The organism is Brevibacterium mcbrellneri ATCC 49030, from assembly GCF_000178455.1.
Classification (GTDB): Bacteria; Actinomycetota; Actinomycetes; order Actinomycetales; family Brevibacteriaceae; genus Brevibacterium; species Brevibacterium mcbrellneri.
In genome coordinates this window covers 1-88,167 of record NZ_ADNU01000032.1, presented here as the reverse complement: position 1 = coordinate 88,167, position 88,167 = coordinate 1, and the positions used below count along the sequence as shown (strand labels likewise).

Sequence of the window (88,167 nt, the reverse complement as noted above, 5' to 3'; positions counted from 1 at the left end):
TTCACCAGGGCTTCACTCGCTTGTAGTGAGCTGTTCGCCTTGGCGACGGATTCTTACTCTATATCAGTCGAGACAGCTACGCAAGTTCATTCTTTGTGATCTGAACCACGTTGCGATCGATTTGATCTGGAGTAGATAGCTCTCGCTCGTTACCTCGCTGAGAGCAACGATGAAAACTCTATACCGAATCGCCAGGAGTTTGCAAGCCGTTTTCTAAATCTTTTTCTGCGCGTTCTGGCTCTTTTGCTACCCGCCACACAAGCACCGCAGCAAGTGGCACAAGAACCACAAGTGACCACACGCCAAGAACAGATGCAGTTACACCGTTGAAGGCTGTGTCGGCAGGCCAGAACAGCAGAGTGATTCCGGCAGCCGCATTAAACAGTCCATGGACAAGCGCGGGAACCCAAATAGATCCCGTGGCTCCGTACAGGTATGCGAACCATGCACCTAAACCAATGCATGAAGCCGTCATGAGCGCCACACCGGGCAGCCCAAACAGGCCAAAGTTATAGCCCGCCATAATCAATGGAGCATGCCATAGGCCCCAGATCGCTCCACCGACCACTACGGCCCAGGCAAATCCCAATCGTTGCGTCAAAGCAGGGTACAAGTATCCGCGCCAACCCAGCTCCTCGCCTGCTGAAGGCAAAGCGTTGAAGATTGCACCTACAGGAATCATGGCGAACTGCATAATTAAGAACAGTGCCAACGGCATACCCAGCGCTGACGCTGATTGGTGGGCAAGAGTATGTCCATTGGCCGGCCATACTGGTGTGGCGATCGTAATGACAAGTGCAATAAGCAGGGTCACGGCCAGCGTGGCTACAAGCCCTAAAAGAAGTCGACGCACGTATGGCCAGTTCCCTGCTGCACGTGGCCTAAAACCGGGCACGCGCACCGGACGCCCTGCCCCCAGCATCGGAAACACACGTGAGAATTTCACACCGCTGACCATGAGTGTGATCACTGCAGCAATGCCAGGCGTAAACAACATGACAACACCGCACACTTGCGCTATCAGACTCTGTGTGAACAGTTCACCTTCTGTGGGCATGGGCCCAGACCCCGGCTCCCCCATTTCTTTAACGGCGGGAAGTGAGGGAGACAGGTCGCTTCCCATCAACCAGATGGGAAGCGTCACAAGCCAAGCGAGGCCCAACGCCAGAACAACGTACAGCCCTATGGCCTTTCCGTTTACCGGAAGGGCCGGAGAACGGTCGTTCAACGTTGTCACCGCAGGCATGCTACTGCAAGCGTCTTCTTTCCACGTCGCAAAAGTGCTACTGCGTGATCGCCAGCGGGCAGGAATTGGTCTGCGGTCATCACGTGGTCTTCAGATTCGACCTTGACGTTGTTGATGTACGCGCCACCCTGTTGAATGGCTTTGCGTACTTCGCCCTTTGACTTAAGTTGACCGGTCTGTGCGAACGCATCCACGAACAGGTCAACGACGTTAACCCCGGCTGCCAGCGCGGCGGAATCGATGTCGGTCCCTGGAAGGGCCGAGGTGGCACCGGCGATCGTAGGTTCGTCGAGTTCGGTGAGTTCCCCGCGTCCGAACAGAGCGTCGGCTGCGGCAAAGGCCTGGTCCGTGGCTTCTTTTCCGTGGACGAGTTCCGTGACGTCCCGTGCGAGTGTTTTTTGCACGAGTCGCGTGTGGGGCGCTTCTTTGAACTGTTCGATGATGTCGTTGATTTCATCGAGTTCACGAAGCGAGAACACTTTGAGGTAGCCCGGAGCGTCAGCGTCGGCAGTGTTGAGCCAGAACTGGCTAAATGCGTATGGGCTGGTCAGCGTTGGGTCGAGCCACACAGTTCCGGTTTCGGTTTTTCCGAACTTGGTTCCGTCGGCTTTTGTGATGAGTTTGATGGACATCGCGTGGACGCTGGTCCGTTCGACGCGACGAATGAGATCAGCCCCACTTGTCAGGTTGCCCCACTGGTCGGACCCACCGGTTTGGAGGGTGATTCCGTAGCGGCGGTAGAGCTCGAGGTAGTCGTTTCCTTGGAGTAGCTGGTAGGCGAACTCGGTGAACGAAATTCCCGCGTCCGAATTCAACCGTGCAGACACCGCTTCTTTTGCCAGCATGCGGTTCACTGAGAAGTGTTTACCTACGTCGCGCAGGAAGTCGAGCACGCTGATGTCGCCGGTCCAGTCGTAGTTGTTGACCATGGTGGCGGCGTTGGGGCCCTCGAAGTCGAGGAACGGCTGAATTTGGGCGCGGATTTTTTCCACCCATCCTTCAACGACGTCACGCGGGTTAAGTGATCGTTCGGACGTCATTCGAGGGTCACCGATCAGCCCGGTTGCCCCACCCACCAGCATGTAAGGCGTGTGGCCGGCTGCCTGTAGGCGCCTGGCAACAAGGATCTGGACAAGGTTACCCATGTGCAGGCTGGGAGCCGTTGGGTCGAAGCCCACATAAAATTTCAGTGACTCTTCTGACAGTGCTTTGTGCAAAGCATCTTCGTCAGTCGTCTGAGCGACAAGCTCACGTTTGACTAGGTCACTAAAAATGTCCACGGGTTACCTTTCCTATTTCCTTGTGTCATTCTGCATGACAGTGCTCAGTGTAGACCAGCTGCTCCGCCCGAGGTGGTTGCCCCGAATTCTCGGAGGCGCGCCAGTTCCGCCCGGGCGTTGGAAAGTTGCTGTTCAACAGCCGACTGAGCTGTGCCACCTTTGGCGTTGCGCGAGTTGATCGACCCCAGGGTGGTCAGCACACTACGCACGTCCGAGGTGTAGTGCTCAGAAATACCTGCGTAGTCCTCATCGCTTAAGTCCCACAGTTCTACGCCACGGGATTCGGCCAGTTTCACTGCGGCACCTGACAGTTCGTGTGCCACGCGGAATGGAACTCCTTGACGCACCAACCATTCGGCGACGTCGGTGGCAAGTGCGAACCCGCGCGGGGCCAAGTGCGCCATGCGTTCAGTGTCGAACTTTAGGGTGGCGACCATTCCGGTGAAGGCTGGAAGCAGAAGTGTGAGTGTGTCGACTTGGTCGAACACAGGTTCTTTGTCTTCCTGCAAGTCCCGGTTGTATGCCAGAGGCTGAGCCTTGAGCGTGGCCAAAAGCCCTGTGAGGTCACCGATGAGACGACCGGCTTTTCCTCGTGCGAGCTCTGCCACGTCCGGATTCTTTTTCTGGGGCATGATCGAAGATCCAGTGGAGAATCGGTCGTCGAGTTTGACGAAACCAAACTCTGCGGTTGCCCACACAATGATTTCTTCACTCAGACGCGACAGGTCCACCCCGATCATGGCCGCACAGAAAGCGAATTCTGCGAAGATGTCGCGGCTGGCGGTTCCGTCGATCGAGTTTTCGACTGAATCGCTGAATCCAAGCTCAGTGGCCACAGCTTGCGGGTTAAGTCCCAGCGACGAGCCTGCAAGCGCACCCGAACCGTACGCGGATACGTCTGCGCGTTTGTCGAAGTCGATCAGACGGTCAACGTCACGCATGAGTGGCCACGCGTGGGCCAACAGCTGGTGTGCCAGCAGAACAGGCTGCGCGTGCTGCAGGTGCGTACGTCCCGGCATAGGTGCATCGATGTGAGCGTGAGCCTGTTCAATCAGGGCCTCAACCGTGTCCAACACAAGGGAGGCGATAATGCGTGCCGAGTCGCGCAGGTACATACGCCCCATCGTGGCGATTTGGTCGTTGCGCGAACGCCCGGCACGCAATTTTCCGCCTAGTTGCTGACCGGCAATCTGGAGAAGACCATTTTCCAGCGCGGAGTGGACGTCTTCATCACCTTCGTCGGGCACGAACTCCCCGGAGTTCACGCGCGCTTCCAGTTCGTCCAGTGCACTGAGCATTCCGCGCAGTTCGTCCTCGTCCAGAAGCCCGGCTGCGTGCAGAACGCGTGCGTGAGCTCGTGAGCCAGCGAGGTCGTAGCTGGCGAGTCGCCAGTCAAAGTCCGTGGACTTTGACAGTTTTGCTAGTGCGTCGTCGGGGCCGTCTGCGAAGCGTCCACCCCACAGGCTGATGCCGGTCATAGTTCTCCTTAGTGTGAGTAGCCCAAGCGCTGGTTACGTGCGGTGGCCTGCTTGGATGACAGACCGTAAATGTCGATGAAACCGCGCGCTGCTGACTGGTCGAAGGACTGGCCTTCATCGTAGGTGGCCAGATTGAAGTCATACAGAGTGTTTTCTGAACGACGACCGGTGACGGTTGCGCGTCCGCCGTGCAAGATCATGCGGATGTCACCGGATACGTGTTCCTGAGTGTCGTCAATGAACGCGTCGAGGCTGCCCTTGAGTTCTGAGAACCACTGGCCGTCGTACACGAGTTCGGTCCAGCGCTGGTCAACCGTGCGCTTGAAGCGTGCCTGTTCGCGTTCCAAGGTGATGTTTTCGAGCTCTTGGTGAGCAGCGATCAGGGTCATGGCACCGGGAGCTTCGTACACTTCGCGGCTCTTAATTCCAACCAGGCGGTCTTCGACAATGTCGATACGCCCGATTCCCTGGCGTCCAGCACGCTCGTTGAGCTGCATGATCGCTTCGAGCGGTGTCACGGCGTTGCCGTCGATGGCCACCGGGATTCCCTTTTCGAAGGTGATGATGAGTTCATCAGCTGGTGGTGGGAACGCAGGGTCGTTGGTGTAGTCGTAGACGTCCTTGGTGGGGCCGTTCCAGATGTCTTCGAGGAACCCAGTTTCCACCGCGCGTCCCCACACGTTCTGGTCGATCGAGAACGGGTTGTTCTTGGTGGTCACAATTGGCAGTTCGTTGCGTTCTGCGTACTCGATAGCAGCTTCACGCGTCAGGGCCAGGTCACGCACGGGTGCGATGGTCTTGAGTTCAGGAGCAAGCGAGGTAATAGCTACTTCGAAGCGCACCTGGTCGTTACCTTTACCGGTGCACCCGTGGGATACCGTCGATGCGCCAAACTGCTTGGCTGCTGCCACCAGGTGCTTGGCGATCACGGGGCGTGAAAGCGCAGACACGTTTGGGTATGCACCCATGTACAGCGTGTTGGCCTTGAGCCCTGGCATGCAGTATTCGTTTGCGAATTCGTCACGCGCATCAGCGACGTAGGCCTCAACGGCACCACAGTCCAACGCACGCTGACGGATCGTATCCAGGGCTTCGCCACCCTGGCCCACATCCACGGCCATCGCAACGACCTCGGCGCCGGTAGCTTCCTGGATCCACCCGATAGCCACGGACGTGTCCAAGCCGCCCGAATATGCAAGAACAATACGTTCAGTCATGTATACTCCTTGTCTTCCGCGCCAGCCAGGCAAATGAACTGGTTGGCAATGTCTTTTCCACCTTGTGGGTCTGCTGAAATGATGAGAACTGTGTCGTCGCCGGCGATCGTGCCGATGATTTCGGGAATCACCGAATGGTCAATCGTAGACGCGAGAAACTGTGCTGCACCCGGTGGGGTGCGGAGCACTGCAAGGTTCGCCGACCATGTGGCCGACACCAGCAATTCTTCTAAGTGCCGCTGAAGCTTCGCGTGCAGGACATGCCCCTTGACTCCTTGTTCAAGAGAGCGGTCGCCCCCTTCACCAGGAACAGCGTATGCGCTTCCTTCCGCCGTGCGCACCTTGATGGCGCCCAGCTCCACCAGATCGCGTGACAGGGTCGCCTGGGTGACCGCGATTCCGGTACCGGCCAGAAGCTCGATGAGTTCAGTCTGCGAGCGCACGTGGTTGCGTCGAATGATGTCGATCAGCAGTGCGTGCCTGGCTGCTTTTGTTCCGGGAATCGCATTCGCGACGCTGCTGGTTTCGTTTGTGTCACTGGCCCCGTTTTTACTCACGCGCCACTCCCCTGTGCGCCACTCCCCTGCGACTGAGCCATGAGCCATGCCATGAGGGCCTTTTGTGCGTGTAGACGGTTTTCGGCTTCGTCAAAGACGACGGACTGGGGGCCGTCGATGACCTCGGCGGTCACTTCAAAGCCACGGTAGGCGGGCAAGCAGTGCATGAAGATGGGGTTATCGCCCAAATCCATGAGCTCCTGTGTGACGGTGTAGGGGGTGAAGGGTGACTGGGCGTCGTTGCGCCCGTGGGCGTCTTGCCCCATGGATACCCACGTGTCGGTGACCAGGATGTTGGCGCCCGAGGCGGCTTCCCGTGCGTCTGTTGTGACAGTGACGCTGCCGCCGGTTTGGGTGGCAAGTTCGCGTGCTTCGGAAAGGACGTGGGGGGCTGGGCGGTAGCCCTCTGGGGCGGCGATGCGCACGTGCATTCCCGCGTTGACGCAGGCCAGTACGTACGAGTGGGCCATGTTGTTGGCACCGTCTCCAAAGTAGCTCAAAGTCAGACCGGCGAGCCCGTTGCCTTCGCCGGTTGACCTGTGTTCGCGGATGGTGAGCAGGTCTGCCAGCAGTTGGCACGGGTGGTAGTCGTCGCACAGCGCGTTGATGACGGGCACTGTGGAGTTCTGCGCCATCTTTTGGAGTCCTTCGTGGGCGAAGGTGCGCCACACGATTGTGGAGGTCATGGACGACATGACGCGCGCCGTGTCTTCAATGGTTTCTTTGTGCCCAATCTGGGATTCGCCGGGGTTGATGATGAGTGGTTGGCCGCCCAAGGCTGCGACACCTGCGGCAAAGGACACGCGTGTGCGGGTCGAGGTCTTGTCGAAGATGACCGCAACTGTCTGTGGCCCCGCGTACGGCTTGAGCGAGTACGGGTTGGCTTTGAGTTCAGCCGCCAGGTCGAGTACTTCGTTGAGTTCTGCCGGGCTGAGGTCGGTGTCTTTGAGGAAGTGTCTGGTCATGCGATGTCCTGAAGAATCTGTGGAATCGAGTGGATGAACTCATCGATCTGGCTACTAGTCACAATAAGTGGTGGCGCGATGCGGACTCGCTCCGGGGTCGCCGGGTTGACGATGATGCCGTGTGTGAGCGCCGAGGCGGCGAAGGCTTTCGCTCCCCCGGCAGGTTCGAATGACAGCAGGAGGCCACTGCCCCGAACGCCGGTGATGCCGTCAAGGTTTTCGAGGCTGTTACGCAGGTGTTCGCCGGTTTGGCGCACGTGTTCTAGCAGTCCGTCGCGCTCGATGACGTTGAGAACGGCGAGTCCGGCCGCAGTTGCGACGGGGTTGCCACTGTAGGTGGAGCCGTGTTCGCCGGGTGCCAGGAGTTTCGTCACGTCCGCCCCGAATGTGAGGGTCGCGGCCAGTGGGATTCCTCCGCCAATGCCTTTAGCCGAAGTCACCACGTCGGGCACGATCCCTTCCCCAATGTCTGGGTTCTGGAAGGCGTACCAGTATCCGGTGCGTGCAATTCCGGTTTGGACTTCGTCAAGGATGAGAAGCGCTCCCGCCGCCGAGGTGGCTTCCCGTGCCGCTGTCAGGTACCCGGCCGGGTGGGGACGGACGCCTGCTTCACCTTGGATGGGTTCGATGATGACGGCTGCGCAGGTGTCATCGATAGCGTTCGTGAGCGCGTCAATGTCGCCGTGCGGAACGTGCTCGACTCCTGGGAGGAGCGGGTCGAAAGGTTCACGGTAGGCGGGTTTGTGGGTCACGGAAAGGGATCCCAGGGTGCGCCCGTGGAATCCGCCTTCGACGGCCACGATTTTGGTGCGTCCGGTTTTGCGTGCGATTTTCAGGGCCGCTTCGTTGGCTTCTGATCCGGAGTTGGAGAAGTACACTGACGAGCCTTCAGGTGCGTTCGCTACCTTGAGCAGTGCGTGTGCAAGCTCGATCTGCGGATCCGACGCGAAGTAGTTGGAGACGTGCCCAAGTGTGAGCATTTGGTTGCTCACGGCTTTCACCAGGTCAGGGTGGGCGTGGCCTAAGGAGTTGACCGCAATTCCAGCTAAGAAATCCAGGTACTTCTTACCTTCGGAGTCCCACACGTAGGCACCGTTACCGCGCTCCAGCTTGAGCTGAGGCTTACCCAGGGCGGGCAGGATTGCGTTGCTGTGTTCGTCTTGCCAGGTCATGCGTCGCCTCCTAACACCATGGTTCCAATTCCTTCGTCGGTAAAGACTTCGAGAAGGACCGAGTGGGCGGTACGTCCGTCGACAACGTGAACTTGGTTCACACCCGCATCAACCGCTTCAAGAGCGGCCGTCATTTTGGGGATCATGCCTGAATCGAGCGACGGCAAGAGCTCACGGAGCTCTTGCGCCGTGATTTCGCTGATGAGGCTGTCGGTGTCGGGCCAGTTGGCGTACAGGCCCGGAACATCGGTGAGCATGATGAACTTGTCAGCCTTCATGTGCTTAGCAATCGCGGCGGCCGCCAGGTCAGCGTTAGTGTTCAGTGGCATTCCAGGTTCACCACCAAGTTCAGCCGCAATTGAGCACACGACAGGCACTCGTCCCTGGTCCAAAAGCTCATTGAGCACTTGCGTGTTGACCGCTTCGATGTTGCCCACGCGCCCAAGTTCGGCACGTTCGACGGGGCTTGCCAACAGCAGGTCGGCGTCTTCTCCGGACAGCCCCACGGCTGCGTCTCCGTTTTGGTTGATGCGTGAAACAATGTCGCGGTTGACCTGCCCAGCCAGCACCATACGGGTGACGGTTGCCGCCTCGGGACTGGTTACCCGCTGCCCGTCGACAAACTCGCTAGGAATGCCCAGCCTATCCAGCATTGCCCCAATTTGCGGGCCGCCCCCGTGGACCACAACGGGACGGATCCCAGCGAACCGCAAGAAGGCCACGTCGTCTGCGAACGACTGTTGGAGTTCGTGGGAAATCATGGCGTTGCCACCGTATTTGATGACGATGGTGGCGCCGGAAAACTTCTTGATCCACGGCAGAGCCTCGGTGAGTGTTGAGGCTTTGATCTGCGCGCGGGCCACGCGCTGAGCGGGTGAAAGTTGTGTCATGACGAGTATGCGCTGTTCTCTTCGACGTACTGGTGGGTGAGGTCGTTGGTCCACACGGTGGCCCGGTGGTCGCCTGCGTTGAGGTTGATGTCCACGGTCACGTCACGGGTGAACACGACGGTTTCGGGGTCGGCGTGCGGGCCGGATGCCACGCAGACGGGAACTCCGTTGACCGTCACGTCGATGTTGGCTGGGTCGAATTCGGCCGAGGTGGTTCCCACCTGCGCCACGATCCGTCCCCAGTTGGGGTCCTCACCGAAGATGGCGGTTTTGAACAGGTTCGAGCGGGACACGGCCCGGGAGACTTCCACGGCGTCGGATTCGCTGGCCGCTCCCGAGGTGGTAATCGCGATGTTGTGCGCGGCACCTTCCGCGTCGCTCATGAGTTGGCGGGCCAGATCTTGGCAGGCCTCGGTAAGTGCCTGCGTGAATGCGTCCAGATCAGGGTGGACACCGCTGGCCCCGGAGCTCATGAGGACCACGGTGTCGTTGGTGGACATGCACGCGTCGGAGTCGAGCCTGTCGAAGCTGCGGGCGGTTGCGTGACGCAGTGCGGTGTCGAGTTCTTCAGGTGTCAGTTGAGCGTCGGTGGTGAGGACCACGAGCATGGTGGCGAGCGCAGGCGCCAGCATTCCAGCACCCTTTGCGATTCCACCGATAGTGCAGTCTCCCACGGACACTTCGACGTTCTTGGGAACGGTGTCGGTGGTCATGATTGCCCGGGCGGCGTCTTCTCCCCCGGTTGCACTCAGCGCGTTGATCGCGGGCGTGATTCCACCCAGCAACGTGTCGCGCCACGTCTGGTCCCCCACCCCAATCAGGCCGGTTGAACAGACGACGATATCGCTGGCCGTCACGGGTTCGTTGCCGGTCGCTGTCAGGCCGGCAGCGACCTCGGCGGCGGTCATCTCAGTGGTTTCATACCCGAACTGGCCGGTGAAGCAGTTGGCGCCCCCGGAGTTGAGGACTACGGCGCGTGCCCCGCCACCTGCGGTGACTTTCTGGGAGAACAGAACCGGGTTAGCCTTGCACCGGTTGGACGTGTACACCGCGGCCACTGCGTGCTGGGGGCCGTCGTTGACGACGAGAGCCAGATCTGGCTGACCACTGGGTTTGAGTCCTGCGGTGACTCCGGATGCGCGGAATCCGCGTGGTGAAGTTACGGTCACGGTGCCACTCCTTGCTGTGTGAGGCCGGTTGTTTCGTCCAGGCCCAATGCCAGGTTCATGCTTTGGATCGCCTGCCCTGCTGTGCCGCGGACCAGGTTGTCGAGCGCGCACACGACGACTGCGGTTCCTGCGCGTTCGTCCACTGCCGCCTGGAGGTGCGCGGTGTGGGCGCCTGCCGTGGCCGAGGTGGTTGGCCACTGATCGTGAGGCAGGACGGTCACGAAGGGTTCGGCTTCATATGCCTTGGCCAGGGCTTCGCTGATCTGGCTTGCCGAGGCGTGGGTGGGCGCGGACACGGTTGCCAGGATCCCGCGGGCCATGGGTACCAGTGTTGGGGTGAACGTGATGCGCGTGGTGGATTGCGCGACGTCTTCGCCAATCACGTGGGCGAGGTTCTGTTCAATTTCGGGAATGTGGCGGTGGGCGCCACCTACCGCGTAGGGGCTCGCGTTGCCCAGGATTTCGCCGGCCAGCAGGTGTGGCTTGAGGGCTTTTCCTGCCCCGGAGACTCCGTTGGCCAGAACCGCGGTGAGGGCCGTGTGGTCGATGAGACCGGCTTTGACCAGTGGTTGTATGGCTAGCGTGATTGCTGTGACGTTACAGCCGGGGACCGCGATCCGGCGGGCCTGGGTAAGGAGTTCACGCTGGGTGGGCCCTTGGGCGCGGAGAAGTTCAGGGAGACCGTACGTCCAGGTTCCTTGGTGTTCGGACTTGTAGTACGCCTCCCAGGCTTCAGCTAGCTCGAGACGGTGGTCCGCAGCAAGGTCCAGGATGAGGGTGTCTGGTGAGAGTTTTCCCAGCTCAGCAGCGATTTTCCCGCTGGCCCCGTGCGGGAGTGCCAGAACAACGACGTCATGGCCGGCAAGCACCTGAGCGGTCGATGGCTGGATCACCATATGCGCGTAGTCGCGCAGGTGGGGCTGGTGGCTTCCAAGGAGTGAACCGGCAGTAGAATGACCACAGACTGTTGTTACGTTTGCACATGGGTGTGCCGAAAGCAGTCTCAGCATTTCGCCACCGGCATACCCGGTCGCACCGGAGACGGCGACGGAATAAGTCTTCATATGAATAACTATACATCACAGCCGAATTTTATTCATGTGGGCTGGAATGGAGGAACATGTACGCGGTACAGGCACAGCGCGCAGGAGGACCAGAAGTCCTGGAGTACGTCGAAGTAGACGACCCCACCCCGGGCGAAGGCGAAGTCCTTGTCGACGTGAAAGCCACCGGCATCAACTTCATCGACACCTACCGTCGTAGCGGTGTCTACCCCATGCAGTTCCCACACATTCCGGGCACCGAAGGAGCAGGTGTGGTGAGCCAGGTGGGCGAAGGCGTCACAAGCGTCCAGGTTGGAGACCGGGTCGCGTGGCACGACGCTTTTGGTTCATATGCGCAAAAAGTTGCAGTCAAGGCAGACATGTTGGTCCCTGTCCCAGAAGACATCGACTTTGACACTGCGGCTGCGATTCTTTTGCAGGGACTCACCGCGCACTATCTGGTCACGGGTTCACACCGCATTGAACCTGGCCAGACAGCACTCGTTCACGCGGCTGCCGGAGGCGTGGGGCTGTTGCTGACCCAGCTCATTACGCACATGGGCGGAACAGTTATTGGCACCGTGAGCACTGAAGAGAAGGCGCAGCTTGCCCGCGAAGCCGGAGCCCAGCACGTATTCCTGTACGGCGAAGGTGTTGACATCGCACAGACCGTCCGTGACCTCACCGACGGTGAAGGTGTTCACGTGGTCTACGATGGCGTGGGCAAGGACACGTTCGACGCGTCCCTGGACTCGCTGCGTGTGCGCGGTTCACTTGTTGTGTTTGGTGGCGCAAGTGGTCAGGTTCCACCATTTGACGTGCAACGCCTCAACAGCGCGGGTGGCGTCTTCTTGTCTCGTCCGTCGCTGCAGTGGTTTGTGCGCACACCTGAAGAGCTGCGCGAACGTAGCGAGGATCTTTTCACCGGGCTCAAGGAAGGCTGGTTGAAGTTCCGGGTGGGAGCAACCTTCCCACTCGAAGAAGCCGCTGATGCTCACCGCGCATTGGAAGGGCGGAAAACCACTGGAAAAGTGGTCTTGAAGGCGTAGAGAAAACACTCAAAGGAGAGAGTACGTGAGCACACTCAGCACAGGCGGTGCAGTTCTAACGGCGATTCGTAACTACGGTGTCGACACCGTTTTCGGCATCCCAGGAACCCACAATTTGGAGTTCTACCGGTCGCTTAAGGACTTGGGAACGCGAGTAGTGACCACCCGTCACGAACAAGGCGCCGGTTACGGTTCTGACGGTTGGTCCCTCCAAACGGGACTTCCGGGGGTGGTCATTACCACCTCGGGACCGGGGCTCCTTAACGCACTGTCTGCGGCTGCCACGTCATTCTGCGAATCCCGCCCCATGCTCATTCTGGCACCCGGACCCGAGCAGGGGGCGGAGTTCGCGGACAAGGGCACGTTGCACGAAACCAAGGACCAGTTCAGCGCTGCAGCCGCGATCGTCGAAACCGCGGTGAGGGCGACCAGCGCAAGCGAAGCGGTGGAGGCGGTTCACGCGGCGTTTGAGCGCTTTGCCACGGCTCGTCCGCGCCCCACGTACATTGAGGTGCCGCTCGATGTTTTGGAACAGCAGGTCGAGGCGGACTCGCTTGACCTTGAGGCGCGCACGTACCAGCGTCCGAGGTGCACGGATGAAGCCCTGTTAGAGCAGGCGCGTGCGGCTTTGCGCGGTGCGTCGCGCCCCGTGATTGTGGCCGGTGGCGGGTCCCGAGGTGCTGCAGAGGAACTGCGCGAATTGGTCGACACGCTGGGCGCACCGATCGTGACCACGCTCAACGCAAAGGGTGTTGTGGATGAGCACCACCCGCTGTCCTTGGGTGCGAACCTGCGGTTTACTGAAGTACGCGAGTACGCGCGCACGGCCGATGTTCTGCTGGTTGTGGGCTCGAAACTCGGCGAAGCGGAGCTGTGGGTGGAACGCCTGGAAGCCACGGGAACCGTGGTGCGCATTGATCTTGCAGAAGGGCAGGTCAACAAGAATCTCACGGCTGACATTGGCCTTGTCGGTGACGCGAAGGCCACGTTGAGTGCGCTTCTTGACGGCCTTGACGTTGCGAGCCAGGCAGGTGATTTCCGGGCAGGTGTCGCAGGGGCTTTGGAGGCTGCACGCGCTGAAGGTCTGGAGACGTCGCGGGAAAGCACGCTGATCGCCGAAGACATTGTTGCTGCGCTTCCGCACGACGCGATCGTGTCCACGGACTCGTCTCAGATCTGTTATTTGGGTCTGCTCAACGCGATCAAAGTGTCAACCCCTAACTCGACTCCGTATATGGCCACATATGCGACTCTGGGTTACGGCCTGCCTGCTGCCCTGGGAGCGCGGATCGGTGCACCGGACCGGCCCACGTTCGCAGTTGTGGGTGACGGGGCGCTCATGTTCAGTCTGCAAGAACTCATCACAGTGGTGGAACAGGGCGAAGACCTCACCGTGATCGTGGTGGACAACGGAGGTTACGGAGAAATCCGTGCCAACGAAATCTCTGCCGGCATTGATCCTGTCGGTGTGGAACTCACCCAGCCTGACTGGCCACTCATGGCCGCGGCCAGCGGAGGGCACGGCGTGGCAGTGGACGACCTCGGGCAGCTGAAAGACGCGGTGGCCAATGCGGTAGAAGCTGGCGGTCTGCAGCTCATCCACATTGACGCGAAGCGTTACACCACGGCCGGTTAAGTGTCTGGTTCGTGGCGCAGGGACGGCGCCAGGACCAGCGCACCCAGCACGCATCCGGTGAGCAGAACCCAGGCACCAAAGTAGGTGAACAGTTTCAGTTCTGGGGTCAGGGGTGGGCCAAAGTCGGCGCTCATCATGACCACACCACCCAAGATCAGTGCGGTGGCCAAAACGGTTTGGACGCCTTTGTCGACGACGTTGCGGACCAGACCCTTGATCGCGCTGAGATCAACGCCCGAGGTGCCGATGTCTAAGCTGCCGTCTTCCAGGTGACGTACCACGCGGGAGACCTGCGCGGGCAGGTCAAGGGCCAGGGATGACGTGGTCAGGGCGTACAGCTCAGAGTCTTTGCGCACGGTTTCCAGGGACAGGGATTCGCGCAGGATTCCACTGGCCTTAGTCCGTGCCAGGTCCAACATGTTGATGTCGGGGTCGATGTAAGCGATGCTGCTTTCGAGCGTTGCCAGGGCGCGCAGGGCCTGAGCGATGGATCCGGGCAGTGAGAAGCCACCCCGGAGGAAGAATTCGAGCATTTCGTCGATCGCGGAGCTCACGGAGCCGTTGCCCGACAGGGACATGAGGATCTCGCCGATGTCACGTTGCAGCACACGTACGTCTACGCCTGATGGGGTGCCCAGCATGTCGAGGACTGCGTGGGTTGCCGCGCGGGAGTTTTGCGAATCGAACGCCATGAGGAGCACTGCGATGTCTTGGCGATCGCGCCGGTCGATGCGTCCCACTGCCCCAAAGTCGATGAGGCCGCCCCTGCCAGATGGTTCGATGATGATGTTTCCTGGGTGGAGGTCTGAGTGGAACACACCGTCGACCAGAACCTGGCGCGCGATCATCGTGAACAGCTCTTCAGCGAGTTCGTAGCGGGCAATCGTGGACAGGGTGTTAACGATGGGGCCTGCCTTTGACAGGACCTTGCCGTGGACATGTTCCATGACAATAACGTTGGGGCCAGACAACTCTTCGAACACGCGTGGGATTCTCATGAGTGTGCTGCCAGACTCCAGTGCGGATTCCCGGAGGAGCTTCATGTTGCCGACTTCGCCACGGTAGTCCAGTTCGTCATTGAGCGCGTCGACGAAGTTTTCCGCCAGGCGCACGATCCCCATTTTGCGGGCCCACCCGGCCATCCGTTCAATCTGGGTAGCCAGGGTCACGACGATATCGGAGTCTGCCCTGACTTGAGCGCGAATCTTGGGACGCTGGACCTTAACAACGACCTCGGTCCCGTCATGCATAACAGCCCGGTGCACCTGCGCAACGGACGCGGCCGCAAGCGGGGTGCGGTCGAAACTCGCAAAAACCTCATCGACGCCCCTCCCCCACTCTTCTTCCAGATCCGATTCCACTTCAGCGAAGTCGACGGCGGGCACGTCCGACTGGAGCTTGGAGAATTCTTCGACGAACACAGTGGGGACGGCGTCGGCGCGGGTAGCGATGAACTGCCCCAGTTTCACGAACGTCACCCCGGCGGCAGCAAAGGCCTCGGCTGTGGTTTTTGCGATCTCACGCATGTTGAGGCGGAAGCTTGGGACACGCGGGCGCAGGTACCTCACGAGCCCGAACCGAATGAGGATGCGTTGAATTTGCGCGAGCCTGCGCATGCGCCGGTATCGCACGGGAATGCGGGTGAGCGAACGCACCACGTTGGTCAGGGAGCCGGACGGGATGATGATTTCGATGCCCAGCAAAAGCGTGATTTGGATGACCACGAACCAGCCGAAAAGCAGCAGGAACACCATGATCGCGGCGAAGCCCATTTCGGGGCCGGGAAAACTGCCGTGATCGTAAATCTTCAGGATCTCGAACGCTTGGAGCGTGATAGGCCACAGGCTCATGCCCATCACCAAGGACACGATTGTGTTGCGAAGTGCGCCCGTTCCCACGGATACCACGCGACGGACCAGGACACCCACGACTACTGCATTGAGTAGTCCCAGGAGTATGGTCCACACAATCGTTTGCATGAGAATCCTTCCCCCTTTATGAGTCTCGCTCTACAAGGTGAGACGTAGGCGCCGGTAGTCCTCGGTGAGGTTCATGGCTTTGAGCGATTCCACGGTGTCGTGACCGGCGCGAGCGAACCGGCCGGAGAACGAGTCGAGTTCCCCGGATACGAAGCCCAGTGCCAGGTCGATGACGTCTTGTGGTTTGGTCCAGTCGTCATCACCGCGCCAGTCGTGGACTGGCATGGAGGTGGTCATATCGGAGCGGATGACACCTGGGGCGAGTTCGAAGATCCGCAGCCCCTTGTCATACCCGTAGTGATGGACGGAGTCTGCCAGCCTAAACAGCGCGACCTTAGACGCCGAATATGCCGCATACTGCGGTGTTCCGTGCGAGCCTGAGCCGGAGTTGATGTCGATGATGCGGGCGGGCTTGTGCGCTTCTGCCTTGCTCAGCAGGTACGGCGCAAACGCGCGAATCATGTAGAACGGCCCCAGCACGTTGGTGGTGATGGTGCGCTCCAGCTGTTCCGGTGGAACGTCCCACACGGGGCCCTCGGGGGCTTCGATGACGCCCGCGTTGTTAATAAGAACGCCGAGGTCGTCCCCGGTTTCCGCTTCAACCTCACGGACCCGGGAGAGCAGGGTTTCGATTGCTTTGGGGTCGGTAACGTCGACGCCTTCCCCGTGGACGCGGTCGCCGTGCTCTATACCCAGCTCTGTGGCCAGTTCCGCGGCGTGGGCGCTGGCCCTGGAGGCGTCCGTTGCCGTGAAGATGACGCGGTGGCCAGCGGTGAGGAATCCGCGGACCAGGTAGTTGCCGATTCCGCGGGTTCCTCCCGTGATGAGCGCGATTGTCATGAGCGCACCTCGACGCCGAACTTGGCGTGGGCGTTGTCGGTGGCCTTCACGCGCAGAGCCGAGGCTTCGTCTGCGGTGAGAGTGCGGTCGGCGGCGCGGAAGGTCATGCGGAATGCGATTGACTTCTTGCCTTCGCCCACTTGGTCACCCGTGTACAGGTCGAAGATGTCCAGGTCTTCGAGTTCTGGCCCAGCACCTTCGCGCAGAGCACGCGCAAGGTCTGCGGCAGGGACCGATTCGTCCACGATGAGTGCAACGTCTTGGCGTGAAACTGGGTAGGTGGACAGGGCACCGTCCCACGCGCGTTCCAGCGAGTGCGCAAAGAGCACGTCGAGGTCCACTTCGAAGGCGCACGTGCGGGCGGGCAGCCCCAGGTTTTCAATCGCCTTGGGGTGGAGTTCACCCGCGTGCCCCACCACGGTGTCGCCCAGTGTGAACTCTGCGCAACGGCCCGGGTGGAATGGTGCTGTTTGGGAAGAGCGCACGTCCAGGGTCAGGCCCAGGACTCCTGCGATGCGGTGGACGAGGTCGATTGCGTCGGTGGCTTCGACGTTACGGCCCTTACCCCACACTCCCAGGCGCTCGATCTTGCCGGTCATGACAGCCGCTGCGTGGAGTGGCTGCGGTGGAACGGCTGAACGCAGGGTCGCGAGTTCTTCCTCGGTTGGGTGGTAACCGGGTGCGAATGTGCCGGTTGCGGTCGCCTGTGCTTCTGGTTGCGTGACCAGACCGGTTTCAAAAACGAATACGTCTTTGAAACCGCGTCCCAGGTTCTTGTTGACCGCGTCCGGCAGGGTCGCGAGCAGGTGGGAGCGCAGAAGTGGCTGGTCATCAGCCATGGGGTTGGCCAGGCGCACCATTGTGCGACGTGGGTCGTCTGCTTCGAGGAGCAGCGCGTCGCTACGGGTATCTGCTGTGAACGGGTAGGTGAGAACTTCGGTCAGTCCCACGTGAGCCAACAGGTTCGAAACTGTGCGCAGAGCCTTTTGGCGGTGTGTCAGGCCCGATCCGCCCGGCGCTTGGGGCGCTACGGAAGGGATCTGGTCGTAGCCGTTGACGCGCGCAATTTCTTCGATGAGGTCCTCGGGCCCCGTGAGGTCCGGGCGCCAGCTGGGCACTGTCACGGCCAGGGTCGATTGCCCATCAACCGCGTGGTCGACCTTGCATCCCACTGCGGTGAGAGCGTTCTCTACCTGCTCACTCGTGTAGTCGACACCCACGCGCTTGGCGGCAGCGTCGGCGAGGAGTGGGATCACGGTAGGTTCCGGGACAGATCCGACGACGGTCATCTCGGGCGCAATGGTGCCCCCGGCAAGTTCGTGGATCAGCTGTGCGCAACGCATGGCGGCGGCCGGTCCCAGGTGTGGGTCGACTCCGCGTTCGAAGCGGCGGGCGGCTTCGCTGGGCAGTTTGTGGCGGCGCGCAGTGCGTGCGATCGTCACCTTGTCGAAGTGGGCGGCTTCAATGATGACCGAGGTGGTTGTTTCGCTGACCTCGGTGGCTTCTCCGCCCATGACGCCGGCCAGTCCGATGACGCGCTGTCCGTAATGGGCTTCGTTGAAGTCCTGTTCAGGGTCCCCGGCGGGGGTTCCGGCGTAGTTGTCGGTGATGAGCAGGTCTTCCGGGTGGAGTTTGCGCTCAACGTCGTCCAGGGTGGTGAGTTTCTCCCCGGCGCGGGCGCGACGCACCGTAATTTTGGAGCCGAGCTTGTCTGCGTCATAGGCGTGGAGGGGCTGGCCCAGTTCAAGCATGACGTAGTTAGTGATGTCGACGACCAGGGACAGTGGTCGCATGCCGGCTTCCAGGAGGCGCTTTTGCATCCAGTACGGGCTTGAACCCTGTGCATCGATTCCGTCCACGCGCATGGCGGTGAAACGTGAGCAACCGTGCTGGCCGTGGATGGGCGCGGTGTCCTCGAGGTCCACACGGTAGCCGTCCAGGGACGGTGCCGGGACGTCAATGTTGGCGGGGTCGTTGAAGGTTTGGTTCTTCAGCAACGCGTACTCGCGTGCGATGCCCCGCATGGACAGTTGGTAGCCACGGTCGGGGGTGACGTTGACGTCGAGCGTGGTGTGGTCGAGGCCTAAGAGTTTGATGGCGTCGTCACCGGGTTCACCGGTGAGCCCTAGGTCTTTGAGCACGATGATGCCGTCGTGGTCTTCACCCAGACCCAACTCACGAAGCGAGCAGATCATGCCGTCAGAGACGTGGCCGTAGGTTTTGCGGGCCGCGATTTCGAAGTTTCCAGGGAGCACTGCGCCGGGCAGGCACGCGACCACCAGGTCACCTTCGACAAAGTTGTGGGCACCGCACACGATTCCGCGGGGTTCGTCCTCGCCTACGTCAACGCTGCACCAGTTGATGGTTTTACCGTTGGAGTGCTTTTCCTTTTCCAACGAAAGGACGCGGGCAACCACTAGCGGGCCGGTCACCTCGGGACCAAAGAAGTCTTCTTCTTCCAGACCGATTGACGCGAACTGCGCGGCCAGCTCATGAGCGTCCGGTGACGCGGAAAGGTCAACGTAGTCAGATAGCCATTCCAGAGATACGCGCATTAGTCCATTACTCCAAACGTGTGGGAAAAGCGGAGGTCGCCTTCCACCATGTCGTGCATGTCGTTGATTCCCTCTTTGAGCATGAGGGTGCGTTCGATACCCATTCCGAATGCGAAGCCCTGGTAGACGTCGGGGTCGATTCCGGCGGCGCGCAGAACGTTGGGGTGGACCATTCCGCAGCCACCCCATTCGATCCAGCCGGGGCCACCTACCTTGTTGGGGAACCAGAAGTCCATTTCGGCGCTGGGCTCCGTGAACGGGAAGTACGAGGGGCGCAGGCGCGTGTGCGATTCGGGGCCGAACATGGCGCGGGCGAATTCGTCGAGTGTGCCCTTGAGGTTAGCCATGGTGAGTCCTTTGTCGATTGCGATGCCTTCGACCTGGTGGAAAACCGGGGTGTGGGTCGCGTCGAGTTCGTCGGTGCGGAAGGTCTTGCCGGGGCACACAACGTAGAGCGGAACGCCGCGTTCCAGCAGGGAGCGCGACTGCACGGGTGAGGTGTGGGTGCGCAGAACCAGGCCGGATTCTTTAGGGTCGGCGAAGAACGTGTCTTGCATCTGGCGAGCCGGGTGGTCTGGGCCGAAGTTCAGGGAGTCGAAGTTGAACCATTCGTGTTCAATTTCTGGGCCCTGAGCGACTTCCCAGCCGTGGCCAACGAAGTGGTCTGCGATCTGTTCTTGCAGAAGTGTCAGCGGGTGGCGGGCACCGGTCTGGGCGCGGTTGGTGGGAAGGGTGACGTCGATAGCTTCTTCGACGAGCACCTGGGCATCGCGCTCAGCCTCGAGAGTTGCCAAGCGGGCAGCGAACGCTTTGTTGACACGACCTCGGGACTGGCCAACCAGCTTTCCGGCCTGCGCTTTTTGGGACTTGTCGAGTTTGCCGATTTCCCGGTTGGCAAGGGCCAGCGGGGACTTGTCGCCCATGTGCGCAATTTTTGCGTCTTTGAGTTCGTCAAGCGTGTGAGCCGCTTCAAATGTGTGAAGCGCCGTCTCAACCGCAGCGGTTACGGACGCTTCGTCCAATGGGTCACAGGCATGCTCTGACATGGGCCTTCTTTCTGTTGTCTGGTACTTGTGCACTGGGCCGGGCTAACGCCATCTTAACGCCCAGGCTAGGCGTAGTTGTGGTTACGGGCCGATTCGTACAGGCAGACGGCGGCCGCGGTAGCGAGGTTGAGGCTTTCGGCCTGGCCGTAGAGCGGAATCGCGACGGCCGAGTCTGCTTGTTTGCGGTCTTTTTCCGGTAGCCCCCAGGCTTCGTTGCCGAATACCCAGGCGGTGGGTTGTGACAGGTCGAGGCCGGTGTCCCAGGGGACGTGGAGGTCGTGTGCCGGTGGGTGGGCGTCTGCTGCCAACACTTGGAGTCCGCGGGCGCGGGCGAGTTCGACCACCTCGGGAAGCCCCACGCCGGTCACCACGGGAAGGTGGAACAGGGAGCCGGCGGTGGCGCGCACGGTCTTGGGGTTATACACGTCGACGGAAGAGTTGGTGAAGATGACAGAGTCGGCGCCGGCGGCGTCGGCCACGCGGAGGACGGTGCCGGCGTTGCCGGGGTCGCGCACTTGGGACAGGACCACGACGAGCTTGGAGTCCTTGGTGATGGCCTGTGGGAGTTCGGTGTCGATGTGTTCGACGATGGCGACGATGTCCTGGGAGGTCACGGTGTCGGTGAGTTCGGCAAGGGCCGCCGAGGTGGCTTCCCGGATGGGGATGTTGGCGGCCTGGGCGTGTTCGAGGATGTCAGGGTGGCGTTCCGCCGCGTCCGAGGTGGCCCACACGTCAAGGATGGCACCGGTTGGGCGGGAGCGGGTTTGGCCGTCTTCTACGCCTACGGTTGCGCGGTGAGGTTTGTTGGTGGCTTGGTGGGTGAGTGCTTCGCGAACAGCTTGGGGGCCTTCGACGATGAAGCGGCCCATTTTGGTGCGCCACGAGCGTTTGGTGAGTTTCGCGGCTTCGCGTAGGCGCTTGGATTGCGGCGTGAGTGGCGGGCCGGTGAGATTGGTGGCGGGAGCATGGGAGTGGGCAGCGTCTGACATGTCAGCAACCCTAGCAAGGTCGCAGCCTAGAAATCGCGCCAAACATTCACTGAATGTTTGCTTCTCCATGCGTTCAGTCAAAATCAGCAATGGAACGCACGTACCATAACTGTGACACGGTCAGCCCTAGGAACCGTTCATGGTAGGCCTGAGCCACAGCATAAGTGGTCGCCAAGTCTTGCCAGTTCGACCGACGTTATGGGCTTCAATTTTTCGATTTTGCACCCTTCAAGATCCGCTGCAGAAGCAAAAATGAGGCTCTCAGCTACACGGTGTATGTAAGCGCGCCCGCGCGTCGCAAGCTTTCTGTCCCTAACGAGACGGTCAGTACCTGATTGCCAAAAAACGCGCGGTGAGTGTCCGCCATGCGAACCATCGACTGCAACGAGGAGACATCTATACGAAGCACACTCGGCAACTCTTGTTCTCTCTTTGTCGAGAACCAATCATGCATCTTTTCTTGCGAAACGTTCAGAACTTGTTCAATCACTTACCTAACACGTCTCGAACCTCATCGTCTCTCACCCCAAAGAACCAGCAGCCACCTACGAGCAGAAGACAGCAAGCCGCGACGCTCCAAGCAAGCGTTACACCACTTACCGAGATGAGCACTCCAGCCAGAAGCGATGCCCCAGCCTTAGCCAACCCTGCAAATGCATTACGTAACAGCGTGAAACTACCCACCCGACTTGGCGTCGGTGCTTGGTTTGTTAAAACCTGCATTGCAAGCACATTTACAGTTCCAAAGAATGCGCATAGAAACAAAAGTATTGGTGCGATAAAAGGCGAACGAACAAACACAAACGCGAAACAACTCACACTCGCGAGCGGTAACGACCATTTCAAGATTGATACTAACGAAACCGCGCCAAAACTGAGGCATGCCCCCGCAACGACACCTCCAACGGACACGGAAACCGAAAGAACAGAAAGATAGGATGCCGTCGAACCATCGACTAGCAAGTCCGCTAGTGGGGCAATCATCGTGTCAATGTACGGAAGGAACGCGCTACTTGGAACGGTAAACATCAAAACGATCACCATTATTCGCGACAAGTTTCCACCCGATGTTTCTATTTTTCGTTCTGCAGCGCTGCGATCCACTCCGCGGTTAATACGATCATGAACTCCAAATCGATGGCGTGAATCCTTATGCGAAAGCGCAACATTAGCGAAGCACAACGAAAGGCCATAGAGAGCACATGTCAAAGCAAAACACCACACAACTCCAACAACGTCTATGAGCAGCCCTGCACATCCAGCGCCAACCAGCCCACCGACAATACCCAAAGCGGTGGATTTCTGTAACACGAGCGCACCTTCTACGCCGGGAAACTTTAACCTTATTATGCGCCCCACAAACGCTTTATTGAACGCTTTTACAATGCTTAAGCTTGATTGCACCAATAACACTGTTGCCACATAGGCAGTTAGCGATGCGCTCATTACTTGACTAAGAAGAAGGACAAGAGACCCAACAACTAATATAAAATTGGAGATTGATAGGTGCCGCTCAGTACCTTTCCGATCAACAACAGACCGGAACACAATGCTTGCAATAACTCCAGGTAGATATGCAGTTGCACCGACAATGCCTACTAAGATAGAACTTTTTGTTGCAGAAAAAACAGAAAATATAAGAGCAAGACCTTGCATTGATTCGGCACAACTTGAAGTGCAGTAAAATGCTTTTAACGCCAACGCGTTGTGGTGATTCTGATGTCTATGCGATGCACTCATTACACATCCGACATTCCGGGAGGAAGCCGCTCGAGCTTTTCATCTGTAGACACTGTCCACTCCCGGAAACTCCAGCCATGACCGACCCGGCATTCGACAAAGGAACTGAGGAGGCAGAAAGAGGCCGGTCTATACAACTCAGCGCTGAGCCAGAGCACCAGACCCAAAGGCATGCAGATGAAGATGACCTTTGCGTGTGAACAATACCAGGACCTTCAGGACAGAGCTCCGCCTCACCGAGCCGAGACTCGCGCCTATCATCAAGCACCTCAAAGTGACACTCAGCTTTTGGCAGTCCAATCATGCTTAACGTCCTATACACACATCCGTTGAATGAGTCACGTACGAGAATGAGTATTCTACGAGGCGCCTGAGCTACACGTTCCCGAACTATCAACTACTGGACAATCCTACTGTGACGTTGCGCACTTTTCTTGCGCACCGTCATGAAACCTTCAAAATCAGTGGTTCTCAACAGTGCTGCAATCTCAGCAACACAACAACGTCCCTGCGCGGCAGATCCTCTCTCACAGATCCGCATAAAAAAATCGGGGCGGACGAAGTCCACCCCGATTTTTACAGACTTAGTGCGTATCAGCACCCAGCCAGCAACCTGGCCAACGTCTACTTATGCAGCGTTGTTATTAGGTGCGTTGACGTCAGCTGGGAGAGCCGACTTTGCAACCTCGACCAGCGAGGTGAAGACTGCTGGGTCGTTCACTGCCAGTTCAGCCAGCATGCGACGGTCAACCTCAACCTGTGCAGCCTTGAGGCCCTGGATGAAACGGTTGTAGGTCATGCCGTTTGCGCGGGCACCAGCGTTGATGCGCTGGATCCAGAGGCGGCGGAAGTCACCCTTGCGCTGGCGACGGTCACGGTAGCTGTATACCAGTGAGTGGATGACCTGCTCTTTTGCCTTGCGGTACAGGCGTGAGCGCTGACCGCGGTATCCCTTTGCGCGTTCGAGGATTACCCGACGCTTCTTCTTGGCGTTAATCGCCCTTTTCACACGTGCCACGTGTACTCCTTAAAAATCTAAATGTATTCAGCGGTGGTGAGCTAAGCGCGTGGCCTGGCCCACGTGCGTGTTAGCGTCAGCGACCTTTGAACTTACCCAGAAGCTTCTTGGCCTTTGCAGCGTCACCCGGAGCCAGCACCTGGTCCTGGGAGATCTGACGCTTACGCTTCGAGCTCTTGTGTTCAGCGAGGTGACGGTTACCTACGCCTTCGCGCATGATTTTTCCGCTACCCGTAACGCGCACGCGCTTCTTCGTACCGCTGTGGGTCTTCATTTTCGGCATTCTGCCGTCTCCTTACGTTTCACATCGACGCTCTTAAGCGTCGCTTCCTGTGTTCAGCTCTGTGAGAGCTTTAAGCTTCTTCGCGTGCTTCGGCTTTAGCCTGAGCTGCGCGTTCGCGCCGCGACTTCACTTCAGCCTTCGTGCCTTTCGCGCCTTTAGTTGCGCGGCGGCTTTCAGCCTTAGCATCGGCCTTTGACTTGACCGGCGCGATGACCATGACCATGTTGCGTCCGTCGACACGCGGTGCAGATTCGACAGTTCCCAAATCTGCGACTTCGTCTGCCAACTTGTTGAGCAGCTTCATACCCATTTCTGGGCGTGACTGCTCACGTCCGCGGAACATGATCATGACCTTGACCTTGTCGCCACCTGACAGGAAGCGGCTGACATGGCCCTTCTTGGTTTCGTAGTCGTGGTCATCGATCTTGAGGCGGAACCGGATTTCTTTCAAAGCCATGTTGGCTTGATTCTTCCGAGCTTCGCGAGCTTTCTGGGCAGATTCATATTTGAACTTGCCGTAGTCCATGAGTTTGACAACCGGTGGCTTGGCCTGAGGCGCAACCTCTACAAGGTCCAGATCGGCCGAGCGAGCAAGGTCGAGTGCCTTTCTGATGGCGACAATTCCAACCTGTTCTCCATTTGGCCCAACGAGTCGGACCTCTGGAACTCGAATGCGATCGTTAATACGCGGCTCGCTGATGTGTTGCTCCTTCTCAAGATGATTGTTCACGAGTGGGGCACAAAAAAAGGCCCCCCTTTGCACAAAGGGAGCCCACATGATCGCTTTCACGAACGTATCCATTTGCATGAAAGATGGAGAGATAGTTTGTACTATCTTGACCGGTTTCTATTCAAATGGTGGTAACCCGGCTACTGTAAATAACCAAGGTGGGAGTGAAACTCCGCTTTGCACAGGGACCAGCATACACGAATTGGTGGGAGAAAGAGAAATGCAGGCTTGTATGTCAAGATTATGGGCATGACGACCCACAGTTTTGACAATAGCCACATTCCCGCCGACCAAACCAGCGACGCTGAGCAGCAGGCGCTACGCGACATTGCGGATGTGCCGGCGGTTGAGATCGTTTCTTCTGCCGCGGTGCACTTGATGAGTGCAGCTGCTGTGAAGTGCGGGCTCGCCGAGGACACACCGGAGTCGAGTGGGCGGGATCTGCAGGATCTTGATGAGGCGCGCAAGCTGATCACGGCGTTGGCTGGGTTGGTGACGGCTGCTTCGACCGAGGTTGGCGATCACCATGCGCGCCCGCTACGTGATGGGTTGCGTTCATTGCAGTTGGCGTTCCGCGAAGCATCGACGATTCCGGATGCACCAGGCAAGGGCCCGGGCGAGAAGTTCACTGGCCCTGTGAGCTAGTGCATCGGTGAGCTAGTGTGGCGCCGACCTACGAGAAATAGCCTTTCATGTACTCCTGAGATCCGATACCCACTGAGTCGAAGAACTCAGCAATGTCGACGTCTTCTTTGAGGGGTTCCAGTTCGTCTTCGTTCCCACCGGTCTCCGCTTCCCTCAAACCGTCTAATGCATCCTGGAGAGCATACGGTTGCCATACGGTGAGACCGAGCTTTTCAAAGGCATAACTGGCCGGAGCCTCCGATTCGTCAATCCTGGCGCCATCGTTGAGCTTCATGAGCATCTCAGCGCATTCAATAGCGTTGATACGCGACAGGTTGTGCCCTTCCCACTCAACGTCGACACCGTCCTTCTTAGGGTTGGTCCCAAATTCCATGAACTCGACTCCGTTCGAGCCAAGGTGCACCTGGGTACATGCAGCGTGGAAGTAGAGGATGCTGTCAGTTGAGCCATCTTCGGGCCGCCCCAGTACCTCACGCACCTGCTCAGCGCTATCACCAAAGCGGATAGACCGGTCGCCGGAAGGTGTCTGAAAACGAGTGCCTACGTGTGAGATCAATTGAATCGGGTTGAGCATGGGTTCTCCTGTTTAGCGAATAGGCATTGCTCCGGCAACTTCCTCCACCCATAATATTTCTCTTGGGCTTTGGCTGGTGATGCTTAGTGGTCTAGTACCCATTCAGGGAACGGATCTGTGTAGTTTTCCCACGCTTGGACTCCGTCGAGAAGTTCGGAGTCGGTGAGGGTGGCGGTATCGAGCACTGCACGGAGTTCTGCGGTGTGAAGGTCGACACCTGTGATGCCAAGTTCTTGACCAAACGCCAGTTGTTGATCTGGGGTGTCACGTGCCGCTGGTTCTAGGGATACTGCGGGGCCAGTGTTGCTCCATAGTCCCGTGATGCCGGGGCGGCTGGCGAGCCTGACGAATCCGGCTACCCGGATGACGGTTCCGCACATGCCCGAGGTGATGACGCGGTCGAAGGCGCTGTGGAGCCGGGCTGGGTGGAAGGGTCGGAGGTTTTCGTAGAGGAACGAAGTGACGCGCGGGTGTGTACACGGTGGCGTGTGGCTTGAGTTGAGTAGTTGCACCCACCCGGGCATGGCGAGTTCGGGGCTGATGGGCAGGGTACTGTGGATGGTTGCGCTGATTGACTCGTTGTCGTTCCAGATGATGCGTGCAGTTGGGTTGAGGTGGCTCAGCAGCGCTTGGGCCATTTCCCATTCGAAGGGTTTCTCCCCTACTAGGCATATGTGGGTGGCGTATTCGATGCATCCGGCGGCGCATTGGCAGGCGGGAGTGCAGTCGTCGAGTGGCATGCCGTGTTCGAAGCGGACGTGGTGCACGTCAATATCGCTGGCGAGGTCGTCGAGTAGTGCGCGGGCTTCAACGGCTACGACGACTGCGCGTAGTTCCACGTCTGGTCGCGAAAGGGAGCCGATGATGTCTTCCACCTGCGCCGAGTGCGGGTAGTCGACGACGATTCCGGGGTGAGTGCCCAGTTCCGGGAGTGAGTCGATAAGTCGCGAGCCGGCTGTGACGGGGTCGGCGGATCCGATTGGGCTGTACCGGTATCCGAGGTTGTGGGCGATGTCGGTGGCGGTGAGGTAGCGGGCGTCTGGTGATCGACCCACGACGGCTACGACTGGGAGAAGAGTCATGGCGAGGATCTTAGCGGGACTCTTTGGCTGGCACTAAGAGCTCAATAAATATGTGTTCATATCATGCGTGACCAGGCATTATACAAGCGAGGCCGGGCGCCCTAGAGTGTGCTTTCGACATTTTCTATGACTGTCCACGAGAACTATTAGCACTAGAGGAGCTACCCATGAAGGTCCGAGCATCACTGCGATCCATCAAGAACCAAAAAGGCGCTCAGGTTGTTAAGCGCAAAGGTCGTATCTACGTGATTAACAAGCAGAATCCCCGTATGAAAGCCCGACAGAAGTAAGCACTCTTGCCCTTAGCCCTGCACTGTCATTAACCCTTCAGTGGAGCGCGCGCCAATCACTAAGGTGCGATTGGGAGGAGTGCTGGTTTTAGTACGTAACGTAAAGCCCACTAAACTATCCAAACATGCCGCCCAACATTAATAAGAAGAACTATCGTCTGGCAGACATGAGCCTATCGCCAGATGACGCGGTACCCTACCCTGACCCCGATGAAACGGCCGAAGTCATTGAGGACCGTATCGATATGGCTGAATTCGGCACTGTTTTGCATGTTCGGGAGTGGCGTGGCTCTGACGATACGGTGGAGCAGTTTGCTCTCATGCTCAATGTCACCCCCGAACACGAAGCGTATAACCGGTGTCGTCAGCTCAAGGGCGGCATGGCAAATTTTGAGCAGGTGAGACGCACTGACACGTGGCACAGCACTATTATGAGATGTTGTATCCGTTTGTCTACCTTGAGCGTTGGGAGGCCGGTAAACAATGAGCGAAGTGAAAAAACGACACTACAGCGCGCGTACGGCGGTTGCGCAACTGTTTCGTTCGTTCCTTGACGAAAACGGCGAGCGTGCCCGCCTCATGGAGCGACTGGGCGTTAAAACTATGCCAGTCATTATTCCAGCTCTGGGTGATACCTTGGCGTCGAACATTCGCGAAGCAGCCAATCGCCATTTCCAAACCGGTGAGCAACGTGTAGTCGTTCCGGTTTGCTTGCCAGTCCGAAGCACCAAGACCATGAAGCTATTCATACTCGTTGTTTCAACGCATGACACTAAGACTTTCTGGCAACTGGATATGAACGAACTTCACGATAGTGTTGAAATGGCACAGGTCGTCGAGACGCTAGACCCGAGCAAGAAGTGGGAGATTGAAGACCTTGACTCCCAGCAGCAAGAATTAAAAGACCTGGCGGCTTCGATTTAGCCGACAGCTAGAAGACAAAACCACCCAGCACAAAGGGCGCCTCCCCTAACGGGAGACGCCCTCGCGCCTACAAGACCACGACCCTTACAGGAAGATGCCGTTTCCTGGTCCCAGTGGCAGATCCAGGAAGTACCACACCGCCAGCAACGCCGCCCACGTAATCCAGAACGGAATCACGAACGGCAACATGCGCGAAACCAAGGTACCGATTCCCGCCTCGGGCTCGTACCTACGCAATAGCCCCAGAATCACAATCATGTACGGGTTCAGTGGCGTAATCACCTGCGTCGCCGAGTCACCCACACGGAACGCCGCCTGCACAAACGCCGGCTCCAACCCAATCAAAGCGAACATGGGCACGAACACACCCGCCATGATCGTCCACATGGACGACCCAGAAATAATGAACAAGTTCAGCACACTGGCCAGCAGGATGAAGCCAATGATCACGGGGAACCCGGTCAGGTTCGCGGCCTTGAGCCCCTCGGCGCCAGTCACCGCAATCCACGACCCAATCCCCGTCCAGTTAAACAGCGCAATGAACTGCCCCAGGATGAACGCCAGCACCAGGAAGCTAATCATGTCGATGAGCGCCTTGCCCATCATGTCGACCACATCGGCCATCTTGGTGACAGTCTTAACGACCACACCGTAGACCACACCCATCCCCATGAAGTAGATGAACACAATAAACGCGATCGACGACAACAACGGCGACTGAGGCAGGAAGCCACCGTCTTCATTTCGCCACGGCGAGTTCGGAATCAGCACGGCCCACAGCAAGATCACCGTCAGAATCGCACCGAAAATCAGTGACGCAATGAGCGCCTTCTTCTCAGCCGGCTTGAGGTACTGCGAAAGTTCCTCGCCCTCACCTTCGACAGCTTCAGCGTCTTCCACCTTTTCACGCGGGGAGTTAATGCGTTCAAGCTGCGGCTCCAACACACGGGAAATGATGAACCCACACACAATCGCCAACGCGATCGACGACGCAATGTTGAACCAATAGTTCGACACCGGGTTGACCGCCGCGTACTCCTGCCCCGGCAGGGTGTTCATGACCGAGGTGGTAATCCCTGCGAACAAAGCGTCCAGCGAGGTGGGTACGAGCGCGGTGGAGTAACCGGCGCCCACTGCCGCGAACCCTCCCAGCAGACCAGCCACGGGGTGACGACCCGCCGCTTTGAACACCAGCGCGGCAAGTGGCGGGATCACCACGAAGGCCGAGTCAGCCATGATGGATCCGGTCACACCGACGACCCCCACAGCGTAGGGCAACAGCCAACGTGGCGAAGATCCGAACGCCACGCGCACCATAGCCGCCAGCATTCCGGTCTTTTCAGCCACACCAACGGCCAGCAGAATCGGCAGAACCGTTACCAGCGGCGGGAAGCCAATGTAGTTGTCGCCCAGCATCGTGGTGAACCATGCCAGCCCCTCACCCGTGAACAAGCCCTTAATCGCAATAGTTTCTGGGCCTTCTTTTCCTGGGACCTCAACGGACACACCGGCCATCGCCATGGCGGTGGACACGACTCCGGTAAGGAGGAACAGGACTAGAAACAGGGTGAATGGTTCAGGAAGTTTGTTTCCGACTTTCTCAACACCTTCGAGCATTCGCACGGACAGCGAAGGCTTGGCGTCCTTAGTCGAGTTGGTGGCACTACTCATTGTGTCTCCAAGGTTTGTAGGTCTATAAGTACGAAGTTTTCGTGTTCAAGTGGATTGGTCTGTAGTTAGTTAGTTTCGAATTAAGTAACCGTCAGTTGAAGAAGTTGGGAACGTCCATCCGACCTCCGGCAGCTTCAAAGTCGGCAGTCACACTCGCGGCGAGTTCGTCATCAAACAAGAAATCAGCAGCTGTCATGGCCAGGCCGTACGCCCCGTCCACAACGCCTTGCAACGCGCTCTCAGACCCAGAAGCCGCTTCAAACGCACGCGTGTGCAACGCCGCCGATTCGTCTGAGATCTTGAGCAACGGGTGGATCCCCGGCACGCGGTACGACACGTTCCCAAAGTCCGTCGACGCAGCAATCGATTCGTCAAGCACGCCCGCCGGCAACGGCGACCGTCCCACCGTGTTCTGGTGCTTCACCCACCTGTCGGTCAGTGGCTGGTTCGTGCGAATCGGCAGACTTGGCGGGTGCACATCCCATTGCATCTCGACTCCCGTACCCGTCATCAACGCCGCGCCCTGCGCTACGTCGTGCACACGTTCGGACAAGTCCTTCAGCGTCTCCGGGAACTTCGACCGCACGTACACCTGAACTTGCGCTTCTTCAGTGACGATCGACGGGCGCGTGCCACCTTCCGGAATAACCGCGTGGATCCGGTCAATTGGCGGCATCTGCTGCCTCAGCAACCCCAACCCCTGGTAGAACATGATGGCCGCGTCCAGCGCGTTGCGTCCCATGAAGGGCTGAGCCGAGGCGTGTGCCGGCACTCCCTTGTACGTCACCGTAAGTGTGCGACGACCCAGCCATACTTGGTCGGCACAGTCGTAGCCGTACCCATGGAGCATAATGGCCGCGTCGAGCGAGTCGAACGCGCCTTCCCGCGCCATATACTCCTTGCCGGTGTGTCCCTCCTCAGCGGGCGTGCCCAGCAGGACCACCTTCCCCGGCAACTGCGCCTTCGCATGCGCCCGGGCAAGCACCAAGAACGCCCCCACCCCGGTCGCACAAATGACGTTGTGCCCGCACGCGTGACCGATCTCCGGCAACGCGTCGTACTCGGCCAGGATTCCGATGGTGCGACCTCCATCACCCACCTCGGCGAGCACGGCGGTTTCCACCCCGTACACTCCCGTTTGCGCGTCTATGCCGTGCGCCCGCAACAACTCAACGATCGCCTGCGCACTTTCCCGCTCCTCAAACGCAGTCTCAGCAAGCTGGTGAATCCGCGCAGACAATTGGTGCAGGTCGTCGGTTACGTTGTCCAACTCCTGCTTGACCACCTGCGCAAACGTGTCAGGCGCTCCCCCACCCCGAGGTGGTTCATACGTCTGCTGCGAGGCACGTTCCGCGGTGGCGCGGGCGATCTCGTCGGCGTAGTGCGTCGACGGTGGAATGGGCGCCGAAAGGTTCGTTCATCGAAATTCCATGATGTGATCCTACTCGCAGTGAACCCTTTTAGGAACGACCGTTCGGCGCGTCTCACTCAGCGACATCACAGGAACCATTGATATGCACCCGCGATCACCCAGCTGGTAGACTCGAACACCCAGTAGGTCCGCCACCACCAGGAGAGTTCATGGAAAACTTCACGACCAACGACTTCGGAATCCCAGTTGGTTCGGACCGGCACTCATTAACTTTGGGCCCAGATGGCCCCATCCTTCTTCAAGACCACTACCTGATTGAAAAGCTCGCCCACTTTGACCGCGAGCGCGTGCCTGAACGCGTCGTTCACGCGAAGGGTGGCGGTGCTTTTGGAACATTCACGGTCACTGACGACGTATCTTCTTTCACCCGCGCGGCCGTGTTTCAGCCAGGTACTAAGACCGAGGTGTTAGCCCGGTTTTCGACAGTGGCCGGCGAGCAGGGCTCGCCTGACACGTGGCGCGACCCTCGCGGGTTCGCGCTGAAGTTTTACACCACAGAGGGCAACCTGGACATCGTTGGCAACAACACCCCTGTGTTCTTTATTCGTGACGCGATCCAGTTCCCTGACTTTATTCACTCGCAGAAACGCAGGTCTGACTCTGGCCTGCGTGACAACACTATGCAGTGGGACTTCTGGACACAGAACCCAGCTTCAGCACACCAGGTCACGTACCTCATGGGTGACCGAGGTGTCCCACGTTCGTGGCGTGAACAAAACGGGTACGGTTCACACACGTTCCAGTGGATCAATGCACAAGGCGAACGTTTCTGGGTGAAGTACCACTTCATTTCCCAACAGAAGCCTGCATTTATTGAAAAGTACGGCCACGAAGGTTTCTCCCAAGACGAAGCCGACCAAATGGCCAGCGTGGACGCCGATTTCCACCGCCGCGACCTCTTCGAAGCGATCCAAGAAGGCAATTTCCCCAGCTGGGACCTTGAGGTTCAGGTGATCCCTTATGAAGAAGGGCTGAACTACCACACCAACATTTTCGACGTCACCAAGACGGTATCGAAGAAGGACTACCCACGCATCAAGGTGGGCACCTTGACGCTGAATCGCAATCCAGAAGACTTCTTCGCTGAAATCGAGCAGGCTGCGTTCTCGCCGTCCTCGCTGGTTCCTGGCACAGGACTATCACCAGACAAAATGCTCATGGGGCGTCTGTTCAGCTACCCAGACACTCACCGTCACCGGATCGGCCCCAACTACGCACAACTGCCCGTGAACAAACCACGCGCAGCCACCAAACGTAGCTACAGCCGCGACGGCGCCATGACGCATGAAAACTACCCCAAAGAAATGGGCGAATACGCCACCAACACGTACGGTGGCCCACAGGCTGACCCCGCACGAGTCACCGAACTGAACATCACCGCGTTCTCAGGTGATGCAGTGCGTGCCGCCGCCACCCTGCGGGAAAACGACGGGGACTTCAATCAGGCAGGCGACCTGGTCCGCAACGTCCTCGACGACGCCGCTCGCGACCGCCTCGTGGGCAACATCGCCGGGCACGTCATGGCAGTAACAGATGACCAGCTGCTCCCCCGCATCTTCCAGTACTGGCGCAACGTTGACGCCGAACTGGGCGCACGTGTGGAGTCTGTAGTAACCGCTACGCGCGCTGAGCGTCAGTAAAACTCATGGTGAGCGAGTCAACCAGCTCAACAACGTGCTCGGTTTGACTCAGCTCCCCGTTAAACGCCTGAACTTCCTGCGGCTGGGGCTCCCGATTCACGCGGACGGTGAGGGACACCTCGGGACCGGAGGTCAACACGTTCGCTGAGCCCACACCCACGGCTACTGACTCAATCCAACTGTGGCGCCCAGCTACATGCGCAACCGCGTTGACCACCTGCGGGTTGGCCCACGCTGGCATCCAATCTTTCCCCTGGAGCCACGCCCACAGAGCTGGCCGGCGGATCAGGAACGCCCGGTCGCTTCCAGGGTCAAGAACCACGAGCTGTGCGCCTTCTTCAACCGCGGCGGCCCCTAAGCGTTCGGCTTGAGTGGGCACGGGGCGTGCCTTAGCATGCCACCCAGTCAACGCGGGGATATCGGTGAAGGCTGGGGTGCATTCACGGCCGTCAGCGGCAGCCAAACGCACCATAGCCATTTCACTTTTGTTGTCATGAACGAGCCCGCGTTCGTCAGTGGTGTGTTCAACCGCAGTGGGTAGCACCGGCGCGTACACGCGTTTTTCACGTAGCGCCCCAATGACTTTCTGGTGCAACGCGGGTTCAAACGGGTTCGTATGAACAGCAGCGAGAGCGTCGAGAAGCTCCTGATCAGCTTCACCCGTGTCACCGGAAAACGGGTTGGGTTTGAGGTCGCGTCCAGCCCACGGTGTGCCCGCTGAGTCAGCCGTGTTGGCGGGGGTTTCGCCCATGCCTCCGGACTCGCGTTCGTGTTTCTGGCTCATTCGCTGGCGACGTCCAGAGCTTCCGGCAGCGTGAACTTTCCGGCGTACAGTGCCTTTCCAACGATCGCCGAGTCGACTCCCACCGGCACCAGCTCACGCAGTGCCGCAATATCGTCCAGCGACGAAATTCCGCCTGACGCCACGAGCGGCTTCTGGGTCCTTTCCGCGATCTGTCTGAGCAGTTCCGTGTTAGGGCCGCGCAGGGTACCGTCCTTGGTGACGTCAGTGACCACATACCGTGAACACCCTGCTTCCTCGAGGGTTGCCAACACTTCCCACAGATCGCCACCGTCACGGGTCCACCCGCGAGCAGCCAAGGTTGTTCCACGCACGTCCAGGCCAACCGCGACCTTGTCCCCGTAATCGTTGATCACCTGTGCGGTCCATTCCGGGTTCTCAAGCGCGGCAGTGCCAATGTTGACGCGTTCTGCACCCGTGTCAAGCGCCCGTTCGAGGCTTTCGGTATCCCGAATTCCACCTGACACCTCAACCTTGATGGACAGGGATTTTGTCACCTGTTCGAGCAGCTTCTGGTTGGATCCGCGCCCGAACGCGGCATCAAGATCAACCAAGTGGATCCATTCGGCACCTTGTTCTTCAAACGTGCCCGCGACTTCGATAGGCGAGCCGTATTCGGTTTCGGTGCCCGCTTCCCCTTGCACCAGACGAACCGCGCGACCGTCGGATACGTCAACGGCGGGCAGTAGGGTCAGTTTCGCTGAGTCTACGAGGTTGGTCATTGTTTCTCCTTGCTGCGAACGTGCTTCAGCCAGTTAGTTAAGAGGGTGAGTCCAGCGTCACCCGATTTTTCCGGGTGAAACTGGGTTGCCCAGGTGGGTCCGTCTTCCACAGCCGCGATGAACTGTTCGCCATGGGTGCTTGTGGTGTTGAGCGCTCCGGGCACGGGCGTGTGTGCCGCGTATGAGTGCACGAAGTAGAAGTGTTCGTTCTCGACGCCTGCGAACATTGCTGACCCTGGCGCCGGGGTGACGGTGTTCCATCCCATATGTGGGACTACTGGGGCGTTGAGGTGAGTGACCGTGCCCGGCCACAGTGCCACGCCCGAGGTGGTAATTCCGTGCTCTGTTCCGGATTGGAAGAGGATTTGTTGGCCCACGCAAATGCCCAGGGTGGGTTTGTTCTGCTGGTGGCGGGTTCGCACAATGTCGTGGCCTTCCACACGTTCGAGAGCCTCCATGACTGCGTTGAACGCTCCAACCCCGGGGATCACCAGGCCTTCTGCTTCCAGTGCGGCGTCACGGCCACTCGTGAGCGTGACGTGTGCACCTGCCGATTCGAGCGCGCGAACTGCGGAGCGGACGTTTCCCGATCCGTAGTCCAGCACCACCACCTGTGTCATGAGCGTCTCGCTAGCAGTGCATTGATGCGGTAGAGCGAGAACCCAAAGATCAACGAGGCGACTACGACACCGGCCCATGCGATTGGGTTGATGTTGAGCGCCACGAGTGCACCGAGCACGATTCCGATGAAACCGACGAGCGCCACGACCATCCACAGCAACGCGGTACGCGCAAGGGCTGCGCGTTCCGGCGTCATGGTGGCTGCCGATGCTTCGTACCTGCTCATCGCCGTGACGTTAATAGCGCCCTCAGCGTTTTCAGGTTCGACCGATTCGAGTAGCACCTTTTCGACGATTTCTGGAAGGTTGTTCAGCGCCAGTCCGGCTGGAACATCGGCTTCCCGTTTCCCGTTGCGGTAGTGCCCGGCGTCGATATGCTCATCGGCGCGGGTGAGCAACAGGACTTCGTGTTTGCCGGCCAGTTTGGAAATCGCCGAGGCCGCCCGGTTTCCTTCCTCGGTCGAGGATGACTGCTGTACAACTGCGGAAAAATCGCCCACTGGGACGACGTACCCGTCGATGTTGTTGAGCTTGCACGCAGCGGCAAGCTGTTTGGGCAATCCAAACGGGGTGACGATGACAGTTCGGCTCACAGGGCTCCTTTTGTGGACGGAATGGCGTCGGTGCGCGGGTCAGGTTCAACTGCTGTGCGCAGTGCTCGCGCGAAAGCTTTGAACTGCGCTTCGGCAATGTGGTGCGGGTCGCGTCCCGCTAGCAAGGTGACGTGGGTTGTCAGTCCCGCCGAAACACTCAGCGATTCTAACGCGTGCCCCACCATTGACCCAGTGAAGTGCCCGCCAATCAAGTGATACTGCTGGCCTTCGGGTTCACCCGAGTGGACGAAGTACGGTCGCCCTGAAATATCGACCACTGCCCGGGCCAAGCTTTCATCGAGTGGGACATATGCGTGCCCGTACCTGCGGATTCCAGCCTTGGTGCCCAGCGCTTCCTTGAGCGCTTGACCTATCACGATCGAGGTGTCCTCCACAGTGTGGTGTACATCGATGTGGGTGTCACCGGATGCGTTGATGTCCATGTCGATGCACGAGTGTTTAGACAGTGCCGTGAGCATGTGGTCGAAGAAAGGAACGCCTGTGGAGACTGTTGAGGTTCCCGCGCCGTCGAGGTTGAGCGTGACGGTAACGTCAGATTCCGAGGTGGTTCGAGTAACCGTTGCTGTGCGGGTCATGCCTGTCCTTGGAGGTGAGGGTGGGTGCGAGTCACTTCTGTGATCGCGCGGATAAATTCCGTGGTTTCGAAGTCAGTTCCTGCGTTAACGCGCAAGTGTCCGGGGATACCGTTGTTCCGCACCAGGACGCCGTGTGCGAGGAGCTCTTCGAACATGGCCTGCGGGTCTGTGATGTTTCCGAACATCAGGAAGTTGGAGTCACTTGGCACGACCGAGTACCCCAGGCCAGTCAACGCTTGGCTCATGGCGTTGCGGGATTCGATCAGGCGTTCCACGTTGGCTAGAAGCGCTGGCGTGTGTTCAAGCGCTGCGCACGCTGCCGCCTGAGTCAGACTCGATAGGTGATACGGCAAGCGCACCAAGCGTAGAACATCAATGAAATCTGGGTGTGCCACGGCGTATCCGACTCGCGCACCGGCAAATGCGAACGCTTTACTCATGGTGCGTGAGACGACCAGCCGAGGATTGTCTGGAAGACGGTCTAGGGCAGTTTGGAATCCAGGCCGCGCGAACTCTGCGTAGGCTTCGTCGACGATGACGATTCCTTCCGTTTCCTGCAACACCGCTTCTACCACCTCAAGCGGTGTCGAACACCCGGTAGGGTTGTTGGGGGTGCAGATAAACGTGACATCTGGTTTGTGCTCGCGTACTTCACGGACTGCGGTGTCTACGTCAAGCGTGAAGTCTGCGTTACGTGAAGCCTTGATCCATGTGGCGCCCGTTGAGGTTGTGATGAGAGGGTGCATTGAGTAACTGGGCTCAAATCCAAGGCCGGTACGCCCTGGTCCGCCAAACGCTTGAACAATGTGTGACAGCACTTCATTTGAGCCATTTGCCGCCCAGATCCATTCGGGCGGAATCTGTGTGAGGGCACCGTTGCCCTGCTTTTGCAGCACTGTCGACAGGTACTGCGACAGTAGCTCGCGTAGTCGCGTGAACTCACGATCAGGGTAGCGATTGAGATGTTGAAGCTGTTCTCCAATGTTCTTTTGCAACGCCTCAACAACAGCAGGGGGAACGTCATATGAGTTCTCGTTGACGTTGAGACGCACGGGCACGTCGTGCACCGGCGCACCATAAGGCTTTGCGCCGCGCAAATCGCTTCGAACCGGGAGATTTTCAACCACGCCTTGAGTTTAACGTGATGGAACTTCGAGCTTTTGGCCGGGTCGAACTAGCGAACCTTCGAGTCCGTTAATCGCTTGAATCTGCTTGACCACTTTGTCGGTAGGCTCGCCACCACCGTGTTCCCGAGCAATCGTCCACAGCGACTGGTCTGCTTTCACCGTCACGGTCACCGTGGGTGCCGCGTTCTCATTTTCAGAAGCCTGCGCCGGCAACACTGCCAAGGTGATTGCGAAAGCTGCAACAACTAAAGCAGCCACAACCACGAGCCGGCGAAATGCGTATATGCGAGCTACTCGCATCATGTCAATCCTCCATTCGAACTGGCGTTCTATCGAATCTATGTTCTATTGAACATGACATTCGAACAGATGTCTACTATTTCTCGAACAAATGTGTGAAAATAGATTCGAACGCGATCTCATTTACTTGCATGTCCGACTCTCGCAGGAGGGTCTGACACAGTTTTTAGATCAGACGTTTGACCAGGTCAGAAGGCCAAACAGTCACACATTGGGAGGAAAAGTGGCAGAGAAGGCAAAGCGAGGCCGGGGACGCCCTCGCAACGAAAGCGTCATTGCAGACATCCAAGAACAAGAATCGATGCACTCGCGTTCACTACCAGAAGACTCGGTTTCACGAACCGACAGGCGACTCACCCCACGTCAACGCCAAGTCCTCGAATGCATTGAACACGCTGTTTACACAAACGGCTACCCTCCGAGCATGCGTGAGATCGGCCAGGCAGCCGGGCTCGCATCACTGTCGTCCGTGGCACACCAGCTGAACCAGCTCGAACGCCTGGGATACGTTCGCCGTGACCCTAAACGACCTCGGGCACTTGAAGTCGTTAACCCTAACGAAATCGAGTACAACGACAAGATGACACCAGAAACCTCCGCAAACACTGCGTTGGTTCCGGTCGTTGGGCGTATTGCCGCCGGTGGCCCCATCACCGCCGAACAACATGTCGAAGACGTCTTCGCACTCCCCCGCCAGGTTGTGGGTTCAGGCGAAATGTTCCTTGTACAGGTTGTGGGCGACTCCATGATCGACGCCGCCATTTGTGACGGCGACTGGGTAGTGGTGCGCAAGCAGTCCACGGCCAACAACGGCGAAATCGTGGCTGCTCTTCTTGACAACGAAGCCACCGTGAAAACGCTCAAGCGTGAAGGTGGCAAACAGTGGCTACTGCCACAAAACAAGGATTACGAACCCATCGACGGCGATCACGCGCTCATCATGGGTCTCGTCACTGCCGTGATTCGTCGCGTGTAGAGTCCTCACTGATCTTCCCAGCCGCGGCGTCGGCGCCCTGAGCGCCTGCTTCCCCCGTCGCGGTTTCTGCAGTGCCAGTTGCCACAACGCCCGTTGCCAAACGCTCCAGCGCCTGTTTCACCACACCAGAATGAGTGGTCCGCCACAGTGGCGGAAGCGAATCGAGCAGGAACGTCGAATAGCCGGCAGTACGCGCACGTGAATCGAGCAACGCAACAACGCCGCGGTCCTGTGACGTGCGAATCAGCCTCCCAGCCCCCTGAGCCAAACGCAACGCAGCATGCGTTGCCGACACGGCCATGAACCCATTCGCACCTCGGGCCGCGGCTGCCTGCGTGCGTGCCTGCGATAAGGGATCGTCAGGGCGTGGAAACGGTATCCGGTCAATCAGCACCAACCTGTTTGTTAGCCCCGGAACGTCCACACCCTGCCACAGCGACATGGTGCCAAAAAGAACAGCCGAATCATCGGCCGCGAAGTCCCTCACCAGCACCGAAAGCGTGTCTTCACCCTGCAAGTACACCTGGTAGCGCGTGCGCTCCCGCACGTACTGTGCCGCCTCTTCAGCGGCACGGCGCGAAGAAAACAGTCCCAGGGCACCACCTCGGGACGCTTCAATCAGCTCCACGATTTCATCCAAAACCTGAACGTTGACCCCAGACCTGCCAGGTTTGGGCAAATGTCCGGCCACGTACAGGATCCCCTGTTTCTGGTAGTCAAACGGGCTACCCACGTCGATCGCGTCATACCGCGGGGCTTCTTCACCCGCCAAACCCAGAGCAGCCGCAACCGGCTCAAACTTTCCACCCAACGCCAGCGTCGCGGATGTCGCCACCACTGTGGACTCAGCGAAGAGCCCGTTCCGCAACGTCCCTGCGACGCTCAACGGCGCCACCATGAGCGATATTGTGGTGGTTTCTTTAAACGTGTTCGTCGATATCCACGCAACATCGTTGCTGTTTCGATCCAATAGCCGTTCAACCAGCTCAAAAGCTTCGTCAAGGCGTGCGCGTGCCATGTGCCTACCGGCGTCGGGCTCAGATTCCTTGGACGCTGGCCCAACCTGCGAACTCAAATCCCGCAGAGCGTCATGCACCGCTGACAGGGCATCACCTAGGTCTTCCGGCCACACGCGCAACAGGCCAGGATCGTGTTCTTCCAAGGCCGCAGCAAACTGGTCGCTGGCCTTGGTGAGTGCCTGAATGGTGTCCGCCGTTGCGGCCGTGTGCTTCTTAACTGTCGACGCAACGGCACTCAGCAGAGCGTGCGTAACGGCCCCGGTGAGAGCACCTGTCACCCGGTCGCGCAGTTCGTGCGCCTCATCAATGACCACCGCCGAATGTTCCGGCAACACCGTCTGCTCCCCTTGTGCCTCAATAGCCAAGAGCGCGTGGTTGGTCACCACGATGTCAGCATCCGCCGCCGTGTTCTTGGCACGTTCGGCAAAGCACTCCTCAAACATGGGACATGTGGAACCCAAACAGTCGAACGAGTTCACGGAAACCAGCGACCACGTGCGGTCGGAAACACCAGGAACCAAGTCGTCCCGGTCCCCCGTCGCGGTCACGTCGGCCCACTCCCTGATCCGCGCGATCTCGGCTTCGGTCGCGGTCATTGAGCCACCTCGGCGTCCTTCAATGTCAGCGCCAACGTCAAACAGGGCGGACTCTTCATCGCCGGGGTACCCGCCTCCCAGCTTGTGGAGGCACACGTAGTTGCGGCGTCCTTTGAGAACCGCCGAGGTGGGTTTCCGCCCGGTGACGGACCCGACAGTTTTCGCAAGCCTGGGTAGGTCTCGTTGGATGATCTGCGATTGCAGGGCAAGTGTTGCGGTAGAAATGATGACCCGGTCGCCGGTTCGCAGTGCGTATTCGACACTGGGCACCAGGTAGCCAAGGGACTTACCCGTTCCGGTGCCTGCTTGCACCAGCAGGTGTGTTTGGTTGTCTAAGGCGCTCGACACCGCTTGGGCCATGGTGGATTGGCCTTCTCGGTGGGTTCCGCCTAACGCGTCAACGGCTGCTTCGAGGAGTTGTTCTACGTCTGTGCTCATGTGGTTCACCCAAAGGTCTGCGGGTCGACCATGTCTGGCTGGCGAAACTGTTCGAGTTCGTGCAGGAGGTCAGGGTCAACCATGGCCACAAGCAGCGTGCCTTGAGCCGTGTACTTTTCGGACTCAACTGTGCCTTCGTCGTGGGCGCGTGCGATGAGATCACCCCGGTCGAACGGGACGAGCGCGGTGATGTGGTGGGATGGGCGCGGCAACAGGTCATCGATGCGTTCGCGAAGTTCGTCGATGCCCTGCCCCGTGTGCGCAGATACGACAACAGCGTTCGGGTAGGTGTTGAGCACGCGCGCCAAAGTGTCTGAGTCTGCTATATCGGCTTTGTTGAAAACGATGAGTTCAGGGATGTCGATCGTTTGAGCCTCGTCAAGGACTTCGTGAACCGCTTTAATCTGTGCGAGTGGGTCCGTGTGTGAGGCGTCGACAATGTGCAACAGCAGGTCGGCGTCAGCGGCTTCTTCCAGCGTGGACCGGAATGCCTCAACGAGCTGGTGGGGCAGGTTGCGCACGAATCCCACAGTGTCGGTGTAGGTGAACACGCGCCCGTCGGCTGTGTGTGCTTGACGGACTGTGGGATCAAGGGTGGCGAACAGTTCGTTTTTCACCATGACCCCGGCGTCAGTGAGCCGGTTGAGTAGTGAGGACTTGCCAGCGTTGGTGTAGCCCACAATGGCGACACTGGGCACCTTGTTTCGCGTGCGGTTGGACCGTTTTGTCTCGCGGGCTGGCGCCATCGCCTTGATCTCCCGGCGCAGTTTAGCCATGCGGGTGCGAATACGCCGACGGTCGAGCTCAATTTTTGTTTCACCGGGCCCACGCGATCCGATTCCAGCACCTCCGGCCACACGACCACCGGCCTGCCGGGACATGGATTCACCCCAACCACGCAAACGTGGAAGCAGGTATTCCAGCTGCGCGAGCTCCACTTGGGCTTTACCTTCACGGCTTTTGGCGTGTTGGGCAAAAATGTCCAAGATCAGGGCGACTCGGTCAATGACTTTGACCTTAACCACGTCTTCGAGCGCACGGCGTTGGCTAGGCGCGAGTTCGGTGTCGGTGATGACGGTGTCGGCGCCCACGCTGGCAACGATCTCGGCCAGTTCTTGTGCTTTTCCACGCCCTAAGTACGTGGATGGGTCTGGGGTGTCGCGTCGTTGCAGGACCCCGTCGAGTACGCGTGAACCGGCGGTTTCGGCGAGCGCTGCGAGTTCGCGAAGTGAGGTTTCGGCTTCTTCGCTGGAACCTGAATAGACTCCTGCGAGCACCACGTTTTCGAGTCGAATCTGGCGGTATTCGACTTCCGTGATGTCTTCAAGTTCGGTCGATAGCCCGCTGACACGCCGTAGTGCTTCACGTTCTATCAGGTCAAGCTGACTGTAGTCGTCGCTTGCGAGGTGGTCTTCCGTCAGTGAGTCGGAGGCTCGGGACAGCACCCTGTCGATCATTTCGCGGTGCTTATCTGATTGCATTGAGCTCTTTCTGTAGATAGTTAGGAACATTATTGTTTCACACTGGTGCTTTAGCATGATGGGGTGAACGATCACTACTTCTCATCTCAACCGCACACTGTGTCGAAGCCTCGCACTATTACGGTGCGTCTTGCCGGGCGTGATGTTGATGTCACCACTGACGCGGGTGTGTTTTCTCCGTCGCGTCTGGATCCTGGCACCACAGTGCTGTTGAAGAACCTGCCTGCTCCCCCGGCTGGAGACATTTTGGATTTGGGGTGCGGTTGGGGCCCCATCAGCCTGCAAGCTGGCCTCGAAGCGCGTGATGACGACACCGAGGTGCGTGTGTGGGCTTTGGACGTCAACGAGCGTTCCTTGTCTCTGACCCGCGAGAACGCCAAGGCTGCGGGTCTGACGTCTGTCACTCCCGTGCTTGCCCAGGACATTCCGGACAGTGTCCAGTTTTCAGCGATCTGGTCGAACCCGCCCATTCGCGTGGGCAAAGACGTGTTGCACGAGCTTCTTTTGACGTGGCTTCCGCGTCTGGTTCCCGGCGGTGAGGCGTGGCTCGTCGTGTCGAAGAACCTGGGAGCTGATTCGCTTGCCACATGGATGAGTGAGAACCTGCCTGGGGCTTGGGATGTGCGCAGGGAGGCTTCTGCCAAGGGCTTCCGCGTGTTGGTGGTTAGGAATTTGGAAGTTCCCGAGGTGTGACTTCGTACGTGATGACCGCCGGACCTGACAGCGCCACAGTTTCGCCTGTGATCTCGATACGGACTGCTCCACCGGGTTGGTGGACCGTCCATGTGGTTGGGGCTTGGGGGCCGCGTCCGGCCCACACGTAGGCAGCCAGTGCCGAGGCACAAGCTCCCGTTCCGCACGCATAGGTTTCACCGACTCCGCGTTCATGTACGCGCATTCGCAGTGTCCCGGTGGTGGGGTCGTTGTCGGGTTCGATCACGATGTACTCAACGTTTGTTCCCGCTGGTGGAGTGGGTTCGACGTGCGGGGGTTCGTGTAGTTTGGCGGCCTGGAGTTCTTCTGCGTGGGCCAGCGCTACCACGGTGTGCGGATTTCCCATGTCCACGGTCAATCCCGGACGCGCTACGCGAACACCTGTGGTTTCGACTGTGGCGTCAAAGGCTTCGCCCCCACCTGGCAGTTGCCACTTCCCCATGTCGACTTTGTACCAGGGCGTATCCCCGCCCAATGGGTCAGGAATCACGGTGACGTGTTTGATGCCTGCTCGGGTTCCAACCGCAAACGACTGGTCTTGCACGAGGCCATATGTCCGCAGGTAGTGGGCAAAAACGCGTACTCCGTTGCCGCACATTTCGGCGATTGAGCCGTCAGCGTTGCGGTAGTCCATGAACCATTCGGCGCCGGCACCGTGCGCTACGTCCCCGGCTTCTTCGCCCAGTGCCTCACTTCGGATCACGCGAATGACCCCGTCTCCTCCGATTCCGGTGCGGCGGTCTGCGAGTTCGCGCACCCTAGCTGGATCGAGCTCGTGTTCACCGTTGGGGTCGTGCAGGAGAACAAAGTCGTTGGCCGTTCCGTGGCCTTTGACGAGTTGTCCGTCAATCATGCTGTCTCCTTGATGTAGTTAAGGGCGTTCTTCGAGGTGTGCGGGTCAGCAGCGTCGAACCAGTGGATTCGTGGATCGCGCCGGAACCAGGTCTCTTGGCGTTTTGCGAACTGGCGAGTTCGGGTGACGGTTGAGTCGATGGCCAGGTCGGCGGTCATGTTGCCGTCGAGGTAGTCAATGATCTGCGCGTAACCAATTGCGTGCCGTGCGGTTTTCCCATCCCGCAAACCCTGGTCGAGCAGGGTGCGCACTTCGTCGACCCACCCGGCGTCCCACATGAGGTGGACACGGTCGGCAATGCGCTGGTGCAGGGTTTCGCGATCTTGCGCCAGCCCTACCTGGATAGTGGGCGTGTAGTACGTGTATTCGGGCAGTTCAGAGCTGAAGGTATCCCCCGTCAGCGCAATCACTTCGAGTGCCCGCACAATCCGCCGCGCGTCGGTGGGTTTGATGGTGCTGGCGGCTTTGGGGTCGAGTTCTTCGAGCATCGCATACATGTCGTGAAGCGCCCCAGCCTCTGCGATACCTTCCAGCCTGGCCCGCATGGCAGGATCGGTACCAGGGAAATTCATGACGTCGGTAGCAGCGCGCACGTAGAGTCCCGATCCACCCACGATGATGGGGGTACGCCCCCGCTGGTGGATTTCGTCGATCAGGGCACGCGCTCTGCTCTGGTATTCGCTGACCGAGGCGTCCTGCGTGACCTCCAAAATGTCGAGCAGGTGGTGTGGGACTTCCGCTTGTTGTTCGGGTGAAACTTTTGCCGTGCCGATGTCCATGCCACGGTAGAACTGCATGGAATCGGCGTTGATGATTTCGCCATCGAGGTGGTGAGCCAGGGTGATCGCCAGGTCTGATTTGCCTGTCGCGGTGGCTCCCACAACATTGATGACGGTCACGGCTAGTTTGCTCCTACTCGGATGGTTGGTAGCCCCAGGTTTGTGGGTCCCGAGGAGGCAGCCCCTCCCGTTGCCCCGCAACTTTCTGCTTGGGATAGGTCCCACGCGTCGCCGGCCGGTGTGCGTCGCACGGTGTAGTCCGAGTCGCTGATGAGGAAGTACGGTTTCGCCTCGGTTACTGTGGCGGTGACGATGTCACCGGGGCGAGCGTCTAGTCCTTCTTGAGCTCGTACGTGCACAAGTCGGTTGTCCCGTGCTCGACCAGACATGCGTCCGTGTTGAGCGTCGGGCCCTGTGTTGATCAGCACTTCGACTTGATTGCCTACACACGCTTTGTTTTCTTCCCATGCGATTTCGTCTTGCAGTGCGACCAAACGTTCGAACCGTTCTTGCACCACGTCTTTTGGAATCTGATTTTCCATGGCGGCAGCCGGGGTTCCTGGACGGATGGAGTACTGGAACGTGTATGCCTGGGTGAAGCGGGCTTCACGTACTACGTCCATGGTCTGTTGGAAGTCTTCTTCGGTTTCTCCGGGGAATCCAACAATGATGTCGGTGGTGATTGACGCGTGTGGAATGCGTTCGCGCACTTTGTCCAGAATGCCCATGAAGCGCTTGGTGCGATAGGACCTGCGCATGGCTTTAAGCACGGTGTCAGACCCTGACTGCAGTGGCATGTGTAGCTGTGGCATGACCGTAGGTGTTTCGGCCATCGCGTCAATAACGTCGTCGGAAAAGGCGGCCGGGTGCGGGCTGGTAAAGCGCACGCGTTCAATTCCCTGGACTTTACCCACTGCGCGAAGCAGTTTGCCGAATGCTTGACGGTCACGGAATTCAGTTCCGTATGAGTTCACGTTCTGCCCAAGTAGGGTCACTTCGATAACGCCTTGGGCAGCGAGGGCTTCGACTTCAGCAAGAATGTCACCGGGGCGGCGGTCTTTTTCTTTTCCGCGCAGGTGCGGCACGATGCAGAACGTACACGTGTTGTTACACCCTACGGAGATGGAGACCCACCCGGAGTGGGTTGATTCGCGCCTGGTAGGAAGTGTTGATGGGAAAACTTCAAGGCTTTCCTTGATCTCAACTTGGGCTTCTTTGTTGTGGCGTGCGCGTTCCAAGAGCACGGGAAGTGACCCCATGTTGTGGGTTCCGAACACCACGTCCACCCATGGCGCCCGTTCCACAATGGTGTCGCGGTCTTTTTGCGCCATGCATCCACCCACTGCGATCTGCAGTTCTGGGTGTGTTTCCTTCACTTCCGCGAGCCGGCCCAGGTTCCCGTACAAGCGGTTGTCGGCGTTCTCTCGCACTGCGCAGGTGTTAAACACCACGACATCGGCTTGTTCGTTGGGCTCGGCTGGTGTGTATCCAGCGTCGTCGAGGAGACCTGAGAGCCGTTCAGAGTCGTGAACATTCATCTGGCACCCATATGTTTTCACTTCATAGGTGCGGTTTAGTACGTCAGTCATCAGACCTATATTCTACAGGGCTGCCCACGGCGCAACCGTTCAGGTTTCATCGAGTGCGCGCAACGTCACATCCATGCTGATGCTTTGCGGAAACCCGCGCCTGGCAAGCATCGCGAGAATACGTCGCATCCGCTTCTCGCGTGGCAAGCCAACGGTCGAACGCGCCTTCTTGAGCGCCACCCCGAAAGCCACCTCGTGCTCGTCTTCTACCTGGTCAAGGGCAAAACGAATGTGGTTGTCCGCTACCCCACGTTTGACCAGTTCACGCCGCAAAGCTGACGTGGACAGGTTCCGCTTTTCACGGTGCACCCGCACGTAGTTCTGCGCGTACTCCTGGTCATTGAGTAGCCCAGCTCGTTGCAGTTTGGTCAGCACGCGCTCAACAGCGTCCTCAGGGTGCTCCCGCGCAAGGAGTTTCTTGCGCAGCTCGTCAACCGAGTAGTCACGCGCGCTCAGAATGTTCAAAGCGCGTTTCTTGGTTTGTTTGTATTCCGGGTCGTGCGCCAGAGGGTCAGGTTCCGGCTGAGCACCCTGTGCCTCGATCTGGTCGATCGACTGTTGTAGCGATTCAATGAGATGTGCGCTACTCACGGTTTATCACTCCTGAGGCTTCTGTTCCTCGGCTTCGTCTTCGATAATGCCAAGCTTCATAAGGATCTTGGTCTCAATTTCGTCGGCGAGTTCTGGGTTGTCGCGCAAGAAGTTTCGCACGTTTTCTTTTCCTTGCCCCAACTGGTCGCCGTCATAGGTAAACCAGGAACCGGATTTACGCACGATTCCGTTTTCTACACCCATGTCGATGATGGAACCTTCACGCGAGATCCCCTGACCGTAAATGATGTCGAATTCGGCTTGCTTAAACGGTGGCGCAACCTTGTTCTTCACCACTTTGACGCGGGTCTTGTTACCCACAGCGTCAGTGCCTTCTTTCAAGGTTTCAATACGGCGCACATCAAGGCGAACCGAGGCGTAGAACTTGAGCGCCTTACCGCCCGAGGTGGTTTCCGGCGAACCGAAGAAAACCCCCACCTTTTCGCGTAGCTGGTTAATAAAGATCGCCGTGGTCTTGGAGTGTGCGAGAGCACCCGTGATCTTACGCAGGGCTTGCGACATGAGGCGCGCTTGGAGACCCACGTGTGAGTCACCCATTTCGCCTTCGATTTCTGCCTTTGGAACAAGCGCTGCGACCGAGTCGATCACAATGATGTCCAACGCACCTGAACGAATGAGCATGTCGGCAATTTCGAGTGCTTGTTCACCGGTATCTGGCTGTGAAACCAGCAGCTGATCGGTGTCGACTCCCAGTTTGGCTGCGTATTCGGGGTCAAGAGCGTGCTCGGCGTCGATGAACGCGGCAAGACCGCCGGCTTTCTGCGCGTTTGCAACGGCGTGGAGCGCAACAGTCGTCTTACCCGATGACTCCGGACCGTACACCTCGATCACACGACCACGTGGCAGACCCCCAATTCCCAGTGCCACGTCGAGTGCGAGCGAACCGGTTGGGATTGCTTCAATGGGCTGACGCTCTTGTGAACCCAAGCGCATGATGGAGCCTTTTCCGTACTGGCGTTCCACCTGGCTGAGTGCAGTTTCGAGTGCCTTCTGCTTGTTGTCGGCACTGACGTTCGTGTTGTTTGACTTTGTCGCCATAGTTCCTCCTCGTGATGGTCTAGTTGCACTCTATGAGGAGGCACTGACACAGAAATTCCTCACAAAGAAAAATGTGGAAAACCCTTCCGTTCGCCACACTGAATGTCACAGGACCATCCTACGCCACAATTGAACATATGTTCGAACATTGCGCGCGCAACCGCCCGCGTGTCGCGAATTAAAAGGAGTTAAAAGGGATTTGAGTGTGGCTTCTTATCTGTCCCCAGACGGCGACTTTCCGGCACACCCGCGGCATCACACACGGCAAGCCACACAACTTTAGGGTCCTCCCCCTGTTCAAGTGCTTCCTGAGCAGTGAGGGACCCTAGTGAACTCAAGGCGAGGTCGGTGTGCAACGAAGCTGCGCGAATCGAGCCGAATTCGTCGTTCATCAGCTCCCAATAGACACTGTGGCGCACACAAGACCTTCCTATTACCAGCGGCGGGGCACACACGCGCCCCAAACCGCTCTTATCGCTACCGCGAGAACTTATCGTTGCTGTGCGAAAGCTCGCTTCGCTACCTCTGGGGGCACGTCAATCTCTTCAAAGTTGTCCGGCACTGTATCTGGGACCAGAACTCCTTCAGACAACGCGATCTTGTCAGCGACTTCGCGCAACAGAACCGACACAGGCATGTCAAGGGCCTCACAGATGGACGCGAGCAGTTCAGACGATGCTTCTTTTTGCCCGCGTTCAATTTCACTCAAGTACCCCAACGACACACGTGCATCAGTCGAGACATCGCGAAGAGTTCGACTCTGACGACGTCGCGCTACGCGCAGGGTGTCGCCGATTTCGGTACGGAGCAGGGTCAAAACAGCCTCCTCAGGCGACGTGGTACGTGTAGAGGTGTAACCGTACCGGGACGTGGTTTATTCCAATAACCCTACAGTGCGAACAGTTCCGCACTAAAGCTCACTGATGGTCTTCCACCGGATTTGAAGAAAGTCTGCAGGAAATGATGCGCAACAGCGCTTCACAACACGCGTCGACAGTCTGCCGCCGAATCGACGCCCGGTCCCCTTCAAACGCGTGCTCACGCACATCTTCGCCGTCCCGGGTCGCTACGGCAACAAAGACGGTGCCCACCGGCTTGCCATCTTGCGGGTCAGGTCCTGCTACCCCAGTGCAGGCCACTGCAACATCTGCCGTACACGCCCGCCGAGCTCCCCGCGCCATCTGGCGGGCCACCTCGGCGTCCACTGCCCCGAACTTTTTCAGAAGCTCAGCATCCACACCGGCCAGCGCCGTTTTCAACTCAGTCGCATACGTCACCAGCCCGCCACGCAACACCTTCGACGCACCCGGCACCGTTGCCAACGTCCCGGCAACCAGCCCGGCCGTCAAGGATTCGCACGTTGCAACCGTGAGCCCGCGCTGCATGTACGCGTGAATGACTCGGGTTGGCAGGTTTCCAGGGTCAACGGTCATTGGGGGCCTCGCCCGAGGCGGTGGTCGGGTTGGCGCCAGCCACCTTCCCCTGGCCTGCTTCCTTCTTAATCTTCTGCGCCTGAACCACGTAGTCGACACCGGTGATTACGGTCACCAGAATGGTGAGAGTAAGCGCAAACCCGGCGAAGATCGCATACGCAAACATAAAACCGGCGGAAGTGACGACGGCCAGCGGCAGAGCAGCAATGTAGAGAGCCACGGTGGCCGTTTGGAGCACGGTCTTGATTTTCCCGCCACGCGATGCTGGCATGACTTCGTATTTGAGCATGAACATGCGCATCACTGTGATGCCAATTTCACGCACCAGAATCACTACGGGAACCCACCACGGCAAAGCGCCCACGATCGCCAGCCCAATGAACGCGGCGGCCATGAGGGCTTTGTCGGCGATAGGGTCGGCGAGTTTTCCAAAGTCAGAGACGATGTCGTACTTACGCGCGATGTCGCCGTCTAGTTTGTCCGTAAGCATTGCCAGCAGGAAAATTGCCAGCGCCCACCACCGCAGCGTGGGGTCTTGTCCGCCGTGCATAAGTAGCAAAACAGCGAACACCGGCACCATGACGATGCGCAGGACTGTCAACGCGTTGGGCACGTGTTGCATGCGTGTGCGTTTGGCAGCGGCAGGGGTGCTGTCCTTGTGCGTCGCCGAGGTGGTTTCTGGCTGACCCTGTTTGCGGTCTGGGGTACTCATAAAACCAAGCTTATCGACCATCGGTTAACGGCCGGTCAGCCCCCATGCGTCTTCGCTGGAAGCCTCCACGACTTCCAGACCAGTTTCGGGGTCAATGTCACCGGCTTTTAACTCGCCAGCTCCCCCGTCACCAGCGGAGTTTGCGTCACCAGGGTTAACGACCTCGGCGGCCTGCGCGTATGGCGCATTGCCCTGGTCGCCGTCTGCACCCTCAACACCGCCAGCGTCAGCAGACGAACCTTCAGGCGGGGCGTCACCGCGGATGAACGCCAGCGTGCTTGCAAGGTCGTCAGGTTTCACCAGCACATCACGGGCCTTGGACCCTTCGGATGGCCCTACGATTCCGCGGGATTCCATGAGGTCCATGAGGCGTCCCGCCTTGGCGAACCCAACACGCAACTTGCGCTGCAACATCGAAGTCGAGCCGAACTGCGTGGTGATGACGAGCTCAGCGGCCTGGAGCAGAACGTCCATGTCGTCGCCGATCTCTTCATCGATCTGCTTCTTAGGAGCAGTAGCCTGGACGTCTTCGCGGTAGTTAGGCGCCAGCTGGGTCTTGACGTGCTTGACCACTTCTTCAATTTCGGACTCGTTGACCCACGAACCCTGCACACGCATGGGCTTGGACTTACCCATAGGCAGGAACAGGGCGTCACCTTGGCCAATGAGCTTCTCGGCACCTGGCATGTCCAAAATCACACGGGAGTCGGCCAGTGAGGAAGTCGCAAAGGCCAGACGCGAAGGCACGTTGGCCTTGATCAGACCAGTCACAACGTCCACGGATGGGCGCTGGGTCGCAAGCACCAGGTGAATTCCGGCGGCACGGGCCAGCTGCGTAATGCGCTGAATCGAAGCTTCCACGTCACGTGGCGCAACCATCATGAGGTCAGCCAACTCGTCCACCACAACAAGCAGGTACGGGTACGGTTGCAGCTTGCGTTCAGAGCCGGGCGGTGGAGTGAGGCGTCCTTCACGCACAGCCTGGTTGAACTCGCGTACGTGCTTGAACCCAAAGTGCGCGAGGTCGTCGTAGCGGGCGTCCATTTCACGCACCACCCATTCGAGGGCTTCAGCAGCCTTCTTCGGGTTGGTGATGATGGGTGTAATGAGGTGTGGAATGCCTTCGTAAATGGTCAGTTCCACGCGTTTGGGGTCAACCAGAATCATGCGCACTTCATCAGGCGTTGCACGCATCATGATGGACGTGATCATGGAGTTGACGAACGACGACTTACCGGAACCGGTCGCACCGGCCACCAGCAAGTGCGGCATCTTCGCAAGGTCGGCAACAACGAAGCCACCTTCAACGTCCTTACCAACACCCACGACCATCGGCTTGTCGGTGCCACGTGCGGCCTGCGAGCGCAGAACGTCACCCAGAGCCACGGTTTCGCGGTCGGCGTTGGGGATTTCAATACCGATGGCCTTCCTGCCTGGAATGGGCGACAGAATACGTACATCGGCGCTGGCAACCGCGTATGCAATGTTCTTCTCCAGCGCGGTGACCTTTTCGACCTTGGTACCAGGTTCTAGTTCAATTTCGTAGCGGGTCACGGTTGGACCGCGTGAGAATCCCGTAACGGCGGCGCTGATCTTGAACTGCTCAAACACTTCACGAAGCGCTTCGACCACGCGGTCGTTGGCTTCCGAGCGTTCCTTTGGCGGTGGCCCGGCCGTGAGCAAGTCCGAGGCGGGCAAGGTGTACGTGACGTCACCTGCGAGTTCCAGCTGTTCAACGCGTTGAGGCAACTCTCCTGTAGCGACAGGTGCCGGAGTGTTGACAGTGGGCACCGTGTTTTCCGGGTCAGGTTTGCGATCAATTGCCCTGGTGGCGGCTTCTTCTTGCGACTTAACGTCTGCAGTTTCGCCGGGCAGTGTGGCGTCGAGACCTTGGTCGCGCTTGAGTTTCGCGGCTTCCCGTTCTGCCTTCGTGGGGCGACGCTGACCAGGCTTGTACTTCGGCTCGTCTACGTCTTGATCCACGTCGTAGATCTCGCTGTTGAGCACGCGGGTAGGTGCGTCTTCAGCGGCAGGTGGGGCGGCCTCGGCGTGCTTGCCCGAGGTGTCATCAATGGTTGCCTTGTCATAGGCGCGGGTGGTTTCTTCGCCGTCGGCCTTCTTTGAGCGACGTTTGCGTCCCAGAGGTTTGAGGGTCGAGGTGCGCTGGTTGGTAGCGACGAGGTCGACGTTGGTGTCGTCTTCTTCATCGGCGCCAGTGGCAGGTTCCGCGGTTCCACCGGTGAGGCGGTTATAGAGACCAACGAGACGTTCCGGCACCTTGACTACTGGTGTTGCGGTGATCACCAGCACGCTAAAGAGCGCAACGAGCACCAGAATTGGAACGGCCACATACACGGTTGCAGCGGTGACTATAGGGCTAGACACGATGTAGCCCAGCGCTCCCCCACCGTTTGCCATGGCTTCGCGTGAGTTGACAAAGCTAGGGTTGCCGGCGGCGATGTGTGCCAGGCCTGCGGCGGAAACCAAAAGCGCAATTGTTCCTACCAGGATGCGGTTGTTCTGGCGGGTTTCGTTGCCGCGCATAAAGAGGCGCACAGCGTAGAGAACGAATACGACAGGCAGGACCAGGGCCACTCGGCCAAAGGTCCCTTCGAATACTCCGCGCACCGCGTTGCCAAACACGCCTGGGATGTTCCACCACTCGAATGCCGCGACTACAACAGCCAGGCCTATGAGGAAGAAGCCTGTGCCGTCGCGGCGAGTAGGTGTTTCGGGGTCTTCGCTAAACGCTTTGCGCGCGCGGTCTCCGGCCATGCGTGACATGCCCATCCATGTTCCGGTTACGGGGTTAGTTTTCTGCTTTTCACCCGCGGGTTCAGTAGCCTGCGTGGGGGCTCCACGCTTCCGGCGTCCTGTACCAGTAGCGGGGGAAGTCGTACTGGTCGCCATGGTATTTACCTTAAATCTTTACGTAGCAAAGTCCGGGATTTCACGTTGCGTGGGCGCGTCTTTTATATGGGTGCGTGTGGCTGGAGCGGGGGCTCGCCGAGGTGGTTGCAGCGGTGTTGCGGGGCCTGAAGTTTAACGTTTCCTGAGCTTTGTTCCTATCGTTACTTGTGAGCGTACCCAAGAGTAAACCTGTGCGTAACATCGGTTCCGTTGCTTAACAGTGACTCAAGAATCACTTAACGAACGATCCATACTCCTCACGTAAAGGATTTCTCAATGAGCATTCGTCGCACTGCTTCAGCTGCTCTGGCCGGCACCGCGGTCTTTGCAGTCCTGTTCGGGGCCAGCCCTGCTGGTGAAAGACTCGTGGGCTCCTGTTGGGACCATCTCCACCAACAACAAGACCAAGTCCCCTATTCCACTGACTCAGTCGACAAGCCGTTCGCAGACCATCTCGCTGACGGTTAACGGAAGCAAGTCGGAATCCACCGAATTCAACATGGGCGGAACCCAGCAGTACTGCAAGCCAAACGGAACTTGGCCCAACCCAACCGCATGGACTGCCTTTGCGCCCATTAAGAACGAAGTTCGCGTGCGCATGTACGACAACCCTTCAGGCGCTGAAGGTGGCAAGGGCACTGGCAAGCCAGTAGACCGTGTCGTCGAAACCAAAGAACCTTTGGTTCCAAAGGTCAGCACCACCAAGCCTGCTAAGCAGGCTAAGCACGACCTCGAACCACGCCTGACCGTTGCAGCAGGTAAAGCTCCTGGCTACGCCGGGCTTGTAGCGCTACGCGTCAAGAACGTAGGTTCCGACACTTACTACCAGGAGTTCCCACAGACCTCGTTCTTGGTAAAGGTCAAGACTGACAAGGGACCGAAGGGTGTTGACCGCCTCATCACGCCTGGCCACTTCAACGGCGCGTACACTCGCGACCTCGGCTTCGACAAGAAGACCTCAACTCGCACTTTCCAGGTGACCTTGTCGAACGCGATTGAACCAGGTGAAGAAACGTTGGTTGCGAACCTGAACTTTGGTGACGGTAAGACCAAGTTGGGTCGCATCTCGAACTACATTGAGGTCAGCCACGCTGACCGTCTCAAGGACGACACAACCGGTTACAACGACTACAAGAAGGACTCCCGTAAGGGTGTAACTCTGACCGACGGAGGCAAGAAGAACGCTGGAGTGTTCTAAACGTTCTCGTGTCCTTGACAGGCAGTGACCTCACGTGCACGCGCGGAGAGACGCAACGTCTCTCCGCGCGTTTTTGTGAGGGCGCTCCTCGGGTTACTGGCCACAAGATGTTCGTGGAGTTTGTCTACACTCCTGAGCGACTTTGGACTAGCTGTGTAGAGTAATGGGCCGTTTTTGGACCGAAAACGTGAACAAAACGAACAAAAGTGGGCTTTACTCTACACTCCTGATTAAGGATTGTAGAGAAAACGGTTCTTGATCTACGTCAAGGTGGGGTCGCTTCTCTTTCGATGTACTGCTAACAGAACAAGGAAGAGGAGTGACGATGACTTCAAAAGCTAGAGCGAGGATTTCGCTGATTAGTGGTGCGCTCCTAGTGCTGGCACTTGTGGCATGGGGAATCGCGCAATGGGTAGATGAACCCGCCCTATCTGCTGTGAGCGGTTGGGCATTTGCAACGGGAGACATACCCATCGTTTCGTGGCGAAGCCTGCAGATGGTGAGTCTGCTGGGTGCAGCTCTGACGGCCGGTTGGCCCATCGCTAAGACAGCTCTTCAAGCGCTTAGGTATAAAACGTTTTCGATCGACTTGCTTGTGACGATCGCCGTAACCGGCGCCCTAGTAATTGGGGAGTTAGTTGAAGCAGGCGTGGTGGCCTTTCTGTTCGTTTTCGGCTCGTGGATCGAAGCACGGTCGATGGAGCGCACGCGTCGTTCGGTGAGTGACCTTATCGATATGGCCCCACAAGAGGCGGATGTAATTCGTGATGGTGAAACCGTCACCGTGCCCGCGTCCGGCGTGAAGGTGGGAGAGCACGTTGTTGTGCGCACAGGTTCACGCGTGCCGGTCGACGGTACCGTGGTCGACGGGCGTGGGCACATCGACGAATCCACGATTACCGGTGAACCCGTTCCAGCTCTCAAAGACGACAGTGACTCGGTGTTTTCCGGCACGATTGTCGCTGACGGTTTTCTGACTATTCGTGCTGAACACGTAGGTTCCGACACCGCGTTTTCTCGCATCATTGAACTGGTTGAGGACGCTCAGGACTCTAAATCGTCCACGCAAAGGTTTTTGGACCGTTTTTCCCGTTGGTACACCCCCACCATCATCGTGTTAGCGGTTGTTGCGTTCTTAGTGACGTTTGATGCGCACTTCGCGCTGACGTTCTTGGTGATTGCATGTCCCGGAGCCCTGGTAATTTCCACGCCCGTGTCAATGGTCGCGGGGATTGGTAACGGCGCTCGGCACGGCGTGTTACTGAAAGGCGGCGATGCAGTTGAAAGACTCACTGCAGTGGACACGCTGGTGGTCGATAAGACGGGTACGCTCACCCACGGCCGTCCTACCGTGGTCGAGGTTGTAGGCATCAGTTCTGACGCACACGAGGTTTTGCGCCTGGCCGCTGCTGTCGAAACGGCTTCTGAGCACCCGTTGGGTACCGCTGTTGTAAAGGCCACCGCCGAGGTGTCCCTCTCCACAGTTTCTGATGTACGGGTTCACGCTGGCTCTGGAATCAGCGGAACTGTTGAGGGCACAGAAGTTGCCGTGGGTTCACGCAGATTGGTTAACGAGTATTGTGTAACGCTTGGCTCATGGGAGAAGAAGGCCCAGGAATTAGAAACGGCAGGCGCTACGGTGTTCTTTGTGATCGTGGCCGGTAAGTTGGCCGGGATGATCGCAGTGGCTGACACGATTCGTCCGGAAGCCAAGGCGCTTTCACAACTGCATGAATGGGGAATCCGTGACATTGTCATGCTCACCGGCGATAACCCCCGCACTGCTACTGCTGTTGCGCGCGAGCTGGGCATTGATCAGGTGAAGGCGGAACTTCTACCGGAGCACAAGGTTGATGCGGTTCAGGAACTCACCGCACAGGGCCGGAAAGTCGCAATGATCGGTGATGGCATTAACGACGCTCCTGCGATCGCGGCAGCGCACGTTGGAATTGCAATGGGTACGGGCACTGATGTGTCAATTGACACTGCAGACGTGGTTCTTGCCGGTGGACGTTTTGATCAGCTCGTACACGCGCGACAACTTGTGCAAGCGACCGTGCGCAACGTGCGCCAAAACACGTTTATCGCTCTCGCTACCGTGGTTGCGCTTCTCGTTGGAGTTGTCGCAGGCGCTGTGTTCATGAGTGTGGGCATGCTGGTACACGAAGCTTCGGTGTTAGTGGTGGTGCTCAACGCTGTACGACTAGTCCGATTTAAAGCAAAGATCCGCAAACTTGATGCAGATCAAGGCGAGAAATCCACTGTTGAACTTAACTGAAAGTAACAACACTGAAGGAGGAAATATGACTACAACAACATTCCGCACTGAACCGTTTACATGCCCATCGTGTGTCGCCAAGATCGAAACCGCGGTTGGCCGCGTCGACGGAGTTGAGAAGGTAGACGTGAAGTTCAATTCGAGCCGCGTCGTCGTCGACCACGAAGAAGCGCGGGCGTCAGCAGCATCAATCCGCAAAATCATCGACGACTTGGGGTATCCGGTAAAAAGCGTGAGCTAACGCCCAGTCGCCTACTTAGGAGTCCAGCAGCATTAAGCGCCTGGGCTCCTTTACTGTTATGCGCCGCCCGGACTGAGAAATAAGCCCTTTGTCCGCGAACGTACGTAACGTCCGCGACAGCGTTTCAGGCGTCGTGCCCAAGAACGATGCCAGATCCTTTTTCGCCATGGGAAGTTCAAAGGCAGCCCCTTTTGCCGCCTCGGCGAGCCCTGCCAAATACTCCCCTAAACGCGCCGAGACCGAACGCCCGGTGATCTGTGTGAGTTGGTCTTCGGAACGTGCCAAGCGAGTGGACACCTCGGCGATCATTTCTATACTCACCTTGGGGTGGGTCACCAGAATTTCGCGAAGGTCGGCAGCGGATAATACACACACCTCGGAGTCAGTGAGTGCAACCGACATAACTTGCTCAGGTTGGCCGGTGAGCACGGCTAGCTCTCCCGTGAATTGGCCATGAGAAAGAACACGTAGGAGCTGTTCGGAGCCATTAGCAGTAATCCGCGACTGCCGGATTCGGCCACTGCGGACCACGCGAAGAGCCCCAGGGTCGCCCGGCATGGCAAGCGCTTCACCGGCCTGCAAATGGACGTGCTGGAGTCGCGACGCAATCGATTCCTGACCTTGGTGATCGAGGTTTTGAAAGATCGGAACTGACGCGACGCAGATAGGGAGAGCCATAGATCCACTCTACGTTGAAACTCCGACCACGCTTGCGGCCAGGAAACACGCCACAAGTGCATCGGTTTGTGTCGCGGGCGTGTTTCTCACGTGTGTCGCCTTTTAACATCCACGAAACATCTCACCGGTTTATACTCATCAACGGTGAAAAACTACATAAAAGGGGACGGGATGAAAACCGGTTTTGATCGCGAACGATATATCGAAATGCAGTCGGAGCATATCCGCAAAAGGCGCGACCAGATAGGCGGGAAGCTTTACCTGGAAATGGGTGGGAAGCTCTTCGACGACAACCACGCCTCCCGTGTCCTCCCCGGTTTCACTCCAGACAACAAAATAGAGATGCTGCAACGCATCGCCGACGACATCGAGATTGTCATCGCCATGAATGCCCAGGACCTGCACCGCCACAAGGTGAGAGCAGACCTGGGCATCTCTTATGAAGAGGACGTTTTGCGCCTGGTGGACGTGTTCCGCGAGCGCGGGTTCTTGGTCAACTGGGTGGTTGTCACACAGATGGATGAAGAGAACACGCTGGCCCAGGCATTCATTGATCGTTTGGAACGTCTGGGCTTGCGTGTCGCCAAACACCGCACGATCCCGGGCTATCCCACAAACGTGAGCAGGATCGTGAGTGATGAAGGGTTCGGGCTGAACGAATACGTTGAAACCGAACGCGACGTTGTGGTGCTGACCGCTCCTGGGCCGGGTTCCGGAAAGTTGGCGACGTGTCTGTCGCAGATCTATCACGACTTTAAGCGCGGCATTCAGTCTGGGTACGCCAAGTTCGAGACCTTCCCCATTTGGAATCTGCCGTTGGAGCACCCAGTGAACTTGGCGTATGAGTCGGCCACTGTCGATCTCAACGACATGAACGTCATTGACCCGTTCCATTTGCAGGCATACGGCGAACGCGTGACCAGTTATAACCGTGACGTTGAAGTGTTTCCTCTGTTAAAGACGCTGTTGGAGACGCTGGCAGGTTCTTCGCCGTACCAGTCCCCCACTGACATGGGTGTGAATATGGCCGGCTACTGCATCACCGACGATGAGGTGTGCAGGGAGACGTCTAAGAAGGAGATTGTGCGCCGGTATTACAAGGCCCTGGTGGATGAGGCGCGCAACGACTGGGACAACACGCTCTCTGAGCGTGCTGCGATTGTCATGAGTAAGGCAAGGGCTACCACAGATGATCTTCGGGTAGTGGCACCGGCGTTGAAACTGGAAGCTGAAACAGGTGCTCCTGCTTCGTGTATGGAGTTGGCTGATGGGACGTTGGTCACGGGTAAGACGTCTGATCTGCTGGGGTGCTCGGCCGCCATGTTGTTGAACGCTTTGAAGCATCTGGCGGGTATTGACCCGGATGTTCACTTGCTATCGCCAGAGTCGATCAAGCCGATTCAGACGGTGAAGACCAAGCATTTGGGTAGTTTGAATCCGCGTTTGCACACGGATGAGGTGCTGATTGCGTTGTCTGTTTCGGCTGAGACAAGTGAGGATTCGCGACGGGCGATTGATCAGTTGTCACAGTTGCGCGGGTGCAATGTTCACACCACGACCATTTTGGGGTCAGTGGATGAGGGGATCTTCCGTAGTTTGGATATGCAGGTGACGAGCGAACCTAAGTATCAGCGGAAGAGCTTGTTCCACCGCCGCTAGGGTGGAGGCTTTGTGCCAGTGACGGCTGGCCCGAGTGGTTACAGACCTAAGGTCACGCCACGGAGGGCCAGCCGTTTGGTTTGCAGCCTTGTAGACCTTTGGTTTGTTGTTGCATGAGGGGTGCAGGCTTACCTTTGCCGGGGCACGATTTGTGTCCGTGGCCTAGTGCGTGTCCGACTTCGTGGTTGATCAGGTAGTCGCGGTACTGTTCGAGGTCGTCGAATTCGTCTGTTGCGTCTACCCAGCGGTCGGCGTTGTACATGACGTTGTTGCCGTTGTGGCAGGACAGTTTGCCCAGTGTTCTTAGGGGCGCGCACATTTTGTCGACTGTGCCGGGCGTGGCCACGTTGATAGTGACATTAGCGCGTTTGGGACTGGTGACTTGGATGAATCTGACGTTGTCCACCTTCTGCCAGCCGCGTTCGTCTTGCAGGGTTTTCATGATGCGTGCGGTGGTTTCGTCAACGTCAAAAGGTAGGTCTTTTTCGATGCGGATGTAGACGCGGAAGTCCTTACCTTTGTGATTGATGGGGGATAGTTTTTCGCTGACGTTCCACTTTTGCGAGCCCTTTCGTGGGATGTCGTCCGTGTTGAAGTCGCGGTCTTTCGCTTTGGTTGGTTCTGGGGTGGGGCTGGGTTTTGGGGCCGCCGAGGTCGTCGCTGTTTGCGTTGGTTCTTCAGTTGCGACCGGTGTGGGTGTGGGGGTGTTTTGAGTGGCTTGTGTTTGGGGCTGAGTCGAGACGGTGCCCATGTTTGGGCGTGTGAGGTCCCACGCGATGATGCCTAAGGCGATAAAGCACACGATTATTAGCGATGCGAGCACAATTTTGTATGTGCGAGAGTTCGGCTCAAACACAGCTCTTCCAACCTTCAACTTCCAAGACGGTTAAAGGATATCGATGACTAGCTCGCAACTGCTTGTGCCACGCTGAGGAGCTGCACAGGCATCGGGCGTTGGAGCTTCCACAGCACTTACTGGCGTGCAAAAACTTCATCAAAGCGCTCAGGACCCGCCAACACACGCGTTAAGAGGAACAACTGCCGTGCAACCGTGTTAGGCTTTTGACCTCCCTGGATTTGTAGTTTGTCTACATGAAGGCTGAGTTTCAGATAGTCCCAAGAAGCACAACCTGCTCCATGGAACGGCTTCCTATTACAAAATCGAAAAAGTGTGTCAGACCCTCCATGTAAGTTGGCATCAAACTTACGAAAGGACGACCGGTGACTCTCACTTCTGTAGAAATCTGCGCAGGTGCAGGCGGGCAGGCTCTCGGGCTCGAACAAGCGGGGTTTGAGCATACGTGTCTCGTTGAAATTGACTCAGATGCAGTTGCCACGCTTCGCATGAATCGACCCCGTTGGAACGTGCATCAGGCAGATCTGCTCAATTGGCAACCACCAAAAAGCTTAGAACGGCCCGACTTACTGGCCGGTGGAGTCCCCTGCCCACCATTTTCACTCGCTGGAAAACAACTCGGCCCAGCAGATGATCGCAATCTGTTTCCGCGAGCCATCGAACTCACCCAGATTTTGAATCCCCGAGCAGTAATGCTCGAAAATGTACGCGGCATAATGGGGAGGAACTTTGCTGACTATCGCTCGGCAATTGTTGATTCGTTTATTTCTCTTGGATATCGCGTTTCGTGGGAACTCGTTACTTCTGCAGATTTCGGCGTACCGCAGTTACGACCACGCGCAGTCCTTGTTGCGCTGAAGGATGGCGAAGCTGATTTCGAGTTTCCTTCTGGCGACACTTCTCTTCGAGTTCCAGTTGGTCCAATACTCAAGGATGAAATGGCTTCGCTCGGTTGGGAGGGTGCAACCAGGTGGGCAGAGAGCGCTGATGCTATCGCTCCAACCCTAGTTGGTGGCTCAAAGAAACATGGTGGAGCAGACCTTGGGCCTACACGAGCACGCCAAGCTTGGGAACGGCTAGGCGTCGACGGTAGAGGATTAGCAGACACACCTCCTGCTCCTGGTTTCGTGGGCCTGCCAAGACTTACTGTCTCGATGGCAGCCCTGGTTCAAGGGTTCCCAACCGAATGGCGCATTGCGGGACGAAAAACAAGCGCGTACCGACAAGTTGGTAACGCATTCCCACCACCGGTTGCTAAAGCGATTGGCACACGTATTGCGGAGGCACTAAATGGAACTCAACCAAACAACGCTGAAAGCGGAGCGACAAGCATTTCACGCCCTTCTGATCGCCAACGGAACTTTGGCGATAAACAAAGCGGGCGTCCCGTCAAATGCAGACAAGAGCCAGAAGTCGTCAATCAAATTCGCTAGTGAGATTGCACGTTTACTTAAGGTAGAAACTGTTGGTGAAAGGCTTGCTGGCCAAACTGTCGGCGGGCAATTCGAGGCAGCTGTTATGAGCTTTCTTGAACGAACGTTCCCTCTATTAAATACACTACGCCCTGGTTCTTGGCGATTCACCAATCTAGGCGGAAAGAGGAGAGGTGCTGGTATGAGTGACTATGTACCCTTTCGCCACCTCGACGAGCTAGCTCGAGCGATCGAAGCGTCACCAACATTGCAATCAGTTTTAGGCAACGCATACGTCATTTCTCCGGATGTACTTGTCTCGCGTCTTCCTGAACCTGACGAGCGTATTGAACAAGGTGGTCTCCTCATGTCAGATGATGTAGGTCGATACACACCTGTTCGCGAAGCTAATCAGCCACACCCAATTCTTCATGCTGTCGTTTCTTGCAAGTGGACACTCCGTTCTGACCGAGCTCAAAATGCGCGCTCAGAAGCACTAAACTTAGTGCGTAATCGCAAAGGCAGACTCCCACACATCGTAGTAGTAACGGGAGAGCCAACTCCGTCGCGCATCTCGTCACTTGCGCTAGGAACTGGCGACATTGACTGCGTCTACCATTTCGCCCTACCGGAGATGATCGAGGCGGTAACGAAGTCAGGTAATGACGAAGCGCTGAATTTGTTGATGTCCATGGTCAACGGTGAGCGTCTTCGCGATATTGCGGACTTACCTCTTGACCTAGCGGTTTAAAAACAGCTCTTTAGCGTTGTCTTTCAACCCACCCCTTAGCCGGGCATGACAGCGCCACACATGAAAGCGGGCCCCGCGACACATGTCACGGAGCCCGCTCTCTCACAAACCCGGGCCGCTCCTACCGAAGCGCCTCCCGCCGAAGCAACTCCCACGGGAGCGACTCCCCTGCCGCCTACAGCGGCAACCGTGCCTTACGGCAGGAGTTCATATGCAGGGAGGGTGAGGAAGTCGTGGTAGGTGTCATCGGTGGCCATATCTACGAACAGCTTGGTCGCAGCTTCCCAGTCGCCAGCAGGCAACTTCGCCACTTCCTCGTCCACCAGCGAGCGCACCAGTTCCTTGGTCACAACCTCGCCCGTGTCAGACACGGTCGAACCTGCCTGGATCCACTGCCACACTTGGGTACGCGAAATCTCGGCGGTCGCGGCGTCTTCCATGAGCCCGTTGATCGCTGCCGCACCGTTTCCGTTGAGCCACGACTGCACGTACTGGATACCAACCGAAATGTTGGCGCGCAGACCAGCATCCGTGATGTCGCCAGGTGTGTCCTTAACAGCCAACAGGTCGACCGCTGTCACGTTGACGTCTTCACGCTTCTTATCAATCTGGTTTGGCTTGTCCCCCAGCACCTTGGTAAACGCGTCCTTACACGTGTCCACCATTCCGGGGTGCGCAACCCACGAACCGTCAAACCCGTCGTTTGCTTCACGAGTCTTGTCGTTGGTGACCTGTTCGTAGGCCTTCTTGTTCGCAGCCTCGTCCTTCGACGGGATGAACGCCGACATACCACCAATCGCGTGAGCCCCACGCTTGTGGCACGTACGCACCAGCAGTTCCGTGTACGCACGCATGAACGGCACGGTCATGGTCACAGCTGCACGGTCAGGGGTCACAAAGTCCTCACCCTTGTTCCGGTGGGTCTTGATAACGGAGAAGATGTAGTCCCACCGTCCCGCGTTGAGCCCTGAGGAGTGTTCACGCAATTCATACAGGATCTCTTCCATCTGGAACGCAGCCGGGTACGTTTCAATCAGGCAGGTCGCGCGGATCGTTCCCTGAGCAACACCCAGCTTGTTCTGTGCATACACAAACACATCGTTCCACAGGCGTGCTTCCAGGTACGACTCCATCTTTGGCAGGTAGAAGTATGGCCCCAGACCCTTCTCAATCTGCCTACGCCCAGCAGTCGCAAAGTACAGCGCAAAGTCCACCAGCGAACCCGAAACCGGTTCGCCATCCACCAGAATGTGCTTTTCAGTCATGTGCCAACCACGCGGGCGCACAATGATCGTAGGCAGTTCCTCATCCGGGCGCAGCTTGTATTCCTTGCCCGTTTCCTCTGCCACAAAGTCGATCTCACGGTTGATCGCGTCCAGCAGGTTCACCTGCCCACCCAGCACTGATTCCCACGCCGGAGTGTTCGCATCTTCCTGGTCAGCCAGCCACGCCTTCGCACCAGAGTTCAACGCGTTAATCGTCATCTTGCGATACGTAGGACCAGTAACCTCAACCCGGCGGTCCTCCAAGCCAGGAGCAGGGGCAGCGACCTGCCACTCAGCGTCCTCGCGGATGTGCGCAGTCTCTTGCAAGAAGTCCAGCTCGCCACCCTCATCGAGGAACTTCTGCACCTCTTTACGCGCAGCCAACCGAGCCTGACGCTCGGACTCAAACTTTCGGTGCAGTTCTGCGATCAACTCCAACGCATCTGCGGTGAGGACCTTCAGGTGCTCATCTGCGACCTCGGCGGTAAATTCCATTCCCTGTGGAAGATCAAGCTTCGTTGCCATGGGTTTTCCCTTCAGTAAGTGAGTTTTGACGGTTGTGTTATCAGCGGATTGTTGAATGAACTATTGACTGGATTATTGACTGTCAGCGCCCAGACGGGCGAGGACTGCTTGGGCGACCTGAGCGTCTTCGGCCGGTTTACCGCCTGCCACTCCAAGTCCACCTACGTGCACGCCATCGAACGACAGCGGCACGCCACCCGCAATCGACGTGAGAATCCCACCCGACCCGAGCTCCAACTTGGTTGCCAGCTCTGGCAGGATCGCCGCACTGGGTTTGCGCGTCGAGGCGGCAGTTTGTGCCTTCCTCTTCGACGTTTCGACGCTGTGTGGGGTCATCCCGTCAGCACGCCCGTACGCCACCAGCCCCAAGGACGGGTCAACCACGGTCGCGCACAGCGTCAGACCCAGCTTTTCGCCTTCGTCCAGCGTCAGCGCGACTGCTCGCGCAGCCGTTTCATGTGTCACGACATTGACAGTTGTGTAAGCACTCAATTGCGCGCCTTTCGTAAGTAAATCGCCGAGGTGGTTTCCGGGTGGCCGTTAACCCATCACGAAGCACGAACCGGGGTTCATGATTCCTTGCGGGTCGATTGCTTTTTTGATTCGGTGGTTGAGATCCAGCACGTCGTCACCCAGGTAGTTGGTGAGCCACGGCTGCTTGAGTTTCCCGACCCCGTGTTCACCGGTGATCGTTCCGCCCAGCCTCATAGCTAGATCCATGATTTCGCCGTACGCGATGTGAGCGCGTTCCTCTTGATCCTTATCGGTTGGATCAAAAACTACGAGCGGGTGGGTGTTTCCGTCTCCCGCGTGTGCCATCACAGCCACGGTGACGTCACGGTTCTTCGAAATTTCCTCAATCCCCACAACCAGGTCTCCCAGCCTGGGAATCGGAACGCCCACATCTTCAAGCAAGATTGTTCCGGTCATTTCAACCGCGGGGATCGCAGCCCTACGTGCCGCTGCAAACATTTCCCCTTCATCTGGGTCCGCTGTGTAGTAGCACTCTGAAGCACCATTGCGGTTGCAGATCACTTCGACCAGTTGGATTTCTTCCGTGGCGTACTGAGCTGGTTCATCAGACTGCACAACCAACATGGCCTTGACACTGCGGTCCAGCCCCATCTTCATCTGGTCTTCAACCGCGTTGATACACACGTCGTCCATGAACTCCAGCATGGATGGGCGCATCTTGCGGGTAATCTCCAACACGGCATTCATGGTTCCCTCCAAGGTGGGGAACGTGGCCACCAGCGTGGTGGGCTGGCGCTGTGCCGGGATGAGTCGCAAGGTGATGGACACGATGATGCCCAAAGTGCCTTCAGATCCCACGAACAGTTTGGTCAGCGACAAACCTGCCACGTCTTTCAAACGTGGCCCGCCCAGCTTGACCAACCGTCCGTCTGGCAAAACAACCTCAAGGCCCAACACGTAGTCCGTTGTCACACCGTATTTCACGCAACAGAGACCACCAGCGTTTGTTGCGATGTTTCCGCCGATCGAGCAAAACTGGAAGCTCGCCGGATCTGGCGGGTACCACAGCCCGTGTTCAGCCGCTGCGACTTTGACCTCGTTGTTGATGGCACCAGGTTGCACAACAGCGGTACGCGTCACGGGGTCAATGTCGATGTTGTTCATCTTGTCAACACTGATAACGATGCACCCGTCAACAGCAGTTGAGCCACCTGAAAGACCTGAGCCAGCACCACGAGGAACTACCGGGATGTTGTGCTTTGCCGCGAACTTAATAGCCGTTTGGACATGCTCGACTTCGGTTGCACGCACTACCGCCACAGGCATCCCCGCATTGGGGTCATTCGCCCGGTCACGCCTATACGCTTCCATGGTGTCGGGGTTCGTAATAAGAACTCCAGCAGGCAACTGCTGCGCAAGTTCATCCAACATGCCGCAACCTTCCGTCCGTCGTTATATCGCCACAAACCCCAGCCGGGTTCGTCACATTGAGCCCTGTTAAAAGTGAACCATATCACTGTTATTTTGTCATGTAGAACGCGAATTTCACATAGCGAAACTCCTGGCGACCACCTCGGCGGCATTCCACCCCAACGCACCTACGCAGCACGAAAACCAACTTTCACCACGCGAACATCTTTTCGCAAACAGTAACCCCAAGAGACTCAGTTCTGTGGCACACTTGTGTGAATCAAATCACGTAACGCACATCACAGAAAGTTTTTGGCATGGACAGTCTCGGCGTACAAGCCCTACTGGCGATCCTTCCCATTGTGATCGCAGGAACCCTGCTCTTAGGTTTCCGTCTTCCCGCAGTTATCGCGATGCCCGTTGGGCTTGTCGCTTCCGCCGCCGTTGCGTTCTTCGCTTGGGGGATCTCCGGGACCACGATTATGGCCTCGGTCATCCAAGGAATACTCGTAGCCATTGGTCTTTTGTGGATCGTTTTCGGTGCTCTTCTCCTCCTGGCCACCATCACCAAGTCAGGGGCAATTGACACTATCCGCTCTGGCTTCATCGCTGTGTCGCCTGACCGCCGCGTGCAAGTGGTGATCGTCGCATGGCTCTTCGGTAGCTTCATCGAAGGAGCTGCCGGGTTCGGAACCCCAGCCGCCGTTGTCGCACCGCTCATGCTGGCCCTGGGCTTCCCTGCAATGGCCGCCGTTCTAGCGGGTCTGCTCATCCAGTCCACGCCTGTGAGCTTCGGTGCCGTGGGAACACCTATGATCACCGGCATCGGTAAAGGTATTTTCGACTCCGGAATTGAGGCCACGAACGGTCTGAAAGAACGCCTCACGGAACTGGGTATCCCCGTTGACAACGTCACCGTTGCCCAAGACATGTTCGTTTCTCACACCGCCGCTCAGGTTGCTCTCATCCACGCTGTGTGCGGTATTTTCATCCCACTTCTTCTGTCATGCTTCATGACCGGATTCTTTGGCGAAAACAAGAGCTTCGCAGCTGGACTGAAGGTAGCTCCTTTCGCCATCTTCGCAGCACTTGCGTTCATCCTTCCCTACCTTGCAGTTGCCACGTTCATGGGACCCGAATTCCCTTCGCTGATCGGTGGTCTGATTGGTCTGGCTATTGTGGTGCCGGCTGCTAAGGCAGGTTTCCTGGCTCCTCGTGACACATGGGACTTCGCCAACCGCGCCGCCTGGCCTCAGCAGTGGATGGGAACCATGCGCCCACAGGCTGAAGCCGCAAACATTAAGAAGCGCATGCCTCTCTTCCAGGCATGGTTGCCCTACCTTCTGGTGGTCGCCCTGTTGCTGATTACCCGCAACGTCCCTGCTGTTAAGAAGTTCCTGGCCCAAGACGCAGTTCTGACTGTGAAGGACATTCTGGGCCAAGAGGGGCTTTCTCAGAAGATGGACCTGCTGTACTCCCCTGGCGCTATCTTCCTGGTCGTGTGCCTCATGACCTACGCGCTTCACCGTATGTCTGCTAAGCAGATTGCAGAGTCATGGAAGATTGCCGGTGGCCAGATCGCCGGAGCCGCTTTTGCACTCTTGTGCTCGCTGCCCATGGTCCGCGTGTTCATCAACTCTGGTCCGGCCTTCAACGACTCGGGTCTTGACTCCATGCCGGTGACACTCGCGACTGCGGCCGCAAACGCAATGGGTCCAAACTGGCCACTGCTCGCACCGTTCATTGGCGCCCTGGGTGCATTCGTAGCTGGGTCTAACACGGTTTCGAACAACATGTTCTCGCAGTTCCAGTTCGCCACTGGGGCAGGGATCGGTGCTCCCAGCCCTGAAACCGTTGTCGCCGTCCAGGCTGTTGGTGGTGCCGCAGGAAACATGGTGTCCGTTCACAACGTTGTCGCAGCGGCAGCTACTGTTGGACTCCTCGGAAAAGAAGGCCACATTATCCGCAAGACCATCATCCCCATGGCCGTGTACTCCCTGTTGGCTGGTTCGGTCGCCTACATGTGGGTGTGGGGTATAGGCTTCAACCTGGGAACGATCGCGTTCGTTATCTGCCTGGCAGGTATCGCCACCGCTATCGCGTTGGCGGCCAAGCAGAAGCCCGCGCCTAACGACAGTCTGGTAACTCCAGGTAGTGAGCAGGCAGCGTTCCCTGAGCTAGCCGAGGTGGCCCCTGGCTCCAGCGCCCCACGCAGTGAAGAGCGCTAAGAACTGAGTATGGCTACTATTCAGTCAGTCAACCGCATGCTCGATGTGCTTGAGACGATGCGGTCGATGGGTGGGGTTGCCCGGAGTGTTGACATTGCCAACGCACTGGACATTCCGGCCCCCACCATTCACCGCATTGTCTCCAACCTCGCAGCTCGCGGATACGTGACACAACTGACAGATAAGCGCTATGCCTTAGGCCCTGCCCTTGTGAGCTTGGGAACTGAGGCGGCCAAGCAGTCTGGCTACACAATCCAGCCGGTCTTGGACAAGCTCGCTCACACATTAGGTGAGACCGTGAATCTTGCGTATTTCACCAATGACGTTATGACCTACGTTGCACAGGCGACGTCCCAGCGGTCTATGCGCATGTTCACCCAGGTGGGTGCGCACGTTCCCGTGTGGGGTTCAGGTGTGGGTAAAGCAGTTCTTGCCACCATGCCAGACGAGCAAGTTCACACGATTCTGGACAACGTTCGGTTACCCCGTCTGCTGTCCCGCGACGCGCTACTCGAAGACCTGACCGCGTGTAGGAAAAACGGGTACGCGCTTGACGACGAAGAACAGGAAGTGGGAGTGCGGTGCCTCGCAGTGTATGTACCAGGGGCACCCAGCCTCGCTGGGCTTTCAGTCAGCTCCCCCACGTCACGCTTGGGGCCAGAAAAATACGGTGACGTAGCAGACACTCTACACACAGCTGCCCAGCAGCTCACTCGCCGCTGGGCAGGATCGCACTGAGACCTCCGCGTCATCACTAGCCACCACATTCGAGGTTTGCTGAAACAGCAAAAAGAGTTGCTGGACTTCTTGTAGGCATGGGGTAATGGGTGCCTACCAACAAAAGGAGTCAAGCATGCGCATTGGTTTTGGTGAACTTATCCAAGCGTCAGCAGTAGGTATTGGTGCCACGATAACGATGGACGCAGTTGCAGAAGTACTGCGCCGCACCCGAGGTGTGAGATCACTGGACTACGCCATGGTCGGCAGGTGGATCGGGCACATGCGCAACGGCAAGTTTGCACACGCGTCTATCATGCACGCTGAGCCGGTCCCCCATGAGAAAGAGATTGGCTGGGTAGCGCACTACGCCATCGGAACCGGTTTCGCCGTGGCATTAGCCGTAGCTGACCCCGGTTGGCTGAAACGCCCCCGTTTCGACACAGCTGTGTTGTGGGGCGTGGGTACCGTTGCAGCACCCTGGCTACTCATGCAGCCCGGCTTTGGCATGGGTGTCGCAGCTTCCAAAATCCCGAATCCAGCTCAGGCACGCATGGGAAGCCTGCGAGCTCACGCAAGCTACGGAGCCGGGCTTTGGCTTTCAGGGCGCATCGTTCGGACTATCGTTCGTCGCTGTTCGTGACTCAGCCTGCATCACGCTGGAGAGATGAATCCGCTGCCCTTGCAGGCCCAACAAACTGAGAATCTCTACCGGCGACTCTCCCGTGCTGCCGAACCAGTGCAAAGTCGTTGTGTCGAATTCGGCTGCCTGACCAGCCGTCAGCACTACGTCGTGGCTACCAACGATGAGTCGTAGTTCCCCTGAAAGAACATAGAGCCATTCGTAGCCCTTGTGCCGGCACAAATGTGGCACAGACCTGGTTGACGGAATCACCATCTTGAGCGCGTGCTGGGGACCCGGAAAGTGAGTCAGCGGCACCACCGTTATGCCACCTCGGCTCACTGGCCTTTGATACACGCGGGGGTCCCCTACAGGAGGGGCGCCCACCAAATCATCTAAGGGCAGATCGTACAGACCCGACAGTGCCAGTAGCAGCTCCAGGGTAGGTTTTCGCTCGCCTGATTCCAGCCGGGACAAGGTTGATACAGAGATGCTAGTCGAATCAGCTACGTCTCCCAATGTGAGTTCGCGAGCCTGACGAATGCGTCGCAACCGGGGCCCAACGCCCGCGAGAACGTCTTCTACCGACCCGTGTTCATCTCGCATGTGGGAGACTTCCTAGATTCGCACGTTCGACCAGCATTCCCCGGTATTCCCGGTCCGGTCTTTTAGACGATAACCACCATGGGCACAATCATGGGCTTGCGACGAAGCTTGGAAGAGATCCAACGCCCAATGGTGCGTCGGATGATCTGCTGGAGCTTGTGCTCATCGACAACCCCATCATCCAAGGCGTCCGCAACTGCCTTTTCAATCTTGGGCTTGATCGTGTCGAACACACGGTCGGACTCTGCGACACCTCGGGTATGGATGACCGGGCCCGCCAACACCCGCTTGTCTGACTTGTCCACCGTCATAAAGATCGACACGAACCCTTCACCCGCAAGGATGCGGCGGTCCTGCAGATCCGATTCGGTGACTGTACCCACTGACGATCCGTCAACGAACACGTAGTCACAATCCACGGCGCCCACAACGCGCGCCTTGCCGTCCTTGAGGTCCACAACCCAGCCGTCGTCAGCAACAACAACGTGGTCTTCCGGCACTCCCGTGTCGATCGCAAGCTTTGCGTTCGCCAGCATGTGCCGCCATTCGCCGTGCACCGGCATGACACCTCGGGGTTTGACAATGTTGTACGCATACAACAGTTCACCAGCCGATGCGTGACCAGACACGTGGACCTTGGCATTACCCTTGTGGATCACGGTGGCGCCCAACTTCATGAGTCCGTTGATGACCCGAAACACCGCGGTTTCGTTTCCTGGGATCAAGGACGACGCCAGAACCACCATGTCGCCTTCGTTCACGGTCACGCGGTGCGAACCGTTCGCCATACGCGACAGTGCAGCCATAGGCTCACCCTGCGATCCCGTACACATGAGCACCACCTGGTCATCAGGCAGTGAGTCCACGTGCTTAATGTCGATGAGCACGCCCGGTGGCACGTTCAAGTAGCCAAGCTCCTGGGCGATCTTCATGTTGCGCACCATGGACCGGCCCACCAACGCGACCTTGCGTCCGTGCGCAGACGCAGCTTCTAGCACCTGCTGGACACGGTGGACGTGGGAGGCGAATGACGCCACAATGATGCGTCGTTCAGCACGACCAAACTGCGCTTCAAGGACAGCCCCAATGTCTTTTTCCATCGAGGTGAAACCGGGGACATCGGCGTTCGTGGAGTCGGTGAGGAACAGGTCCACGCCTTCTTCACCCAAACGCGCAAACGACCGCAAGTCAGTGATGCGGCCGTCAAGTGGCAACTGGTCCATCTTGAAGTCACCGGTGTGCAGAATGGTTCCAGCACCCGTGCGCACGCACACTGCCAACGCGTCTGGAATGGAGTGGTTGACGGCCACAAACTCGAGGTCGAACGGGCCCAACTGGTCCTTGTCGTCTTCGGCGACGATGCGAGTAGTTGCGCGGATCCGGTGCTCTTTGAGCTTCGCTTCCACCAGTGCGAGGGTCAGTGTGGACCCCAGGATTGGAACATCCCCCAGCTTCTTCAGCAAGTACGGGACCGCACCAATGTGGTCTTCGTGGCCGTGGGTGAGCACAATTCCCACCACGTCATCAGCACGACCATCCAGGTATGAAAAGTCCGGCAGAATCAGGTCGATACCAGGCTGTTCTTCTTCTGGGAACAGAACACCGCAGTCGATCACCAGGATCTTTCCGCGGTATTCAAACACGGTCATGTTTCGGCCCACTTCACCAAGGCCACCCAGCGCCACAATGCGCAACGCTTCAGGGTCCGCCTTAGGTGGGTCACTCAATTCGGACAATAAATCAATCACTGTATGTACTTTCTACATGTGTTTTCTCATCAAAAAACTAAGTGCCTGCTTACCCGTACTACGGGTTGATAAATTCACCCAGCTTAGAACGCAAGAACTCCACCTGCTCTTCGGTTGCAGGCAAGAGAGGCATACGAGTTCCCCGGTACTGGATGATTCCAGCGAGCTCCAGGGCCGCCTTCACGGACACAACCCCAGGCATGTGATTCATAACGGCATCCACAATAGGCACCAGGTTTTCAGCTACGTGCCTGGCCTGCATGAGGTCGTTGTTGTGCACGGCATCAACCATGCGGGCAAGATCTTTGGCTGCCACATGCCCTACAACTGACACCAGGCCAATTGCACCGGCGGACATGAGTGGCAAGTTCAGTGCGTCCTCACCCGAGTAGTACACCAAGTCTGAACGCGTCATCACATCCATGGACGCCGCGATATCGCCTTTTGCATCCTTCACTGCCAGAACCCGTGGGTGTTCACCCATGCGAATAAGCGTTTCGGTTTCCATGGGAACCCCGGAACGACCCGGAATGTCGTACAACATGACAGGCAACTCAGTCGAGTCCGCAATCATTTCCACATGCGCACGAATACTGTCCTGTGATGGCTTGGAATAGTACGGGGTAACAACCAACAGGCCATCAGCGCCAGCGCTTTGCGCCTGCTGGGCCAGTTCAATTGAATGGGCCGTGACATTGGTGCCCACACCGGCAACAATTTTGACGTGTTCGCCCACAGCGCTTCGGACAACCTTGAGTAACTGTCCCTTTTCTTCATCAGTGGTGGTAGGTGATTCACCTGTGGTACCCGAAACCACCAGCATGTCGTTGCCTTGTTGCACCAAATAATTGGCTACAACCTGCACTGCGTCATAATCGACTGCCCCGTTTGGCGAAAAGGGCGTGATCATCGCCGTACCAACCGTACCGAAAGCATCTTGTGCCCGCTGAGCGTACGCACTATGAATCATAGCCATGTGCTCTACTCTACAGCGCTAAACAATACAACGCCCAAGGTTTACGCGCGTGGCTCACCCTCAACGTCTAACAAACGGGTTAGTCTCAAAGTGTGGTTTTTCCCGCAGAAGGCTTCGGCACCTCGCGCTCTTCACGTTCCTTCGGGAACGTCGTCGTCAACCGCCTAGCACCTGCAAACCGCAACATCGGCCTCGACACCGCGCGTGGCATCGCCATTTTCGGCATGATCGCAACCCACATCGTCCCGCTGGTCACAGTCGCAGGGGAGGCCACCTCGGCCTCCATTTTTGCCGGGCGCGCATCCGCCCTCTTCGCAGTCATTGCCGGAATCTCAATAATCCTCTCCACCCGTAGCGCACTTGAAGACGGTGGCTGGGCCCGGGCCGCAGCAGGACTTTTCACGCGCGGACTGTGCATCGTGGTCTTGGGGCTCATCCTTGGCTTATTCACCACTCACGTGGCAGTCATTTTGGTGAACTACGGCATCATGTTCATGATCGCCACATTGTTCTTACGCGCCGGGCCACGCACGCTGGGCGTGCTCGCGTTTCTATGGGTCATTGTCACGCCACTCATCAGCTTTATGGTCCGTAGTCACTTCCAGCTGTCACAAGCCTTTGAGATCCCCAACCTTTTTATGCTCGCTGAGCCGGGCTACTTGCTCACCGCGATTGGCCTCACCGGCTACTACCCTGTTCTTCAGTGGCTGGGATACATTCTGATAGGCATGGCCCTGGGTCACCTCAACTGGTACCGCTCTGTCACCTGTTGGAGTGCAGTTGCGGTTGGTGCCGGTCTGGCCGTGCTGGCGAAAGCCTTCTCATGGCTCCTGATGACAGCGTCACCCGCCGGGTTCTTCGCGCTTCAGGAATCTGCTCTCGACAACTACGACAAAACGCTTGACGAGCTACTCATCACAGGAACTCACGGGGTAACACCCACCGACACGTGGAGTTGGCTCACGGTTTCAGCACCGCACACAGGAACCACGCTCGACCTCGCCGGGACAATAGGCGTGGCGCTGGCCGTCATTGGGGTGTGCTGCCTGATTTCGAACGCACTGGGCTCTTTTGGAACCACGTTTGAACAGAACCCCACTCATCAGCTGTGTGAAGGCCCGGGACGCGTGTGGTTGTTTTTCCTTTCTGCCCCGGGGGCCATGCCGTTGACCATCTACTCCGGTCACGTGGTGTTCCTGGAAATCACACAGCAGTTCCCGCTGGGCCCGTGGCCCGAATACGCACTTCACATTTACGTTGCCGTTTTCGCAGCTGTTCTGTGGAAGGTGTTCGTACTCCCCCGTGGTCCACTTGAGCAGGTGCTTTCGCTTGCCAGCTCTGGTGTAGCTCGTTTGGTTCCCGCGAGGACGGGTAGCTAACGCTTCTCAGTCTCAGCGTGAAGTTTGATCGCCTTACGCATGGTGGCGCGGGCGCGTTTGCGGTCCCCCGAGGCGTCATACGCACACGAAAGCCGGAACCAGCTACGCCAATTTTCGGGATCAGCTTCTGCTTCTGCGCGGTACTTCTCAAACTCTTTGTCTGCAGCTTCACGAACAATGCGACCACCGGGCGTACGTGGCAGGTTGTCTGGGGGAAGTCCACCTTCCTTTTCCAGGATCTTCGCCAAGCGCTCCATGGACGCCCCAAAGAACAGCTCCCGCACAATCGCCCACACTGCGATCACGGGGAAGACAAACAGTGCGACCCCCATGATTTTGGCGATCAGCTGCGGGTCAGTCAGTAGAATCCACCCGCGGTTGACCATCACCACCAGGTACGCGCCCAAGAGCACGACCATGATGATCGCACCAATTTTCGCCTTTGACATTACAGGTACTTTTCGAGCCCAACGGTGAGCCCGGGGTGGTCTGCAACCGCGTTGACTGCTTGGACGATTCCAGGCATGAAAGCCTCGGTCGAGTGCGAGTCGGTACGAATCGTGAGCGCTTCATGGGCTGAACCAAAGTGGATTTCTTCGCTGGCGTTCATGCCAACTTGTCGCACCGCGTGGACGTGGATCCCGTCGATAACCGCTCCGCGCGCGCCGTGCGGGTCACTTTCGGTGGCGTCTGGCACCGGCGGTAGGCCCGCCTGCGCGCGCTGCGCGGCGATGCGCTTAGCCGTTGACACGGCCGTTCCACTGGGCGCGTCGAGCTTACGCGTGTGGTGGATTTCGATTACTTCAGCAGAGTCAAAGTACGGGGCCGCCATTTCTGCGAACTGCATGGCCAGGACCGCGCCAATTGAGAAGTTTGGCGCAATGAGCACACCAACTTGGGGGTGTTCAGCGCACAGGTCTTCAAGCCTGCTCAAACGGTCATCGTCCCACCCAGTAGTGCCCACGACAGTGTGGATGTCGTTGCTGACCAAAAAACGTACGTTGTCTTCAGTTGCACGCGGAACGGTCAGTTCAACCGCGACCTGGGCACCGGACTCCACCACTTGCTCCAGGGGGTCGGAGCTCCCCAGGGTGGCCACGACTTCAATACCGTCGGCTGCTTCCAGGGCACGCACTGCGTGTGACCCCATGCGACCGTGTGCTCCCAGTACTGCGACTCGAATGTTAGACACCGACACTCCTCAGATTTGATTCGGTTCTATGCTAACCCGTACATGTACAAGCAACTTTTCTGGCCGGTCTATGCGCCTTCGCTCTTGTTCCACACGGGTCTGGGCGCCACTCTACCCGTGTACGTGTTGGGCGCGCTCAGCGTGGGCGCAACCCCTGCGTTTGCGTCGCTGATTGTGGCGATTATGGGAATCATCCAGCTGACTTTCGCAGTCCCGGCGGGCATGTTGATCGACCGCATTGGGGACCGAGCAACCATGCTCATCGCCACGTCCTTGATCACCGCCGTTTCTGGTGTCACGGTTTTTTCGCTGATCGCCGGGCCTGGGGTTTTGGGCGCGTCCGTAGCTGTGGCTCTGTACGCCGCCAGTCTGTTCTTGCGTGCTCCCAGCGAGGCGGTGTGGACGCTGGCCCGCCAGTCGTTTATCACCCGGAACGTTCCCACGCATTTCATTGGCCGCGCCATGACCGCTTTAGGCGGCACAATCCGCGTGGGAAACCTGGTTGGTCCGCTCGCGGGCGCTGTTTTGGTCATGGTGTTTCCGCTGTGGTCGGTGTTTGTGTTTGCCACGGTGTGCGCGGCGGTCGCTGTGGCTCTTTTGTATTCGCCCGTGGGGTCCAGCGAAGGAAGGGACTCCGCCGAGGTGTCACACACCCGCGCTGCCATAGAGACGGACGCTTCCACGGAGGCCAGCGCTCCCAAGGAGGAAGACGCGACCGAGGTGGCAGACACCTCGGGCGGGGCGTCACCCAGGTTGCGCGGCGTCAATTGGACGGCGGTGATCTTAGCCGGTCTGCCGGTCATGGTCCTCATGGGGTTGCGGATTGTGCAGCCGGTGATCGTGCAGTTGTGGGGGCACTCGATTGGGCTGAGCGAGGCCGTGGTGTCGTTGTTAATCGCGTTGGGAGCGGCCATTGAGCTGGTCATCATGTTCCCGGGCGGCTATGCGAAGGACCGCCTGGGCCGCGCGCCCACCCTGATTGCGTGCGTGAGCATTTTTGGTGCCGGGTTCCTAGCGCTGGTTGTGTGGCCACATGTGACCGGCGCGTTCGTGGCCGTGGTCATCATGGCTTTAGGCAACGGGTTGGGCGCCGGAATCAACATGACGATTGGGGCAGACCTGTGCCCTGCTGAAAACCGCGGCCGATTCTTAGGCATCTGGTCGCTTTTCTCCAACACGGGCCGAGTAGGCGGACCAGCGGTGGTTTCTGCCTTCGTCACGTTCGCCACCCTGGGCGCTGGGATCGTTGCAATTGGCCTGGCGGGAATCGCCGGGGCTGTGTGGATGGCGGTGTTCGCCAAGAAGATTGGGCTGCCCAGCCGGGTGCGCCGCACCTCACTGTAGCGCCTCACCTTGCGCCAAAACGCACCCCCCAAAACACAACGTGCCGGGAACCCCGCAAGGTTCCCGGCACGTGTCGCACGTGAGCTCTTAGCCCAGCAAAACGTCCTTGGTCTGGTTGCGTGCGCGGTCGAAGCGAGCCGCCACGTCTTCCCAGTTCACAACGTTCCACCATGCCTTGACGTAGTCAGGCTTGACGTTCTGGTAGTCGAGGTAGAACGCGTGCTCCCACATGTCCAGCTGCAACAGTGGGACGTATCCAACCTGAACGTTGCCCTGCTGGTCGTACAGCTGCTCGATGGTGAGGCGCTGGCCCAGCATGTCCCAGCCCAGGATTGCCCAACCGGAGCCCTGGATCGAAGTAGCAACACCAGTGAACTGGCCCTGGAACTTGTCAAAGCCCCCGAACTGGTCGTCGATCGCAGCAGCGAGTTCACCTTCTGGCTTGTCGCCACCGTCTGGGCTCATGTTGTTCCAGAAAATCGAGTGGTTGACGTGTCCACCCAGGTTGAAGGACAGGTCCTTCGACAGCTTGCCAATTGTGGAGAAGTCGCCCTTTTCGCGAGCTTCAGCCATCTGTTCAAGAGCGGTGTTGGCACCCTTGACGTAGGTGGCGTGGTGCTTGTCGTGGTGAAGTTCCATGATCTTGGCCGAAATGTGTGGCTCAAGTGCGGCGTAGTCGTAGGGCAGGTCCGGGAGCGTGTACTGCTCAACCATGTTTTCCTCCTCAAAAAACGTACTGGTAGTCGTCTGACCACCACTAACTTGAGCCTATCGCGCAAACGATGACGTTACAACGTTTGCGCAACTGAGACTATCGTCAGAGTTCGATGCGTCTCACTCACCGCAACCGCGCCCGCCTACTTCAACCGCACGTTGTCCGCAGGCCCCAAGGAACACAAAGCCCACGGCCCACCAAACAATCTTTGCGCCAGGGCCTGCACGTCCTCGGCCGTCACGCCACGCACCCGCTCAACCAGCTCAGCTGCATCAACCAGCGGCCGGTTGGACAATTCGCTCTTAGCTAAGCGGTTCATCCGAATCGCGGTCGACTCCATCCCCAACACAGTTGCAGCCGACACTTGCGCGGCGGTGTCTGCCACCTCGGCGGCCATGGGACCCTCACTAGCCAACCGCTGGCACTGCTCAACGCACAAGTCCACAACCTGCTGGGCAACCGCGGGCGCGCAACCGGCGTAGATCCCAAAGTCCCCCACGTCCGAATACTGCGACCCCGTGGTGTGCACGGCATACGCCAGGCCACGTTCCTCGCGCACGGTCTGGAACAAGCGACTGGACATGCCACCGCCCAGCAACGAAGCCAGCACGGTGAGGGTGAACCGATCGTCGTGGCCGTCGTGCAACCCCGCAACACCCATGATCAGGCTCTGTTGTTCGGTGGGGCGGGCAATGTGCCGCTCCCCCGGTGAAAAGACGGGGGTCACCCGGCCCGAGGTCGTTCCCACTGGCGCTGTCGCCTCCGGCAGGTGCTGGGTGGCGCGCCAGACAAGGTCAACCAGGTCTTCGTGGTCAGCCCCGCCAGCAGCTGAAAAGATCAACCGGGGTCCTACGTACGCTTCCTTGTAGTGGTGTTGAAGTTCGTCGTAGGCCAGCGCCTGGATGCGTTCTTTTGTGGCTCCAACCGGCCTGCCCAAAGGTGAATCTGCGTAGATGAGTTCGTCATACGCTTCGAACAGGACGTCTTCTGGGTCGTCTGCACCCATGGCCAGTTCGTCCAGGATCACGGTGCGTTCCCGCTCAAATTCGGCAACGGCCAAGGTGGATGCCAGCACCATGTCCCACAGAGTTGCACACACGTCCGGCAGGTCAGCGACCAAGCACCGCGAATAATACGCCGTGCATTCTTTGGCCGTCATCGCATTGGCTTCGCCACCTGTGCGGTCGAATGTGCGCGCAATGTCTTTTGCACTGCGGGTGGCCGTGCCCTTGAACAGCATGTGCTCAAGGAAGTGCGTGGAGCCAGCGTTGTCGTCAGTTTCGTCACGCGAACCTGAACCGACCCACACCCCTACGGTTTCGGACTGGATCCCGGGGATTGTTTCTGAAATAACGCGAATGCCGTTGGGGAGGGTAGTGCGATAAATCCCACTACCCTCCCCAAGGAGAGTTTCTGTTAGCAATAGTCAACCAGCAGATTTAGTCTTCGTTAGCTTCTTCTTTAGCTTCCTCAGAAGATTCAGCGTCTTCGTCGATGACAGGCTGCAGGCTGAGCTTGCCACGGTCGTCAACCTTGGTGATTTCCACCTGGATCTTCTGACCAACGCCCAGAACGTCTTCTGCGTCCTCGACTCGCTTGCCACCGTTGAGCTTCTTGAGCTCAGAAATGTGGAGCAGACCGTCCTTGCCTGGGGTGAGCGATACGAACGCACCAAAGCTCATGAGCTTCACAACGGTACCCAGGTAACGTTCACCGACTTCTGGAACCTGTGGGTTAGCAATTGCGTTGATGGCTGAACGTGCAGCTTCAGCTGCTGGCCCGTCCGTTGCACCAATGAACACGGTTCCGTCATCTTCGATCGAGATGTCAGCACCGGTGTCTTCCTGGATCTGGTTGATCATCTTGCCCTTAGGACCAATAACTTCACCGATCTTGTCAACTGGAATGTTGACGGTGATGATGCGTGGTGCCGTTGGAGCCATTTCGCCTGGTTCGGCGATCGCTGCCGTGAGCACGTCCAGAATGGTCAGGCGGGCTTCGCGAGCCTGCTTGAGGGCTGCGGCCAGAACCGATGCTGGGATTCCGTCGAGCTTGGTGTCCAGCTGGATCGCGGTGATGAAGTCCTTGGTTCCGGCGACCTTGAAGTCCATGTCACCAAAGGCGTCTTCTGCACCCAGGATGTCGGTCAGTGCGGCGTAAGCGGTCTGCTTGCCCTGGTCGGTTTCGATGACATCGGACACGAGCCCCATGGCGATACCAGCAACGGGTGCGCGCAGTGGGACACCTGCCGAAAGCAGGGACATGGTGGACGCACATACCGAACCCATGGAGGTGGATCCGTTCGACCCCAGTGCTTCCGACACCTGACGGATTGCGTATGGGAAGTCTTCACGCGATGGGATAACAGGAACGAGAGCGCGTTCTGCAAGCGCACCGTGTCCGATTTCGCGACGCTTAGGGCTTCCCACACGGCCGGTTTCACCGGTGGAGTATGGCGGGAAGTTGTAGTGGTGGATGTAACGCTTGGACGTCACTGGGGTCAGTGAGTCGATCTGCTGTTCCATCTTGAGCATGTCCAGCGTAGTGACACCCATGATTTGGGTTTCACCACGTTCGAACAGTGCTGAGCCGTGCACGCGAGGCAGAATGTTGGTCTCAGCTGACAGCGGGCGGATGTCTTTGATCCCACGGCCGTCGATACGCACGCGTTCAGTGAGAATGCGCTTGCGCACGATCTCCTTGGTCATGGAGTTCAGCGCACCCACGATTTCGGATTCGCGGCCTTCAAATTTCTCGCCGAGGTCGTTCAGCAGTGAGTCGAGTAGCTCGTCTCCCGCTGCTTCGCGTTCCTGCTTGTCAGCGATCTGGAAGTTCTGGGTCTGCTTGTCCCACGCGAGTTCACGCACGGCTTCGTAGACGTCGTCTTCGTAGTCTTTGAAGAGTTCGAACTCTGCGGTTGGCTTGGCAACGCGGTCAGCGAGTTCCTGCTGCGCACGTACCAGTTCACGGATGAACGGCTTGGCCGCTTCGAGACCTTCAGCGACAACTTCTTCCGTTGGCTTACGTGCTCCACCCTGGATGAGGTCCCAGGAGTTTTCGCTTGCTTCTGCTTCGACCATCATGATGGCGACGTCGTCACCAACTACGCGACCGGCAACAGCCATGTCGAAAACAGCGTTTTCTAGCTGTGAGTAGTTGGGGAATGCAACCCACTGGTCGTCGATGAGAGCGATGCGCACACCACCGATAGGACCAGAGAATGGAAGTCCGCCCAGCTGTGTGGACATCGATGCTGCGTTGATTGCGAGCGTGTCGTACAGGTGGTCTGGGTGCATGGACAGCACCGTGACCACGATCTGAACTTCGTTACGCAGGCCCTTCACGAAGGAGGGGCGCAGAGGACGGTCAATCAGGCGGCACGCCAGGATTGCGTCGGTGGTTGGGCGTCCTTCACGGCGGAAGAACGAGCCAGGAATCTTCCCGGCTGCGTACATACGTTCTTCCACATCAACTGTGAGTGGGAAGAAGTCGAACCCTTCACGTGGGTTCTTGCTGACGGCAGTTGCTGAGAGCAACGTGGTTTCGCCGTCGAGTGTTGCGGTGGCACACCCTGCGGCCTGCTGGGCCAAACGTCCGGTGCCAAATTCGATTTCGTGCTTTCCAAATTTGCCGTTGTCAATAACTGCAACAGCGGTTTCGGGATTGATTCCCAAGATGTCTCCGTTCATTGATAGACCGCGGGGCGCCTACTCTTCTGTGCGCGTCTACCCGGTCATCGATCGAGACCCACGCGATGCGTACCGCGGAGGCCACTGTCGACCACCGGATCATGTTCCCGCGACATGGACTTTGCCAGTCTATCAAGAGGGCAACAAAAATCCCCCACCCACAGGGGGTGAGGGATTTCAGCAGTTCGTTCACCTACGCATTCACATACGTAAACGATGAAACCTTAGCGACGCAGACCCAGGCGTGCGATCAGCGAACGGTAGCGTTCGATGTCAGTGTCGGCCAGGTACTTGAGCAGACGACGACGCTGACCAACCAGAAGCAACAGACCACGGCGTGAGTGGTGGTCGTGCTTGTGAGTCTTGAAGTGTTCGGTCAGGTCGGAGATACGACGCGACAGAACAGCGACCTGAACCTCAGGAGAGCCGGTGTCGCCCTCGTGGGTTGCGTATTCTTTGATGATTTCCTGCTTGACCTTAGGATCAAGAGCCATTGGCTACTCCTTACACGTTCGTTGCGCGGCGCCCGAGTCTTACACATCGAGCACTATGGAACCGCGGCCGGAAAAACGGCAAAGACTACCTTAACACGAATCACGTGGCCACCGCGAACTCAGCGGTCCCCCACCTCGGGCCGCCCTGAGCCGACCTCACAGCGCGCTTTTAGGCCTTTTGCCGTTCGGCTTCCAAAACCGCAGACACGTTCTTCACATCGTCACGCATCTGCTCAATGAGTGCATCCATGCCGGAAAACTCGATCTGCCCGCGAATGTGCGCAACAAACTCCACGCGCGCAGGTTCGCCGTACACGTCCATATCGGGGAACTCAACACCCACAACATTGACCTCAACACGGCGGTCATCACCGTCGAACGTGGGGTTTGACCCCACCGAAATTGCGCCAGGTTGCTGTCTACCGTCAGCAAAGTACACCCACCCTGCATACACGCCGTCAGACGGAATCAAACCAGCCACGTCACCACCGATGTTGGCGGTAGGGAATCCCATTTCACGACCTCGGGCATTGCCATTGACCACCGTTCCGGTAACCACGTGGGGCCTGCCCAACATGCGCGCGGCGTCTTCTACATTGCCGTCCAGCAGCAGGGAGCGGATGTGCGTGGAAGAAACCCGGGAAAGGCCCTCACCGTCGCCGAGGTCGTCGATCGCCACCACGGTTTCGACCCCGTGGCGCTGCCCCAGGTTTTGCAAGGTGGCCAAGTCGCCTTCGTTCCCGCGACCGAACCGCACATCGCGGCCTACCACGATGGCTCGCACTCCCACGTCACGAGCCAAAAACTCAATAAACTCTTCAGCACTCTGGTCTGCGAACTCAAGCGAATACGGCTGCACCAGGGTAGCGTCCACGCCGGTCGCTGCGATGCGCTTGAGCTTTTCATCCAGCCCAGTAATGAGCTGGGGTTTGTGATCAGGGCGATGCACGGCCACCGGGTGCGGATCAAATGTCATTGCCAGACTGGTGAGACCTCGCTCATCAGCCACGCGCACAAGCGTTCGTAAAACCGCTTGGTGACCAATGTGCACACCGTCGAAATTACCCAGAGTGAGCGCGCATAGATGGGCGGCCTCATCAGCGGACCGAATGACCTCCACACGCACTCCTTTTCTCAGCGCATTCCTTTTGCGCACACACGCACTACGACTCCCAAGCGTTAGCCAGGGATTACTTTACACAACCTGCGCCAGCCAGAACGCGACTGCCCCAACACCACAGGCCACACCCAAGGACGCGAACGTACCAATGATGAACCGTTCTCCTGCCGCGCGCGAACTCTTCAGTTCAGGAATTCGCCCCAAACCTTTTACTGCGATGATGACGGCCAGCACCTCTCCTCGCCCCAGCGCTACGGCCGCCGCAGCTAGCGCGCGTTCCAGCACTCCGATCATGAGGCCACCACGCATCACACCCGTGCTGGCATCCGGTTGCGCATCTGTGTTGGTTTCCGGGGTAGCGCCCTCGTCACTTTCTAGCTCGCCGAGGTCGCTCTCACCCGCCCCGTCTTCGCGGGCCGCCAGCCGCAAGACTCCAGAAGTTACAGGCACACCCACAGCTGCCGCGAGTAGCGCGGCACCAGTGGCGATAAGCAGGTCAATGAGCATGTGTTTCCCAAGGTTGATGAGCTCGGTGAAGCAATCGTTCAGCGCAGTCGATCGCTTCCATGATGCCTGCAGCCCGTCCAGCTCGCAAAGACTTCGACACGGCTTGTTGCGAGATCCCTAGGCTCTGAGCAATGTCCGCCTGAGAAGGACTAGGCGCATCTCGAAACGCGTCAATCACACGCCACTGAGTGTCTGTGGCCCGGGCAATTAAGTCGAACAAAAGTCGCAACACAGTCTGCGCGTCGTGGGAGTCGCGAATAACTTCTTCGCGCGACGTTGCCGTGTGGACGCACAGTGGCGACCACGAGTTTTTTGCAGCCTCTACTGCGCCACGTGCCGCAATAAAAGCCTCACCACGGGCTTGGTCCGAGCTGTCTGGCAGTGGCTTTTCCACTTCGCCTATTCCAATTCCAACCGACCACTTACTAGCACGCGCAATACCAATACACGCGTGAACGACGTGAGACGCTGAGTCTAGAACAGCCTGCGCTTCATCGCCCACAGTTCGCACAAACGGAAGAACGGTGGGCACGCCTTTCAGAGCACTGAGGAGCTCAGGAACGCGGTCCCGCGCGGTGCGTGAGCCCTGCTGATCGACGGTCAGAACGAACATAGTAGAAGTGTAACGCAGATCCACATACACACAACCCCAATAGGTTGTAATCCACAATACAACCCTTACGGGTTGTGAAAGTCGGAAGGTTGAGCAAAACCAGTGGCCACTTTCAACGCACGTCCACCCGCACGTGGCTCCAATATGCCAACCAACGTCTCCTGATACAAAGCGGCACACAGTTGCCCACCACTACCTGCTCGAGCGTCAATAAATTTGCCGTGGGCCACATCGATCGCCTGCTCCCTGCTCAACTCCACGGGGGGCAAGACAGCACTTGCCACCTCGGCCAGCGACACAAGGGGCACAGGCGCAACGCCCTCCCCCAGCGCTTCATACGACGGAACGTCCACAGCCTGATCAAGAGTGAAGGGCCCAACCCGTTCGCGACGCAACCGAGTCAAATGCCCGTACACGCCCAGGGAGTCGCCGAGGTCGCGGGCAAGGGCACGGATATACGTGCCGGAAGAACAGTCCACGCTCGCTTCAAGGTCCACGCATTCACACGCAGGCGAACCCTCATACTCACACGCCACCAGTTCTGGCACAGAAACATCAAACCGCGAAACCGTCACCTGGCGCGCTTTGAGCTGCACGTCTTGTCCAGCACGCACCAAATCATATGCCCGCTTACCATCCACCTTGATCGCGGACACAGCGCTGGGCACTTGCTCAATCGGTCCCGTTAAGCGCTCAACACCGCGAGCAATCGACGCCTGATCCAGACCACGAACAGCATTTGCGGGGGCAAATCTGTCAGGAGCAGAGTCAGCGTCATCGGTGGGAGTCGAAGCCCCCAAACGGATGGTCGCCGAATATCTCTTATCAGCGCCCACTAAATACGTGAGGAGCTTGGTTCCTTTACCTAGCCCCAGGACCAAAACGCCTGTGGCCATGGGGTCGAGCGTTCCCGCGTGCCCAACTTTAGACGTGCCGAACCATTTGCGGACCCGCGAAACAACGGCGTGGCTCGACATGCCTCCGGGCTTGTCGACGACAAGGATGCCCGTGGGGCCGGGAGCGCCCACGAATTAGTTCACCGAAATGTGAACGTGGTCAAAGTGGTTAGCGGTGTCGCCACCGCGGTTCTCCATGGGGCGGCCCTTCCAACCGGTGTATGGGGCGTAAATCTTCTGCTCCCAAATCACGTACTTGATGTTGAGTTCTTTGCGGTTCTTGATGAGGAATGCGGTGATCTCGTCACCAACCTGGCCACGGATCATCGCGTCGACAGCCTGACCGTTGTTGTGGTCCGAACCCGGATCGTTACGGCGTCCACCGTAGGACTTGACCTGAGGGAAGTTCGCGCACACTGCGCGGTACGCCGAAATTGCGTTTGGAGTGAGTCCGCTTTCAATGGATGCGGAGACGCCACATGGAGCTCCACTCACTGGCTTGTCAGAGCTTCCAGGGTCAACAGAGTCGCCACCGCCTGCACCTGCACTTTTGGCCGATCCCGACGAACTAGACGATCCTGACGATGCAGACTTCGTCTCTTCTGGAGCCGACTTTGCCTCAACCTTGGACAGGCCAGAAGCAAAAGCTGACATGTCCTGGTCCTTACCGTCAACCGAAATGCCTTCCGATGCGGTGAAGTCTTGTTCTTTATTCTCAGGAGCGTGCGATTCAGCTACGACCTGGGAGTCCTGAGAGTCATTACCACCGGCAACCATGGTGGCAGTTGTCACCAGTGCTGCACCTGCAGCCACGGGAACGACAACGGCAGCGAGCATGGGGCGACGGCGCACGCTTCGCATAACGCCAGTTGCGGTTGTCGCCTTGTCATCCATGCGGCGACCACGAGGCTTGGCACCAACTACCGCCCACATAAAGTCGCTGACTGAGGTCTTCGACTTCTGAGATGCTGAGTGTTTACCCATCGATACAGTCCCTTAATACGCTCGTGATCATTTCGTTACCAATGAAAAGTTTAACGGCCAGAGGCCTCTTGTCAAACGACAAGGGGCCTCTGGGTCAAGAATGTCGCTTAGACACCCTCTTCGCTTTCGCGAGGCTTCCGGTACGGATCAGCCTCACCAGCGGGTTTAGCGTTCTTTGCGAGTTCCGCCACACGGGCATCGGATTCCTGCGCTTTCGCGATGAACGTGTCAAGCTCAGCGGCAGCTGCAGGCACCGAGTCTGCAACAAACTCCAAGCTAGGCGTGAGACGAATCTGTAGCCCTTTCCCCACCTCGGAACGAATGAGTCCCTTAGCGGAGTCCAGAGCAGCCTTCGTCGCAGCTAACTGGTCGTCATCCCCGAACACCGTGTAGAACACGGTCGCGTTCTGCAGATCACCCGTGACACGAACATCGGTCACCGTGATGAAGCCCAGGCGCGGGTCCTTGACACGCTTCTCCAGCGTCTGCGCAACGATCACTTTAATGCGATCCGCTATTTTGCGGGCACGTGTGGAATCAGCCATGAGTAGTGTCCTTCCAGTTAGTCACGTGGCTTTTCGCGCATTTCGAAGGTTTCGATCATGTCACCTTCACGAATGTCGTTGAAGCTTCCAAGACCGATACCACATTCGAAGCCTTCGCGAACCTCTGTTGCGTCGTCCTTGAAGCGACGCAGGGATTCGACCGTGAGCTTGTCGCCCACAACGACCCCGTCGCGTGTAACGCGAGCACCAGCGTTGCGCTTGATGACACCGTCCTTGACCATACAACCTGCAATGTTTCCGAACTTGGAAGAACGGAACACTTCGCGGATTTCGGCGGATCCGGTGTGGACCTCTTCGTACTCTGGCTTGAGCATGCCCTTGAGCGAAGATTCGATGTCGTCGATCGCATCGTAAATCACCGAGTAGTAGCGCACGTCCACGCCTTCGGCATCCGCGAGGTCGCGAGCCTTGGCTTCCGGACGCACGTTGAAACCAATAACGATCGCATTGTCCACGGTCGCCAGGTTGATGTCGTTTTCGGTAATTGCACCCACCCCACGGTGGATGATGCGCAGGTCAACTTCATCGCCCACATCAATCTTGAGCAACGAGTCTTCCAGAGCTTCGACCGCACCGGAGACGTCTCCCTTAAGAATGAGGTTGAGCATGTCAACCTTGCCTTCTTCAAGGGCCTTGGTGAAGTCTTCAAGGCTGATGCGCTTGCGGCTACGAGCCTGTGCGGCGTTACGTTCAATAGCGTCACGCTTTTCAGCGATCTGACGTGCTGTACGGTCGTCATCGGTAACCAGGAAGCTGTCACCAGCCCGCGGAACACTCGACAGACCCAGTACCTGGACAGGACGCGAAGGTCCTGCTTCTTCCAGCTGCTGACCGTTTTCATCAAACATCGCACGCACACGACCAAAGCTGGTCCCACACACGATCGCGTCACCTTGGCGCAAGGTTCCGGATTCCACCAGAACCGTTGCCACTGCACCACGACCCTTATCCAGTTTCGCTTCGATCGCGATACCGCGTGCAGGCTTGTCTGGATTGGCTTTGAGGTCAAGAGCAGCGTCCGTGGTAAGCAGAACAGCTTCAAGAAGGTCGTCAATACCCTTACGCTGAAGCGCCGAGATTGGCACGAACATGGTGTCACCACCGTAGTCTTCAGCAACCAGGTTGTATTCCGTGAGCTGCTGCATGACCTTGGATGGGTTCGCCGTGTCTTTATCGATCTTGTTCACTGCCACCACGATCGGGACATCTGCCGCCTGAGCGTGGTTGAGCGCTTCAATCGTCTGTGGCATCACACCGTCGTCAGCTGCGACCACCAGGATCGCAACGTCGGTGGACTTGGCACCACGGGCACGCATAGCGGTAAACGCTTCGTGACCTGGGGTGTCAAGGAACGTGATGGGGCGCTTGTCGCCTTCGTGGTCCACACTCACCTGGTATGCACCGATGTGCTGGGTAATACCACCGGCTTCCCCAGACACCACGTTCGACGAACGGATCGCGTCCAAAAGCTTGGTCTTACCGTGGTCAACGTGACCCATAACGGTGACGACAGGCGGACGTGGAACCATGTCTTCTTCATCTTCTTCTGCTTCTGCATCAAGGTCGATGTCGAAAGCCTCAAGAAGCTCACGGTCTTCGTCTTCTGGGGACACAATCTGGATCTTGTAGCCCAGTTCTTCACCCAAAATCTTGAATGTGTCTTCGTCCAACGACTGGGTGATGGTTGCCATCTCGCCCAGGTGGAAAAGCACAGTCACCAGGTTGGTTGGATCAGTGTTGATCTTTTCTGCGAAGTCAGCCAGCGAGGAGCCGCGACGCAAACGCAGGGGTGTTTCGCCGTCGCCGCGGGGTACCTTGACACCGCCGACGACGGGAGCCTGCATTTCTTCGAGCTCCTGGCGCTTTGCCCTCTTGGACTTGCGTCCCTTCGAACGTCCGGTTCCGCGACCGAATGCACCCTGGGTGCCACCTCGGCCGCCACGACCTCCGCGACCACCCGGACGACCGCCGCCG

At 58.1% G+C, this 88,167-nt stretch carries 83 protein-coding genes; 19 read left to right on the top strand and 64 right to left on the bottom strand.

Annotated features, from left to right (window positions below):
• Positions 1-178: 178 nt before the first annotated feature.
• The 10 genes from HMPREF0183_RS05570 to argC are packed head-to-tail and all read right to left on the bottom strand — an operon-like array spanning position 179 to position 11,038.
• Positions 179-1,237 (bottom strand): CPBP family intramembrane glutamic endopeptidase, encoded by a 1,059-nt coding sequence (locus tag HMPREF0183_RS05570; RefSeq protein WP_169309663.1) that lies wholly within the window; start codon positions 1,235-1,237, stop codon positions 179-181.
• On the bottom strand, positions 1,234-2,526 hold the full coding sequence (tyrS, locus tag HMPREF0183_RS05565) for a tyrosine--tRNA ligase (protein ID WP_005883725.1): 1,293 nt from the start codon (positions 2,524-2,526) through the stop codon (positions 1,234-1,236). The genes HMPREF0183_RS05570 and tyrS overlap by 4 nt, the downstream gene beginning before the upstream one ends.
• A 44-nt stretch (positions 2,527-2,570) precedes the next feature.
• A complete protein-coding gene (gene argH / locus HMPREF0183_RS05560; RefSeq protein ID WP_005883722.1) occupies positions 2,571-4,004 on the bottom strand; it encodes an argininosuccinate lyase in 1,434 nt (477 codons plus the stop codon).
• An 8-nt stretch (positions 4,005-4,012) separates the two neighbouring features.
• Complete coding sequence (locus HMPREF0183_RS05555; RefSeq protein WP_005883719.1) at positions 4,013-5,221, bottom strand: argininosuccinate synthase; 1,209 nt, start codon at positions 5,219-5,221, stop codon at positions 4,013-4,015.
• Positions 5,218-5,778, bottom strand: a complete 561-nt coding sequence (locus HMPREF0183_RS05550) for an arginine repressor (protein ID WP_005883717.1) — start codon at positions 5,776-5,778, stop codon at positions 5,218-5,220. Before HMPREF0183_RS05550 ends, HMPREF0183_RS05555 begins: the two co-directional genes overlap by 4 nt.
• Positions 5,775-6,743, bottom strand: a complete 969-nt coding sequence (gene argF / locus HMPREF0183_RS05545; protein ID WP_005883715.1) for an ornithine carbamoyltransferase — start codon at positions 6,741-6,743, stop codon at positions 5,775-5,777. Before argF ends, HMPREF0183_RS05550 begins: the two co-directional genes overlap by 4 nt.
• Entirely contained in the window at positions 6,740-7,915 is a 1,176-nt protein-coding gene (locus HMPREF0183_RS05540; protein ID WP_005883713.1) for an acetylornithine transaminase, read from the bottom strand. Before HMPREF0183_RS05540 ends, argF begins: the two co-directional genes overlap by 4 nt.
• Positions 7,912-8,805 carry an acetylglutamate kinase gene (argB, locus tag HMPREF0183_RS05535; protein WP_005883711.1) on the bottom strand — a complete coding sequence of 298 codons (894 nt, stop codon included), beginning with the start codon at positions 8,803-8,805 and terminating at the stop codon, positions 7,912-7,914. Before argB ends, HMPREF0183_RS05540 begins: the two co-directional genes overlap by 4 nt.
• A complete protein-coding gene (argJ, locus tag HMPREF0183_RS05530) occupies positions 8,802-9,974 on the bottom strand; it encodes a bifunctional glutamate N-acetyltransferase/amino-acid acetyltransferase ArgJ (RefSeq protein WP_005883709.1) in 1,173 nt (390 codons plus the stop codon). The genes argB and argJ overlap by 4 nt, the downstream gene beginning before the upstream one ends.
• Positions 9,971-11,038: an N-acetyl-gamma-glutamyl-phosphate reductase gene (argC, locus tag HMPREF0183_RS05525; RefSeq protein ID WP_040348214.1), complete on the bottom strand. Its 1,068-nt coding sequence runs from the start codon at positions 11,036-11,038 to the stop codon at positions 9,971-9,973. Before argC ends, argJ begins: the two co-directional genes overlap by 4 nt.
• Positions 11,039-11,094: 56 nt before the next feature.
• Between argC and HMPREF0183_RS05520 the strand changes: the two genes are divergently transcribed.
• Entirely contained in the window at positions 11,095-12,066 is a 972-nt protein-coding gene (locus tag HMPREF0183_RS05520; RefSeq protein ID WP_005883705.1) for a quinone oxidoreductase family protein, read from the top strand.
• Positions 12,067-12,091: 25 nt separating this feature from the next.
• Positions 12,092-13,702, top strand: coding sequence for a thiamine pyrophosphate-binding protein (locus HMPREF0183_RS05515; protein ID WP_005883702.1), 1,611 nt, complete (start codon positions 12,092-12,094; stop codon positions 13,700-13,702).
• Here the strand turns inward: HMPREF0183_RS05515 and HMPREF0183_RS05510 are convergent.
• From HMPREF0183_RS05510 to infC, 9 genes are all read right to left on the bottom strand, one after another.
• Positions 13,699-15,681 (bottom strand): ABC1 kinase family protein, encoded by a 1,983-nt coding sequence (locus tag HMPREF0183_RS05510; protein WP_005883701.1) that lies wholly within the window; start codon positions 15,679-15,681, stop codon positions 13,699-13,701. The genes HMPREF0183_RS05515 and HMPREF0183_RS05510 overlap by 4 nt on opposite strands.
• Before the next feature lie 30 nt (positions 15,682-15,711).
• Positions 15,712-16,521, bottom strand: a complete 810-nt coding sequence (locus tag HMPREF0183_RS05505) for an SDR family NAD(P)-dependent oxidoreductase (protein WP_005883698.1) — start codon at positions 16,519-16,521, stop codon at positions 15,712-15,714.
• Positions 16,518-19,076 (bottom strand): phenylalanine--tRNA ligase subunit beta, encoded by a 2,559-nt coding sequence (pheT, locus tag HMPREF0183_RS05500; protein ID WP_005883697.1) that lies wholly within the window; start codon positions 19,074-19,076, stop codon positions 16,518-16,520. Before pheT ends, HMPREF0183_RS05505 begins: the two co-directional genes overlap by 4 nt.
• The gene (pheS, locus tag HMPREF0183_RS05495; protein ID WP_005883695.1) at positions 19,076-20,122 is read right to left on the bottom strand and encodes a phenylalanine--tRNA ligase subunit alpha; all 1,047 of its coding nucleotides are present in this window, start codon (positions 20,120-20,122) and stop codon (positions 19,076-19,078) included. The genes pheT and pheS overlap by 1 nt, the downstream gene beginning before the upstream one ends.
• A gap of 65 nt (positions 20,123-20,187) precedes the next feature.
• On the bottom strand, positions 20,188-21,111 hold the full coding sequence (locus HMPREF0183_RS05490) for a TrmH family RNA methyltransferase (protein ID WP_156798162.1): 924 nt from the start codon (positions 21,109-21,111) through the stop codon (positions 20,188-20,190).
• Positions 21,112-21,597: 486 nt separating this feature from the next.
• Positions 21,598-22,851: an MFS transporter gene (locus HMPREF0183_RS12805; protein ID WP_005883691.1), complete on the bottom strand. Its 1,254-nt coding sequence runs from the start codon at positions 22,849-22,851 to the stop codon at positions 21,598-21,600.
• Positions 22,852-23,479: 628 nt separating this feature from the next.
• On the bottom strand, positions 23,480-23,869 hold the full coding sequence (rplT, locus tag HMPREF0183_RS05480) for a 50S ribosomal protein L20 (protein ID WP_005883689.1): 390 nt from the start codon (positions 23,867-23,869) through the stop codon (positions 23,480-23,482).
• 76 nt (positions 23,870-23,945) lie between these two features.
• Complete coding sequence (gene rpmI, locus HMPREF0183_RS05475; protein ID WP_005883687.1) at positions 23,946-24,152, bottom strand: 50S ribosomal protein L35; 207 nt, start codon at positions 24,150-24,152, stop codon at positions 23,946-23,948.
• 70 nt (positions 24,153-24,222) lie between these two features.
• A complete protein-coding gene (gene infC / locus HMPREF0183_RS05470; RefSeq protein WP_083801454.1) occupies positions 24,223-24,882 on the bottom strand; it encodes a translation initiation factor IF-3 in 660 nt (219 codons plus the stop codon).
• Positions 24,883-25,125: 243 nt separating this feature from the next.
• Between infC and HMPREF0183_RS05465 the strand changes: the two genes are divergently transcribed.
• A complete protein-coding gene (locus tag HMPREF0183_RS05465; protein WP_005883683.1) occupies positions 25,126-25,527 on the top strand; it encodes a DUF1844 domain-containing protein in 402 nt (133 codons plus the stop codon).
• Positions 25,528-25,555: 28 nt separating this feature from the next.
• Here the strand turns inward: HMPREF0183_RS05465 and HMPREF0183_RS05460 are convergent, their stop codons facing one another.
• On the bottom strand, positions 25,556-26,101 hold the full coding sequence (locus HMPREF0183_RS05460) for a hypothetical protein (RefSeq protein WP_005883681.1): 546 nt from the start codon (positions 26,099-26,101) through the stop codon (positions 25,556-25,558).
• Between the two features lie 83 nt (positions 26,102-26,184).
• Entirely contained in the window at positions 26,185-27,183 is a 999-nt protein-coding gene (locus HMPREF0183_RS12075; protein ID WP_005883680.1) for a GTP-binding protein, read from the bottom strand.
• A gap of 167 nt (positions 27,184-27,350) precedes the next feature.
• Between HMPREF0183_RS12075 and ykgO the strand changes: the two genes are divergently transcribed.
• Positions 27,351-27,473 (top strand): type B 50S ribosomal protein L36, encoded by a 123-nt coding sequence (gene ykgO, locus HMPREF0183_RS05450; RefSeq protein WP_005883678.1) that lies wholly within the window; start codon positions 27,351-27,353, stop codon positions 27,471-27,473.
• A 173-nt stretch (positions 27,474-27,646) separates the two neighbouring features.
• Here ykgO and HMPREF0183_RS12950 read toward each other — a convergent pair whose 3' ends face one another.
• Positions 27,647-27,895, bottom strand: coding sequence for a hypothetical protein (locus tag HMPREF0183_RS12950; RefSeq protein WP_005883676.1), 249 nt, complete (start codon positions 27,893-27,895; stop codon positions 27,647-27,649).
• Between the two features lie 61 nt (positions 27,896-27,956).
• Here HMPREF0183_RS12950 and HMPREF0183_RS05440 point away from each other — a divergent pair, with 61 nt between their 5' ends.
• Positions 27,957-28,397, top strand: a complete 441-nt coding sequence (locus HMPREF0183_RS05440; protein WP_005883674.1) for a hypothetical protein — start codon at positions 27,957-27,959, stop codon at positions 28,395-28,397.
• Between the two features lie 84 nt (positions 28,398-28,481).
• Here HMPREF0183_RS05440 and HMPREF0183_RS05435 read toward each other — a convergent pair whose 3' ends face one another.
• Positions 28,482-30,068 carry an AbgT family transporter gene (locus tag HMPREF0183_RS05435; protein WP_005883672.1) on the bottom strand — a complete coding sequence of 529 codons (1,587 nt, stop codon included), beginning with the start codon at positions 30,066-30,068 and terminating at the stop codon, positions 28,482-28,484.
• Positions 30,069-30,159: 91 nt separating this feature from the next.
• Complete coding sequence (locus HMPREF0183_RS05430; protein WP_005883669.1) at positions 30,160-31,353, bottom strand: M20 family metallopeptidase; 1,194 nt, start codon at positions 31,351-31,353, stop codon at positions 30,160-30,162.
• Between the two features lie 296 nt (positions 31,354-31,649).
• Between HMPREF0183_RS05430 and HMPREF0183_RS05425 the strand changes: the two genes are divergently transcribed.
• The gene (locus tag HMPREF0183_RS05425; protein WP_005883665.1) at positions 31,650-33,140 is read left to right on the top strand and encodes a catalase; all 1,491 of its coding nucleotides are present in this window, start codon (positions 31,650-31,652) and stop codon (positions 33,138-33,140) included.
• Here the strand turns inward: HMPREF0183_RS05425 and HMPREF0183_RS05420 are convergent.
• Genes HMPREF0183_RS05420 through HMPREF0183_RS05390 form a run of 7 tightly spaced genes read right to left on the bottom strand, consistent with a single transcriptional unit; the run spans position 33,118 to position 37,903 of the window.
• A complete protein-coding gene (locus HMPREF0183_RS05420; RefSeq protein WP_005883663.1) occupies positions 33,118-33,924 on the bottom strand; it encodes an SseB family protein in 807 nt (268 codons plus the stop codon). The genes HMPREF0183_RS05425 and HMPREF0183_RS05420 overlap by 23 nt on opposite strands.
• On the bottom strand, positions 33,921-34,664 hold the full coding sequence (priA, locus tag HMPREF0183_RS05415; RefSeq protein WP_005883661.1) for a bifunctional 1-(5-phosphoribosyl)-5-((5-phosphoribosylamino)methylideneamino)imidazole-4-carboxamide isomerase/phosphoribosylanthranilate isomerase PriA: 744 nt from the start codon (positions 34,662-34,664) through the stop codon (positions 33,921-33,923). Before priA ends, HMPREF0183_RS05420 begins: the two co-directional genes overlap by 4 nt.
• Positions 34,661-35,284, bottom strand: a complete 624-nt coding sequence (hisH, locus tag HMPREF0183_RS05410; protein WP_005883659.1) for an imidazole glycerol phosphate synthase subunit HisH — start codon at positions 35,282-35,284, stop codon at positions 34,661-34,663. Before hisH ends, priA begins: the two co-directional genes overlap by 4 nt.
• Positions 35,281-35,877 (bottom strand): hypothetical protein, encoded by a 597-nt coding sequence (locus HMPREF0183_RS05405; RefSeq protein ID WP_005883657.1) that lies wholly within the window; start codon positions 35,875-35,877, stop codon positions 35,281-35,283. Before HMPREF0183_RS05405 ends, hisH begins: the two co-directional genes overlap by 4 nt.
• Positions 35,874-36,473, bottom strand: coding sequence for an imidazoleglycerol-phosphate dehydratase HisB (gene hisB, locus HMPREF0183_RS05400; protein WP_005883655.1), 600 nt, complete (start codon positions 36,471-36,473; stop codon positions 35,874-35,876). The genes HMPREF0183_RS05405 and hisB overlap by 4 nt, the downstream gene beginning before the upstream one ends.
• Positions 36,470-37,600, bottom strand: a complete 1,131-nt coding sequence (locus HMPREF0183_RS05395) for a histidinol-phosphate transaminase (RefSeq protein ID WP_040348209.1) — start codon at positions 37,598-37,600, stop codon at positions 36,470-36,472. Before HMPREF0183_RS05395 ends, hisB begins: the two co-directional genes overlap by 4 nt.
• A 9-nt stretch (positions 37,601-37,609) precedes the next feature.
• Positions 37,610-37,903 carry a LysM peptidoglycan-binding domain-containing protein gene (locus tag HMPREF0183_RS05390; RefSeq protein WP_005883651.1) on the bottom strand — a complete coding sequence of 98 codons (294 nt, stop codon included), beginning with the start codon at positions 37,901-37,903 and terminating at the stop codon, positions 37,610-37,612.
• Between the two features lie 298 nt (positions 37,904-38,201).
• On the opposite strand from HMPREF0183_RS05390, the gene lexA reads away from it, so the two are divergent.
• On the top strand, positions 38,202-38,876 hold the full coding sequence (gene lexA, locus HMPREF0183_RS05385) for a transcriptional repressor LexA (RefSeq protein ID WP_156798169.1): 675 nt from the start codon (positions 38,202-38,204) through the stop codon (positions 38,874-38,876).
• Here the strand turns inward: lexA and HMPREF0183_RS05380 are convergent.
• Positions 38,851-40,929, bottom strand: coding sequence for an ATP-dependent DNA helicase (locus HMPREF0183_RS05380; RefSeq protein WP_005883647.1), 2,079 nt, complete (start codon positions 40,927-40,929; stop codon positions 38,851-38,853). The two genes, lexA and HMPREF0183_RS05380, sit on opposite strands and share 26 nt — an antisense overlap.
• Before the next feature lie 5 nt (positions 40,930-40,934).
• Positions 40,935-42,410, bottom strand: a complete 1,476-nt coding sequence (hflX, locus tag HMPREF0183_RS05375; RefSeq protein ID WP_245527115.1) for a GTPase HflX — start codon at positions 42,408-42,410, stop codon at positions 40,935-40,937.
• A gap of 63 nt (positions 42,411-42,473) precedes the next feature.
• Here hflX and HMPREF0183_RS05370 point away from each other — a divergent pair, with 63 nt between their 5' ends.
• Positions 42,474-43,103 (top strand): class I SAM-dependent methyltransferase, encoded by a 630-nt coding sequence (locus HMPREF0183_RS05370; RefSeq protein ID WP_005883643.1) that lies wholly within the window; start codon positions 42,474-42,476, stop codon positions 43,101-43,103.
• Here HMPREF0183_RS05370 and dapF read toward each other — a convergent pair.
• The 10 genes from dapF to HMPREF0183_RS05320 form a co-directional block, all read right to left on the bottom strand.
• Positions 43,075-43,977: a diaminopimelate epimerase gene (gene dapF, locus HMPREF0183_RS05365; RefSeq protein WP_005883641.1), complete on the bottom strand. Its 903-nt coding sequence runs from the start codon at positions 43,975-43,977 to the stop codon at positions 43,075-43,077. The genes HMPREF0183_RS05370 and dapF overlap by 29 nt on opposite strands.
• On the bottom strand, positions 43,974-44,876 hold the full coding sequence (gene miaA, locus HMPREF0183_RS05360) for a tRNA (adenosine(37)-N6)-dimethylallyltransferase MiaA (protein WP_005883639.1): 903 nt from the start codon (positions 44,874-44,876) through the stop codon (positions 43,974-43,976). Before miaA ends, dapF begins: the two co-directional genes overlap by 4 nt.
• A gap of 2 nt (positions 44,877-44,878) precedes the next feature.
• On the bottom strand, positions 44,879-46,345 hold the full coding sequence (gene miaB / locus HMPREF0183_RS05355) for a tRNA (N6-isopentenyl adenosine(37)-C2)-methylthiotransferase MiaB (protein WP_005883637.1): 1,467 nt from the start codon (positions 46,343-46,345) through the stop codon (positions 44,879-44,881).
• A 39-nt stretch (positions 46,346-46,384) separates the two neighbouring features.
• Positions 46,385-46,936 (bottom strand): regulatory protein RecX, encoded by a 552-nt coding sequence (locus HMPREF0183_RS05350; RefSeq protein WP_005883635.1) that lies wholly within the window; start codon positions 46,934-46,936, stop codon positions 46,385-46,387.
• Positions 46,937-46,942: 6 nt separating this feature from the next.
• Positions 46,943-47,995 carry a recombinase RecA gene (gene recA, locus HMPREF0183_RS05345; RefSeq protein ID WP_005883634.1) on the bottom strand — a complete coding sequence of 351 codons (1,053 nt, stop codon included), beginning with the start codon at positions 47,993-47,995 and terminating at the stop codon, positions 46,943-46,945.
• Positions 47,996-48,183: 188 nt separating this feature from the next.
• Positions 48,184-48,414, bottom strand: a complete 231-nt coding sequence (locus HMPREF0183_RS05340; protein WP_005883632.1) for a DUF3046 domain-containing protein — start codon at positions 48,412-48,414, stop codon at positions 48,184-48,186.
• A gap of 71 nt (positions 48,415-48,485) precedes the next feature.
• Positions 48,486-48,812 carry a helix-turn-helix domain-containing protein gene (locus HMPREF0183_RS05335; protein ID WP_005883630.1) on the bottom strand — a complete coding sequence of 109 codons (327 nt, stop codon included), beginning with the start codon at positions 48,810-48,812 and terminating at the stop codon, positions 48,486-48,488.
• 100 nt (positions 48,813-48,912) lie between these two features.
• Positions 48,913-49,428, bottom strand: coding sequence for a CinA family protein (locus HMPREF0183_RS05330; RefSeq protein ID WP_005883628.1), 516 nt, complete (start codon positions 49,426-49,428; stop codon positions 48,913-48,915).
• Positions 49,418-50,140 carry a CDP-diacylglycerol--glycerol-3-phosphate 3-phosphatidyltransferase gene (gene pgsA / locus HMPREF0183_RS05325; protein WP_245527114.1) on the bottom strand — a complete coding sequence of 241 codons (723 nt, stop codon included), beginning with the start codon at positions 50,138-50,140 and terminating at the stop codon, positions 49,418-49,420. The genes HMPREF0183_RS05330 and pgsA overlap by 11 nt, the downstream gene beginning before the upstream one ends.
• A 24-nt stretch (positions 50,141-50,164) precedes the next feature.
• Complete coding sequence (locus HMPREF0183_RS05320; RefSeq protein ID WP_005883623.1) at positions 50,165-53,050, bottom strand: FtsK/SpoIIIE family DNA translocase; 2,886 nt, start codon at positions 53,048-53,050, stop codon at positions 50,165-50,167.
• A gap of 355 nt (positions 53,051-53,405) precedes the next feature.
• Between HMPREF0183_RS05320 and HMPREF0183_RS05315 the strand changes: the two genes are divergently transcribed.
• From HMPREF0183_RS05315 to HMPREF0183_RS05305, 3 genes are all read left to right on the top strand, one after another.
• Positions 53,406-54,248, top strand: a complete 843-nt coding sequence (locus HMPREF0183_RS05315) for a hypothetical protein (protein WP_005883619.1) — start codon at positions 53,406-53,408, stop codon at positions 54,246-54,248.
• Positions 54,249-54,573: 325 nt separating this feature from the next.
• Positions 54,574-56,526 carry a heavy metal translocating P-type ATPase gene (locus tag HMPREF0183_RS05310; protein ID WP_005883617.1) on the top strand — a complete coding sequence of 651 codons (1,953 nt, stop codon included), beginning with the start codon at positions 54,574-54,576 and terminating at the stop codon, positions 56,524-56,526.
• A 25-nt stretch (positions 56,527-56,551) separates the two neighbouring features.
• Entirely contained in the window at positions 56,552-56,767 is a 216-nt protein-coding gene (locus HMPREF0183_RS05305) for a heavy-metal-associated domain-containing protein (RefSeq protein WP_005883615.1), read from the top strand.
• A gap of 15 nt (positions 56,768-56,782) precedes the next feature.
• On the opposite strand, the gene HMPREF0183_RS05300 is transcribed toward HMPREF0183_RS05305, so the two are convergent.
• Positions 56,783-57,445, bottom strand: a complete 663-nt coding sequence (locus HMPREF0183_RS05300; protein WP_005883613.1) for a Crp/Fnr family transcriptional regulator — start codon at positions 57,443-57,445, stop codon at positions 56,783-56,785.
• Between the two features lie 171 nt (positions 57,446-57,616).
• On the opposite strand from HMPREF0183_RS05300, the gene HMPREF0183_RS05295 reads away from it, so the two are divergent.
• A complete protein-coding gene (locus HMPREF0183_RS05295) occupies positions 57,617-59,104 on the top strand; it encodes a DUF1846 domain-containing protein (protein WP_040348202.1) in 1,488 nt (495 codons plus the stop codon).
• 52 nt (positions 59,105-59,156) lie between these two features.
• Here HMPREF0183_RS05295 and HMPREF0183_RS05290 read toward each other — a convergent pair whose 3' ends face one another.
• Positions 59,157-59,960 (bottom strand): DUF3152 domain-containing protein, encoded by an 804-nt coding sequence (locus HMPREF0183_RS05290; protein ID WP_005883609.1) that lies wholly within the window; start codon positions 59,958-59,960, stop codon positions 59,157-59,159.
• A gap of 365 nt (positions 59,961-60,325) precedes the next feature.
• Here HMPREF0183_RS05290 and HMPREF0183_RS05285 point away from each other — a divergent pair, with 365 nt between their 5' ends.
• Positions 60,326-61,393: a DNA cytosine methyltransferase gene (locus HMPREF0183_RS05285; RefSeq protein ID WP_005883608.1), complete on the top strand. Its 1,068-nt coding sequence runs from the start codon at positions 60,326-60,328 to the stop codon at positions 61,391-61,393.
• Positions 61,305-62,123 carry an NgoMIV family type II restriction endonuclease gene (locus HMPREF0183_RS12510; RefSeq protein WP_083801453.1) on the top strand — a complete coding sequence of 273 codons (819 nt, stop codon included), beginning with the start codon at positions 61,305-61,307 and terminating at the stop codon, positions 62,121-62,123. Before HMPREF0183_RS05285 ends, HMPREF0183_RS12510 begins: the two co-directional genes overlap by 89 nt.
• 194 nt (positions 62,124-62,317) lie before the next feature.
• Here HMPREF0183_RS12510 and aceB read toward each other — a convergent pair whose 3' ends face one another.
• The 3 genes from aceB to HMPREF0183_RS05270 all read right to left on the bottom strand — a co-directional run bounded on the left by aceB (position 62,318) and on the right by HMPREF0183_RS05270 (position 65,818).
• A complete protein-coding gene (aceB, locus tag HMPREF0183_RS05280; RefSeq protein WP_005883604.1) occupies positions 62,318-63,913 on the bottom strand; it encodes a malate synthase A in 1,596 nt (531 codons plus the stop codon).
• A gap of 72 nt (positions 63,914-63,985) precedes the next feature.
• A complete protein-coding gene (locus HMPREF0183_RS05275) occupies positions 63,986-64,378 on the bottom strand; it encodes a GlcG/HbpS family heme-binding protein (protein ID WP_050775354.1) in 393 nt (130 codons plus the stop codon).
• A gap of 75 nt (positions 64,379-64,453) precedes the next feature.
• Entirely contained in the window at positions 64,454-65,818 is a 1,365-nt protein-coding gene (locus HMPREF0183_RS05270; RefSeq protein WP_005883599.1) for an FAD-binding oxidoreductase, read from the bottom strand.
• A gap of 296 nt (positions 65,819-66,114) precedes the next feature.
• Between HMPREF0183_RS05270 and HMPREF0183_RS05265 the strand changes: the two genes are divergently transcribed.
• The 3 genes from HMPREF0183_RS05265 (at position 66,115) to HMPREF0183_RS05255 (ending at position 69,385) form a co-directional block, all read left to right on the top strand.
• The gene (locus tag HMPREF0183_RS05265) at positions 66,115-68,025 is read left to right on the top strand and encodes an L-lactate permease (RefSeq protein WP_005883597.1); all 1,911 of its coding nucleotides are present in this window, start codon (positions 66,115-66,117) and stop codon (positions 68,023-68,025) included.
• A gap of 9 nt (positions 68,026-68,034) precedes the next feature.
• Positions 68,035-68,763: an IclR family transcriptional regulator gene (locus HMPREF0183_RS05260; RefSeq protein ID WP_005883595.1), complete on the top strand. Its 729-nt coding sequence runs from the start codon at positions 68,035-68,037 to the stop codon at positions 68,761-68,763.
• Positions 68,764-68,878: 115 nt separating this feature from the next.
• A complete protein-coding gene (locus HMPREF0183_RS05255; protein ID WP_040348199.1) occupies positions 68,879-69,385 on the top strand; it encodes a DUF2938 domain-containing protein in 507 nt (168 codons plus the stop codon).
• Here the strand turns inward: HMPREF0183_RS05255 and HMPREF0183_RS05250 are convergent.
• The 3 genes from HMPREF0183_RS05250 to dapA form a co-directional block, all read right to left on the bottom strand.
• Complete coding sequence (locus HMPREF0183_RS05250; protein WP_040348196.1) at positions 69,344-69,970, bottom strand: helix-turn-helix domain-containing protein; 627 nt, start codon at positions 69,968-69,970, stop codon at positions 69,344-69,346. The two genes, HMPREF0183_RS05255 and HMPREF0183_RS05250, sit on opposite strands and share 42 nt — an antisense overlap.
• Before the next feature lie 62 nt (positions 69,971-70,032).
• Entirely contained in the window at positions 70,033-71,718 is a 1,686-nt protein-coding gene (locus HMPREF0183_RS05245) for a ribonuclease J (RefSeq protein ID WP_005883587.1), read from the bottom strand.
• A 58-nt stretch (positions 71,719-71,776) separates the two neighbouring features.
• Positions 71,777-72,694, bottom strand: a complete 918-nt coding sequence (gene dapA / locus HMPREF0183_RS05240; protein WP_005883584.1) for a 4-hydroxy-tetrahydrodipicolinate synthase — start codon at positions 72,692-72,694, stop codon at positions 71,777-71,779.
• Positions 72,695-72,786: 92 nt separating this feature from the next.
• On the opposite strand from dapA, the gene HMPREF0183_RS05235 reads away from it, so the two are divergent.
• Positions 72,787-74,073: a heparan-alpha-glucosaminide N-acetyltransferase domain-containing protein gene (locus HMPREF0183_RS05235; protein ID WP_005883582.1), complete on the top strand. Its 1,287-nt coding sequence runs from the start codon at positions 72,787-72,789 to the stop codon at positions 74,071-74,073.
• On the opposite strand, the gene HMPREF0183_RS05230 is transcribed toward HMPREF0183_RS05235, so the two are convergent.
• A complete protein-coding gene (locus HMPREF0183_RS05230; protein ID WP_005883580.1) occupies positions 74,070-74,522 on the bottom strand; it encodes a tetratricopeptide repeat protein in 453 nt (150 codons plus the stop codon). The genes HMPREF0183_RS05235 and HMPREF0183_RS05230 overlap by 4 nt on opposite strands.
• The gene (gene dapB, locus HMPREF0183_RS05225) at positions 74,522-75,265 is read right to left on the bottom strand and encodes a 4-hydroxy-tetrahydrodipicolinate reductase (RefSeq protein WP_005883578.1); all 744 of its coding nucleotides are present in this window, start codon (positions 75,263-75,265) and stop codon (positions 74,522-74,524) included. The genes HMPREF0183_RS05230 and dapB overlap by 1 nt, the downstream gene beginning before the upstream one ends.
• 42 nt (positions 75,266-75,307) lie before the next feature.
• On the opposite strand from dapB, the gene HMPREF0183_RS05220 reads away from it, so the two are divergent.
• Positions 75,308-76,609, top strand: coding sequence for an MFS transporter (locus tag HMPREF0183_RS05220; RefSeq protein WP_005883576.1), 1,302 nt, complete (start codon positions 75,308-75,310; stop codon positions 76,607-76,609).
• Between the two features lie 87 nt (positions 76,610-76,696).
• Here the strand turns inward: HMPREF0183_RS05220 and HMPREF0183_RS05215 are convergent, their stop codons facing one another.
• The 11 genes from HMPREF0183_RS05215 to infB all read right to left on the bottom strand — a co-directional run.
• Positions 76,697-77,323, bottom strand: coding sequence for a superoxide dismutase (locus HMPREF0183_RS05215; protein ID WP_005883575.1), 627 nt, complete (start codon positions 77,321-77,323; stop codon positions 76,697-76,699).
• Between the two features lie 143 nt (positions 77,324-77,466).
• Complete coding sequence (locus HMPREF0183_RS05210) at positions 77,467-78,747, bottom strand: M16 family metallopeptidase (protein WP_005883573.1); 1,281 nt, start codon at positions 78,745-78,747, stop codon at positions 77,467-77,469.
• A 16-nt stretch (positions 78,748-78,763) separates the two neighbouring features.
• Entirely contained in the window at positions 78,764-81,013 is a 2,250-nt protein-coding gene (locus HMPREF0183_RS05205; RefSeq protein ID WP_005883571.1) for a polyribonucleotide nucleotidyltransferase, read from the bottom strand.
• A gap of 224 nt (positions 81,014-81,237) precedes the next feature.
• Positions 81,238-81,507 carry a 30S ribosomal protein S15 gene (gene rpsO / locus HMPREF0183_RS05200; protein WP_005883569.1) on the bottom strand — a complete coding sequence of 90 codons (270 nt, stop codon included), beginning with the start codon at positions 81,505-81,507 and terminating at the stop codon, positions 81,238-81,240.
• A gap of 169 nt (positions 81,508-81,676) precedes the next feature.
• Complete coding sequence (locus HMPREF0183_RS05195) at positions 81,677-82,627, bottom strand: bifunctional riboflavin kinase/FAD synthetase (RefSeq protein ID WP_005883567.1); 951 nt, start codon at positions 82,625-82,627, stop codon at positions 81,677-81,679.
• 75 nt (positions 82,628-82,702) lie between these two features.
• The gene (locus HMPREF0183_RS05190; protein ID WP_005883565.1) at positions 82,703-83,134 is read right to left on the bottom strand and encodes a hypothetical protein; all 432 of its coding nucleotides are present in this window, start codon (positions 83,132-83,134) and stop codon (positions 82,703-82,705) included.
• A complete protein-coding gene (locus HMPREF0183_RS05185) occupies positions 83,124-83,747 on the bottom strand; it encodes a MarR family transcriptional regulator (protein WP_040348194.1) in 624 nt (207 codons plus the stop codon). The genes HMPREF0183_RS05190 and HMPREF0183_RS05185 overlap by 11 nt, the downstream gene beginning before the upstream one ends.
• A 65-nt stretch (positions 83,748-83,812) precedes the next feature.
• Positions 83,813-84,775, bottom strand: coding sequence for a tRNA pseudouridine(55) synthase TruB (gene truB, locus HMPREF0183_RS05180; RefSeq protein ID WP_005883562.1), 963 nt, complete (start codon positions 84,773-84,775; stop codon positions 83,813-83,815).
• A 3-nt stretch (positions 84,776-84,778) separates the two neighbouring features.
• On the bottom strand, positions 84,779-85,627 hold the full coding sequence (locus tag HMPREF0183_RS13220; RefSeq protein WP_005883561.1) for a VldE C-terminal domain-containing protein: 849 nt from the start codon (positions 85,625-85,627) through the stop codon (positions 84,779-84,781).
• 107 nt (positions 85,628-85,734) lie between these two features.
• The gene (rbfA, locus tag HMPREF0183_RS05170) at positions 85,735-86,172 is read right to left on the bottom strand and encodes a 30S ribosome-binding factor RbfA (RefSeq protein ID WP_005883558.1); all 438 of its coding nucleotides are present in this window, start codon (positions 86,170-86,172) and stop codon (positions 85,735-85,737) included.
• A gap of 17 nt (positions 86,173-86,189) precedes the next feature.
• The coding region (infB, locus tag HMPREF0183_RS05165) for a translation initiation factor IF-2 (RefSeq protein ID WP_005883557.1) at positions 86,190-88,167 on the bottom strand (1,978 nt) is incomplete at its 5' end.

Bases quoted from the DNA above. Each gene is read 5' to 3' on its own strand.
- argH (WP_005883722.1), bottom strand. From the start codon at position 4,004: ATGACCGGCATCAGCCTGTGGGGTGGACGCTTCGCAGACGGCCCCGAC.
- HMPREF0183_RS05555 (WP_005883719.1), bottom strand. From the start codon at position 5,221: ATGACTGAACGTATTGTTCTTGCATATTCGGGCGGCTTGGACACGTCC.
- argF (WP_005883715.1), bottom strand. From the start codon at position 6,743: ATGACCAGACACTTCCTCAAAGACACCGACCTCAGCCCGGCAGAACTC.
- HMPREF0183_RS05540 (WP_005883713.1), bottom strand. From the start codon at position 7,915: ATGACCTGGCAAGACGAACACAGCAACGCAATCCTGCCCGCCCTGGGT.
- argB (WP_005883711.1), bottom strand. From the start codon at position 8,805: ATGACACAACTTTCACCCGCTCAGCGCGTGGCCCGCGCGCAGATCAAA.
- argC (WP_040348214.1), bottom strand. From the start codon at position 11,038: ATGAAGACTTATTCCGTCGCCGTCTCCGGTGCGACCGGGTATGCCGGT.
- HMPREF0183_RS05520 (WP_005883705.1), top strand. From the start codon at position 11,095: ATGTACGCGGTACAGGCACAGCGCGCAGGAGGACCAGAAGTCCTGGAG.
- HMPREF0183_RS05510 (WP_005883701.1), bottom strand. From the start codon at position 15,681: ATGCAAACGATTGTGTGGACCATACTCCTGGGACTACTCAATGCAGTA.
- HMPREF0183_RS05505 (WP_005883698.1), bottom strand. From the start codon at position 16,521: ATGACAATCGCGCTCATCACGGGAGGAACCCGCGGAATCGGCAACTAC.
- pheT (WP_005883697.1), bottom strand. From the start codon at position 19,076: ATGCGCGTATCTCTGGAATGGCTATCTGACTACGTTGACCTTTCCGCG.
- pheS (WP_005883695.1), bottom strand. From the start codon at position 20,122: ATGTCAGAGCATGCCTGTGACCCATTGGACGAAGCGTCCGTAACCGCT.
- HMPREF0183_RS05490 (WP_156798162.1), bottom strand. From the start codon at position 21,111: ATGTCAGACGCTGCCCACTCCCATGCTCCCGCCACCAATCTCACCGGC.
- HMPREF0183_RS12805 (WP_005883691.1), bottom strand. From the start codon at position 22,851: ATGAGTGCATCGCATAGACATCAGAATCACCACAACGCGTTGGCGTTA.
- rpmI (WP_005883687.1), bottom strand. From the start codon at position 24,152: ATGCCGAAAATGAAGACCCACAGCGGTACGAAGAAGCGCGTGCGCGTT.
- HMPREF0183_RS05465 (WP_005883683.1), top strand. From the start codon at position 25,126: ATGGGCATGACGACCCACAGTTTTGACAATAGCCACATTCCCGCCGAC.
- HMPREF0183_RS05460 (WP_005883681.1), bottom strand. From the start codon at position 26,101: ATGCTCAACCCGATTCAATTGATCTCACACGTAGGCACTCGTTTTCAG.
- HMPREF0183_RS12075 (WP_005883680.1), bottom strand. From the start codon at position 27,183: ATGACTCTTCTCCCAGTCGTAGCCGTCGTGGGTCGATCACCAGACGCC.
- ykgO (WP_005883678.1), top strand. From the start codon at position 27,351: ATGAAGGTCCGAGCATCACTGCGATCCATCAAGAACCAAAAAGGCGCT.
- HMPREF0183_RS05440 (WP_005883674.1), top strand. From the start codon at position 27,957: ATGAGCGAAGTGAAAAAACGACACTACAGCGCGCGTACGGCGGTTGCG.
- HMPREF0183_RS05435 (WP_005883672.1), bottom strand. From the start codon at position 30,068: ATGAGTAGTGCCACCAACTCGACTAAGGACGCCAAGCCTTCGCTGTCC.
- HMPREF0183_RS05425 (WP_005883665.1), top strand. From the start codon at position 31,650: ATGGAAAACTTCACGACCAACGACTTCGGAATCCCAGTTGGTTCGGAC.
- HMPREF0183_RS05420 (WP_005883663.1), bottom strand. From the start codon at position 33,924: ATGAGCCAGAAACACGAACGCGAGTCCGGAGGCATGGGCGAAACCCCC.
- priA (WP_005883661.1), bottom strand. From the start codon at position 34,664: ATGACCAACCTCGTAGACTCAGCGAAACTGACCCTACTGCCCGCCGTT.
- hisH (WP_005883659.1), bottom strand. From the start codon at position 35,284: ATGACACAGGTGGTGGTGCTGGACTACGGATCGGGAAACGTCCGCTCC.
- hisB (WP_005883655.1), bottom strand. From the start codon at position 36,473: ATGACCCGCACAGCAACGGTTACTCGAACCACCTCGGAATCTGACGTT.
- HMPREF0183_RS05390 (WP_005883651.1), bottom strand. From the start codon at position 37,903: ATGATGCGAGTAGCTCGCATATACGCATTTCGCCGGCTCGTGGTTGTG.
- lexA (WP_156798169.1), top strand. From the start codon at position 38,202: ATGCACTCGCGTTCACTACCAGAAGACTCGGTTTCACGAACCGACAGG.
- HMPREF0183_RS05380 (WP_005883647.1), bottom strand. From the start codon at position 40,929: ATGAGCACAGACGTAGAACAACTCCTCGAAGCAGCCGTTGACGCGTTA.
- hflX (WP_245527115.1), bottom strand. From the start codon at position 42,410: ATGCAATCAGATAAGCACCGCGAAATGATCGACAGGGTGCTGTCCCGA.
- dapF (WP_005883641.1), bottom strand. From the start codon at position 43,977: ATGATTGACGGACAACTCGTCAAAGGCCACGGAACGGCCAACGACTTT.
- miaB (WP_005883637.1), bottom strand. From the start codon at position 46,345: ATGACTGACGTACTAAACCGCACCTATGAAGTGAAAACATATGGGTGC.
- recA (WP_005883634.1), bottom strand. From the start codon at position 47,995: ATGGCGACAAAGTCAAACAACACGAACGTCAGTGCCGACAACAAGCAG.
- HMPREF0183_RS05330 (WP_005883628.1), bottom strand. From the start codon at position 49,428: ATGACCGTTGACCCTGGAAACCTGCCAACCCGAGTCATTCACGCGTAC.
- pgsA (WP_245527114.1), bottom strand. From the start codon at position 50,140: ATGAGTACCCCAGACCGCAAACAGGGTCAGCCAGAAACCACCTCGGCG.
- HMPREF0183_RS05320 (WP_005883623.1), bottom strand. From the start codon at position 53,050: ATGGCGACCAGTACGACTTCCCCCGCTACTGGTACAGGACGCCGGAAG.
- HMPREF0183_RS05310 (WP_005883617.1), top strand. From the start codon at position 54,574: ATGACTTCAAAAGCTAGAGCGAGGATTTCGCTGATTAGTGGTGCGCTC.
- HMPREF0183_RS05305 (WP_005883615.1), top strand. From the start codon at position 56,552: ATGACTACAACAACATTCCGCACTGAACCGTTTACATGCCCATCGTGT.
- HMPREF0183_RS05300 (WP_005883613.1), bottom strand. From the start codon at position 57,445: ATGGCTCTCCCTATCTGCGTCGCGTCAGTTCCGATCTTTCAAAACCTC.
- HMPREF0183_RS05295 (WP_040348202.1), top strand. From the start codon at position 57,617: ATGAAAACCGGTTTTGATCGCGAACGATATATCGAAATGCAGTCGGAG.
- aceB (WP_005883604.1), bottom strand. From the start codon at position 63,913: ATGGCAACGAAGCTTGATCTTCCACAGGGAATGGAATTTACCGCCGAG.
- HMPREF0183_RS05270 (WP_005883599.1), bottom strand. From the start codon at position 65,818: ATGTTGGATGAACTTGCGCAGCAGTTGCCTGCTGGAGTTCTTATTACG.
- HMPREF0183_RS05265 (WP_005883597.1), top strand. From the start codon at position 66,115: ATGGACAGTCTCGGCGTACAAGCCCTACTGGCGATCCTTCCCATTGTG.
- HMPREF0183_RS05260 (WP_005883595.1), top strand. From the start codon at position 68,035: ATGGCTACTATTCAGTCAGTCAACCGCATGCTCGATGTGCTTGAGACG.
- HMPREF0183_RS05255 (WP_040348199.1), top strand. From the start codon at position 68,879: ATGCGCATTGGTTTTGGTGAACTTATCCAAGCGTCAGCAGTAGGTATT.
- HMPREF0183_RS05250 (WP_040348196.1), bottom strand. From the start codon at position 69,970: ATGCGAGATGAACACGGGTCGGTAGAAGACGTTCTCGCGGGCGTTGGG.
- dapA (WP_005883584.1), bottom strand. From the start codon at position 72,694: ATGGCTATGATTCATAGTGCGTACGCTCAGCGGGCACAAGATGCTTTC.
- HMPREF0183_RS05230 (WP_005883580.1), bottom strand. From the start codon at position 74,522: ATGTCAAAGGCGAAAATTGGTGCGATCATCATGGTCGTGCTCTTGGGC.
- HMPREF0183_RS05220 (WP_005883576.1), top strand. From the start codon at position 75,308: ATGTACAAGCAACTTTTCTGGCCGGTCTATGCGCCTTCGCTCTTGTTC.
- HMPREF0183_RS05215 (WP_005883575.1), bottom strand. From the start codon at position 77,323: ATGGTTGAGCAGTACACGCTCCCGGACCTGCCCTACGACTACGCCGCA.
- HMPREF0183_RS05205 (WP_005883571.1), bottom strand. From the start codon at position 81,013: ATGAACGGAGACATCTTGGGAATCAATCCCGAAACCGCTGTTGCAGTT.
- rpsO (WP_005883569.1), bottom strand. From the start codon at position 81,507: ATGGCTCTTGATCCTAAGGTCAAGCAGGAAATCATCAAAGAATACGCA.
- HMPREF0183_RS05190 (WP_005883565.1), bottom strand. From the start codon at position 83,134: ATGCTCATTGACCTGCTTATCGCCACTGGTGCCGCGCTACTCGCGGCA.
- HMPREF0183_RS05185 (WP_040348194.1), bottom strand. From the start codon at position 83,747: ATGTTCGTTCTGACCGTCGATCAGCAGGGCTCACGCACCGCGCGGGAC.
- HMPREF0183_RS13220 (WP_005883561.1), bottom strand. From the start codon at position 85,627: ATGGGTAAACACTCAGCATCTCAGAAGTCGAAGACCTCAGTCAGCGAC.
- rbfA (WP_005883558.1), bottom strand. From the start codon at position 86,172: ATGGCTGATTCCACACGTGCCCGCAAAATAGCGGATCGCATTAAAGTG.